The organism is Microbulbifer donghaiensis (assembly GCF_900129095.1).
Lineage (GTDB): Bacteria > Pseudomonadota > Gammaproteobacteria > Pseudomonadales > Cellvibrionaceae > Microbulbifer > Microbulbifer donghaiensis.
Genome location: NZ_FQVA01000001.1, coordinates 2,152,456 through 2,267,190 on the forward strand (window position 1 = coordinate 2,152,456; position 114,735 = coordinate 2,267,190).

At 62.1% G+C, this 114,735-nt stretch carries 105 protein-coding genes (2 of these 105 cut by a window edge); 45 read left to right on the forward strand and 60 right to left on the reverse strand.

What is annotated here, in order from left to right; translation table 11 throughout:
- Nucleotides 1–633 carry the 3' portion of a hypothetical protein gene (locus tag BUC36_RS09215; protein WP_073273911.1) on the forward strand. The gene continues 54 nt to the left of window position 1, outside the view, so the window shows 633 of its 687 coding nt (coding positions 55–687); its start codon lies off the left edge, out of view; it ends in the stop codon at nt 631–633.
- A gap of 59 nt (nt 634–692) precedes the next feature.
- On the opposite strand, the gene BUC36_RS09220 is transcribed toward BUC36_RS09215, so the two are convergent.
- Nucleotides 693–1,997, reverse strand: coding sequence for a dicarboxylate/amino acid:cation symporter (locus BUC36_RS09220; protein ID WP_073273913.1), 1,305 nt, complete (start codon nt 1,995–1,997; stop codon nt 693–695).
- Nucleotides 1,998–2,166: 169 nt separating this feature from the next.
- Here BUC36_RS09220 and BUC36_RS09225 point away from each other — a divergent pair, with 169 nt between their 5' ends.
- From BUC36_RS09225 to phoR, 4 genes are all read left to right on the forward strand, one after another.
- Nucleotides 2,167–2,763, forward strand: coding sequence for a chorismate--pyruvate lyase family protein (locus BUC36_RS09225; RefSeq protein WP_073273916.1), 597 nt, complete (start codon nt 2,167–2,169; stop codon nt 2,761–2,763).
- Between the two features lie 13 nt (nt 2,764–2,776).
- Complete coding sequence (gene ubiA / locus BUC36_RS09230) at nt 2,777–3,658, forward strand: 4-hydroxybenzoate octaprenyltransferase (RefSeq protein WP_143186921.1); 882 nt, start codon at nt 2,777–2,779, stop codon at nt 3,656–3,658.
- 111 nt (nt 3,659–3,769) lie between these two features.
- Entirely contained in the window at nt 3,770–4,474 is a 705-nt protein-coding gene (gene phoB, locus BUC36_RS09235) for a phosphate regulon transcriptional regulator PhoB (RefSeq protein ID WP_073273918.1), read from the forward strand.
- Between the two features lie 104 nt (nt 4,475–4,578).
- Nucleotides 4,579–5,880, forward strand: coding sequence for a phosphate regulon sensor histidine kinase PhoR (gene phoR / locus BUC36_RS09240; RefSeq protein WP_073273920.1), 1,302 nt, complete (start codon nt 4,579–4,581; stop codon nt 5,878–5,880).
- 65 nt (nt 5,881–5,945) lie between these two features.
- Here phoR and BUC36_RS09245 read toward each other — a convergent pair whose 3' ends face one another.
- From BUC36_RS09245 to BUC36_RS09260, 4 genes are read right to left on the reverse strand one after another with little or no spacing between them, the layout of a single operon-like run.
- On the reverse strand, nt 5,946–6,305 hold the full coding sequence (locus tag BUC36_RS09245; RefSeq protein ID WP_073273922.1) for a hypothetical protein: 360 nt from the start codon (nt 6,303–6,305) through the stop codon (nt 5,946–5,948).
- A 1-nt stretch (nt 6,306) separates the two neighbouring features.
- Nucleotides 6,307–6,918, reverse strand: coding sequence for a DUF938 domain-containing protein (locus BUC36_RS09250; protein ID WP_073273924.1), 612 nt, complete (start codon nt 6,916–6,918; stop codon nt 6,307–6,309).
- Nucleotides 6,915–7,700 (reverse strand): peroxide stress protein YaaA, encoded by a 786-nt coding sequence (gene yaaA, locus BUC36_RS09255; RefSeq protein ID WP_073273926.1) that lies wholly within the window; start codon nt 7,698–7,700, stop codon nt 6,915–6,917. Before yaaA ends, BUC36_RS09250 begins: the two co-directional genes overlap by 4 nt.
- A gap of 43 nt (nt 7,701–7,743) precedes the next feature.
- Nucleotides 7,744–8,223, reverse strand: a complete 480-nt coding sequence (locus tag BUC36_RS09260; RefSeq protein WP_073273928.1) for a DUF4265 domain-containing protein — start codon at nt 8,221–8,223, stop codon at nt 7,744–7,746.
- 68 nt (nt 8,224–8,291) lie between these two features.
- On the opposite strand from BUC36_RS09260, the gene BUC36_RS09265 reads away from it, so the two are divergent.
- Nucleotides 8,292–9,578: a M48 family metalloprotease gene (locus tag BUC36_RS09265; RefSeq protein ID WP_073273930.1), complete on the forward strand. Its 1,287-nt coding sequence runs from the start codon at nt 8,292–8,294 to the stop codon at nt 9,576–9,578.
- A 76-nt stretch (nt 9,579–9,654) separates the two neighbouring features.
- Here BUC36_RS09265 and BUC36_RS09270 read toward each other — a convergent pair whose 3' ends face one another.
- The 7 genes from BUC36_RS09270 to BUC36_RS09300 all read right to left on the reverse strand — a co-directional run bounded on the left by BUC36_RS09270 (nt 9,655) and on the right by BUC36_RS09300 (nt 16,529).
- Nucleotides 9,655–10,458, reverse strand: coding sequence for a putative porin (locus BUC36_RS09270; RefSeq protein ID WP_073274787.1), 804 nt, complete (start codon nt 10,456–10,458; stop codon nt 9,655–9,657).
- Between the two features lie 100 nt (nt 10,459–10,558).
- Entirely contained in the window at nt 10,559–10,897 is a 339-nt protein-coding gene (locus BUC36_RS09275) for an antibiotic biosynthesis monooxygenase family protein (RefSeq protein WP_073274789.1), read from the reverse strand.
- A gap of 97 nt (nt 10,898–10,994) precedes the next feature.
- Nucleotides 10,995–11,696, reverse strand: coding sequence for a phosphate signaling complex protein PhoU (phoU, locus tag BUC36_RS09280; RefSeq protein WP_073273932.1), 702 nt, complete (start codon nt 11,694–11,696; stop codon nt 10,995–10,997).
- 30 nt (nt 11,697–11,726) lie between these two features.
- On the reverse strand, nt 11,727–12,467 hold the full coding sequence (gene pstB / locus BUC36_RS09285) for a phosphate ABC transporter ATP-binding protein PstB (RefSeq protein ID WP_234994961.1): 741 nt from the start codon (nt 12,465–12,467) through the stop codon (nt 11,727–11,729).
- Between the two features lie 170 nt (nt 12,468–12,637).
- Complete coding sequence (gene pstA, locus BUC36_RS09290; RefSeq protein ID WP_073273936.1) at nt 12,638–13,939, reverse strand: phosphate ABC transporter permease PstA; 1,302 nt, start codon at nt 13,937–13,939, stop codon at nt 12,638–12,640.
- On the reverse strand, nt 13,932–15,311 hold the full coding sequence (pstC, locus tag BUC36_RS09295) for a phosphate ABC transporter permease subunit PstC (RefSeq protein ID WP_073273938.1): 1,380 nt from the start codon (nt 15,309–15,311) through the stop codon (nt 13,932–13,934). Before pstC ends, pstA begins: the two co-directional genes overlap by 8 nt.
- A 150-nt stretch (nt 15,312–15,461) precedes the next feature.
- The gene (locus BUC36_RS09300) at nt 15,462–16,529 is read right to left on the reverse strand and encodes a PstS family phosphate ABC transporter substrate-binding protein (protein ID WP_073273941.1); all 1,068 of its coding nucleotides are present in this window, start codon (nt 16,527–16,529) and stop codon (nt 15,462–15,464) included.
- Between the two features lie 272 nt (nt 16,530–16,801).
- On the opposite strand from BUC36_RS09300, the gene BUC36_RS09305 reads away from it, so the two are divergent.
- From BUC36_RS09305 to BUC36_RS09320, 4 genes are all read left to right on the forward strand, one after another.
- Nucleotides 16,802–17,377: a TRAP transporter small permease subunit gene (locus tag BUC36_RS09305; RefSeq protein ID WP_073273943.1), complete on the forward strand. Its 576-nt coding sequence runs from the start codon at nt 16,802–16,804 to the stop codon at nt 17,375–17,377.
- Entirely contained in the window at nt 17,374–18,738 is a 1,365-nt protein-coding gene (locus BUC36_RS09310) for a TRAP transporter large permease (RefSeq protein WP_073273945.1), read from the forward strand. Before BUC36_RS09305 ends, BUC36_RS09310 begins: the two co-directional genes overlap by 4 nt.
- A gap of 143 nt (nt 18,739–18,881) precedes the next feature.
- Nucleotides 18,882–19,271 (forward strand): acyl-CoA thioesterase, encoded by a 390-nt coding sequence (locus tag BUC36_RS09315; protein WP_073273947.1) that lies wholly within the window; start codon nt 18,882–18,884, stop codon nt 19,269–19,271.
- Between the two features lie 40 nt (nt 19,272–19,311).
- On the forward strand, nt 19,312–19,557 hold the full coding sequence (locus BUC36_RS09320) for a hypothetical protein (RefSeq protein ID WP_073273949.1): 246 nt from the start codon (nt 19,312–19,314) through the stop codon (nt 19,555–19,557).
- Between the two features lie 15 nt (nt 19,558–19,572).
- Here the strand turns inward: BUC36_RS09320 and BUC36_RS09325 are convergent, their stop codons facing one another.
- Both BUC36_RS09325 and uvrD read right to left on the reverse strand, forming a co-directional pair.
- Nucleotides 19,573–20,706, reverse strand: a complete 1,134-nt coding sequence (locus tag BUC36_RS09325; protein ID WP_073273951.1) for a TRAP transporter substrate-binding protein — start codon at nt 20,704–20,706, stop codon at nt 19,573–19,575.
- A 124-nt stretch (nt 20,707–20,830) separates the two neighbouring features.
- On the reverse strand, nt 20,831–23,065 hold the full coding sequence (gene uvrD / locus BUC36_RS09330; protein WP_073273953.1) for a DNA helicase II: 2,235 nt from the start codon (nt 23,063–23,065) through the stop codon (nt 20,831–20,833).
- A 280-nt stretch (nt 23,066–23,345) separates the two neighbouring features.
- Between uvrD and hexR the strand changes: the two genes are divergently transcribed.
- Nucleotides 23,346–24,200, forward strand: coding sequence for a transcriptional regulator HexR (gene hexR / locus BUC36_RS09335; protein ID WP_073273956.1), 855 nt, complete (start codon nt 23,346–23,348; stop codon nt 24,198–24,200).
- 16 nt (nt 24,201–24,216) lie between these two features.
- Here hexR and BUC36_RS09340 read toward each other — a convergent pair whose 3' ends face one another.
- A complete protein-coding gene (locus BUC36_RS09340) occupies nt 24,217–25,089 on the reverse strand; it encodes a carbon-nitrogen hydrolase family protein (protein WP_073273958.1) in 873 nt (290 codons plus the stop codon).
- A gap of 228 nt (nt 25,090–25,317) precedes the next feature.
- Here BUC36_RS09340 and BUC36_RS09345 point away from each other — a divergent pair, with 228 nt between their 5' ends.
- Nucleotides 25,318–26,577, forward strand: coding sequence for a multidrug effflux MFS transporter (locus BUC36_RS09345; protein WP_073273959.1), 1,260 nt, complete (start codon nt 25,318–25,320; stop codon nt 26,575–26,577).
- A 22-nt stretch (nt 26,578–26,599) separates the two neighbouring features.
- Here BUC36_RS09345 and gstA read toward each other — a convergent pair whose 3' ends face one another.
- The 4 genes from gstA to BUC36_RS09365 all read right to left on the reverse strand — a co-directional run bounded on the left by gstA (nt 26,600) and on the right by BUC36_RS09365 (nt 29,826).
- Entirely contained in the window at nt 26,600–27,205 is a 606-nt protein-coding gene (gene gstA, locus BUC36_RS09350; protein WP_073273960.1) for a glutathione transferase GstA, read from the reverse strand.
- A gap of 144 nt (nt 27,206–27,349) precedes the next feature.
- The gene (locus tag BUC36_RS09355) at nt 27,350–28,321 is read right to left on the reverse strand and encodes a glutathione S-transferase family protein (protein WP_073273961.1); all 972 of its coding nucleotides are present in this window, start codon (nt 28,319–28,321) and stop codon (nt 27,350–27,352) included.
- Nucleotides 28,322–28,399: 78 nt separating this feature from the next.
- A complete protein-coding gene (locus tag BUC36_RS09360; protein ID WP_073273963.1) occupies nt 28,400–28,795 on the reverse strand; it encodes a DoxX family protein in 396 nt (131 codons plus the stop codon).
- Nucleotides 28,796–28,938: 143 nt separating this feature from the next.
- On the reverse strand, nt 28,939–29,826 hold the full coding sequence (locus tag BUC36_RS09365; RefSeq protein WP_073274794.1) for a LysR family transcriptional regulator: 888 nt from the start codon (nt 29,824–29,826) through the stop codon (nt 28,939–28,941).
- Between the two features lie 175 nt (nt 29,827–30,001).
- Here BUC36_RS09365 and BUC36_RS09370 point away from each other — a divergent pair, with 175 nt between their 5' ends.
- From BUC36_RS09370 to BUC36_RS09380, 3 genes are all read left to right on the forward strand, one after another.
- Nucleotides 30,002–30,901, forward strand: a complete 900-nt coding sequence (locus tag BUC36_RS09370) for a pirin family protein (RefSeq protein ID WP_234994935.1) — start codon at nt 30,002–30,004, stop codon at nt 30,899–30,901.
- A 110-nt stretch (nt 30,902–31,011) separates the two neighbouring features.
- Entirely contained in the window at nt 31,012–32,301 is a 1,290-nt protein-coding gene (locus BUC36_RS09375) for a cation:proton antiporter (protein ID WP_073273964.1), read from the forward strand.
- A gap of 34 nt (nt 32,302–32,335) precedes the next feature.
- Nucleotides 32,336–34,183: a monovalent cation:proton antiporter-2 (CPA2) family protein gene (locus BUC36_RS09380; RefSeq protein WP_073273965.1), complete on the forward strand. Its 1,848-nt coding sequence runs from the start codon at nt 32,336–32,338 to the stop codon at nt 34,181–34,183.
- Between the two features lie 18 nt (nt 34,184–34,201).
- On the opposite strand, the gene BUC36_RS09385 is transcribed toward BUC36_RS09380, so the two are convergent.
- From BUC36_RS09385 to BUC36_RS09395, 3 genes are all read right to left on the reverse strand, one after another.
- Entirely contained in the window at nt 34,202–35,830 is a 1,629-nt protein-coding gene (locus BUC36_RS09385; protein WP_073273966.1) for a Na+/H+ antiporter, read from the reverse strand.
- A gap of 190 nt (nt 35,831–36,020) precedes the next feature.
- Nucleotides 36,021–36,785 (reverse strand): class II aldolase/adducin family protein, encoded by a 765-nt coding sequence (locus tag BUC36_RS09390; protein ID WP_073274798.1) that lies wholly within the window; start codon nt 36,783–36,785, stop codon nt 36,021–36,023.
- A gap of 130 nt (nt 36,786–36,915) precedes the next feature.
- The gene (locus tag BUC36_RS09395) at nt 36,916–37,794 is read right to left on the reverse strand and encodes a LysR substrate-binding domain-containing protein (protein WP_073273967.1); all 879 of its coding nucleotides are present in this window, start codon (nt 37,792–37,794) and stop codon (nt 36,916–36,918) included.
- A gap of 149 nt (nt 37,795–37,943) precedes the next feature.
- Here BUC36_RS09395 and BUC36_RS09400 point away from each other — a divergent pair, with 149 nt between their 5' ends.
- Together BUC36_RS09400 and fghA are read left to right on the forward strand one after the other, a co-directional pair.
- A complete protein-coding gene (locus tag BUC36_RS09400; RefSeq protein WP_073273969.1) occupies nt 37,944–39,071 on the forward strand; it encodes an S-(hydroxymethyl)glutathione dehydrogenase/class III alcohol dehydrogenase in 1,128 nt (375 codons plus the stop codon).
- A 64-nt stretch (nt 39,072–39,135) separates the two neighbouring features.
- Nucleotides 39,136–39,975: an S-formylglutathione hydrolase gene (gene fghA, locus BUC36_RS09405; protein WP_073274800.1), complete on the forward strand. Its 840-nt coding sequence runs from the start codon at nt 39,136–39,138 to the stop codon at nt 39,973–39,975.
- Between the two features lie 6 nt (nt 39,976–39,981).
- Here the strand turns inward: fghA and glmS are convergent, their stop codons facing one another.
- The 6 genes from glmS to glmU form a co-directional block, all read right to left on the reverse strand.
- Nucleotides 39,982–41,811, reverse strand: coding sequence for a glutamine--fructose-6-phosphate transaminase (isomerizing) (gene glmS, locus BUC36_RS09410; RefSeq protein ID WP_073273971.1), 1,830 nt, complete (start codon nt 41,809–41,811; stop codon nt 39,982–39,984).
- A 62-nt stretch (nt 41,812–41,873) separates the two neighbouring features.
- Nucleotides 41,874–42,644, reverse strand: a complete 771-nt coding sequence (locus BUC36_RS09415) for a DeoR/GlpR family DNA-binding transcription regulator (protein WP_073273973.1) — start codon at nt 42,642–42,644, stop codon at nt 41,874–41,876.
- Nucleotides 42,645–42,798: 154 nt separating this feature from the next.
- On the reverse strand, nt 42,799–43,950 hold the full coding sequence (locus tag BUC36_RS09420) for a dihydrolipoamide acetyltransferase family protein (protein ID WP_073273975.1): 1,152 nt from the start codon (nt 43,948–43,950) through the stop codon (nt 42,799–42,801).
- A complete protein-coding gene (locus BUC36_RS09425) occupies nt 43,947–44,942 on the reverse strand; it encodes an alpha-ketoacid dehydrogenase subunit beta (RefSeq protein ID WP_073273979.1) in 996 nt (331 codons plus the stop codon). Before BUC36_RS09425 ends, BUC36_RS09420 begins: the two co-directional genes overlap by 4 nt.
- A 2-nt stretch (nt 44,943–44,944) precedes the next feature.
- A complete protein-coding gene (gene pdhA, locus BUC36_RS09430) occupies nt 44,945–46,033 on the reverse strand; it encodes a pyruvate dehydrogenase (acetyl-transferring) E1 component subunit alpha (RefSeq protein ID WP_200797216.1) in 1,089 nt (362 codons plus the stop codon).
- A 266-nt stretch (nt 46,034–46,299) separates the two neighbouring features.
- Nucleotides 46,300–47,661, reverse strand: coding sequence for a bifunctional UDP-N-acetylglucosamine diphosphorylase/glucosamine-1-phosphate N-acetyltransferase GlmU (glmU, locus tag BUC36_RS09435; RefSeq protein ID WP_073273981.1), 1,362 nt, complete (start codon nt 47,659–47,661; stop codon nt 46,300–46,302).
- Nucleotides 47,662–47,821: 160 nt separating this feature from the next.
- Between glmU and BUC36_RS09440 the strand changes: the two genes are divergently transcribed.
- Nucleotides 47,822–48,712 (forward strand): cation diffusion facilitator family transporter, encoded by an 891-nt coding sequence (locus BUC36_RS09440; RefSeq protein WP_073273982.1) that lies wholly within the window; start codon nt 47,822–47,824, stop codon nt 48,710–48,712.
- Between the two features lie 361 nt (nt 48,713–49,073).
- Entirely contained in the window at nt 49,074–52,415 is a 3,342-nt protein-coding gene (locus tag BUC36_RS09445; RefSeq protein WP_073273983.1) for an amidohydrolase family protein, read from the forward strand.
- Between the two features lie 194 nt (nt 52,416–52,609).
- On the opposite strand, the gene BUC36_RS09450 is transcribed toward BUC36_RS09445, so the two are convergent.
- Nucleotides 52,610–53,242: a glutathione S-transferase family protein gene (locus tag BUC36_RS09450; protein WP_073273987.1), complete on the reverse strand. Its 633-nt coding sequence runs from the start codon at nt 53,240–53,242 to the stop codon at nt 52,610–52,612.
- 269 nt (nt 53,243–53,511) lie between these two features.
- Between BUC36_RS09450 and BUC36_RS09455 the strand changes: the two genes are divergently transcribed.
- A complete protein-coding gene (locus BUC36_RS09455) occupies nt 53,512–55,125 on the forward strand; it encodes a tetratricopeptide repeat protein (protein WP_143186924.1) in 1,614 nt (537 codons plus the stop codon).
- Nucleotides 55,126–55,170: 45 nt separating this feature from the next.
- Here the strand turns inward: BUC36_RS09455 and rssA are convergent, their stop codons facing one another.
- The 14 genes from rssA to mnmG form a co-directional block, all read right to left on the reverse strand.
- Complete coding sequence (rssA, locus tag BUC36_RS09460; protein WP_073273989.1) at nt 55,171–56,160, reverse strand: patatin-like phospholipase RssA; 990 nt, start codon at nt 56,158–56,160, stop codon at nt 55,171–55,173.
- Nucleotides 56,161–56,410: 250 nt separating this feature from the next.
- Nucleotides 56,411–56,830 carry a F0F1 ATP synthase subunit epsilon gene (locus BUC36_RS09465; RefSeq protein WP_073273991.1) on the reverse strand — a complete coding sequence of 140 codons (420 nt, stop codon included), beginning with the start codon at nt 56,828–56,830 and terminating at the stop codon, nt 56,411–56,413.
- An 18-nt stretch (nt 56,831–56,848) separates the two neighbouring features.
- The gene (gene atpD, locus BUC36_RS09470) at nt 56,849–58,252 is read right to left on the reverse strand and encodes a F0F1 ATP synthase subunit beta (RefSeq protein ID WP_073273993.1); all 1,404 of its coding nucleotides are present in this window, start codon (nt 58,250–58,252) and stop codon (nt 56,849–56,851) included.
- 62 nt (nt 58,253–58,314) lie between these two features.
- On the reverse strand, nt 58,315–59,175 hold the full coding sequence (gene atpG / locus BUC36_RS09475; RefSeq protein WP_073273995.1) for a F0F1 ATP synthase subunit gamma: 861 nt from the start codon (nt 59,173–59,175) through the stop codon (nt 58,315–58,317).
- 73 nt (nt 59,176–59,248) lie between these two features.
- Nucleotides 59,249–60,793 carry a F0F1 ATP synthase subunit alpha gene (atpA, locus tag BUC36_RS09480; protein WP_073273997.1) on the reverse strand — a complete coding sequence of 515 codons (1,545 nt, stop codon included), beginning with the start codon at nt 60,791–60,793 and terminating at the stop codon, nt 59,249–59,251.
- Between the two features lie 52 nt (nt 60,794–60,845).
- Entirely contained in the window at nt 60,846–61,382 is a 537-nt protein-coding gene (locus BUC36_RS09485) for a F0F1 ATP synthase subunit delta (protein ID WP_073274000.1), read from the reverse strand.
- A 12-nt stretch (nt 61,383–61,394) separates the two neighbouring features.
- Nucleotides 61,395–61,865 carry a F0F1 ATP synthase subunit B gene (locus tag BUC36_RS09490; RefSeq protein ID WP_073274003.1) on the reverse strand — a complete coding sequence of 157 codons (471 nt, stop codon included), beginning with the start codon at nt 61,863–61,865 and terminating at the stop codon, nt 61,395–61,397.
- Between the two features lie 69 nt (nt 61,866–61,934).
- Nucleotides 61,935–62,183, reverse strand: a complete 249-nt coding sequence (gene atpE / locus BUC36_RS09495; RefSeq protein WP_067084854.1) for a F0F1 ATP synthase subunit C — start codon at nt 62,181–62,183, stop codon at nt 61,935–61,937.
- A gap of 66 nt (nt 62,184–62,249) precedes the next feature.
- Complete coding sequence (gene atpB, locus BUC36_RS09500; protein WP_073274005.1) at nt 62,250–63,176, reverse strand: F0F1 ATP synthase subunit A; 927 nt, start codon at nt 63,174–63,176, stop codon at nt 62,250–62,252.
- Between the two features lie 43 nt (nt 63,177–63,219).
- Nucleotides 63,220–63,582 carry an ATP synthase subunit I gene (locus tag BUC36_RS09505; protein WP_073274007.1) on the reverse strand — a complete coding sequence of 121 codons (363 nt, stop codon included), beginning with the start codon at nt 63,580–63,582 and terminating at the stop codon, nt 63,220–63,222.
- Nucleotides 63,583–63,810: 228 nt separating this feature from the next.
- A complete protein-coding gene (locus tag BUC36_RS09510; RefSeq protein ID WP_073274009.1) occupies nt 63,811–64,710 on the reverse strand; it encodes a ParB/RepB/Spo0J family partition protein in 900 nt (299 codons plus the stop codon).
- Between the two features lie 11 nt (nt 64,711–64,721).
- Complete coding sequence (locus tag BUC36_RS09515) at nt 64,722–65,543, reverse strand: ParA family protein (RefSeq protein ID WP_073274011.1); 822 nt, start codon at nt 65,541–65,543, stop codon at nt 64,722–64,724.
- Nucleotides 65,544–65,718: 175 nt separating this feature from the next.
- Complete coding sequence (gene rsmG / locus BUC36_RS09520) at nt 65,719–66,348, reverse strand: 16S rRNA (guanine(527)-N(7))-methyltransferase RsmG (RefSeq protein ID WP_073274014.1); 630 nt, start codon at nt 66,346–66,348, stop codon at nt 65,719–65,721.
- A gap of 61 nt (nt 66,349–66,409) precedes the next feature.
- Nucleotides 66,410–68,299, reverse strand: coding sequence for a tRNA uridine-5-carboxymethylaminomethyl(34) synthesis enzyme MnmG (gene mnmG, locus BUC36_RS09525; RefSeq protein ID WP_073274016.1), 1,890 nt, complete (start codon nt 68,297–68,299; stop codon nt 66,410–66,412).
- 705 nt (nt 68,300–69,004) lie between these two features.
- Between mnmG and BUC36_RS09530 the strand changes: the two genes are divergently transcribed.
- Complete coding sequence (locus BUC36_RS09530) at nt 69,005–69,658, forward strand: cupin domain-containing protein (protein ID WP_073274019.1); 654 nt, start codon at nt 69,005–69,007, stop codon at nt 69,656–69,658.
- 39 nt (nt 69,659–69,697) lie between these two features.
- On the opposite strand, the gene mnmE is transcribed toward BUC36_RS09530, so the two are convergent.
- From mnmE to rpmH, 5 genes are all read right to left on the reverse strand, one after another.
- Nucleotides 69,698–71,074, reverse strand: a complete 1,377-nt coding sequence (gene mnmE, locus BUC36_RS09535; RefSeq protein ID WP_143186925.1) for a tRNA uridine-5-carboxymethylaminomethyl(34) synthesis GTPase MnmE — start codon at nt 71,072–71,074, stop codon at nt 69,698–69,700.
- A gap of 83 nt (nt 71,075–71,157) precedes the next feature.
- Nucleotides 71,158–72,819 (reverse strand): membrane protein insertase YidC, encoded by a 1,662-nt coding sequence (gene yidC / locus BUC36_RS09540; RefSeq protein WP_073274021.1) that lies wholly within the window; start codon nt 72,817–72,819, stop codon nt 71,158–71,160.
- A 4-nt stretch (nt 72,820–72,823) separates the two neighbouring features.
- Nucleotides 72,824–73,120: a membrane protein insertion efficiency factor YidD gene (yidD, locus tag BUC36_RS09545; protein ID WP_407661769.1), complete on the reverse strand. Its 297-nt coding sequence runs from the start codon at nt 73,118–73,120 to the stop codon at nt 72,824–72,826.
- Complete coding sequence (rnpA, locus tag BUC36_RS09550) at nt 73,060–73,458, reverse strand: ribonuclease P protein component (protein WP_073274025.1); 399 nt, start codon at nt 73,456–73,458, stop codon at nt 73,060–73,062. Before rnpA ends, yidD begins: the two co-directional genes overlap by 61 nt.
- 31 nt (nt 73,459–73,489) lie before the next feature.
- A complete protein-coding gene (rpmH, locus tag BUC36_RS09555; RefSeq protein ID WP_073274027.1) occupies nt 73,490–73,624 on the reverse strand; it encodes a 50S ribosomal protein L34 in 135 nt (44 codons plus the stop codon).
- A gap of 529 nt (nt 73,625–74,153) precedes the next feature.
- Here rpmH and dnaA point away from each other — a divergent pair.
- The 4 genes from dnaA to gyrB all read left to right on the forward strand — a co-directional run bounded on the left by dnaA (nt 74,154) and on the right by gyrB (nt 80,482).
- Entirely contained in the window at nt 74,154–75,671 is a 1,518-nt protein-coding gene (gene dnaA / locus BUC36_RS09560) for a chromosomal replication initiator protein DnaA (protein ID WP_073274029.1), read from the forward strand.
- 39 nt (nt 75,672–75,710) lie between these two features.
- The gene (gene dnaN, locus BUC36_RS09565) at nt 75,711–76,817 is read left to right on the forward strand and encodes a DNA polymerase III subunit beta (protein ID WP_073274033.1); all 1,107 of its coding nucleotides are present in this window, start codon (nt 75,711–75,713) and stop codon (nt 76,815–76,817) included.
- Between the two features lie 119 nt (nt 76,818–76,936).
- A complete protein-coding gene (gene recF / locus BUC36_RS09570; RefSeq protein WP_073274035.1) occupies nt 76,937–78,043 on the forward strand; it encodes a DNA replication/repair protein RecF in 1,107 nt (368 codons plus the stop codon).
- Nucleotides 78,044–78,061: 18 nt separating this feature from the next.
- Nucleotides 78,062–80,482, forward strand: a complete 2,421-nt coding sequence (gene gyrB / locus BUC36_RS09575) for a DNA topoisomerase (ATP-hydrolyzing) subunit B (protein WP_073274037.1) — start codon at nt 78,062–78,064, stop codon at nt 80,480–80,482.
- 79 nt (nt 80,483–80,561) lie between these two features.
- Here the strand turns inward: gyrB and BUC36_RS09580 are convergent, their stop codons facing one another.
- Both BUC36_RS09580 and BUC36_RS09585 read right to left on the reverse strand, forming a co-directional pair.
- Nucleotides 80,562–81,242: a phosphoadenosine phosphosulfate reductase domain-containing protein gene (locus BUC36_RS09580; protein WP_084535883.1), complete on the reverse strand. Its 681-nt coding sequence runs from the start codon at nt 81,240–81,242 to the stop codon at nt 80,562–80,564.
- Between the two features lie 146 nt (nt 81,243–81,388).
- Nucleotides 81,389–81,829 (reverse strand): GNAT family N-acetyltransferase, encoded by a 441-nt coding sequence (locus BUC36_RS09585; protein ID WP_073274039.1) that lies wholly within the window; start codon nt 81,827–81,829, stop codon nt 81,389–81,391.
- A gap of 247 nt (nt 81,830–82,076) precedes the next feature.
- Here BUC36_RS09585 and BUC36_RS09590 point away from each other — a divergent pair, with 247 nt between their 5' ends.
- Nucleotides 82,077–84,239 carry a TonB-dependent receptor family protein gene (locus BUC36_RS09590; RefSeq protein ID WP_073274041.1) on the forward strand — a complete coding sequence of 721 codons (2,163 nt, stop codon included), beginning with the start codon at nt 82,077–82,079 and terminating at the stop codon, nt 84,237–84,239.
- Nucleotides 84,240–84,359: 120 nt separating this feature from the next.
- On the opposite strand, the gene BUC36_RS09595 is transcribed toward BUC36_RS09590, so the two are convergent.
- On the reverse strand, nt 84,360–85,547 hold the full coding sequence (locus BUC36_RS09595; protein ID WP_073274043.1) for a class I SAM-dependent rRNA methyltransferase: 1,188 nt from the start codon (nt 85,545–85,547) through the stop codon (nt 84,360–84,362).
- Nucleotides 85,548–85,724: 177 nt separating this feature from the next.
- Between BUC36_RS09595 and rimO the strand changes: the two genes are divergently transcribed.
- From rimO to BUC36_RS18590, 6 genes are all read left to right on the forward strand, one after another.
- Nucleotides 85,725–87,047, forward strand: coding sequence for a 30S ribosomal protein S12 methylthiotransferase RimO (rimO, locus tag BUC36_RS09600; RefSeq protein ID WP_073274047.1), 1,323 nt, complete (start codon nt 85,725–85,727; stop codon nt 87,045–87,047).
- A 179-nt stretch (nt 87,048–87,226) separates the two neighbouring features.
- Nucleotides 87,227–88,837 (forward strand): peroxidase family protein, encoded by a 1,611-nt coding sequence (locus tag BUC36_RS09605; protein ID WP_234994936.1) that lies wholly within the window; start codon nt 87,227–87,229, stop codon nt 88,835–88,837.
- Nucleotides 88,838–89,081: 244 nt separating this feature from the next.
- Nucleotides 89,082–90,080, forward strand: coding sequence for a GlxA family transcriptional regulator (locus tag BUC36_RS09610; RefSeq protein ID WP_073274051.1), 999 nt, complete (start codon nt 89,082–89,084; stop codon nt 90,078–90,080).
- Nucleotides 90,073–91,395, forward strand: a complete 1,323-nt coding sequence (locus tag BUC36_RS09615) for a S41 family peptidase (protein WP_084535775.1) — start codon at nt 90,073–90,075, stop codon at nt 91,393–91,395. Before BUC36_RS09610 ends, BUC36_RS09615 begins: the two co-directional genes overlap by 8 nt.
- A 79-nt stretch (nt 91,396–91,474) precedes the next feature.
- Nucleotides 91,475–92,779: a serine hydrolase domain-containing protein gene (locus BUC36_RS09620; protein WP_084535777.1), complete on the forward strand. Its 1,305-nt coding sequence runs from the start codon at nt 91,475–91,477 to the stop codon at nt 92,777–92,779.
- A gap of 29 nt (nt 92,780–92,808) precedes the next feature.
- Entirely contained in the window at nt 92,809–93,477 is a 669-nt protein-coding gene (locus BUC36_RS18590; protein ID WP_234994937.1) for an AraC family transcriptional regulator, read from the forward strand.
- Between the two features lie 34 nt (nt 93,478–93,511).
- Here BUC36_RS18590 and gmhB read toward each other — a convergent pair whose 3' ends face one another.
- From gmhB to glyQ, 3 genes are all read right to left on the reverse strand, one after another.
- The gene (gene gmhB / locus BUC36_RS09630; protein WP_073274061.1) at nt 93,512–94,060 is read right to left on the reverse strand and encodes a D-glycero-beta-D-manno-heptose 1,7-bisphosphate 7-phosphatase; all 549 of its coding nucleotides are present in this window, start codon (nt 94,058–94,060) and stop codon (nt 93,512–93,514) included.
- A 70-nt stretch (nt 94,061–94,130) separates the two neighbouring features.
- Complete coding sequence (gene glyS / locus BUC36_RS09635; RefSeq protein ID WP_073274063.1) at nt 94,131–96,212, reverse strand: glycine--tRNA ligase subunit beta; 2,082 nt, start codon at nt 96,210–96,212, stop codon at nt 94,131–94,133.
- Nucleotides 96,212–97,168 carry a glycine--tRNA ligase subunit alpha gene (gene glyQ, locus BUC36_RS09640; RefSeq protein WP_073274065.1) on the reverse strand — a complete coding sequence of 319 codons (957 nt, stop codon included), beginning with the start codon at nt 97,166–97,168 and terminating at the stop codon, nt 96,212–96,214. The genes glyS and glyQ overlap by 1 nt, the downstream gene beginning before the upstream one ends.
- Nucleotides 97,169–97,330: 162 nt before the next feature.
- Here glyQ and BUC36_RS09645 point away from each other — a divergent pair, with 162 nt between their 5' ends.
- Both BUC36_RS09645 and BUC36_RS09650 read left to right on the forward strand, forming a co-directional pair.
- Nucleotides 97,331–98,215 (forward strand): lysophospholipid acyltransferase family protein, encoded by an 885-nt coding sequence (locus BUC36_RS09645; RefSeq protein ID WP_073274067.1) that lies wholly within the window; start codon nt 97,331–97,333, stop codon nt 98,213–98,215.
- Nucleotides 98,216–98,268: 53 nt separating this feature from the next.
- The gene (locus BUC36_RS09650; protein WP_073274071.1) at nt 98,269–98,682 is read left to right on the forward strand and encodes a hypothetical protein; all 414 of its coding nucleotides are present in this window, start codon (nt 98,269–98,271) and stop codon (nt 98,680–98,682) included.
- A gap of 40 nt (nt 98,683–98,722) precedes the next feature.
- Here BUC36_RS09650 and BUC36_RS09655 read toward each other — a convergent pair whose 3' ends face one another.
- The 5 genes from BUC36_RS09655 to def form a co-directional block, all read right to left on the reverse strand.
- A complete protein-coding gene (locus tag BUC36_RS09655; RefSeq protein WP_073274073.1) occupies nt 98,723–100,174 on the reverse strand; it encodes a TrkH family potassium uptake protein in 1,452 nt (483 codons plus the stop codon).
- A gap of 85 nt (nt 100,175–100,259) precedes the next feature.
- Entirely contained in the window at nt 100,260–101,645 is a 1,386-nt protein-coding gene (gene trkA / locus BUC36_RS09660) for a Trk system potassium transporter TrkA (RefSeq protein ID WP_073274075.1), read from the reverse strand.
- Nucleotides 101,646–101,675: 30 nt separating this feature from the next.
- Entirely contained in the window at nt 101,676–102,995 is a 1,320-nt protein-coding gene (gene rsmB / locus BUC36_RS09665; protein ID WP_073274077.1) for a 16S rRNA (cytosine(967)-C(5))-methyltransferase RsmB, read from the reverse strand.
- A complete protein-coding gene (fmt, locus tag BUC36_RS09670) occupies nt 102,996–103,958 on the reverse strand; it encodes a methionyl-tRNA formyltransferase (protein WP_073274811.1) in 963 nt (320 codons plus the stop codon).
- A gap of 64 nt (nt 103,959–104,022) precedes the next feature.
- On the reverse strand, nt 104,023–104,529 hold the full coding sequence (gene def, locus BUC36_RS09675; RefSeq protein WP_073274079.1) for a peptide deformylase: 507 nt from the start codon (nt 104,527–104,529) through the stop codon (nt 104,023–104,025).
- A gap of 380 nt (nt 104,530–104,909) precedes the next feature.
- On the opposite strand from def, the gene BUC36_RS09680 reads away from it, so the two are divergent.
- The 11 genes from BUC36_RS09680 to BUC36_RS09730 all read left to right on the forward strand — a co-directional run bounded on the left by BUC36_RS09680 (nt 104,910) and on the right by BUC36_RS09730 (nt 114,117).
- The gene (locus BUC36_RS09680; protein WP_073274082.1) at nt 104,910–105,980 is read left to right on the forward strand and encodes a LysM peptidoglycan-binding domain-containing protein; all 1,071 of its coding nucleotides are present in this window, start codon (nt 104,910–104,912) and stop codon (nt 105,978–105,980) included.
- 79 nt (nt 105,981–106,059) lie between these two features.
- Nucleotides 106,060–107,214, forward strand: coding sequence for a DNA-processing protein DprA (dprA, locus tag BUC36_RS09685; protein WP_073274084.1), 1,155 nt, complete (start codon nt 106,060–106,062; stop codon nt 107,212–107,214).
- Nucleotides 107,215–107,390: 176 nt separating this feature from the next.
- Nucleotides 107,391–107,846, forward strand: coding sequence for a DUF6265 family protein (locus BUC36_RS09690; protein WP_073274086.1), 456 nt, complete (start codon nt 107,391–107,393; stop codon nt 107,844–107,846).
- Between the two features lie 81 nt (nt 107,847–107,927).
- A complete protein-coding gene (locus tag BUC36_RS09695) occupies nt 107,928–108,323 on the forward strand; it encodes a tetratricopeptide repeat protein (RefSeq protein ID WP_073274087.1) in 396 nt (131 codons plus the stop codon).
- 221 nt (nt 108,324–108,544) lie between these two features.
- Nucleotides 108,545–109,111, forward strand: a complete 567-nt coding sequence (locus BUC36_RS09700) for an L-threonylcarbamoyladenylate synthase type 1 TsaC (RefSeq protein WP_073274089.1) — start codon at nt 108,545–108,547, stop codon at nt 109,109–109,111.
- Nucleotides 109,112–109,260: 149 nt separating this feature from the next.
- Nucleotides 109,261–110,166 carry an oxygen-dependent coproporphyrinogen oxidase gene (gene hemF / locus BUC36_RS09705; RefSeq protein ID WP_073274092.1) on the forward strand — a complete coding sequence of 302 codons (906 nt, stop codon included), beginning with the start codon at nt 109,261–109,263 and terminating at the stop codon, nt 110,164–110,166.
- 166 nt (nt 110,167–110,332) lie between these two features.
- On the forward strand, nt 110,333–110,791 hold the full coding sequence (locus tag BUC36_RS09710; RefSeq protein WP_073274094.1) for a hypothetical protein: 459 nt from the start codon (nt 110,333–110,335) through the stop codon (nt 110,789–110,791).
- A complete protein-coding gene (gene aroE / locus BUC36_RS09715) occupies nt 110,788–111,630 on the forward strand; it encodes a shikimate dehydrogenase (protein ID WP_073274096.1) in 843 nt (280 codons plus the stop codon). The genes BUC36_RS09710 and aroE overlap by 4 nt, the downstream gene beginning before the upstream one ends.
- A gap of 273 nt (nt 111,631–111,903) precedes the next feature.
- Nucleotides 111,904–112,395: a 5-(carboxyamino)imidazole ribonucleotide mutase gene (gene purE, locus BUC36_RS09720; RefSeq protein ID WP_084535781.1), complete on the forward strand. Its 492-nt coding sequence runs from the start codon at nt 111,904–111,906 to the stop codon at nt 112,393–112,395.
- Nucleotides 112,396–112,441: 46 nt separating this feature from the next.
- On the forward strand, nt 112,442–113,554 hold the full coding sequence (locus tag BUC36_RS09725) for a 5-(carboxyamino)imidazole ribonucleotide synthase (RefSeq protein ID WP_073274098.1): 1,113 nt from the start codon (nt 112,442–112,444) through the stop codon (nt 113,552–113,554).
- Nucleotides 113,555–113,715: 161 nt separating this feature from the next.
- Nucleotides 113,716–114,117 carry a hypothetical protein gene (locus BUC36_RS09730; protein ID WP_234994938.1) on the forward strand — a complete coding sequence of 134 codons (402 nt, stop codon included), beginning with the start codon at nt 113,716–113,718 and terminating at the stop codon, nt 114,115–114,117.
- Between the two features lie 142 nt (nt 114,118–114,259).
- On the opposite strand, the gene BUC36_RS09735 is transcribed toward BUC36_RS09730, so the two are convergent.
- Nucleotides 114,260–114,735, reverse strand: partial view of an MATE family efflux transporter gene (locus BUC36_RS09735; RefSeq protein WP_073274103.1) — the end only. It continues 955 nt past the right edge of the window; 476 of the gene's 1,431 nt are visible here — the last part of the coding sequence; the start codon falls outside the window, past its right edge; the stop codon is at nt 114,260–114,262.

Genomic DNA, 114,735 nt, shown 5'->3' on the forward strand with positions numbered 1-114,735 from the left:
ACCACCCCGGCCGCACTGGCCCAGGGTGGCTTCCTCGGTTTTGGCGGCGACGACCAGAACCCCAGCCTCAGGATCCGCCCGGCCGAAATTGCCATCGACGTACCCATGCCTGTGAACAGTGCCAGCCTGGCCATGCTGCTGGCCCAGGCGGGGGAGGGGGGCAACCTGAGCTCGATGAAGGATGCCGCGCTGCGCAAGTACCGGACCTATCTGGAAATTGCCCTCAATGCGCAGCTGCAGGCTTTTTTTGTCGAAGAGGAAATTCCGCTGGTAGACCGGGAAGGGTTGCTATCGCTGCACAACCAGTTAAACGTGAAGGTGGTAAAGCACTTCAGCACGCTGCAGAGCACCGACGGCGTCGATCTGGAAAGCGGTACCATTGAGGTCGGGGGCGAATTTCACTACGCGCTGAGAAGTTTCAATGATCGCCTGTTGCGCGAGCGCAAGCTGGACATCGCCAAAATGAAGATTCACCAGGAGTACCGGGTGAAATCTTCCGGAAATGGCAGCGCCACTGAAGACAACACCGAAGAAGCCATCAAGCTGGCGCTGTCGAAGTTGGTGGAGGAAATCCTCGATGAGATCGAAGACGACCTGGAGGCCGATGAGTTGCGGGATCTGCTGTCAGGCTGAATAGCCGCGCGAAAAAACCGTCGTGGGTGCACCCGGTGCACCCACGAAGTTATTCTCCATCACTGTGCCGCTGCGGCACCGCGCCCGTTGGCAACGCTCTCGTAGTTGCGGTCGTAGAAGGTTTCCTCAGACAGCGCGCCTTCACTTTTCGCCACTATCGCACTCACGACGGAATCACCGGTGATATTCACTGCGGTGCGCACCATGTCCAGCAGCCGGTCGACGCCCATCACAATGGCAATGCCCTCCAGGGGCAGCCCTACCTGCTGCAACACCATGGCCAGCATGATCAGGCCGACACCGGGTACACCGGCAGTGCCGACGGAAGCCAGGGTCGCCGTCAGGATAACCGTGAGGTAACCCATCAGGCCGATCTCGATCCCGTACATCTGGGCGATAAATGCCGTGGCGACCCCCTGCATAATCGCGGTGCCATCCATATTGATGGTGGCGCCGAGCGGGATCGTGAAGGCGGCCACCTTGTTGTCCACACCCAGGCGCTTCTCCACGGTCGACAGGGTGACCGGCAGCGTGGCTGCGGAGGAGGCGGTACTGAATGCGAACACCATCGCCGGGCGCATCTTCTTGATCAGTTCAATCGGGTTGAGGCCGGACAGCAGTTTCAGCAGCAGCGAGTAGACACCCAGCGCGTGCAGCAGCAAAGTGCCGAGCACGACCAGGAAGTACTTGCCGAGATCCAGGATGAATTCGACTCCCAGAGTCGCGAAGGTTTTCGCCAGCAGCGCGAACACGCCGTAGGGGGCGAACACCATCAGCACCCCGACCATGCGCAGGATCACCTCATTGAGGTCATTGAAGAAAGCCGCAACACGGCGTCCCGGTTCCCCGCAACGTGAGATGGCATAGCCCATCAGCAGCGCAAACACGATGATCTGCAGCATATTGCCCTGGGCCATGGCCGCCACCGGGTTGGTCGGGAAAATATTCACCAACACATCGGACAGCGGCGGTGACTCCTTCGCCTCAAAGGCCCCGCCCGGGGCCACATCCACACCGACGCCCGGCTGGATGATCAGCGCCATGGCCAGCGCCAGCGATATCGCCGCAGCAGTGGTCAGCAGATAGAGCAGTACCGTCTTGCCGGCCAGCGGGCCGATTCGGTGCCCCTCGGAAAGGGCGCAGGCCCCGCACACCAGCGACACCAGCACCAGCGGTACCACCATCAGCTTCAGGGACGCGATAAAAATGCGGCCGACGATATCGAACAGCCCCTCGGTGAGGTAACCGTTGATGGCCTCGGTGACGCCGCTGCCGAGCAGCTGGCTGGCATTGAGGAAGTTGAACAGCACACCGACGACAATGCCCAACAGCATCGCGATCAGGATCTTGGTAGTGAGGCCCATGGAACAGCTTCTCATTAATTTGTTGTTGTAATCGCAGCGGAGCACTATAGCCACTGGCGCGGCGCGGGGCAAAAAGAGAGCCCCACAAACCGCCTCTACCCCTGACCTGCCGCCGTCGACCACGGTACAATGCCCGTTTGCGCCTTCTGGCAAGTTTGCGGAGTTTCCGTTGTATCAATCTCCATTTGAACCCGCCGGTGACTGGCTCACGCAGCCGCTTGAGTCACTGCACCGGCAGCCGCCGCCGGCACTGCTACCCTGGCTGCTGCACCCCGGCTCGCTCACGGCCGCACTCAAGCAGGCCAGCGGCGGCGACTTCCGCGTGCAGGTGCTGAGCCAGGGCTGGCAGCAGCCGCGGCTGGAGGAGCGCCGCGCACTGCATCTGCGCGATCGCAGCCGCGCACTGGTGCGCGAGGTGCTGCTATACGGCCGTGGCCGGCCCTGGGTCTACGCGCGCAGTGTGTTGCCGATGCGCAGCCTGCAGGGCAAATCCCGCTATCTGCGCAGCCTGGATAACCGCCCGCTGGGCGAGCTGCTGTTTAGTGAACCGGATATCCGCCGCGGGCCGATTGTCCTGAACCAGTTGAGCCGCAACCCGCACAGCGAGCTTGCCGAGCTGGCCGCCGAGGGCGCGAACGCCTGGGGACGCCGCTCGACGTTCTGGCTGCGGGACAAGCCGCTGCTGGTTGCCGAGGTCTTCCTGGACGCCTTCCAGCCCGAACGGGCGCCGCTGGCGGCAGCAGGGGCCGTGGCCGAAACCGATTAACCGAGGAATCCCCGTGATCAGCCAACAACTATCCCAACGCTGGCCGGCGGCTCTGCCCTACTGGCAGCTGGCGCGCCTGGACAGGCCCATCGGTTCGCTACTGTTGCTGTGGCCCACCTGGTGGGCGCTGTGGCTGGCGGCAGAGGGCTGGCCCGGCCTGCACCTGTTCGCGGTGTTCACCCTCGGCGTGCTGCTGATGCGCGCCGCCGGCTGTGCCATCAACGACTTCGCCGACCGCAATATCGACGGCCACGTGCAGCGCACCGCGGCGCGGCCGCTCGCCACCGGCAGCGTCAGCCCGCGCGGCGCCCTGGCGCTGTTCGCCGCCCTCTGCCTGCTGGCCTTCCTGCTGGTGCTGACCACCAACCGCCTGACGATTCTGCTGTCACTGCCCGCCGTGGCTCTGGCATTCTGCTATCCGTTCGCCAAGCGCTTTACCCATATGCCGCAGGTGGTACTGGGCGCGGCGTTCAGCATGGGAATTCCGATGGCCTTTGCCGCTGCGACCGGCGAAGTTCCGGCGCAGGCGTGGCTGCTGTATACCGCCAACCTGCTGTGGACCGTCTGCTACGATACCTTCTACGCGATGGTGGACCGGGATGACGACCTCAAGATCGGTGTCAAATCCACGGCGATACTGTTCGGCGACATGGACAAGGCCATGACCGGCGCGCTGCAGCTGCTGGTGCTGTTTGCCCTGCTGTTGATCGGCCAGCGCTTCGAGCTGGGCGCGTTCTTTTACAGCGGCCTCACTGTCGCCGCGGCACTCTTCGCCTATCAGCAGTGGCTGATACGCGACCGCGAACGAGAGGCGTGCTTTCGTGCCTTTCTGAACAACAACTGGGTCGGCGCCGCGATATTTGCCGGAATTTTTTTCCACTACCTGCTCAGTTAGGCGCTGCCTGGGGATCACTTTACGCTCGTCATATATTTGTCATGAAAATGCCGTTTAATCTTCGACCCGTAGAGGGAAGAAACTGACAAATGAAGCGGGTACCGCAGGAAGATGCACAGTAAAACGATCCTGATCGTCGATGACGAAGCCCCCGTACGCGATATGCTGCGTGTGGCACTGGAGATGGCGGAGTATCGCTGCATTGAAGCCGAGAACGCCCAGGAAGCCCACGCGCTGGTCATCGACGAGAAGCCCGACCTGATTCTGCTCGACTGGATGCTGCCGGATGTATCCGGGGTCGAGCTGGCCCGCCGCCTGAAGCGCGACGAACTGACCGCCTCGCTGCCGATCATCATGCTCACCGCCAAGGGCGAGGAAGACCACAAGATCAAGGGGCTGGAGACAGGCGCCGACGACTACATTACCAAGCCCTTCTCGCCGCGCGAGCTGGTCGCGCGCCTCAAGGCGGTACTGCGCCGCGCCGGACCCTCCACCCCGGAGGAGCCGCTGACCGCCGGCGGTCTGGTACTGGATCCGCTGAGCCACCGGGTGACTATCAACGGCCAGCCGGTGGAAATGGGCCCGACCGAGTTCCGCCTGCTGACCTTCTTCCTCTCCCACCAGGAGCGCGCCTACACCCGCACCCAGCTGCTGGACCACGTGTGGGGCGGCAACGTCTATGTGGAAGAGCGCACCGTCGACGTACATATCCGCCGCCTGCGCAAGGCGCTGGCCGTGGATGGACACGATCGCTATATCCAGACAGTGCGCGGTACCGGCTACCGCTTTTCTGTGCAAACCGCGGAAAAAGTGTGACAATTTCGCCTGGAGCGAAATTGGACGCCCGCAGGGCGCCCCTGGGCGAGCGCCTGGACGGCGCGAATCAGTATTCACGCAACTTTGCTTAAAACGGCACCAATATGCTGGATCGCAGTATTGGCGAGTTTTCGCGTTTTGTAGTTATCGCCCTCGGCTGCACCATTTTCGGTTTCGCCACCGACCGGTGGCTGCTGGCCCTGCTATTGGCACTGGCCGTCTACCTGGTGTGGATCCTGTGGCAACAGAGCCGCTTCAACCGCTGGCTGGTCAACGGCCGCCGCGGCCCCGCGCCCACCGCCTTCGGCATCTGGGGCGAAATCTCCGACGACTTCTACCGCCTGCAGCGCCGCCACCGGCGCGAGAAGCAGAAGCTGCACGCCATGCTGCGCCGGGTACAGGACAGCACCGGCGCCCTGCGCGAGGGCATCGTAGCGCTCGAGGACGACGGCAACCTGGCCTGGTGGAATCCCGCCGCTGGCGAGCTGCTGGGCCTGCAGCCCGATGATGCCGGCCAGCCGCTGATCAACTTCGTACGCGATCCGGGCTTCGTCCGCTATATGCACCGGCGGGATCAGGGTGCGCGCGAGCCGCTGACCCTGCCGGCGCCGCGCAACGATGCGCGCATCCTGCAGCTGGAGGTGACCCGCTACGGCCAGGACGAGGCACTGGTCATCGTCCGCGACATCACTCGACTGCACAACCTGGAACAGATGCGCCGCGATTTCGTCGCCAATGTCTCCCACGAGCTGCGCACGCCGCTGACTGTTATCGCCGGCTACCTGGAAACCCTCGAGGGCAGCGGTCAGGCACCGCAGGCCTGGCAGCGCCCACTGGGTCAGATGCGCGAACAGACTGCACGCATGACCTCGCTGGTCAACGATCTGCTGCTACTCGCGCGGCTGGAAACCTCCGAGCGCGACAGCGGTCGCGAGCAGGTCGCGGTGGGGGAGCTGATGGAAAGGGTGGCGCGGGAGGCGCGCAGCCTCAGCGGCGGGCGCCACGATATCAGTATCGACTGCGCACAGGACACCACCATTACCGGTGACGCCACCGAACTGCACAGCGCCTTCGCCAACCTGGTCCTGAATGCGGTGAAATACAGCCCGGCCGGCGGCCCGGTGCAGCTGCGCTGGTGGGTGGATCAGCGCGGCGGCCACTTCGCCGTCAGGGACAGCGGTATCGGTATCGATCCGATCCATATCCCGCGCCTGACCGAGCGCTTCTACCGCGTCGACGCCGGCCGCTCCCGCGACAGCGGCGGCACCGGCCTCGGCCTGGCCATCGTCAAGCATGTGCTGTTGCGCCACAGCGCCGAGATGAGTGTCGCGAGCATTCCTGGCCAGGGCAGCACCTTCACCCTGCATTTCCCGCCGCGCAAGCTGGGTACCGCTGCCACCGTCTGAGCGGCTGCGACGGTCGATGCGAAACCATGCCGGCGGAAATGGGCCGGGCAACCGCGGTGCCGCCGTTACTCCAGCTCGTTGAGCGCGACTTCTTCACCGTTCTTGGTATAGGTCACGCTGGCACCTTCACTCACCGCGTTGCACTGCCGGCGCAGGATCACGTGGTGTAGCTGCAGATCGCCGTCGCGCACCAGCAGGTGCTCGCGGCCGTCGTCGTCCAGTGGCAGCGCATCGGCGCCGACCAGCGCATCGCGCAGGGCGCGCAGGCGCGGCATGTCCCGATAGCGATTCAGGTCGTCGGACAGGCGCTTCTTCATGCGCTCACTCTCGTGCAGCGCCGCCGCGGTCTCCCGGTATTTGGCCAAGAAAAAAACTGCGGCGATAGCAAATGCGATAATAACGGCCGTCTCAAACCATGCTGGCATATCAACTCTTCTCCATTGTCATGCGCCAGACCAACAGTTGGTTATTGGCCGGCAGGTAATTCAGTTCTTCGCGCACCAGCCCCGCGTCCAGCGCCAGCTGGTCGAGCCACTCGAGATCGCGAATGCCACTCAGGGGATCGCGCTGCTGCAGCCACTGGTCGAAATCCGCATTGCCGGGGCCGATATACGCACCGGCGATTTTCACCGGTCCGTACACTAGCAGCAGTCCGCCCGGTGGCAAAACCTGCGGTAATTTTCCGAAAAAATGTCGCACCGAATCGGCGGACATGATGTGCAGGGTGTTAGCGCTAAAAATAGCGTCGACGCGGATTGATGGCCAATCGCCATCGACGTCCAGTTCGAGCGGCTCGCGCAGATTTGCGGCCGGTTCCTGCTGGAGCCAGGCGCGGATACCGGGCAGATTTTCCGCGCGATCGGAGGGCTGCCAGACCAGCTGCGGCAGCCGCGGTGCAAAGTAGACCGCGTGCTGGCCTGTGCCGCTGCCGATTTCCAGCACGCTGCCGCAGTCGCCCAGCAGGCGCTGCAGCTGCTCCAGTATCGGTGCGCGATTGCGCGCGCAGGAAGGCGCGTCCGGCAGATCCGCGGGGCTCATGAGGCCTCCGGCACCTCGTCGCGGGTGAACACCCAGTCGTTGCCCTTGGACATGTCGGCGTTGTAGCGATAGCCGGCAATGTCAAAATTTTTCAGCTCCTCGGCTTTCTTTACCCGCTGATCGATGGCCCAGCGGCTCATCATGCCGCGCGCCTTTTTGGCAAAGAAACTGATCATTTTGTACTGGCCATTTTTCAGGTCCTTGAAATGCGGCGTGACGATGTCCGCTGCCAGCGCCTTGGGCTGAACCGATTTGAAGTATTCATTGGAAGCCAGGTTCACCAGTTCGCGGCTCTTCAGCGTGTGCAACTGCTCGTTGAGCGCCAGCGTGACCTTGTCACCCCAGAATTCGTACAGGTTCTTGCCGCGTGTATTGGCGAACTTGGTGCCCATCTCCAGGCGATAGGGCTGCATCAGGTCCAGCGGCCGCAGCAGGCCGTATAGGCCGGACAGCATGCGCAGGTGCTTTTGCGCGTAGGTGAAATCGCGCTTGCCCATGGTCTCGGCTTCGAGGCCCGTGTAGACATCCCCCTTGAACGCGAGCAGGGCGGGGCGCGCATTCTTGTCGGTGAAGGGGCGCTTCCACTGCTGGAAGCGGTCGTAGTTCAGTACGCCCAGCTTGTCCGATATCTTCATCAGGCTTGAGATCTGCTGCGGGCTCAGCGCGCGCAGCTCCTTGATCAGTGCCGCGGATTCCTTCAGGAAGTCGGGCTGGGTGGTATCCAGCGTGGGAATTTCGCTGTCGTAGTCCAGGGTCTTGGCCGGAGAGATAACGATTAACATCGGGGTCCTTCTGTGCAGAGAGTTTATGTCTGAGTGCGCAGTACTATTCGGGCTTCAGGATGTCCTGCCACCAGTTCAGCGGTGTCTGGCCATCCTTGGGGTCGTAGACATTGCCGTAGTACCAGACACTGTTGGCACCGTCGCAGGCACTGTTGAGAATCTGCTCGATCTTGTCGAAACCGCAGCTGACGTGGATCGAGTAGACCAGCAGCCGCGGGGTCTCCATATCCAGTTCACCGCCGAGCTTTTCCAGCTGCGGCGTCAGCCGGTCCGACAGCTCGGTGCTGTCGCCGCGACAGAAGACCCGGATCGCCAGGTTGCCCGACCTTTTCACCAGCTCGAACTTCTGGTCGTCCTTGTCGACCCTGATGGTGTCACCACTGGCGATCCCCTTGATAAAAGCCGGCGAGCGCACCAGCTGGCAGCTGTCGTCCTCGTTGACACGCACCTGCAGCCGTTCGACCACCGGTTCGCCGTCCGGGTTGGTACCGGCAAATAATTCGATAACCTGCAGTGCCGTCATAACCTCGCTCCCGGGGACTGTGTACAATGAGTGGCTGTTAAAACCGAGCATTATACAGGGAGGAGGCGATGATCTCGCGCGCGCTAAAATTCTCTACCGCCACGGTGGGCCTGGCTGCAACACTGCTGGCCGGCTGTGCGGTCAATCCGGTCACCGGCCAGAAGGAGCTGTCACTGATGTCACCCGGCCAGGAACTGGCATTGGGAGAACAGCAGTACCCGATCAACCAGCAGCAGCAGGGCGGCCAGTACGTGATCGACCCGGCGTTGCAGGACTATGTGAACCGGGTGGGGCAGAAACTGGCGAAGGTGTCCGACCAGCCACAGCTTCCCTATGAGTTCGTGGTGCTGAACAATTCGGTCCCCAACGCCTGGGCGCTGCCCGGCGGCAAGATCGCGGTCAACCGCGGCCTGCTGGTACTGCTGGAGGACGAGGCGGAGCTGGCCGCGGTACTGGGCCATGAAATCGTGCATGCCGCCGCGCGCCACTCGGCCGCCGCCATGTCCCAGCAGCAGGTACTGGGCGCCGGCCTCGCCGTGCTCGGCGCCGCTACCAAGGAAACCGCCTATGGCGATCTGGTGACGCTCGGCGGCCAGCTGGGTGGCACCGCCTATATCGCCCGCTACGGTCGCAGCAACGAACTCGAGTCGGACCAGTACGGCATGAAATATATGGCCGCCGCCGGCTACGACCCCCAGGGTGCGGTGCGCCTGCAGCGCAAATTCGTCGAGCTGTCCAAAGGCAAGCAGGCCGGCGGCCTCGAGGCGCTGTTCGCCAGCCACCCGCCGTCCCAGTCGCGCGTCAATGCCAACATCGAGCACGCGAAGCAGCTGCCCAAGGGCGGCGCCAGCAACCGCGCCGCCTACCAGAAGGCCATAGCGCAGCTGAAGCGCGATGCGGACGCCTACAAGAGCTACGACGATGCCATGGCGGCCATCAACGACAAGCAGTACGACCGCGCCTTGAACCTCGTGCGCCAGGCGCAGAAGCAGCAGCCGAAGGAGGCATCCTTCTATGCACTGGAGGGCGATCTGCTCGCCCACCAGAAACAGTACCAGAGTGCGCACACGGCCTACGACCGCGCGGTGCAGAAGAATCCGTCGCTGTTCTCCCACTGGCTGAAGCGCGGCATGGTCGCCGCACAACTGAAGGACTACACGGCGGCGGAACGGGATCTGAACCGCTCACTGCGCTACCTGGAAACGCCGCACGCCCACTACTACCTCGGGCAGGTGTACGAAAATCAGGGCAATGTGAAAAATGCCTACAGTCACTACCAGACCGCCGCCAGCGCTGGTGGCGATATCGGCAGCAAGGCGCAGGCGCGCATGCAGGCGATTACGAACAAGGGATAACGGAAGTTCCTTGTGATTCGCCAATAAAAAAGGGCCGCAGAGCGGCCCTTTTTTATTGGTTACTGACGCTGGCGGCTTACAGCTGCACGGTCAGGCCGAGGGAGAATACGTCCACATCATCGAACTCGGTGTTGGAGCCGTAGGCGACCTTGGCTGCAACATTGCGGCTGAAGAAGTGGGTCGCATTCAGCTCGTAGCTGTCGGCGTCGTCGTAGCCGAAGCCGACGGAGGTGTTCTGATTGAAATAGAACTCGACACTGCCGGCCCAGAACAGGTCGGTGTCATCGGTGTCGTTGACAGAAACTTCCGCTGCCAGGTACTGGCCACCGGCAAACTGGGTGAAGTACTTGGAGGAAATGGTCTTGCTGTCGAGATCGTCGTCGACGGAAACGTCGAAGCCGATATAGTCGGTGCCATTCAGCTGATGGTTATAGCGCGCGTTGACAAACAGTTCGTTGTCCGCGTCCTCAACGTCTACGGCTTCCAGCGACATCAGGAAGTTCGGGGTAAACAGGTAGCCCAGGGAAGCGGACACCATATCCGCAGCGTCGGACTCCACCACGGCGCCACCGATGACGAAGCCGTTCGCGGCAAAGTACTCGCCGCCGACAACCAGGCTGTCGCTATCGCCAAAGTCGCTGTCGGCATAGCTGTAGCCGCCGAAAATGTTGGTGACCTTGTTGATGTATTCGAATTCCTTCAACGGTCCCAGGGTTTCCTTCGGCGCGAAGTAGTAAGTACTGCCGATCAGAAACTGGTCGATATCGGTAAACCCGGTATCGGCCTGGATATATTCAGCTTCGGTGATGGAGGTGTATTGCTCCGCGGCGGCGGTAGCGGAGAGCAGCATCAGCGGCAGGGCTGCAAATTTAAACTTCATTACAAAATCCTTGTTTGACTGTAGTTCCACTAGGAGCCGCGGATTGTAATGATTTTTCCTGAACGGTAAATGAATTAAAAATATTTTCTGGTGGAACGTATCAAAAGCCGATGTTGTTTCCGCCCGGAGTTCCCGGAGGATGTACCACCCACTCCGGATCCTCGAACTCGCCGAGCGGGTGCACTTCGACGAAGGGCGCCGCGCTGCGAATGATTTCATCGATCTTCGGGTTGTGCCCGACCTCCATCGCATCGCGTTCCGCCTTGCTGCTCCAGCTGGCGATGGCGATCAGCGTATTGGGATCGCCGATTTTTCGATGCAGTTCGGTACCGCGGGCACCGGACGCTTGCTGAATTAACTCGGATGCCCGTACCCAGACATCCGCGTATTCCTCCGCTGTGTGCCCCTCCTTGATCCGCACCTCGAAGATATATTTCACCGGCATGTCCTCCTTACTGATCTCCGCCCGTTTTCCACCGACAAAAAAGGCCGCTTCGCGCGGCCTTTCTGTTACAACTTAGGCGACAACCACGCCCTCAGAAATTTTTCAGGTTTTTCTGGTGGCCGTGGCGAATATCCGCACCCTCGACCAGGTAAACCACCTGCTCGCAGATATTCTTGGCGTGGTCGCCGATGCGCTCCAGCGAGCGCAGTGACCAGAGCACATTGATCACCCGCGAAATGCTGCGCGGATCTTCCATCATGTAGGTGATCAGCTCGCGCACCGCGGTACGATAGTCCATGTCGACCTGCTCGTCTTCCGCCAGGGTAGCCATCGCCGAGGCCACATCGAAGCGCGTGTACGCATCGAGGGCATCGTTCAGCATCTTGCGCACGGCAATGGCGATATGGCGGATCTCGGTGTAGCCGCGCGGCGAGGTACCCTCGTCCGTCAGCGCGATGGCCATCTTGGCAATCTTGCTGGCCTCGTCGCCGATGCGCTCGAGATCGCGGGCAATGCGGGTTACCGACATCACCATGCGCAGGTCGGAAGCGGCCGGCTGGCGCTTGGCGATGATCAGCGTCGCGTGCTCGTCCAGCGCCATCTCGCGCCTGTCGATTTCCTCTTCGATGTGCAGGACTTTTTCTGCCAGCTCGCTGTCGGCGTTGGCCAGCGCGTCCACCGCGTCCGCCACCTGGCTGGCGACCATGCCGCCCATCTCCAGCATCTCGGTCTTGATGCTTTCCAGGTCCTCGTTGAATTGACGGGAGATATGTTGATCGAAATGCATTTCCATAATGGTTGTTCTCAAGGAATAAGGCTCTGCTCAGCCGAAGCGGCCGGTGATATAGGCTTCGGTCAATTCGTGCTGCGGATTGGTGAATACGGTTTCGGTATCGTTCACTTCCACCAGGTGGCCGAGGTGGAAGTAGGCAGTGCGCTGGCTGACGCGCGCGGCCTGCTGCATCGAGTGGGTGACGATGGCGATGGTGTAGTTCTCACGCAACTCGTCGATCAGCTCTTCGATGCGCGCGGTGGCGATCGGGTCCAGGGCCGAGCAGGGTTCGTCCATCAGTATCACTTCCGGGCTCACGGCGATGGCGCGGGCGATACACAGGCGCTGCTGCTGGCCGCCGGAGAGACCGGTGCCCGGCTTGTCGAGGCGATCCTTCACTTCGTTCCACAGGCCGGCGCGGCGCAGGCTGTTCTCGACAATTTCATCCAGCTCGGCGCGGCGGCTGGCGATGCCGTGAATCTTCGGGCCGTAGGCGACGTTTTCGTAGATCGACTTCGGAAACGGATTCGGCTTCTGGAACACCATGCCCACCCGGGCGCGCAGCGGTACTACGTCGACCTTGGGACCATAAATCGGCTCGTCGTCCAGGGCCAGCTCGCCCTCGACGCGACAGCCCTCGATGGTGTCATTCATGCGGTTCAGGCAGCGCAGAAAGGTGGACTTACCGCAGCCGGACGGACCGATCATCGCCACCACTTCGTTGCGGCCGATATCCAGGCTCACATCGTGAATCGCCTGGGCCTCGCCGTAAAACACGTTGACGTTGCGCATGCGCAGTTTGGCACTGTCGCAGAACGGCTTGCCAACGGTTTCGCGCACCTTGGTCTTGGTATCCACAGCTTCTTTTTCCAGCGGTTTGGGCTGCACCGGCTCAGCTTGGCCGGTCGCGTCCAGGGTCATGGTATTCATAGGCAATCCCGTTATCTTAGCATCGGCGCTGGCTACCAGCGGCGCTCGAGTTTCTTGCGCAGCAGCACTGCGCTGGTATTCATTAGGATCAGGAAGCTCAACAGCACCATGATCGCGGCAGACGTGCGCTCGACGAAGGCGCGCTCGGGGCTGTCGGCCCACAGGAAGATCTGTACCGGCAGCACCGTGGACGGATCGGTGATACCGCCGGGCACGTCGACGATAAACGCCACCATGCCAATCATCAGCAGCGGCGCCGTCTCGCCCAGCGCCTGGGCCATGCCGATAATCGCGCCGGTGAGCATGCCCGGCATCGCCAGCGGCAGCACGTGGTGGAAGACCACCTGCATGCGCGAGGCGCCCATACCCATGGCCGCCTCGCGGATCGAAGGCGGCACCGCCTTCAGTGCGGCGCGGCTGGAAATGATGATCGTCGGCAGGGTCATCAGCGTCAGCACCAAACCACCGACCAGCGGCGCCGAGCGGGGCAGCTCGAAGAAGTTGATAAAGATCGCCAAGCCCAGCAAGCCGAACACGATGGACGGCACCGCGGCGAGGTTGTTGATATTCACCTCGATCAGGTCGGTCCAGCGGTTTTTCGGCGCGTACTCCTCGAGATAGATCGCGGCAGCGACGCCGATCGGGAAGGACAGCGCCAGCGTTACCAGCAGCGTAAACAGCGAGCCCATCAGCGCGGCGCGGATGCCGGCCTGTTCCGGTTCGCGGGAGTCGCCGTTGGTGAAGAAGGTGGTGTTGAAGCGCTTCTTCAGTTCGCCGCTGTCCATCAGCTGTTCGATCCAGCCGGCCTTCTGGTCCGAGGTGCGGCCGCGGAAGCCCTCGGCGGAATCGGACAGGCTCTTGACGAAGGTGTCGACATCGTCGTCGGCGGTCAGCCAAACGGTTTCCGTCTGGCCGAGCAGTTCCGGATTCGCCTTGAGGCGGTCGCGCAGCGTGAAGGGCGCGCCGGTGGAAATCAGGCTGTTGAGTTCGCGCTTGTCGCCGCGGCTGGTCGCCTGCGGGAAGCGCTGCTGCAGGGCCTGGCGGATAACACCGGTAAAGTTGGCCCACGCCAGGCTCTCGTCATCGACCTTGTCGATGCCGAGCACCTGCTCGTCATAGTGCACGCGCAACTCAATGGCGGTCTGCACGAAGGCGCCACTGCCCTTGCCGATAATGTCGGTGAACAGTATCAGCACCGCGAGCACGCCGAAGGCGATACTCGCGATACCCAGGCCGCGAAACAGCTTTTCCTTGCGATGGCGGCTGGCGAGGCGCTGCTCGATGCGCTCGCGCACCTGCTGCTGTGTCAGTTTGGTTTGGGTCAGATCAGTCATACTGTTCCCGGTATTTTTTCACTACGTGCAGGGCGATAAAGTTCAGCACCAGAGTCGACAGGAACAGCATCAGACCCAAGGCGAAGGCGGCGAGGGTTTTCGGGCTGTCGAACTCCTGGTCGCCGACCAGCAGGGTGACAATCTGCACCGTCACGGTGGTCACGGATTCGAGGGGGTTGGCGGTCAGGTTCGCGGCCAGGCCGGCGGCCATCACCACGATCATCGTCTCGCCAATCGCGCGGGATACCGCCAGCAGCACACCGCCGACGATGCCGGGCAGGGCAGCGGGGATGACGACCTTACGCACGGTTTCGGACTTGGTCGAGCCGAGCCCGAGGGCGCCGTCGCGCAGGGATTGCGGCACCGCGTTGATCACATCGTCGGACAGCGACGACACGAACGGAATAATCATGATGCCCATGACCAGGCCGGCCGCCAGCGCGCTTTCGCTGGAGGCCTGCAGCCCCATGGACATGGCCAGGTCGCGGATAAAGGGGGCGACGGTCAGCGCGGCAAAAAAACCGTAAACGACGGTTGGCACACCGGCGAGAATTTCAATCACCGGCTTGGCAAAGGTGCGCACGCGCTTGCTGGCGTATTCGGCCAGATAGATGGCCGACATCAGTCCCACCGGCACCGCCACGAACATCGCAATGGCGGACACCATCAGCGTACCGGTAAACAGCGGCACTGCACCGAAGGCACCGCTGGAGCCGACCTGGTCGGCCCTCAGGGCCATCTGCGGACTCCAGTGCAGGCCGAACAGGAACTCGGTGATCGGTACCGACTGGAAGAAGCGCAGGGATTCAAACAGTACCGACAGCAAAATGCCGACCGTGGTGAAGATTGCCGCGCAGGCGCAGGTAATCAGCACGCCGCGCAGGACTTTTTCCACCTTCTCGCGCGCGCGCAGTTGCGGTGAAAAACGCAGTACGGCGAAGGCCCCTAGGCCGATCGCCAGGATCAGGCTCAGCGCCGCCTGCAGATTGCGCGAGCCATTGCGCAGATCGGTAAAGCGCTCCGCGGCGGCCTGTACCTGCGGCGACGCCTCGCCAAACAGGTGGCCGGCGGCCAGGTTCTGGATCTGCGCGTAGAGCAGATTCTGTCCGGCGACGGTGTCGGGCTTGTCGGCGATGCCATTCATGACCAAGGCACGGATAATCGCATCGTCAAACGCGAGCCAGATCCCCAGCAGTAACAGCGCCGGCAGTCCGCACCAGAGGGCGGTGTGCAGGCCGTAGTAACTGGGCAGTGAGGCCAGTTTGCGCAGGCCGCCACTGGTGCGCGCGGCGGTCAGCGCGCGACTGAAGCCGGTGCCGTAGGCTACCAGTATCAGCAGCAGCAACAGGGCGAACAGGGTGGGTGTTTGCATCGATTTACCGTGCCATCATTTTTGTTGCCGGCATTATCCGGACTCTTAGTTAGGTTTCCACGGCCACGCTCGTGCGGCCTATAAACAAAAAGCCAAGCCCTTGCGGGCTTGGCTGGTAATTCCATTTACCTACAGCGATTCCTGAAACTTTTATTTCGCAGCCAGGTTGCTCAGCGCGTTCAGCTTGCGCACGTCGGTGGCTACTTGCTGGCGCTTGGCGGTCGGCAGCGGAATCATGCCCTTGTCGGCCAGGTAACCGTCCTCACCCCAGGCGCGCTCGCTGGTGAACTCCGCCAGGAACTGCTTCACGCCCGGTACCACGTCGGCGTGCGCCTTCTTCACGTAGATGAACAGCGGGCGGGAGACCGGATAGCTCTGATCGGCGATGGAGTCAAAAGTCGGCTCATTACCTTCGATCAGGGAGCCCTGTACCTTGTCGGCGTTCTGGTCGAGGAAGCTGAAGCCGAAGATGCCCAGGGCATTCGGGTTGGCCACCAGCTTGTTCACGATCAGGTTGTCGTTCTCACCGGCTTCAATGTAAGCGCCGTCTTCACGGATGGTGTGACAGATGGCCTTGTAAGCGTTCTTGTCGCTGTCTTTCTTGGCGGCGATCCAGTCGAACTTCTTGCAGCCACCTTCCATTGCCAGCTCGGCGAAGGCGTCGCGGGTACCGGAAGTCGGGGGCGGGCCCAGCACTTCGATCTTGTGCGCCGGCAGGGCCGGGTTGACGTCTTTCCAGGTCTTGTAGGGGTTGGCTACCAGGGTTGCGGAGCCGTCCGGGTTCGGCACTTCCTTGGCCAGCGCCAGGAAGATGTCCTTGCGGCTCAGTTCGAAAGGCTGGTCCGCCTTGGAGTTGGCCAGCACGATACCGTCGAAGCCGATCTGTACTTCCACCACGTCGACGCCGTTGCTGTTACACATTTCCAGCTCAGACTGCTTGATGCGGCGGGAGGCGCCGGTGATGTCGGCGGTGTTCTCGCCCACGCCCTGGCAGAACAGCTTCATGCCGCCGCCGGTACCGGTGGATTCGACAACCGGGGTCTTGAACTGGGTCGCGCGGCTGAAGCGCTCGGCCACAGTGGTGGTAAACGGGTATACGGTGGACGAGCCGACGATGCTGATATGATCGCGGGCCGCCAGGGCCACCTGAGATGCGGCGATGGTCAGTGCCGCCAGGGAAGTGGCCACAAGTTTCTTGGCAACGGGGCGTTTGTTCATGGATAACTCCAGTGTGTGTATTTGTTTCACGCAGCGATGCTAGGAACAACGGGTGACGATTCTATGAATGAAAGATGACAAAAAGGTTACAAAGAGCCCCTGAATGGCCCCATAGCCTCTGTGCGGTTGGTGCGGCAGCCCGACTTTCAGGGGGCGCCGCGGAGTTATTCAGGCTCCCAGGTCACCGGATTGCACATCTGGCGCCGAATCTGCTGGCGCGGTAGTCTGTCCGGCAGACAACAGAACAATAAGATGTAATGAGAGACGTCCCCATGTCCCCTCTACTTGGCCTGGCGCGTGCGCTGGACCGGCTGGCCAGCGGCGCCGGCCGGCTGCTCAGCTGGTTCACCCTGGCGATGGTGCTGCTGCAGAGCGCGGTAGTGCTGCTGCGCTACGGATTCGATGGCGGCTCGGTGGCCCTGCAGGACGCCGTCATCTACCTGCACGGCGCCGCCTTTATGCTCGGCCTGGCCTATGCGCTGTACACCGATTCCCATGTGCGCGTCGATGTCTTCTACCGCCGCATGAGTGACCGTGGCAGGGCCTGGGTCAATGCGGTGGGCACCCTGGTATTCCTGCTACCCATGTGCACCTTCATCCTGCTCGGCAGCTGGCAGTTCGCCGCCAACAGCTGGGCGGTGTTCGAGTCCAGCGCCAGTGCCGGCGGCTTGCCCGGGGTCTTCCTGCTCAAGAGCCTGATACCACTGGCGGCGCTGACGCTGGCGCTGGCCGGCCTGGCCCAGTTCGGCCGGGCCCTGGCGCAGCTGATGGAGGTACAGTCACCGGCCGCCCCCACGGCGCCCCAAATGACCGCGCCGCAAGCGCAGGCGGAGGAGGCGAGCGTATGATCGAGCTGATTCCGCTGCTGATGTTCGCCGCCGTCTGCGGCCTGCTGATGTTCGGCTACCCGGTGGCCTTTACCCTGGGCGGCACCGCGCTGCTGGCGGCCGCGCTGGGGATAGTCTTCGGCATCTTCGACGCCGAGCTGCTGCGCGCCTTCCCCGATCGCCTCTATGGCATCATGCAAAATGGCACCCTGGTGGCGGTGCCGCTGTTCGTGCTGATGGGCGTGATGCTGGAGCGGGCGCGCATCGCCGAGGAACTGCTGGTCAATCTGGCGCGGGTGTTCGCGCGGGTGCCGGCGGGCATGGCCATATCAGTAGTGGTGGTGGGTGCACTGCTGGCCGCCAGCACGGGTATCGTCGGCGCCACGGTGGTGACCATGGGCCTGATGTCCCTGCCGACCATGCTGAAACGGGGCTATTCGCCCCGCCTGGCCACCGGCACCATCTGCGCGACCGGCACCCTCGGCCAGATTATTCCGCCGTCCATCGCCCTGGTACTGCTCGGCGACACCCTCTCGAATGCCTACCAGCAGGCGCAGCTGTCCGCCGGCATCTTCAACCCGCAGCCGGTCAGCGTCGGTGACCTGTTTATCGGCGCGATCATCCCCGGCCTACTGCTAGTGGCGGCCTATATCATCTACCTGCTGTTTGTGGCGCGGCGCGAGCCGGCGGCGGCGCCTGCGGGGGCCGTGGAAGCCGTGGATCTCTGGCAGACCGTGAAAAGCCTGCTGCCGCCTATCTCGCTGATGCTGCTGGTGCTGGGCTCCATCATCAGTGGCGCCGCCACGCCGACCGAGGCCGCCGCCGTCGGCGCCCTGGGTGCCGGCATACTGGCGCGCAGTCGCGGTGCCCTGGGCTGGGCGCGGGCGGGGGAGGTCGGCCGCAGCACCCTGCAGGTGACGGCGATGGTATTCGCGATCCTGATCGGCGCCTCGCTGTTCTCACTGGTGTTCCGCGGCTACGACGGCGAGGAACTGGTGACCGGCATCTTCCACAGCCTGCCCGGCGGCGTGGTCGGCGCGACCCTGCTGGTGATGGTGGTGATCTTCCTGCTCGGCTTCATCCTCGACTTTATCGAGATCACTTTCGTGGTGGTGCCGATCGTCGGCCCGGTGCTGCTGGCCATGGGCGTGGATCCGGTGTGGCTCGGCATCATGATTGCAATCAACCTACAGACCTCCTTCCTGACCCCGCCATTTGGCTTTGCGCTCTTCTACCTGCGCGGGGTCGCGCCGGTGGAGGTGGCCACCGGGGCCATCTACCGCGGGGTGATGCCGTTTATTGCGATTCAGCTGTTGCTGCTCTGTCTGCTGGCCCTGTGGCCGGCACTCGCCACCTGGCTGCCCGACGCGCTCGCGCGCTGACGGCGGACATAGTGCTAGAGCCAGGAATTCCAGCGTTTTTGGCTTTAGGAGACTGGCTAAATGCTGGTCAGATTGTGCTAGAATGCGCCACCCTGCCGACCACGGCGGGACTGAATAACTCTAACAATAGATGTGAGCAGTCGATGTCCGCACTTGATGAAGATCCGCAACCCACAGGCACCCTGACGCTGCAGACGCAGACCATGCCCCGGGACACCAATCCCCAGGGCGACGTGTTTGCCGGCTGGCTGATGTCGCAGATGGACCTTGCCGGCGCCATCCTCGCCCAGAGTATCGCCCGCGGCCGCGTCACCACGGTTGCCGTGGGCAGCATGGTATTCCTGCGCCCCGTGCCAGTGGGCTCTACCGTCAGTTGCTACGCCGAAGCCCTCGAAGTGGGCCGCTCCTCCATCCGCACCATGGTGGAAGTCTGGCTGACGCGGGTGGATTCCGGCGAACAGGTGAAAGTCACCGAAGGCGAGTTCGTATTCGTGGCCATCGACGACCGCGGTCACACGCGCCCGCTGCCGTAATCAATCCCCGCCTGTCCCGCTCGGTGCTATACCGAGTGGGATGATCGAATCTCTTCTCGAACAGCTGCTCGTACTGGCGGGAATCCTGCTGATACCGGGCGGCCTGCTGCTGTTGCTATTGGCCAGACTGCGCTGGAGCAGCAAGGCGACCCTGGCCGGCCTGGTGCTGATGGCCCTGGGTGCCCTGCTGCTGGTGCGCATGCACTATGTGGAATATTGGCGGATAGATGGCTGCCTGGACGCCGGTGGCAAATACGACCAAAGCACCGGCAATTGCATACAATAGGTCGCCTTTGCCCGACTACTCCTCCTCAAGTGCCCGCGCCTGGAAGTAGGCCTCTTCGCTGATCTGGTGATAGGGGATCACTTCCCGCTCGAATTCCTGAAACGCCTCGTAGACCCGGGCAAACTGCGGATCTTTCGCCGCGGTCTCTTCCATGATTTCGGTGTTGATCGTCTTCAGGTGCGCGAGCACGTCGGCCGGCAGGCGTTTGAGCTGCACGCCGTGTTTCTCCACAAGCTCTTTTAACGCGCGGTTGTTGCGCGCCGTGTACTCGTCGAGCATATCCTGGTTGGCGTCGCGGGCGGCGGTGCGCACTATCGCCTGCAGATCCTTCGGCAGCTTTTCGAAGGCGGTCTTGTTGACGATGAATTCGAGGATGGAACCCGGCTCGTGCCAGCCCGGGTAGTAGTAGTAATCGGCGATCTGGTAAAAACCGAAAGCCAGATCGTTGTAGGGACCGACCCACTCGGTCGCGTCGATAACACCGGTCTGCAGTGCCGTGTACAGCTCGCCTCCGGGAATCGTGACCGCGGTGCCGCCGGCGCGGTTCAGCACCTCACCGCCGAGGCCCGGGATGCGCATCTTCAGGCCTTTCAGGTCATCGACGGAATTGATCTGCTTGTTGAACCAGCCCGCCATCTGCACGCCGGTGGAGCCGCCGGCCATAGGTATCAGGTCAAACGGCGCATAGATTTCCTCCCACAGCTGCAGGCCGCCGCCGTGGTGCAGCCAGCCATTCATTTCCTGCGCGTTGAGACCAAAGGGCACCGCAGTAAAGAACTGCGCCGCCGGCACCTTGCCCTTCCAGTAGTAGGCGGCGCCATGGCCCATCTGCGCCGCGCCCTCGGAGACGGCGCCGAACACGCCCATGGCCGGCACCAGCTCACCGGCACCGTAGACTTTGATTTTCAGGCGCCCGCCGGACATGACCTCGACTTTTTTGGCAAAACGCTCCGGCGCACTGCCGAGACCGGGGAAGTTTTTTGGCCAGGTGGTGACGAGCTTCCACTCGAAAGTTTCCTGATCGCCGCTTGCGGTGAAGTGTTGCGCGGGGCCGAGGGAAGCGCGGGATGCCACCAGCGCGCCGAAGGTGATCACCAGCAGCGCCAGCAGGCCGAGAATGATGGGCGGATACCAGTTTATTTTTTTCATCGCTTTTTATTATGTGTTTTTCAATTTCTACCCTCGTCACACCGGCGCAGGCCGGTGTCCGGCGGGGCTCGATGCCGCCCCTGAGCTGGATTCCGGCCTGCGCCGGAATGACGGTATTTTTAAACTACAGAGGCTGCAGCTTGGCCATGGCCACCACCAGCCACTTGCTGCCGGCATCGTCGAAATTGACCTGTACCCGCGCGCGCGGGCCGCTGCCCTCGAACTGTACCACGGTGCCCTCACCGAATTTCGGGTGATCGACGCGGCCGCCGAGCGCCAGCGGCGGCAGGTCGTCGAAATCCGGTGCCGGATCGGAGAACTGGCCCAGATTACCGACCTTGCCCCACTGGTTTTCTGAAGAGCCGGGCTGGAACAGCGGCCGCGAAATCTCGGTCTTCAGCCGCACCTCGTGGACTAAATTGGGCGGAATCTCGCCGATAAAGCGCGACGGGCTGTTGTAGGTCTCGCTGCCGAACAGGCGGCGGTTTTCCGCGTAGGTGATATACAGCTTCTGCATCGCGCGAGTGATGCCCACGTAGCAGAGGCGGCGCTCCTCCTCCATGCGGCCCGGCTCCTGCGCCGACATCTTGTGCGGGAACAGGTTTTCCTCCACACCGGCCATAAATACCAGCGGGAATTCGAGCCCCTTGGCGGAGTGCAGCGTCATCAGCTGCACCGCGTCCTCGAACTCGTCGGCCTGACCCTCGCCGGCGTCCAGCGCGGCGCTGTCGAGGAACTGGTCCAGCAGCGGCCGCTCTTCCTCGTCGTCGTCTTCTTCGCCGGGCGGCTGGTCGATGCCGTCGAAGGCGCGGCAGGCGCTGACCAGTTCCTGCAGGTTTTCCACCCGCGTCTGGCCCTTCTCGCCTTTTTCCTTGCCGTGGAATTCCAGCAGGCCGCTGGTCTCGATCACGTCTTCAGCGATGGCATCGAGCAGCTTGTCCTCGGCGTTCGCCGCCAGCCGGTTGACCAGGTCGAGGAAAGACTGCAGCGCGTTGCCAGCGCGCGCGGCCAGCACGCGCTGTTGCAGCATCAGCTGGGCCGCACGCCACAGGGAGCAGCCCTGCTCGCGGGCATAGCTGCGCACCATCTCCACCGTGCGCGCGCCGATACCGCGGGTCGGCGTATTGACGACCCGCTCGAAGGCGGTGTCATCGTCGCGGTTGCCGATCAGGCGCATGTAGGACAGCGCATTCTTGATTTCCAGGCGCTCGTAGAAGCGCTGGCCGCCGTAGATGCGGTAGGGCACCTGTTCGCGCAGCAGGCCCTCCTCCAGTACTCGCGACTGGGCGTTGGAGCGGTACAGTATCGCGATGCTGTCGCGACGATTGCCGTCGCGCACCCAATCCTCGATGCGCTCGACGATAAAGCGCGCCTCGTCCTGTTCGTTGTAGGCGGCGTAGACGGCAATCGGCTCACCTTCCTCGCCCTGGGTCCACAGCTCCTTGCCGAGGCGGCCGGCGTTGTGTTCGATCACCGCGTTGGCGGCCTTCAGTATCGTGGCGGTGGAGCGGTAATTCTGCTCCAGCCGCACCGTCTGCACCTCGTGCATGTCGCTCTCGAAGTGCTGGATATTCTCGATCTTGGCACCGCGCCAGCCGTAGATCGACTGGTCGTCGTCGCCGACCGCGGTGATACGGCACTGGTCGCCGGCCAGCAGCCGCAGCCAGGCGTACTGAATCGTGTTGGTGTCCTGGAACTCGTCCACCAGGATGAACGGGAAGCGGCGGCGGTAGTGGGCCAGCACCGCATCGTTGTCCCGCAACAGTTCGTGGGCACGCAGCAGCAGTTCGCCGAAGTCCACCAGGCCGCCGCGCTGACAGGCCTCCTCGTAGGCGAAGTAGATGCGCACCATCGTCTGCAGCCAGGGGTCGGCGCCGGCGTGGATGTACTGGGGCCGCAGGCCCTCGTCTTTCTGTGCGCCGATCCACCACTGGGTCTCCCGCGGCGGCCACTTCTTCTCGTCCAGCTGCAGGTCGTTCTGCACCCGCTTGATCAGGCGCAGCTGGTCGTCGCTGTCGAGGATCTGGAAATTCTGCGGCAGTTTCGCTTCCTGCCAGTGGGCTTTCAGCAACCGGTGGGCCAGGCCGTGGAAGGTGCCCACCCACATGCCGAAGGTGTTCACCCCCAGCAACTCCTCGATGCGCGCGCGCATCTCCTTGGCCGCCTTGTTGGTGAAGGTCACCGCCATGATCGAGTAGGGCGAGGCGCCCTCCACCTGCATCAGCCAGGCGATGCGGTGCACCAGCACGCGGGTCTTGCCGGAGCCGGCACCGGCCAGCACCAGCTGATTGGCCGGCGGCGCGGCCACGGCCTCGCGCTGGGCGTCGTTGAGGGGGTCTAAAATTTGAGATACGTCCATGGGCGGCGATTGTAACAGAGCTGCCGGCGGATACCTGTGTAAATAAACAGGGTTCAGTGTTGATGGGCACACTCGCTGCGCTCGCATTGCCCATCCTACGCAGCAAATAACCCGACGCGAAGGCCCTGATGCCGGGGGCCGTCTGTGAAACGATTGCCGATCAGGTTGTTGAGCAGGCGGCCACCGGCAGCAGGGCCGCCACACACCTCGAATCAACGCCGCTCGCCAGCCAGAGGCGCAGAAGCTAAACTGCGCTATCCGGCTCGAAGAAGGAAGTCCCGTGAAACCGGCGGAAGTCACGCAAAAAATCAGCGAACAGCTGTCATCCATGCGCAAATCGGAACGCAAGGTGGCCGAGTATATCCTCGCCAACCCGGATGAAATCATCCACATGCGCATCGTCGACCTGGCCACCGAGGCCCAGGTCAGCGAACCGACGGTGGTGCGCTTCTGCCGCGCCGTGGGTTGCTCCGGCTTCCAGGAGTTCAAACTGAACCTGGCCCAGCAGCTGGCTTCCAGCCCCAGTTTCGGCCAGATCGCGGTGACCGAGACCGACACCATCGCCGAGTACAAGCGCAAGGTGTTCGACTCCACCGTCGACACCCTGCTGAACGTGCGCGACAAGATCGACAACCGCGCGCTGGAAGCGGCAGTCAGCGCCATCGCCGCCGCCAAGCGGGTCGAATTCTTTGGCTTCGGCGCCTCCGGGGCCGTGGCCGCCGATGCCAAGCACAAGTTCTTCCGCCTGCAGCTGGCCGCCGCCGCCCACTCCGATCACCACATCCAGAATATGTCGGCCATGTCGATGGTGCCCGGCGACGTGGTGGTGGCCATTTCCCAGAGCGGCCGCACCAAGGCGCTGCTGCGCTCCATGGGCATGGCGAAAGAGCAGGGCGCCACCGTGATCGGCCTGGCGCCGAGCGGCTCGCCGGTGGCCCGGCAGGCCAGCATCCCGCTGGAAGTGGACGTGGAGGAAGATATAGAGATCTACACGCCGCTGTCGTCGCGCATCGCCCACCTGGTGGTGATCGACGTGCTCGCCATCGGCGTCGCCCAGCGCAAGGGACCGCAACTGCAGGAGCACCTGCTCAAGTTGAAGCAGGGCCTCTATACCCTGCGCGAAGACAAGCACTAATCGCTCTGACGACAGGTCAGAGCCGGCGCATATCCAGCAGCGGCATATTGCGCCGCACGGTCGCCAGCTTGTCGGCGCTGAGCTTCGCCACCAGCACCGCCTCGCCCTCGCCGGCCTCGGCGAGGATTTCCCCCCAGGGATCGATAATCACCGAATGCCCCCAGGTGCGCCGCTTCGGCGAGTGCTCGCCACCCTGGTTGGCGGCCACGACGAAACAGCCGTTTTCCACCGCCCGCGCCCGCAGCAGAGTCAGCCAGTGCGCCTGCCCGGTCACATAGGTAAAGGCCGCCGGTACCAGCAGCACCTCGGCACCGGCCAGCGCCAGCTGCCGGTAGAGTTCGGGAAAACGCAGGTCGAAGCAGATACTGAGGCCGAGGGTCGCCCAGGGTATATCGAGGGTGCAGGGATCGTCGCCGGGCTCGATACTGGCCGACTCCCGGTAGCTGCCGGCGGCGTCGGCGACCTCGACGTCGAACAAGTGGATCTTGTCGTAACGGGCGCGCAATTCCCCATGATTGTCATAGACCAGACTGGCGGAGCGCGTGCGCCCGCCCGGCACCGGCGCGCCGTCGGCCCGCTCGGCCAGCGGTACCGCGCCCGCCACCAGCCATATATCCAGTTCCGCCGCCCAGCGCTGCAGCGCCCACTGGATCGGATGGCGCTCCGCACTGGCCTCGCCGGTGCCGGCGAAGGGCTCCGCGGCCACCGCGCTGCCGCGGTCCGACAGATGGGCAAAATTCTCCGGTAACAGCACCAGCTGCGCGCCGCCGGCGGCCGCCTGCTGCAGCAGGCGATAGGCCTGCGCCAGATTGGCGGCGACCGAATTCCCGCTGATCATCTGCACCGCGGCGACACAAAAGTCCTGCACGACTGCTCCCTCGTCTTTCATTTGCACTGGCCCGATTTTGCCACGGCATGTGCGGAAGAGAAGCGCCGCAATTCGCGCATCAATTCCAGCAACGCCGGGACCCGCTTTGCATTTCTTTTGTCGGGCGGTCACTGGCACATGTCGCCGCTCGCCGCTACCATGGCCCGCCCTCGGCGACTAATCTTTTAGCTCAGCAGCACCGGCCGAGTTCACCCCCTCATTCCGCCATGCAGTACCAGAGCCGAATCTATGGAATCCATCGCCATTCCCGCCGAAAAGAAACCGCCGCGCTGGCTGGCGGTGTGGCTGGCGGCACTGGTGGCGCTGACCCCGTTTTCCATCGACAGCTACCTGCCGGCGATCCCGGCGATGGCCGAGGCACTGGATACCGCCGTGGCGCGGGTGCAGCACTCGGTGTCGAGTTTTCTGCTCGGCTTTGCCATCGGCCAGTTGTGTGGCGGGCCGCTGTCCGATCGCTGGGGCCGGCGATTGGTTGGCACCATCGGCCTGAGTATCTATATCGCCACTTCGATACTGGTGCTGTTCGCGGATCACGTGGACCAGCTGATTATCCTGCGCTTGTTCCAGGCCATTGGCGGCGGCTTCGCCACGGTGATCTGCGCGGCTATAGTGCGCGATCTGCACAGCGGCCGCGAGGCGGCCAAGATCATCTCGATGATCAGCACCATGATGCTGGTGGCACCGCTGATTGCGCCGGTAATCGGCTCGGTGCTGCTGGCCGGCGGCGGCTGGCAAAGTATTTTCGTATTCCTAATTCTGTACGCCACCGCCATGCTGGTGCTGGTGCGCTTCCTGCTGCCCGAGACGGTGTCGCGATTCTCCCGCGCGCGGCGCCAGCGCAAGCCCCTGCGCTCGGTGATCAACAGTTACGGTCAGGTGCTCGGCAACCGCCGCGCGCTGGGCTTTCTCGCCGCCCAGGCCTGCGTCAGTGGTTCGATGTTTATCTATATCACCACCGCACCTTTTGTTTTCATGAAGGTTTTCGAGGTGCCGGCGACACAGTTTCCGATCTATTTCGGTATTTGTGTGCTGGGGTTGATCTGCATGGTGCAGGTCAACATCCGCCTGCTGAACCTGTTCGAACCGCGTAATATCCTGCTGGCCGGCATACTGCTGCAGTTGCTGGGCTGCGGGCTGCTGCTGCTCGGAACATTGACGGGCGTCAAGGAGATAACTCTGTGGATGGTGCCGCTGGTGCTGGTGATGGCCTGTATCGGCATTACCGGGCCCAATGCCGCGGCCTGTTTTCTGGAGTTTTTCCCGCGGATAAGCGGTAGCGCCAACGCCCTGTATGGCGCCACCATCTTCATCACCGGTGGCATACTTGGCGGCATCGTCAACAGCCTGCACACGGGTACGCTGGTCCCTGTCGCCGGCGCCATGCTGGGTTGCGCGGTGGCGGCGCTGCTGGCGGCAGTATTCATCGCCCGCGCGTACGAGCCAATCGATGTCGCTGTGCCGGTCACCAAGCGCTATATCCCGCGCTGAGCCGCTCGGTTAACGGCCGCACTCACCCCTTCAGCAGACCCTCCGCGCGCATCGCCTTCTGCACAGCCGGCCGCGCGGCCACTCGCTGTTGGAAGGCGCGCAGCCTCGGCCAGCCCGACGTGTCGATTTTCTGTTGGTCGAGCCAGCCGGCGATGGTGAACAGGTAGGCATCGGCGATGGTAAAATCGTCGCCCATCAGGTAGTCGTGCTCGAGGCGTTGCTCGATAAAATCGAAGCGCCTGGCGATGATTTTCTTCGCCTGCGCCTTTTCTTCATCGCTGCCGTTCCAGAACAGCGGCACGAAGGCCTTGTGCACCTCGGCGGCGATGTAATTCAGCCATTCCAGCAAGCGGTAATGCGCGAGACTGCCGTATTCCGGTGCCAGGTTCGCATCCGGCTTCTGCTCGGCAATGAACTGCACTATGGCCGGCCCCTCCGTCAGAATCTCGCCCCCTTCCAGCTGCAGTGCCGGCACATGGCCCTTCGGGTTAATCTCGCAATAGTCGGCGCCGCTTTCCGTCTTGTGCTCGCCGAGATCCACCTTGCACAACTCCAGTTCGATACCGGCCTCGCAGGCGACGATATGGGGCGACAGGGAGCAGGCGCCGGGGGCGTAAAAGAGCTTCATCGGGATCCTCGCGATCGCAGTTGCAGGGCTTCCTGCAGTATAGGCGCGGGCTATTCGCCGATAGTTTTCAGCCGTCTGCGCGCGCGGCGGCATGCGCCTAAGGCGCGCTGCCTGATGTGATGTAGAGGAGTTATTGCGGTTTTCTTAACCGCGGTTGTGCGGTGCCGCGTAATCCAGTTCCGGGCCCTTCGGCACTATGCCGGTCGGATTGATATTCCCGTGACTGGCGTAGTAATGCGTCTTGATATGGTGGAAATCCACCGTGTCGGCGACCCCCGGCCACTGGTAGAGCTCCCGCACATAGCCCCACAGGTTCGGGTAGTCCGCAAGCCGCTTCTTGTTGCACTTGAAGTGGCCGTGGTAGACGGCGTCGAAGCGGATCAGCGTGGTGAACAGCCGCCAGTCGGCCTCGGTGATCCGCTCCCCGGTCAGATAGCGGTTGTCTGCCAGCCGCTGTTCCAACTGCTCCAGGGTGCTGAACAGTCGCTCGTAGGCGTGCTCGTAGGCGTCCTGGGACGTCGCGAAACCGGCCCGATAGACGCCATTGTTGATGGTTTCATAGACGACATCGTTAGTGGCATCGATATCGCCGCGCAGCAGCTCCGGATATAAATCCGCGTCGTTGCCGGTCAGGCCGTCAAAGGCGCTGTTGAACATGCGGATGATTTCCGACGACTCGTTGCTGACCACACGCTCGCGCTGCTTGTCCCACAGCAGCGGCACCGTTACGCGACCCGAGTATTTGGCGCGGTTGCGGGTATACAGTTGATGCAGATAGTCGGCGCCAAACAGGTGATCGCCACTGCTGCCCTCGTCGGTATTGAAGGTCCAGCCGTGTTCGCGCATGTAAGGACTCACTACGGAGACGCCGATATAGTCCGCCAGGCCTTTCAGCTGGCGAAAGATCAGCGTGCGGTGCGCCCAGGGGCAGGCCAGGGAAACATACAGGTGGTAGCGGTCTTTCTCCGCGGCGAAGCCGCCCTCACCGCTGGGGCCGGGGCTGCCGTCGGCGGTAATCCAGTTGCGCAGCTGTGCCGCCTCGCGCACGAACTCGCCGTGGCTCTTCTCAGTATCGTACCAGCGGTCCTGCCACTGGCCATTGACCAGTAGGCCCATAGCAATCTCCACACATTAGGAATGTTGTCGACAGGGAGTCGGAAAGGGCGCGGGCTGAACCCGCGCCTGAGGCGGCGCTTATTTGCCGCGCAGATAGTTGTCCAGGCTCAGCTTGCCGGCGCCGGCACAGGCGAGAATCAGGAAGCCACCGGCGATGGTGATATTTTTCATAAAGCTGATCATCTGCGCCTGGTCACCCGGCACATAGTGGAACAGCGCCGCGCTGGCGAAACAGAATACCGCGAGAGCCAGTGCCGCCCAGCGGGTGAAGAATCCGAGCAGTACCGCCAGGCCACCGCCCAGTTCGACCAGGATCACCAGCGGCAGCAGAATGCCCGGCACACCGGCAGATTCCATATAGCCCTGGGTGCCTTCGTAGCCGCCGATCTTGCTCCAGCCGGCGGATATAAAGATCAGGGACATCAGCACGCGGCCGAGCAGTTTGCCGAGATCGCAGTGGATTGGGTGAGTCATCGCTGAATCCTCGCTTGAGATCAGTTGGTCATTGATAGTGAAACTCCACCCAGTCTAGTTCTATTTTTTACGGAAAAAACCGCAAAAATTCGCGAATAGCTTTCGAATTTTTAAGAAATTGGCCTGCCAATCGACTCGGAAACTCACTCCAGCGGCGCCAGTCCGGCGCGCAGCGCCTCGATCAGGTAACCGGTCGCCGGACCGCAGCGGTCCACATCGGCATACACCAGGTAGACGGTGACATCCCGCTCCCAGGGGTCCTCGGTCTGCAGGGGCAGCACCCGGTCCGCGGACAGGGATTCGCGGATGCGTGTCTCCGGCAGCCAGGCGAAACCGAGGCCGCGCTCGATCAGCTCCAATGAGGTCTGCACATTGGTCACGGTGATGCGCTGATCGGAACTGAGCCAGCCGGAATCCTGGCGGTTCCTGATGGCCGAATCCCGCAGCACTATCTGCCGGCAGGCTTTCAAGTCCTTGCGCGCCACCGGCCGCCCCAGCTGGTGCAACGGGTGCTGCGGGTGGGCCACCGGCACGAAGCGCACCCGCGCCACCGGCTCACCGACGAACCCCTGGGGCACCCGCGCGCTGAGGATAAAATCTGCCTGCTGCTGGACCAGCAACTCCTCGGCGCCGGACAGCACCGTCTCGCGCACCTCGAGTCGGGTGTATGGAAACGCCTCGGCAAAATGCTCTATCGCATTGAACAGGCACTCGTAGTCGAAGATGACATCGACCGCCAGCGTCAGGGTGGCCTCCTCGCCGCCGGCGAGGCTGGTGGCGACGGACTCGAGCGCCTCGGCTTCGTCCAGCAGGCCGCCGGCGCGGGCCAGCAGGATCCGTCCGGCGTCGGTCAACTCGGCCTTGCGCCCGCGCACTTCCAACAGCGGCACGCCGAGAGTCTCCTGCAACTTGTGCACGGCGTGGTTAATGGAAGACTGGCTCTTGTGCACCGCCTGCGCCGCCTGGGAGAAGCCACCGTGTTCCACCACCGACTGGAACATCCGCCACTGTTCCAGGGTTACCTTGGCCATCTGCATTCCTCTTGCACTGTAAGGGTGGGCGCTCGAGCGAAAGTCGAAAACTCGTGCGCAAGCAGCTTATATAGCGCAACCCACCTATAGATTCGAATAAAAACAGCAATTTTTTGCCATTTTTAATCGAATTGATCGGCCTATACTGCGGACAAACGCACGAATGGAGGTGTTTATGGAGCAAATGTATAAGCGGCAACCGGGCGCCCGCCCGCTGCTGCGCGGTATCGGCAGCCAGGCTTCCGCGGACGGTGCCGGCGTCAGGATTCAGCGCGTGCCCGGATTCGACAGCCCGGACTTCAGCCCCTTTCTGATGCTGGACGAGATCCGCTCCGAGCGTGCCGACGACTATATCGCCGGCTTCCCGCCGCACCCGCACCGCGGAATAGAAACGCTGACCTACATGCTGAACGGCGAGTTCGAGCACCAGGACCACCTCGGCAATCGCGGTTCCGTTTCTTCCGGCGGCGCCCAGTGGATGCGCGCCGGGCGCGGCATCATCCACTCGGAGATGCCCGGGCAGGCGCCCGGCGGCATGCACGGCTTCCAGCTGTGGATCAATATGGCGGCCGCCAACAAGATGGACGATCCCACCTGGCGCGACATTCAGTCTGCAGAAATTCCCGAGCTGGCCCTGGATGGTGGCGAGAGTGTCAGTGAGGGCTCACTGATCCGCCTGATTGCCGGCACATGGCATATCGGCGGCGAGGAGCGAAACGCGCCATTGACCGATGCGGCCGCCGAGGCGGCAGTCGCGGATATCCGCCTGGCCGCCGGCGCCGAGGTACTGCTGCCGCTGCCGGCGGCGCACAGCGTGCTGGTGTATGTCTACGCGGGGGCGCTGGTGACCGAGCGCGGCACGATACCGCGCGGCAATATGCTGTTGTATGGCGCAGGAGAGGCGCTACAATTGCGCGCCCAAGCCCCGACAGAGGGCGAGGGAGCCGGCCTGCTGTGCCTGCATGGCCTGCCCCTGCGCGAACCCGTCGCCCACTATGGCCCCTTCGTGATGAACAGCCGCGAGGAAATCGAGCAGGCTCTGCGCGACTACAATAACGGCACCCTTACCGACTAGGCCTCCCGTTGGGGCCAGATCTGAGCACCCTGTGGGAGCCTGCAAGCAGGCTCCTACATTTGTCCTGTGGCATCCCCGAAATTCTTGAGAAGCGAGCTCGCACGCGCGATATGGAAGTCTATTACACCTTTTGTTTTCTGGCCGCGGTGTCGGTGTTTCTCGGATTCCTGAACCAGTATGTGCTGCGCGCACAGGCCACCATCGCCATCACCGCCGGCGCGCTGGCGCTGTCGCTGCTGGTCACCGGGCTGGGCAAACTGGGAATTGTCGAGCTGCGCGACTGGGCCGACCAGCTGCTGCCGCTGCTGAACCTCGAGGACCTGCTGCTGAAGGGCATGCTCGGCTTCCTGCTGTTCGCCGGCAGCCTGCACATCGACCTGCTGGCCCTGCGCAACCAGCGCCTGGAAATCGGCCTGCTCGCCATTGTCGGCACACTGATCTCCACCTTCGTGGTGGGGGGGCTGCTCTACTGGTTCCTGCAGCTGGTGGGTATGCCGGTAGCCTTCGTCTTCTGTCTGCTGTTCGGCGCGCTGATCTCGCCGACGGACCCGATCGCGGTACTGGCCATCATCAAGAGCCTCAAGGCGCCGGAACAGGTGTCAATCCAGGTGGAGGGCGAGTCACTGTTCAACGATGGCTTCGGCATCGTCGTCTTTGCGGTTATCTACGCGCTGGCGTTCGAGGGCGGCGAGCCGACATTCCCGGCGGTGGCCCACCTGTTTGCCGTTGAGGCGGTCGGCGGCGTGGTGCTCGGCCTGTTGATCGGCGGGCTGTTCCACTGGCTGATCTGCTGCACCAACGACCACAGCCTCGAGCTGTTGCTGACCCTGGTGATCCCGACGGCCGGTTTTTCCCTCGCCAACCTGCTCGGCGTCTCCGGCGCCCTGGCCATGGTGGTGAGCGGCATCATTATCGGCAACTTCACCCGCGAGCGCGGCTTCTCCCGGGTGAGCCAGCACGAGCTGGACAACTTCTGGAGCATTACCGAGGATTTCCTGAACGGCCTGCTGTTCCTGCTGGTGGGCCTGTTCCTGATTACCATCGACCTGCAGGCCTTTGACTACCTGCTGATGGTGGCCGGCATCGTTATCGTGCTGCTGGCCCGCACGCTGGCGGTCACGGTGCCATTTACGATCCTGAAGCGATTCCGCCGCTACCATCCGTACACCGAGCGCATATTGATCTGGGGCGGCCTGCGCGGCGGCCTGGCGCTGGCGCTGGCGATGTCGATTCCGGCGGGCCATGCCTTTATCCAGGGCCAGGACCTGCGCCACCTCTGGGTCGTGATGACCTACGGCGTGGTACTCTTTTCGATCGTAGTGCAGGGCTCCACCATCGCGCCGCTGATCCGCCGCAGCCGCGAGTTCGCCGAACCGGAGACCGCGGCGGAACCGGCCTGAGGCCTGTTTCCGACTAACAAACGACACCAATCTCATGGAACACACCAGTTACCTGCTGCAGGCGGTCATCTATCTGGCCGCGGCGGTGATCTCCGTGCCCATCGCCACCCGCCTCGGCCTGGGGTCGGTGCTCGGCTACCTGCTCGCCGGCGTAGCCATCGGCCCCCATGCGCTGGGCCTGGTCGGCGATGCCAGCGACGAGATGCACGTGGCCGAATTCGGGGTGGCGCTGATGCTGTTCCTGATCGGGCTGGAACTGCAGCCGCGCAAGCTGTGGCAGATGCGCGGGGCCATCCTCGGCACCGGCTCCGCCCAGGTGCTGCTCACCGCCGCCGCGGTGGCAGCGCTGGCACTGCTGCTGTACGAGGAGAGCTGGCGCGCGGCGCTGGCCATCGGCCTGATACTGGCGCTGTCGTCGACGGCAATCGTGTTGCAGTCACTGAGCGAGAAGGGACTGCTGAAAACCCAGGGCGGGCGCAGCGCCTTCGCCGTACTGCTGTTCCAGGACATTGCGGTGATCCCCATTCTGGCGCTGCTGCCGCTGCTGGCCACGACCCCGGTGGCAGGCGCCGTCACCGGCCTCACCGGCTGGCGCTACGCGCTGGCGGTGATCGGTACCATCGTCGCCTTCGCCGTCGCCGGGCGCTATCTGCTCGGGCCGCTGCTGCGCCTGGTCGCCGGCAGCCAGGTGCGGGAGATGTTCACGGTCACCTCACTGCTGATCGTCATCGGTGCGGCCGCCATTATGAGCGGGCTGCACCTGTCGCCGGCGCTCGGAACCTTCCTCGCCGGCGTTCTGCTCGCCGAGAGCGAGTTCCGCCACGAACTGGAGGCGGACATAGAGCCGTTCAAAGGGCTGCTGCTCGGTATCTTCTTTATCGCCGTCGGCGCCAACCTGAACTTCAACCTGATCGCCGAGTACCCGCTGCTGCTGCTCGGCCTGGTGCTGCTGCTGGTGGCGGTCAAGTTCGCGGTGCTGTTTGCGCTGGCGCGCACCATCGGCATGTCGCGGGGCGAGGACTGGTTGTTCGCCCTGTCGCTGGCGCAGGCGGGCGAGTTCGGCTTCGTGCTGGTGTCCTTCGCCAGCCAGAACAACGTGCTCGACAGCACCGCCGGCAACCTGCTGATCGCCGTGATTGCGCTGTCGATGGCGCTGACGCCGATTCTGCTGCTGATCTACGAACAGTTTATCCAGCAGCGCTTTATACGCGGCGCGGAAAGCGCAGGGGAGCGCGAGGAGGAGCCGCCGGTGGACAGCGGATCGCCGGTGATCATCGTCGGTTACGGGCGCTTCGGCCAGATTGCCGGGCGCCTGCTGAATGCCTGTGGCTTCGACACCACCCTGCTGGAACGCAATGCAGAACAGCTGGACCTGGTGCGTCGCTACGGCATCAAGGCCTACTACGGCGACGCCTCCCGCGAAGACCTGCTGCACGCTGCCGGTGCGGAAAACGCGCGCCTGGTGATCCTGACTCTCAGCGACCAGGCGGCGTCGCTGGAAATCGTCGCGCAGCTGCGCAAGCATTTCCCACACGTGACCATACTGGCGCGGGCGCGCAACCGTATGCACCAGTATGCGCTGATGGAGGCCGGCGTAAAATATATCTTCCGCGAGACGGTGGATTCGGCGCTGTCCATCGGCGAGTGCGCACTGCAACTACTGGGCCTGAGCCCGCTGCAGGCGCGGCGCGCGGCGCGCAAGTTCAAGCAGCACGACCAGCGCATGCTGGAATCGCTGTTTCCCTACTGGCGCGACGAGTCGCAACATATCGCGCAGACGAAGATCTACCGCGAACAGTTGCTGCAGGCGCTGCGCGAGGACAGGCGCGACAAGGACCTGCACCTGGATCACCACTGGGAGGACTCCCGCCCGGGGCTCTAGGTAAACGCGCGGCCGTCACTAGTCTTCGCTGCGCAGGCTCGCCTCTATCAGGTCCACCTCCAGCACCAGTTTGCGGTGCAGCTCATCGTCGATCTGCCGCTCGATGCGCAGGCGAAAAAGCTGATCGCGCTCGGCGGCAAGGGCATCCAGGTGGAACTCGCGCTCGCTGCGCGCCAGCATCCACACGCGCTGCTGCCGGTTGCTGTCGCCGCGGGCCAGGCGCCGGCGGTAGAGATCCAGCAGGTAGTCCAGCGCCTCGCGTTCGACTTCGGCGGCTTCATCTTTCTCCTCTATGCCGTCGCGCAGGGCCTGCAACCGGCTCAAAGCGGCCCGTGCCGCAGCCACGCGCGCACCGCGCTCGTCGCCGATCTCCGCCATTTGCGGTCTTGCCGGCAGGCGCCGCACCAGTGGCGGCAGGGTGAAACTGGCCAGCAGCAGCGACGTCAGTATGACGCCCATCGCAATGACCACCGCCAGTTCGCGCGCGGGAAAGCCGCTGCCATCCGGTAACAGCAGCGGCAGCGACAGGACGCCGGCCAGGGTGACGGCACCGCGCACCCCAGCCAGTGCGGTCACCGTTACCAGCAGCAACCGCTCTCTCGTGTCGGGGATTTCCCGGCGGATCCGCGTCAGATATAGGGATACCCAAACCCAGACAAAGCGCAGTATCAGCAGGGCAGCGGTAATCGCGATCACATACAGCAGCACCGTCCAGTCGCTGGCCGCGGCGCTGAGGCGTGCCGGTCCCAGATACGCATTCAGGATGCGCACCAGCTGTTCCCCCAGCAGCACGAAGATGACACCGTTCAGTACGTCCTGCACGGTATTCCAAACCGCCTGGCGCTCCATGCGCGTGGCGGAGAGTTCGGGGCCGCGCAGGTTCACATACTGGGTGGCGATTCCCCCTGTGGCCGCCGCCAGAATGCCGGAACCGCCAAGATGTTCCGACGCCAGATAGGCGGCAAAGGGCACCAGCAGGCTCACCAGTATCTCTATGCCGGTGTCCTCCCCGCCGAGGCGGCCGAGCCCGCGCAACGCATAGGCGCAGGCCAGGGCCACGCCGACACCGATCGCGACGCCGGCGGCCACCATCCACACAAAGCCAGCCGCCGTCTGCGCCAGGGAAAAGCTGCCACTCACCACCGCCACGACCGCGAAGCGGAAGACATCGAGCCCCGAGGCATCGTTGAGGAGTGCCTCGCCCTGCAGCACATGCCGCAGGCGCGGCGGCAGCGGGGTACTGCCGCGGACGGCGGCCAGTGCCACCGGATCCGTCGGGGCCAGAATCGCCGCGACCGCAAAGCAGACCGCCAGCGGCATGGCCGGCACCAGCCAGTGGATAAACGGTGCCATGCCCACCACGGTGAAAAGCACCAGGCCCACCGCCAGCGTCAGGATCGGGCGCAGGTCGCGAAAAAATGCCCCCTTGGGAATACGCCAGCCATCCAGGAACAGCAGCGGCGGGATAAACAGCAGGAAGAAAATTTCCGGATCCAGCGGAATCTTCACGCCGAACACACTGCCGAGCAGCACGCCGGTGGCGATCTGTATTAGCGGCAGAGGCAGACGCCGCGGCAGCACGCGCGCGATTATGCCGCTGAAGGTCACAGCAACCAGGAGCAGCAGGGCGACGGCAACGTAGTGCATGGCGCGCTATATCCGCGTCAAGGCGTATTCAGCGGCAGCGGAATCGGCGGATACAAACCGTCGAATTGCTGGCCTCGAAGTGGGCAGCGGCAGGGGGACTTCAACGGGACACTCGCTGTAACTCGACGGACTTACAGCGAGTATAGAAAAGCGGAAACCTGTGAATAGGTGTGCGCGAGTTGACCGGTGATTACTCGAACATATCCGGCTGTTCGGCGCAAATCACGCTGTATAACGGCTGAAAACTGAAAAGTCCGGCCAGTTCGGTACCCACCACCGCGCGGGTGCGTATCGCCACCTCCGGCTCTATCAGTATCGGGTCGCCGGCGGCCTCGGCCAGCAGCTGCGCCTGGCAGCTGCGCTCCATGGTGATATACCACCAGGCGGCCTCTTCCACGGACTTGCCGACCGTGAGCAGGCCGTGGTTCTGCAGTATCAGTGCCTTCCTGTTGCCGAGCGCCTGCGCCAGCGCTTCGCCTTCACCCATTTCCAGCACCACGCCCGAGAAGGTATCGAGCAGGCCGTGGTCGCCGAAGAAGGCACAGGCGTCCTGGGTGATCGGATCCAGCAGCCGGCCTAGAGACGACCAGGCCTTACCGTACAGGGAGTGGGCGTGGGCGGCCGCAATCACATCCGGGCGCAAACGGTGAATGTGGGAGTGGATCGTAAACGCGGCGCCGTTCAGGTAACCGTCGCCCTCGACCACGTCGCCGTTGTGATTGACCAGCAGCAGTTGCGACATGCGCAGCTGCTTGAAGGACACACCCATTGGATTGACCCAGAAGTGGTCCTCCAACTCGGGATCGCGCACGGTGATATGGCCCGCCACGCCCTCGTCGAAACCGAATTTGCCAAACAGGCGGAAGGCCGCGGTGAGCTTTCTCTTGCGCTCCTCCCGCACCTTCTCCGGCGGCTGCCAGGGCTCACCGAGCAGCACACTGACATCGCCATTCATTACCGCAGTATTGATATCCGCCATTTTTCTTGTTTTTTCCGCAGTGGCCATTACCCGAGCCTCATATCGCCAGAACCGCCGAAGGTTCCTTATAGCACGTTGTTCGACTTTTGAGCGAGAGGAGGCGCCACTAGTCCGTCCCGGGCAAGGCCTGCGCCAGATGATCGAGCAGTAGCCGCACTTTCGGCGACAGAAAGCGGTTTTGCGGGTAGATGGCCCAGATACCCTCATCCGCACGGCGGAAGTTCTCCAGTACCGCGACCAGTGCGCCGGATTGCAGGTACCGCTGCACATAGAAATCCGGCAGCTGCACCAGTCCCATACCCTTCAGCGTCGCGTCCAGCAGCGCCCAGCCGCTGTTGCAGCGCAGGCTGCCGCCGACGCGGATATCCCGCGATTTACCGCCCTCCTGGAAGCGCCAGTCGTCCAGGGTGCCGCGCAGGCAGTTGTGCCGCTCCAGTTCCGACAGGCTGTGCGGCTCCCCGTATCTGGAAAGGTATTCCGGCGACCCACAGACATACAGGGTGCGCGAGGCGAGGCGCTTGGCCATCAGGCTGGAGTCCTTCAGGCGCCCCAGGCGCACGGCCAGGTCGTAACCCTCGGCCACCAGGTCCAGCTGCTGATTGGTCAGCTGCAGCTCCACCTCAAGTTCCGGATAGCGGACCGCGAAATCGTTCAGCAGCGGCGCTATGGTTTTTTCCCCGAAAGCCACCGGCGCGGTCAGCCGCAGCCTGCCCCTGGGCACCTGCTGCTGACGGGTCACGGCCAGCTCCGCCTCCTGTAGGCCGTCCAGCGCCTGGCGGCATAGCCGGTAGTAGACCTGCCCAAGTTCAGTGACCGTCACCTTCCGCGTGGTGCGATAGAGCAGTTTCGTCCCCAGCCGGCCCTCCAGTGCGCTGACCTGGCGGCTGACCTGCGCCGTGGAGATATCGAGGCGCGCGGCTGCGGCGGTGAAACTGCCCTGTTCAACCACCGCGACGAACTCGCTGACCCCTTCCCAGTTCTGCACCGACCCTCCGCGCGGCTTCGACCGCCATTGTTACCAGCATGGAAAAGTGATTTTACATTTTGCCAGATTATCTCTCACCGGTATCAAACTAAACTGGCGCCCGTTTCCCGCGGCCAGTGCCGCAACCCAATCCTGTCGAGGAGTAGCCGATGACCAAGATGATCAAATCCAAAGCCGCCGTGGCCTGGGGCCCGGGGCAACCGCTGTCGATCGAAGAGGTGGACGTGATGCCGCCGCAGGCCGGCGAGGTGCTGGTGCGCGTGGTCGCTTCCGGCGTCTGCCACACCGATGCGTTTACCCTGTCCGGCGACGACCCGGAGGGCGTCTTCCCGGCGATCCTCGGCCACGAGGGTGGCGGCATCGTCGAGGCTGTGGGCAAGGGCGTGACCAGCGTCGCGGTGGGCGACCACGTAATTCCGCTGTACACGCCCGAATGCGGCGAGTGTAAGTTCTGCAGGTCCGGCAAGACCAACCTGTGCCAGAAAATCCGCGAGACCCAGGGCAGGGGCCTGATGCCGGACGGCACCACACGTTTCTATAAGGATGGCAAGCCCATCTACCACTACATGGGCTGCTCCACCTTCTCCGAGTACACGGTACTGCCGGAGATCTCCCTGGCCAGGGTAAACAAGGCCGCGCCACTGGAGGAGATCTGCTTGCTCGGCTGCGGAGTCACCACCGGCATGGGCGCGGTCATGAACACCGCCAAGGTGGAGAAGGGCGCCACCGTGGCCATCTTCGGCCTCGGCGGTATCGGCCTGTCGGCGATTATCGGCGCCGCCATGGCGGGGGCCGGGCGCATCATCGCGATCGATATCAACGAGCGTAAATTCGAGCTGGCGCGCAAACTCGGCGCCACCGACTGCATCAACCCGACCAAGTACGACAAGCCGGTCCAGGAAGTCATCGTCGAGATGACCGACGGCGGCGTGGACTACTCCTTCGAGTGCATCGGCAACGTCAATGTGATGCGCAGCGCGTTGGAGTGCTGCCACAAGGGCTGGGGCGAATCGGTGATCATCGGCGTCGCCGGCGCCGGCCAGGAAATCTCCACGCGCCCCTTCCAGCTGGTGACCGGCCGCGTGTGGAAGGGCTCCGCCTTTGGCGGCGTCAAGGGTCGCTCGGAGCTGCCCGAATACGTCGAGCGCTATATGAAAGGCGAGTTCAGGCTGTACGACTTCATCACCCACACCATGGGCCTGGAGGATGTCAACAAGGCCTTCGAGCTGATGCACAAGGGCGAGAGCATCCGCACCGTGATCCACTTCGACAAGTAATGGTGCCACCGCCCGCTCCTTCGCCTCCTTTTCCGGAGCGGGCGGCCAACCTTTGGAGGGTCTGATGACCATCGAAAACCTGAGCAGCAACAAGAGTTTCGACGGCTGGCACAAGCAGTACAGCCACCACTCGGACACCCTCGGCTGCGCTATGCGCTTCGCCATCTACCTGCCGCCACAGGCCAGTGCGAGTCAGCGGGTGCCGGTGCTCTACTGGCTGTCCGGGCTCACCTGCACGGATGAAAACTTTATGCAGAAGGCCGGCGCGCAGCGGGTCGCTGCCCAGCTGGGTATGGCCATAGTGGCGCCGGACACCAGCCCCAGGGGTGACGCGGTGGCAGACGACGACGGCTACGACTTGGGCCAGGGCGCCGGCTTCTATGTCAACGCCACCCGGGAGCCGTGGAAGCGCCACTACCGGATGTACGACTATGTGCTGGACGAACTGCCGACGCTGGTGGAGTCCAACTTCCCGGTCAGCGACAGGCGCGCCATCGCCGGCCACTCGATGGGCGGCCACGGCTCTCTGGTGCTGGCGCTGCGCAATCCCGATCGCTACACATCGGTATCAGCCTTCAGCCCGATCGCCAACCCGTCCAACTGCCCCTGGGGCCGCAAGGCGTTAACCGCCTACCTGGGCGGGGACGCCGCCCGCTGGGCCGACTACGATGCCAGCCTGCTGATGTGCCGGGCGCAGGATGGCGTGCCGGCGCTGGTCGACCAGGGCGACGCCGACGAGTTTGTCGCCGAGCAACTGAAGCCGGAGACGCTGGAGGCCGCGGCCGCCGCCAGCGGCTATCCGCTGCAGCTGCACCGCCGCGATGGCTACGATCACAGCTACTTTTTCGTCGCCAGCTTTATCGAGCAGCACCTGCGGTTTCACGCCCGACACCTGGGTCTCTAGCGCCGCTTACTCCACCGTCACCGACTTGGCCAGGTTGCGCGGCTGGTCCACGTCGGTACCCTTCAGCAGTGCCACGTGGTAGCTGAGCAATTGCAGCGGCACCGTGTACAGGATCGGTGCTAGGCTCTCCGGCGCATCCGGTACCTCCACCACGGTGACGCCCGCCTCGCTGGTGAAACCGGCCTGGGGACTGGCGAACACGAACAGCTGGCCGCCGCGGGCACGCACCTCCTGCAGGTTGGATTTGAGTTTCTCCAGCAGCTCGTTATTCGGCGCCACGACGATTACCGGCATATCCGCATCCACCAGTGCCAGCGGGCCGTGCTTCAGCTCGCCGGCCGGGTAGGCCTCGGCGTGGATATAGGAGATCTCCTTCAGCTTCAGCGCGCCCTCGAGGGCGATCGGGTACTCGACACCGCGGCCGAGGAACAGCGCGTGGTGCTTCTCGGCGAAGGCCTCGCTGGTGTCCTGCACCAGCTGGTCCAGGCCGGTGAACTGCTCCATCAGCCCGGGGAGCTGGTGCAGCGCCTGTACCAGCTCCGCCTCGCGCGCAGCACTGAGGCCGTTGACCTTGGCCAGCGCGATACAGAACAGCTGCAGCGCCACCAGCTGGGTGGTGAAGGCCTTGGTGGAGGCGACACCGATCTCCGGACCCGCCTCGGTCATCAGCGACAGCTCCGATTCCCGCACCAGCGAACTGTTCGGTACGTTGCAGATGGTCATCGACGCCAGGTAGCCGAGCTCCTTGGCCTGGCGCAGGGCGGCTAGGGTATCCGCCGTCTCGCCGGACTGGGAAATCGTCACGAACAGGGTGCCCGGGCGCACCGCCGTCTTGCGGTAACGGATTTCGCTGGCGACCTCGACGGAGCAGGGGATACCGGCCCAGTCCTCCAGCCAGTAGCGCGCCACCAGGCCGGCGTGGTAGCTGGTGCCGCAGGCGACTATCTGCACCTGTTTTACTTCCGGCAGTATCTCGTGGGCGCGGGCACCCAGTGCTTCGGACAGCACCGACTTGTCGCCGAGTCGGCCGGCCAGGGTGGCTTCTACAACCGCCGGCTGCTCGAAGATCTCCTTCTGCATATAGTGGCGATAGCGGCCCTTGTCGGCCGCATCGTGGCCGCCGTCCAGCTTGTGCACCGGGCGGCTGACTTCCTCGCCCTGCTTGTCGCGCACGGCGATGCCGGCGCGGCTGATTTCGGCCACATCACCTTCCTCGAGGAAGATAAAGCGGTCGGTCACCTGGCGCAGGGCCATGGGATCGGAGGCGATAAAGTTCTCCTCGATGCCGACGCCCACCACCAGCGGGCTGCCGGAGCGGGCACAGACCAGCTTTTCCGGCTCGTCGGCGCTGATCACACCGAGCGCGTAGGCGCCGTGCAGCCTTTCGGTGGCGGCGGTGACCGCGGTCAGCAGATCGCGGCCGCCGGCCACCAGCGAGTGGACCAGGTGCACCACCACCTCGGTATCGGTATCCGAGGCGAACTGGTAGCCCCGGTCCTGCAGTTCCGCGCGCAGCGGCTGGTGGTTCTCGATAATGCCGTTGTGCACCAGCGCTATCTGGCCGGACACATGCGGGTGGGCGTTTTTGTCCGACGGGGCGCCGTGGGTGGCCCAGCGGGTGTGGGCGATGCCCAGCTGGCCGGCGGCCGGCGCGGCGGCGAGCCTGGCTTCCAGGTCCGCCACCTTGCCCTGGCTCTTGCGCAACTGCAGCTGGCTGTCGCCGTCCACCAGGCAGACACCGGCGGAGTCATAGCCGCGGTACTCCAGGCGCCGCAGTCCTTCCAGCAGTATTTCATTCACGTTGCGCTGGGCCAGCGCGCCGACTATTCCACACATCGTATTAACCTCTATTATTCCTCAAAAAATATAGCGCCAGCCCCCGCCAGCCGTATTTCAAGCTAGGCGTGAGCACTCACTTCGGCGCAGATAACGCGCACGCCGAGAGACTCCAGCTGCCGGCGCGTGTTTTCGTCCAGGCCGCTGTCGGTCACCAGCATATTTACCTGTTCCCAGGGCAGCTCCAGATTCGGGATACGGCGACCGACCTTGCTCGACTCCGCCAGCACCACCACTTCCCGCGCCACTTCCGCCATCACCCGCGACAGGCCGATCTGCTCGTTGAAGGTGCAGGTACCGCGCTCCAGGTCGATGCCGTCGGCGCCGATAAAGGCGCGGTCGAAGTCGTAGCCGCGCAGTACCTGCTCGGCCACCCGGCCCTGAAACGCCTCGAAATGCGGATCCCAGGTGCCGCCGGTCATCAGCAGGGTGGGTTCGTTTTCCAGTTCGCGCAGCGCATTGGCCACGTGCAGGGAGTTGGTCATCACCACCAGGCCGCGCTTGCGCTCCAGCTCCGGGATCATTGCCGCGGTGGTGCGACCGTAGTCGATCACTATGCGGTGGTGATCCGGGATCAGCGCGGCGGCGGCGCGGCCGATGGCGCGCTTGACCTCTGACGGCGCCTCCTCGACCACCAGCTCGCGCGGCACCGGGATGGCGCCGCCGTGACGGCGCAGCAGCAGTCCGTGATTCTCCATCGCGGTCAGATCCTTTCGGATCGTAACTTCGGAGGTTTCGAACTGCCGCGCCAGTTGTTCCACACTGGCCTCACCCGCGTCATTGAGCAGGGCCAGTATTTGATGGCGGCGTTGCTGGGTGTTGCGTTTCGACATGGCACTTTAACTTTCGCTTCGAAAGTTAAAGATAGCAAAGCGAAATCAAAATGCCCACAGGAATTTATCGGAGGCGTCTAACCCCAGGATGGGCATAGCGCAGCGTGTCCATCGCGCTCATAGGTGGGCAAGTCACTGCGCGCCTTTGCCCACCCTACGAAAGGGCCTGGATCATGGCCTTGAGGAAGCGCGCCAGCTCGCCGCCGGTCACCGCGCGATGATCCGCGCTGATCGACAGCGGCAGCAGCGGTCGCACCGCCGGCCTGTCGTCCACGGCGACAACCCCCTGGAAAGTGCGGCCGGCACCGACGATGGCCACGGTCGGTGGCAGCACCACCGGCGTCGCGTAGCGCCCGGCCATGCCGCCGAAGTTGGACAGCAGAATGGTGCCGCCCTGCAGGTCCCGCTGGGCGATACCCTGTTCGCGGGCCTGGTCCTTGTAGTCCTCGATCTGCTGCAGGATCTCCTCATCGGAGCGGGCGGCCACATCCTTGAGGACCGGCACATAGAGGCCACGAGGGGAATCCACCGCCAGGCCGACATTGACAGTTGTCGCCGGGCTCAGCTGTTCATCCTGGTAGAGCGCATTGAGATGCGGCTCCGCGGCACAGGCCTGTTGCAGGGCGCGGATCAGGCGCAGGGTGGCGGATTCCTTGCCCCACCAGGCGGAAATATCCACCTGGTCGCACAGGGTCATCGGCGCCACCTGGTCGCGGGCGCGACTCATTGCCAGTGCCATGGCGCGGCGCGCCGGCGACATCGCCGTTCCCGTGGCTGCCGGTTTCGGCGGCGCCTTCGCCGCCGCTGCAGCGGTGGGCGCCCGTTGCGCCGCCGCCCGTATTTCCGCTGCGCTGAAGCGCTCGCCCTGCGGCCGCAGATCGGCCAGGTCCACACCCAGCCGCCGCGCCAGCGCCCGCACCGCGGGGGTGGCCAGGCGGCGCGGGGTTGTCGATGGCGCGACTTCGGCACCGAGCACCGCGCCGCTCTGCTCGATCTTGCCGACGACGGTACCGGTGTCAGTGCGCTGCCGCTCGTCGGTCTCGCCGCGAGGTTCCGGCGGTGCAGCCGCGCCCGCCTCTTTAAAGCCGACCAGCGGTTCTCCCACGTTGACCGTCTCGTCCGCGGCGGCGAAGAGTTTTTCCACAGTGCCGCCCCAGGGGGCGGGGACGTCGACCAGGGCCTTGGCCGTCTCGACGGTAACCAGGTTGTCGTGGGCGGCGATATGGTCGCCTTCCTGCACGTGCCACTCGCGGACCACCGCATCCGGCAGCCCCTCGCCCAAATCCGGCAATTTGAAGATCTTCACGGCCGCCCCCCGTTCGGGTAGTCCAGGACTTCACGCACCGCCGCCAGTATCTGCTCGACGCCCGGTAGATAGCGATCCTCCAGGCGGTAATAGGGCATCACGGTGTCGTAGCCGGTGACCCGCTGTACCGGTGCCTCGAGCAGGTCGAAAGCGTAGTCGTTGATCTGCGCGATTATCTCGGCGCCGAGACCGCCGAAGCGCGCGGCCTCGTGGACCACGACACAGCGGTGGGTCTTTTCCAGCGAGTCGATAATGGCGTGAATATCCAACGGCTTGAGGGTGGCGGGGTCGATGACCTCGGCCTCTATGCCGTCTTCCGCCAGCTTGTCGGCGGCCCGCAGCGTTTCCTTCAGGGAGGCGCCCCAGGCAATCAGGGTCACATCGGTGCCTTCGCGCAGCACGAAGCAGCGATCGAGCGGCAGGGCCTCACCGCTGTCCGGCACCTCCTGGCGCACCGCCCGATAGATGCGCTTGGGCTCCAGGAACACCACCGGATCCGGGTCGCGAATGGCCGCCAGCAGCAGGCCGTAGGCGCGCGCCGGGGAGGAGGGCACCACCACGCGCAGACCGGGAATATGGGCGAACAGCGCCTCGGTGCTCTCGGAGTGGTGCTCGGGGGCGTGAATGCCGCCGCCGTAGGGGGCGCGGTAGACAATCGGACAGGAAAGCCGACCGCGGGTGCGGTTTCTGTAACGTGCGGCGTGGCTGAGGATGTGGTCGAGGCCCGGGTAGATAAACCCCATAAACTGGAATTCGGCCACCGGGCGCAACCCCATGGCCGCCATTCCCACGGCGATGCCGCCGATCATGTTTTCCGCCAGTGGCGTGTCCAGTACCCGTTCGCGGCCGAACTTTTTCTGCAGGCCGTCGGTGGCCCGGAACACACCGCCGTTGACGCCGACGTCCTGGCCGTAAACCAGCACGGTCGGATCGGCCTGCAGTTCATAGGCCAGGGCTTGGGTGACGGCTTCCACCAAAGTGATCTCGGGCATGGTTATTGCCCCACCAGCTGATCGTACTGCTCGATAAATGCATCCGGCAGGCGCGCGTAGAGATAGTCGAACATCGCGCTGTTTTTTTGCGCGGGGCGCTCGGCAAAGTCCTGCAGCGCGCGCTCCAGCACTTCCGCCAGTTCGCGCTGCAACTCGCCTTCCTGTTCGTCGCCCCACAGGTCCTCGCCGCGCAGGTAGTTGCCGAGCCGCGCCAGTGGCTCGCACTGCCACGCCGCGTGCACCTCATCCTGCGGCTGATAACGGCCGGCGTCATCGGCGGTGGTGTGGTCGCACAGCCGGTAGCAGGTTGCCTCGATCAGCGCCGGGCCCTCGCCGTTGCGCGCGCGGGCCACCGCATCCGTCACCGCTGCCCGCACGGCGATGACATCGTTGCCGTCCACCTGCAATCCGGGGATACCCGCGGCGATGGCTTTCTGCGCGATGGTCTTGCTGGCGGTCTGTTCGGTCCGCGGCACTGAGATGGCCCACTGGTTGTTGTTGATCACGAAAACCACCGGGAGCCGCCACACCGCGGCCAGGTTCATGGCCTCGAAGAAGTCGCCGCGGGAAGTGGCGCCCTCACCGGCGCAGGTCACCGCCACCCGCGGCGGCTCGCCAAACTGTTCCCGTTTGTATTTGAGCGCGAAAGCGACGCCGGTGGCGTGCAGCAACTGGGTGGCGATGGGAATGCACAGCGGCAAATCGAGACGGGCGTGTTGGTAGTCCTGACCGCGTTCGTCACCGCCCCAGATGGCGAGAATCTCCTCGATCTCCACCCCGCGCTCCAGCAGGGCGCCGGTTTCGCGGTAGTAGGGACAGTAGATATCGTCTTTTTCCAGGGCACCGCCGACACCGACGCCGACCGCTTCCTGCCCGAGGCTGGACGGGTAGGTGCCCAACTGACCGGTGCGCTGCAGCTTGACCGCGCGATCGTCGACCAGTCGCGCCAGCGCCATCTGCCGGTAGAGCGCCTGCAGGGTGTCCGGGGTAGCGAAGTCCGGCAGCTCCTGCGTTGCCCGGCCCTGCTCATCGAGATATTGCAGCCTGGCAATGTCAAAGGACGCCAGCAGGTGCATTCTGGGTTTGTGCATCGGGTTATTCCTTTTGTTCCCGATGCGCAAGTGTAGGGGATGGGCGCGGCAGCGCCGCCGCAGAGGAGGGGTTTGCCGCCGTATTTCTGGCGTGGCGACGGGATTGCGCTTTCTATCGGACCTGCCGCGGGTGGTCGTCCCGCAAAAAACCTGATCGGTCCTATTTTCCAGCCGCAGGCGCTTTTCCCGGACGGCCACCCGCGGCAGGACCTCGCTCCCTGGTCGCCAGCGGCCCGCGCAAACTCCCCGGTTCAGCGCAGTCTGCGTCAGCCTTTCTTGGTCGGGCGCTGCCAGCCGGAAATATTGCGCTGCTTGCCGCGCGCCACCGCCAGCTCGTCGCTGCCGACCTCGCGGGTGATGGTGGAGCCAGCGCCGATGGTGGCGCCGGCGCCGACCACCACGGGTGCGACCAGCGCGGTATTGGAGCCGATAAAGGCGCCGTCACCGATTTCGGTAGTCGACTTGTTCACGCCGTCGTAATTGCAGGTGATGGTGCCGGCGCCGATGTTGACCCCCTCGCCGACAATCGCATCGCCGACATAGGACAGGTGATTGACCTTGCTGCCGCGGCCGATCCTGGCTTTCTTGGTTTCGACGAAGTTGCCGACCTTGGCGCCGTCTGCCAGCTGGGTGCCCGGGCGCAGCCGCGCGAAGGGGCCGATGGTGCAGGCTTCGCCCACCTCGGCGTCCTCGATAATGGAGTTGGCCTCGACGCGGGTGCCGTCGGCGAGGCGACAGTTTTTCAGCAGGCAATTGGGACCTATCTGTACGCCCTTGCCGAGCACCACTTCGCCGTCGAAAACACAGTTGATATCGATAGACACATCGGTGTCGCACTCGAGGCGGCCGCGCACATCGATACGCGCCGGATCCAGCAGCGTTACGCCGGCATTCATCAGCGCCAGTGCGCGGCTGTGCTGCAGCGCGCGCTCCATCTGCGCCTGCTGCGCGCGGCTGTTCACGCCGGCCACCTCCAGCGGATCACTGGCGCGCACGCCGGTGACCGGGATCTCCTCGCTGACGGAGCGTGCGATCACGTCGGTCAGGTAGTACTCGCCCTGAGCGTTGTCGTTCGACAGCTCCGGCAACCAGCGCGCCAGCAGGTCCGAAGGCGCCGCCAGTATGCCGGTATTCACTTCGCGAATGGCGAGGGTGTCGGCATCGGCGTCTTTCTCTTCGACGATCGCCAGCACGCGGCCGGCGTCGTCGCGCACTATGCGGCCGTAGCCGGCCGGGTTGGCCATGTCCACCGACAGCAGCGCCGGCCCCTTGTCGGAGGCCGACAGCAGTGACTGCAGGGTGCCGCTCTTGACCAGCGGCACGTCGCCGTAGAGCACCAGCACGGTGGAGCCACTGCGGAAGTTCGGAATCGCCTGCGCGACCGCATGGCCGGTGCCGAGCTGTTCGGTCTGCTCGACAAACTTGACCCCGCTGTCGGCAAAGCACTCGCACACCCGATCGGCACCGTGACCGATCACCACCGTAATCTCCACTTCGCCCAGCTGCTTGGCGGCCTCGATCACGCGGCCGAGCATCGGCACGCCACCGATCGGGTGCAGTACTTTGGGTAGATCGGAGCGCATACGGGTGCCTTTGCCGGCGGCGAGAATGACGATATCAATGGCCATGAAAATCCTGCGAGTAAACAGCTAAACATTGGAGTGGCTGCGAATTGTGGCCACTTAGCGCCATCATCACAAGTTGATCCCGGGAAGATTAGCGGATTTGCCGCTAGAATCGCGCAAGCGGGATTATTCACTCCGCTAGCAGTACAGGAAAACTGAGCAGATGGAAACGCGCGGGCTTTTCACTTCGATATTCGGCTGCCTGGCCATGGCGGCGCTGGGCTTCACTTTCGCATTCTTGACTCACTCCAACGCCATCTTTCTCGACGGGGTTTTCTCGCTGGTCAACTTCGTTATGTCGCTGTTGATGCTGGCCGTTTCACGGCTGATCAAACGCAACGCCGATAACAAGTTTCCGTTTGGCTATGCCAGTTTCGAACCGGCTTTCAACGTGTTGCAGAGTATGGTGATGCTGGGGGTCATGTTGATGGCGCTGTCATCGGCAATCGCGGCGCTGTATGGCGACGGCCGCTCACTGGAGACCGGCATCGCCACCATCTATGCAATTGTCGCCTGCACCGGCTGCCTGCTGGTCTATCTGCTGTTGCGGCGTATCGCCAGGGCGACCGGCTCGCCGCTGATCGAAGTGGATGCCTTTGCCTGGCTGATGGACGGTATTCTCAGCGGCGTGGTGCTGTGCGCCTTCGCCTTTGCCTGGCAGTTCGGCGAGCTGTTGGGCGGCTGGTTGCCCTATGTGGATTCCCTGCTGGTCATCGCCATGGTGGCGGTGATGCTGCCGGTGCCGGTGCGGATTCTGTACCGCAACCTGATGGAAGTGCTGCTGGCCGCGCCGGCGATTCCGGTACAGAGGTCCATCCGCCGTGCCTTCCGCGACGCCATGCACGATATTCCCGGGCGGGACTGGTCGCTCAGCATCACCAAGACCGGTCGCGCCGTTTACCTGCACGCGCGCATCCTGTTACCGGAGGACAGTCGCAACGCCTCGGTGGAGCAGGCCGACGCGTGGCGCGAACTGCTGACCGAGCGCATGGCGGAATTCGTGCGCGAGCGGGAGTTCGACGTCGTCTTTACCACCGACGCTTCCTATATCTGACCGGCGTCGTTGCCGACTGGCGGTATAGCCGTATTTCAGCAGGCCGGCAAACACAGAACCGCCTTCAGGAAAAACTGCAACCTATCGCCAGCCCCGCGGCGATCGGGACTCGCCGATTGCCCGTGGATAGTTGGGGCGGCGGGCGAACCCCGAAAGCGCCGTCGGTGACCACTCTCGACAATTGGTTCAAAAAACTTACCGTTCCGTTCTATTCAGCGCAGATGGGCGCGATTTGCCGCAACTTGTTTGCCGGGGCCAGGTAAAGTCGGTAGTTTATTGTCGGCAAAATAATTATTGCATCCACAACTGATAACCATCGGATAACCGCCCGCTCAAAAGGCGCGGCGGAGAGAATTCCCGTATGAAGAGAAGCAAGCAGGCAAGTACTGTCCAGCAACTGCTGGGCATGACCGCACTGACGCTGGCACTGCCACTGACGTCAGTGGCCGAGACCAGCGCCGCAGAAGAGGCCAGCAACCAGGAGCAGCAGGCTCCCAGCTGGAACATCAACCAGCCGCCCTACGAGTTCAAACCGATCCAGCTCGACACCACGGAGACGACCTGGAGCAACCTGGATATCAGCCCGGACGGCAAGACCATCCTGTTCGACATGCTCGGCGACCTCTACGCAGTGCCGGTCTCCGGCGGCGAGGCGCGGGCGCTGACCAACGAGCTCGCCTGGAATACGCAGCCGCGCTTCAGCCCCGACGGCCGATCTATCGTCTTTGTCAGCGACCGCGATGGCGCCGACAATATCTGGGTCATGGACCGCAACGGCGACAACCCGCGCCAGCTGACCACAGAGAAGGAAAACCTGGTGCACTCACCGAACTGGAGCCCGGACGGCCAGTACCTGGTGGCGCGCAAGGGCTTTATGTCCGGCCGCAGCATCCCCGCCGGCGAGATCTGGATGTACCACTACGGCGGCGGTGAGGGGCGCCAGCTGAAGGCGCGCCTGGGCGGTGACATCGCCCAGAAGAATATCGCCGACCCGGCTTTCTCACCGGACGGCCGCTATATCTACTACTCCATCGACACCACCGCCGGCACCGTGTGGGAGTACAACAAGAACTCCACCCAGCAGATCTTCGCCATCAATCGCTACGACCTGCAGGACGGCAAGGAAGAGACCTTCATCTCCGGCCCCGGCGGCGCCATTGCACCGGTACCATCACCGGACGGCAAGCAGCTGGCGTTTATCCGCCGCCAGGACTTCAACACCACGCTGTTCCTGAAGGACCTGGAAACCGGCCTGGAGACGCCGATCTACAGTGAGCTGGAGCGCGACCTGCAGGAGACCTTCGGCTCCCACGGCAACTATGTGCAGTACGACTGGATGCCGGACGGCAAATCCCTGATCGTCTGGACCCGCGGCAAGTTCCAGCGCATCGCCGCAGATGGCAGCGGCGTGCGGGAGATCGCCGCACATATCAAGACAGAAAAGCGCGTCGCGGACGCCGTGCGCTTCCCGGTGGATGTAGCGCCGGCCGACTTCCAGGTGAAGATGATTCGCTGGGCGCAGAAATCCCCGGATGGCCAACAGATCGCCTTCCAGGCCCTCGGCAAGATCTATATCCAGGATGTCGCCAGCGGCGAGCGCCGCCGCCTGACACGCCAGGACGACCATTTCGAGTTCTACCCGAGCTGGTCCCGCGATGGCAAACAGCTCACTTACGTGACCTGGGACGATAAAAAGCTCGGCCATGTGCGCGTGGTTTCGGCGCGCAGCGGCCGCGGCAAAAACATCACCCGCCAGCCGGGCCTGTATGTCGAACCGAGCTTCTCGCCGAGCGGCGATACCGTCGCCTTCCGCCGCTTCACCGGCGGCTATCTGCTGAGCCCGGAATACTCGCTCGAGCCCGGAATCTACCTGGCCGATGCGGATGGCGACTGGCAGCGCCGTGTCTTCGAGTCCGGCTTCGAGCCGCACTTCGGCGCGTCCGACGAGCGCATCTACTTCTCCGACTTCGATCCCGCCGATGGCGGCAAGCGCCTGCTGAAGAGCGTCGACAGCAACGGCAAGGACGAACGCCAGCACCTGCACGGGGCGGAAATCACCTCTTTCCGCGTGTCGCCGGACAGCCGCTGGGTCGCCTTCACCCAGGACTTCAAGGCCTACGTGGCGCCGTTTATGCACACCGGCAAATCCGAAGTCATCGGCCCGGACAGCAAGGCGGTCGAAGTGACCCAGGTGTCCAAGCGCGCCGGCGAAAACCTGCACTGGTCCGCCGACAGCGGCACGCTGGGCTGGGCGCACGGGCCGAAACTGTTCGAGCGCCAGCTCAAGGACGCCTTCGGCTTTGTCGCCGGCGCACCGGCGGAGCTGCCCGGTCCGGTGGAAGAGGGGATCGACCTGAGCTTCAGCCAGGCATTCGACAACTCCGGCCAATTGGTCGCACTCACCGGTGGTAGCGTCGTGACCATGCGCGATGCCGAGCAGACCCGCGAAGTGATCGACAACGGCGTGGTGCTGTTCCGGGGCAACCGCATCGTCGCCGTCGGCGCAGCGGATCAGGTGCAGATTCCCGCAGGTGCCAAGCGTATCGATGTCACCGGCAAGACAGTACTGCCAGGACTGGTCGACGTCCACGCCCACGGCGCCCAAGGCCGCGAGGAGATAATCCCGCAGCAGAACTGGAACCTGTTCTCCAGCCTGGCGTTCGGTGTCACCACCATCCACGATCCGTCCAACGACAGCAGCGAGATTTTCTCCGCCGCCGAGATGCAGAAGGCCGGCATCATTACCGGTCCGCGTATCTTCTCCACCGGCACCATCCTGTATGGCGCCAAGGGGCCCGGCTACAAGGCCAAGATCAACTCGCTGGAAGATGCCGAATTCCACGTCGGCCGCCTGAAGGACATGGGCGCTATTTCCGTGAAGAGCTACAACCAGCCGCGCCGCGAGCAGCGCCAGCAGGTTCTGCAGGCCGGGCGCGAACTGGGCATCATGGTGGTCCCGGAGGGTGGCGGTAAGTACCAGCACAACATGAATATGATTGTGGATGGCCATACCGGCGTCGAGCACTCGCTGCCGATTGCCAATGTCTACGCGGATGTGGAGCAGCTCTGGGGGCAGACGAAGGTGGGCTATACCCCGACCTTTGTGGTCGCCTACGGCGGTCTCTCCGGGGAGTACTACTGGTACGACCGCACCGAGGTATGGAAGGACAAGCGCCTGACCACCTTCACCCCGGACTTTATCGTCAATCCGCGCAGTATCCGCCGCCCGACCGCGCCGGATTCCCACTACAACCACATCAATGTGGCCAGGCACGCGAAGCAGCTGCGCGACAGGGGCGTGACCGTGCATATCGGTGCCCACGGCCAGCGCGAGGGCCTCGGCGCCCACTGGGAAATGTGGATGATGGAGCAGGGCGGTTTCACCCCCTGGGAAGCCTTCCGCGCCGGCACCATCGACGGCGCCCGCTACCTGGGCATGGATAGGGACATCGGCAGCATCGAGCCCGGCAAGCTGGCCGACCTGATCGTCGTCGACGGCAACCCGCTGCAGGACCTGCGCCAGTCCGAAGACATCACCTACACGGTGATCAACGGCCGCGTGTTTGACGCAGAGACGATGAACGAAGTGGACAGCCAGGAGCGCCTCGCGTTTTTCCACGAGCGCCTGCCGATCAGCGCCATGCCGGCGCCGACGGCGGAGGCGATCCAGCAAAAGATGGAGCGCCACCACTGGGTGCACTGACAGTCTGAAACCATTCAGGTAAGAGAAAAGGCCAGCGGGCATAACCCGCTGGCCTTTTTATTTGGGCGGTAAAGAACGCGTGTAGGATGGGCAAAGCGCAGCGTGCCCATCGGCGGCGCCTGCAGATGGGCACGTCGCTGTGCTCCTTTGCCCATCCTACACGGATAAACTACCTCCACTCGGCGCTAATTGATTCAAGCTTCACTGGGCTCCTGTGCCAGCGCATCATCCTTTTCGTTGGCGCGCTTGAACGCTTCCCGCTCACTGACGCGCGCAAAATAGGTCGCAAACTCATCGCGCTTGTCGATAGTGCCGAATTGCAGGCCCCAGCCAACCTGGGCACCCACATAAACATCTACGGCGGTAAAGCGGTTGCCGGCGATATAGGGGTTTGCTTTCACGGCGGAGGACAGGGCATCAATAGCCGCGGCGTAGTTGCCGTATCCGGCCATGCGCTCTTTCTCCGGCGCGGGATCGCTGCCGAACAGGCTCTTGTTGGTAATGGCGGCCTCGACCGGGCCGGCGGTAAAGAACAGCCAGCGATAGTAGTTCGCGCGCTCTGCATTATCGATCGGGGCCAGACCCGCTTCCGGGAAGGCCTCGGCCAGATAGGCGCAGATGGCGGCGCACTCGGTCACCACATTGCCGTCGTGCACGATCGCCGGGACCTTGCCCATCGGGTTGATCGCCAGATATTCGGGAGATTTCATCGAGGTGCCGTATTCGAGCACTTCGGTGCGGTAGGGCACACCAATTTCCTCCAGCATCCAGCGGACGATACGGCCGCGGGACTGCGGGTTGGTGTAAAAGACAAGATCGCTGCTCATGGTCTCTCCTGCGCCGCAATTCCCTGCGGCCTTATTCGCATTGGATTTTGTGTCGGCACGCCGGTCTCGAGGAAAGCTGCGTGAACCGACCCGGGCAATTTACCACCGCGGCAGTTAACGCACAGTGACATTCCATCTATTGGCGCGAATTGGAAACTGTTGCGGCGGATTAGCCGAGAGGATTAGATTTGCCGCGTGGTTATCCTGCAGAGCCGCTCCGGGAAACTAAACTCGTGGCGAATCCATAAGGTCCGAGGGGCGCTATTGCAGTGACAAGTTCTAGCGGGATAGCGGTAACGTTTGTTTTCGCCGCCGTGCTGATGCTGTGCAGTCCGGCCAACGCGGAACCGTCGGGCAACATCGGCGAGGTGGATTTTGACAACTCATGCGATGCATCCGTCGCCGTACCATTCAATCATGCCCTGGCGCTGTTGCATCACATGATGTACGAGCAGGCGACAGCAGCATTTGCGGATATCGAAAAGCAGGATCCCGCATGTGCGCTAGCGCCGTGGGGGATCGCCATGGCCGCTGTTCACCCGCTGTGGGCACCGCCATCCGAGCAGGAGTTGGCGCGGGGCAGCGACGCCATTCGGCGCGCGCAGCAATTAAAGCCGGGCACGGAACGGGAAAAATCCTACATCGATGCGGCGGCCGCTTTTTACCGCGACTGGAGCCCGGCAAAGCACCGCGAAAAACTGCGCGACTGGAGCGCGGCGCAGGCGCAGATCTATCGCCAATATCCGGGTGATATCGATGCCGGCGCTCTCTACGCGCTGTCGCTGCTGGCCACCGCGCCAATGGATGACAGGTCCTACCGGCAGCAAAAGCAGGCGGGCGCACTGCTGAAGCAGCTGTACCGCGACAACTCCAGCCATCCAGGCGCGAATCACTATACGATTCACGCCCACGACAATCCGGCCATGGCTGCCGACGCACTTGCGGTGGCGCGCGGCTACGACAAGATAGCCCCCGAAGTTCCGCACGCATTGCATATGCCAACCCATATTTTTGTACGTCTCGGTCTGTGGCCCGACACCATCGACTGGAACATCCGTTCCGCGGCGGCGGCGCAGAAACAACCGGCGGGCAATGCGACCTCGCTGCATTACTTTCACGCGCTGGATTATTTGATGTACGCGTATCTGCAGCAGGGCAGGGACGCCGAGGCGGCCGCGGTACTCGAACAGGTTCTGGGCGCCGAGAATCCACAGGACACTTTCGCCGCGGCTTTCGGTATCGCCGCGGCCCGCGCCCGCTATCCATTGGAGCGCCATGCCTGGCGGGAGGCCGCAGCGCTATCGCCCGGTTCCCACGGCGACTTTCCGTGGCAGAAATATCCCTGGGTGCAGGCGATGGTTTATTTTTCCCGCGGTATCGGTGCGGCCAGGTCCGGCGACGCAGGCGCGGCCAATAGCGCGGCCGATCAGCTCGACGGACTCTACCGGCGCGCCGTTGACGCCGAGGAAGAATATTGGGCGGCTTTGGTAGATTCCCAGCGGCAGGCGGTGCGTGCCTGGGCGATTTTCGCTGGCGGGGACGAAGCTCGCGGAATCGCGCTGATGCGCAAAGCGGCCGCACAGGAAGACGGCCTGGATAAGCACCCCGTTACCCCGGGACCACTGTTGCCGGCGCGGGAACTGCTCGGCGATATGCTGCTCGCCGCGGAACAGCCGGGAGAGGCATTGCAGGCCTACATGAACAGTATCGAACTTTATCCGTCGCGCTTTAACGGATTGTACGGCGCCGCGCTGGCCGCCCAGGAAATAGGCAGAAAAACGGAAGCGGAAAAATACTATCGGCGACTGCTGGAAATGGCCGGCGCCGAGGATAGCCAGCGGGAGGCGCTGCAGCAGGCGCGAAAATTCCTTTCCGATCAGTAGCCGCACCGGGGGGAGACGTGTTCTCCCGCACCCACTGGAGTCCGCCTAATGGTGCAGAATCATATCCTCTAGCCAGGTGCGCAGGCGCTCCGCTTCCGCTTCACCGGCGTCAATCGCTTCCGCTGCGCGCGCATATTCCATGCCGCCAATGCTGCCGACCTTCGGCATGATCAGCACATCCGGCGGTGAGCCTGCGAGCCGGGTGCGCTTCAGGCGCCGCTCGAGTATTTCCATTGCGGAGGACATGGTATCGAGCATACCCGGCGCGTGTTGATCGCGCTTCGCCAGACGCACACTCAGCTGGGCAAGATGCGCTTTGCCTTGCTCTACCAGATTGTTAAACGACAGGGCTTCACGTGTTTCTTCCGCCTGCACCAGCTCATCCACAAGTTCCGCTTCCACTGCCGGCGGCGGGGTAACTTCACTGACGACTTTTTTCACCATGCCCTGCTGGCGGTCCTGCTGCGGCGCGCCATCTTCCGTCACATCCACCGCAATCACCCGGGTGGCGCCCATGGCGCGACAGACGTCCACCGGTACCGGATTGACCACCGCCCCATCGACCAGCCAGCGATTGGACAGCCGCTTTGGCGACAGCAACCCCGGGATGGCGCACGACGCGCTAACCGCATCGCGCAGATTGCCACGCTGCAACCAGATCTCCTGACCGCTGTGCAGGTCGGTGGCTACCGCCGTAAACGGCATTGGCAGGTCCTCAATACACTCGTATTCAACGTTGTCGAAAAATGCATTGAACGGTTTCCTGCCGCCGAGGACACCGCCGCTCAGCGTCCAGTTGATGTCCAACAGCGAAAACACCTGCCAGTTATCCAGGCGGCGCACCCACTGCTCGAGCTCCGCCAGGTGACCCGCGGCGTAGGCCGCACCGACGAAGGCGCCCATTGAAGTGCCGGCGACCACATGGGGTCGTATACCCATCTGCTCCAGTACCTTGAGTACACCGATGTGGGAAAAGCCCTTGGCGGCACCGCTGCCGAGGGCGATACCGATGCGAGGTGCGGGATGAGCATTCACGTTCAGTCTTTCCTTTTTACATTGACGTTCGAGAGAGGTGACGAGTTACATTCGAGGCCAATTACCCGCGCCGGTTCCCGAAGCGCAGGAAGCGCTTGCGATCGCGTCGCCCTTCGCGCCCGGCCAGGACCCAGGGGATCCAAGGCGGGGCCTTGCGATGGACAATTGAAAATTTGGGGCACAAAAAAAGCAGCCGAAGCTGCTTTTTTCGATCGCCTGCAAGCAAGCTCTCACAGAGAGTAAGAACTGCTTACTTACCGGCCGCCTTGCGGATTGCCTGCAGGGTACGCAGGCGCGCTTCGGCTTCAGCCAGCTGGGCGGAGATACGCGCATAGTCGATTTCCGAGGGCGCCTTGTGCAGTGCGTGCTCCGCTTCCTCGCGAGCCTTCTGCGCTGCCTCTTCGTCGATTTCGCGCTCGGCCACATCCGCGAGGATGGTCACCATATTCGGCTGCACCTCGGCGTAGCCGCCGCTGACGAACAGCACTTCCTCTTCACCACCTTTCTTGATGATGCGCACCGGACCGGGTTTCAGAGCGGTGAGCAGCTGCGCGTGACCGTAGGAGATACCAAGCTCCCCTTCGATGCCGCTCACTATCACCATCTCCACCAGTCCGGAGAAGAGAGACTGCTCGGCGCTGACAACGTCACAATGTACTGTCATGGCCATATTGTCTGCCTCTGTCGCTTAGCCCTTCGCCTTGTTGGCTTTTTCCACCGCTTCGTCGATGGTGCCTACCATGTAGAAGGCCTGCTCAGGCATGTGGTCGTAATCGCCGTTCAGGATACCCTGGAAACCACGGATGGTGTCTTTCAGGGATACGTATTTGCCCGGTGCACCGGTAAATACTTCTGCCACGTGGAACGGCTGTGACAGGAAGCGCTCGATCTTACGCGCGCGCGCTACGATCTGCTTGTCTTCCTCGGACAGTTCATCCATACCCAGGATAGCAATAATGTCCTTCAGCTCCTTGTAGCGCTGCAGAACAGTCTGCACACCGCGCGCAGTTTCATAGTGCTCCTGACCGATTACCAGCGGGTCCAGCTGGCGGGAGGTGGAGTCCAGCGGATCCACAGCCGGGTAAATACCCTTGGCGGCGATATCACGGCTCAGTACTACGGTGGAGTCCAGGTGCGCAAAGGTGGTGGCCGGAGACGGGTCGGTATTATCGTCCGCCGGTACGTAGACCGCCTGGATGGAGGTGATGGAGCCAGTCTTGGTGGAGGTAATACGCTCCTGCAGCACGCCCATCTCTTCCGCCAGGGTCGGCTGGTAACCTACCGCAGACGGCATACGGCCGAGCAGGGCGGATACTTCGGTACCGGCCAGGGTGTAACGGTAGATGTTGTCGACGAACAGCAGAACGTCTCGGCCTTCATCACGGAACTTCTCGGCCATGGTCAGGCCAGTCAGGGCTACGCGCAGACGGTTGCCGGGCGGCTCGTTCATCTGGCCGTACACCATCGCTACCTTGGATTTGCCGAAGTCTTCGACGTTTACAACGCCGGCTTCCTGCATCTCGTGGTAGAAGTCGTTACCTTCACGGGTACGCTCACCAACACCGGCGAACACGGACAGACCGGAGTGTTCGGTGGCGATGTTGTTGATCAGTTCCATCATGTTTACGGTCTTGCCCACACCGGCGCCACCGAACAGGCCGACCTTACCGCCCTTGGCGAAAGGACATACCAGGTCGATCACCTTGATGCCGGTTTCCAGCAGATCGTTGGAGCTGGACAGCTCTTCATAGCTCGGCGCAGCGCGGTGAATAGACGCACGCTCTTTTTCGCCGATCGGACCGCATTCGTCGATCGGGTTGCCGAGCACGTCCATGATGCGGCCCAGGGTCTCGTGGCCAACCGGCACAGAGACCGGAGCACCGGTGTTTTTCACCGCCAGACCGCGGCTTACACCTTCCGACGAGCCCATGGCAATAGCGCGTACAACGCCGTCGCCCAGCTGCTGCTGCACTTCCATGGTGAGGTTCTTTTCCTCACACACCAGTGCGTCGTATACCTTCGGTACGGAATCGCGTGGGAATTCCACGTCGATGACCGCGCCGATCACTTGCACAATTTGTCCGTTACTCATTTCCGGATCCTCAACTTTAAATTCTGTCTTCGGCCGCCCGTTCGCCTGCGAACACCAGGAGATCAGACCGCTGCGGCGCCGCCCACAATCTCGGACAGCTCCTGGGTAATGGCCGCCTGGCGCGCCTTGTTGTAAACAAGCTGCAATTCATCGATCAGATCACCGGCATTGTCGGTGGCATTCTTCATTGCAATCATGCGCGCAGCCTGCTCGCAGGCCTTGTTTTCAACCACGGCCTGGTACACCTGGGACTCGATGTAGCGAGCCAGCAGTCCATCCAGCAACTCGACCGCGTCGGGCTCGTAGATGTAGTCCCACTCGTGCTTGAGCATGTCGTCGTCGTCTTTCGGCAGCGGCAGCAATTGCTCGACGCGCGGCTTCTGCGACATGGTGTTGATGAACTCGCTGGATACCAGGAACAGGCGATCGATTTCACCCTCCGCGAAGCGGTCCATCATCACTTTCACCGAACCGATCAGCTGGTTCGTCGTGGGCTGGTCACCCACGTCGCGCAACGCGGCGACAACCTTGCCGCCGATAGCGTTGAAGAAACCGGCTGCCTTGTTGCCCACAGCGCAGATCTCGACGTCAGCGCCTTTCTGCGACCAGGCCTGCATTTCGCGTATGGCCGCCTTGAACATGTTGATGTTCAGGCCGCCACAGAGGCCGCGATCGGTGGATACCAGAATGAATCCGACCCGCTTGACTTCGCGTTCCTGCAGGTAGATGTGCTGGTATTCCGCATTGGCGTGGGCGACGTGGCCGATCACCGCGCGAATGCGCTGGGCGTAGGGACGCCCCAGTGCCATGCGATCCTGAGCTTTGCGCATCTTACTCGCCGCGACCATTTCCATCGCGGAGGTAATTTTCTGCGTGCTCTTGATGCTGGCAATTTTTGTGCGTATTTCTTTTCCGCCTGCCATAGAGAGTTACCTTGTTTGCTCGATTCTTCCTGTTATCCCACCCGCTCCCAGCGGGAGAGGGCGGGAAGCGGAATTACCAGCTACCGGTGGCGACGAATTTCTCGATGGCGGCCTTGAAGGCTGCGTCGATTTCGTCGTTGTAGTCGCCGGTGCTGTTCACTTTTGCCATCAGCTCTGCGTGTTCGCTGTTCATGTAAGCGAGCAGGGCGGATTCAAAGTCGAGCACCTTGGCAACGTCCACGTCTTTCAGGTAACCCTTGTCGGCGGCGTATACGGAAACAGCCATGTCCGCGATGGACAGCGGGGAGTACTGCTTCTGCTTCATCAGCTCGGTAACGCGCGCACCGTGATCCAGCTGGGCCTTGGTAGCTTCGTCCAGGTCGGACGCAAACTGGGAGAAGGCCGCCAGTTCGCGGTACTGAGCCAGCGCGGTACGGATACCACCGGACAGCTTCTTGATTACCTTGGTCTGCGCCGAGCCACCTACACGGGATACGGAGATACCCGGGTTGATCGCTGGGCGGATACCGGCGTTGAACAGATCGGTCTCGAGGAAGATCTGGCCGTCGGTAATGGAGATCACGTTGGTCGGTACGAACGCGGAAACGTCACCGGCCTGGGTCTCGATGATCGGCAGGGCGGTCAGGGAGCCAGTCTTGCCTTTCACTTCGCCATTGGTGAACTTCTCTACGTAGTCGGCGTTAACACGCGCGGCGCGCTCCAGCAGACGGGAGTGCAGGTAGAAAACGTCACCCGGGTAGGCTTCACGGCCCGGCGGGCGCTTCAGCAGCAGGGAGATCTGACGGTAGGCCCAGGCCTGCTTGGTCAGGTCATCGTAAATGATCAGGGCGTCTTCGCCGCGGTCGCGGAAGTACTCGCCCATGGTACAGCCGACATACGGAGCCAGGAACTGCATCGCGGCCGGGTCGGCGGCACCGGCGGCAACCACGATGGTGTGGTCCATGGCGCCGTGCTCTTCCAGCTTGCGCACCACGTTGGCAATAGAAGACTGCTTCTGGCCAATCGCAACGTAGATACACTTAATGCCGGTGCCTTTCTGGTTGATGATCGCGTCGATCGCAACCGCAGTCTTACCAATCTGGCGGTCGCCGATGATCAGCTCGCGCTGGCCGCGGCCGATCGGGATCATGGTATCGATCGCTTTCAGGCCGGTCTGTACCGGCTGGTCTACGGACTGACGGGCGATAACGCCGGGCGCTACCTTCTCTACCGCGTCGGTCAGCTTGGCGTTTACCGGACCCTTGCCGTCGATCGGGTTGCCCAGTGCGTCGACCACGCGGCCCAGCAGTTCCGGACCCACCGGGGTCTCCAGAATGCGGCCGGTGCAACGGCACTTCTGGCCTTCGGCCAGGGATTTGTAGTCGCCCAGGATTACGGCACCAACGGAGTCGCGCTCCAGGTTCAGCGCCATACCGTAAACGCCGCCGTCGAACTCGATCATCTCGCCGTACATCACATCGGCCAGGCCGTGGATGCGGATAATGCCGTCGGAAACGGAAACGATAGTGCCCTCGTTCTGGGCCTGGGTGCTCACATCGAGACTTTCGATGCGGCTCTTGATAATTTCACTGATCTCGGAGGGATTCAGTTGCTGCATGCTCTGTTCCTCGAATTCCCGGTCAGGCCTCGCGGCCTGCCGGGAAGGTAAATTAGGAGTTCATCGCCTCGGCGAGTTTGGCCAGTCGGCCGCGCACTGTGCCGTCGATTACCGTGTCACCAGCGCGGATGATCGCGCCGCCCAGCAGACCTTCGTCCACCGAGCTGTGCAGGTGCACTTCCCGTTCAAACTTCTTGCTGAGCGCCTGGGTGATCTGCTGCGCCTGGGCATCGCTCAGGGCACGTGCGGACACAACTTCCACATCCAGGGTCGCTTCGGCCTTCGCCTTCAGCTCTTCAAACAGCGTGGAAATTTCCGGCAACAGCGCCAGGCGGTGGTTTTCCGCCAGCAGCCGGATAAAGTTCTTGCCGGAATCGCTGAGATCGTCTGAACAGATCGACAGGAATTTATCTGCGCGCTCTTCACTGGTGAGCTGTGGATTTTCCAGCAGCTCACGCACTTTTTCGCTCTGGCTGACCGCCGCCGCAGTGGCCAGCGCAGCGCCCCAACCTTTGAGGTCGGAGGCTTGCTGCGCGTAGCTGAATGCCGCTTTGGCGTAGGGCCGGGCCAGTGTGCTGAGTTCCGCCATGGGGTTCCTCGCTTACAGCTCGGCTGCCAGTTTGTCGATCAGGTCGTCGTGCGCCTTGGCGTCGATATTGACCGAGAGAATCTTTTCCGCACCGGCAACAGACAGCTCGGCAACGCGTGCGCGCAGCTGCTCTTTGGCACGGTTCACTTCCTGTTCGATCTCAGCCTTGGCTGCCGCCTTCAGGCGATCGCCTTCCGCCAGCGCGGCCTGTTTGGCTTCATCGATAATCTGATTGGAGCGCTTGTTGGCACCATCGATGATCTCAGCAGCCTGTTCTTTGGCTTCCTTCAACTGCTCGGCAGCCTTGCGCTGAGCCAGTTCCAGGTCCTTGCCGGCGCGCTCGGCCTCGGCGAGACCGGTCGCGATTTTCTGCTCGCGCTCTTTCATGACGCCCAGCAGCGGCGGCCAGACAAACTTCCAGCAGAACCAGACGAAAAACAGGAAAGTAATCGACTGGCCGATTAGAGTCAGGTTGATATTCACACCGACACCTCTTGCTCTTTGCTCTTTATTAAAAGAACTGGGGGGTTAAGGGCAATTGGAACGATGGAATTAACCAGCCAGACCAGGAGCAACTGCGAAGATCAGGTACATGGCGATACCAACACCGATCATCGGAACGGCGTCCAGCAGGCCCGCCATCAGGAACATTTTGCCCTGCAGAGCCGGAGCCTGTTCCGGCTGACGCGCAGAACCTTCCAGCAGCTTGCCGCCCAGGGTGCCGAAACCGATAGCGGTACCCAGTGCGCCCAGACCGATCAGCAGTGCGCTTGCGATGTAAACCAGACCTAATGCTTCCATTGTGTTCTCCAAAGTAAAGGTAAAGAGTTGTTGTAAAGGTTGAGTAAAGGGTTAACTGTCGAAAACTTATTGATCGTGCTCGTGTTCTTCGTCGCGGTGGTGGGCCATCGCCATATAGACGGTGGTCAGCACCATGAACACGAACGCCTGCAGGGTGATTACCAGCACGTGGAAAATCGCCCAGCCCATGTGCATCAGACCTGCGCCGATAAAGCCCAGTACGCCGACGCCGAATACGATTGCGATCAGGATAAAGATCATCTCGCCGGCGTAGAGGTTACCGAACAGACGCAGGCCGAGGGAAATCGGCTTGGCAATCAGTGATACCGCTTCCAGCAGGAAGTTGAACGGGATCAGCAGCATGTCGAAGTACCACTTGCCGGTGTGGAAGGGGTGCAGCGTCAGCTCCTTGATAAAGCCGATAGCGCCTTTTTCCTTGATGCTGAAGAAAATCATCAGTGCGAACACCGCCAGGGCCATACCCAGGGTCGCGTTCGGGTCGGTGGTCGGCACGACCTTGAAGAACAGGTGATCGTTGCCGGCGGCCTTGGCGGCCGCCATCGGCAACCAGTCTACCGGCACCAGGTCCATCAGGTTCATCAGGAACACCCACACAAAGATGGTCAGCGCCATCGGGGCAACCATGCTGTTGCGGTGCGGGAAGGTCTCCTTGACCAGCTTGTCGATAAAGTCGGTCACCAGCTCGACAAAGCTCTGGAAACCGCCGGGCACGCCCGGGGTCGCTTTCTTGGCGGCACGGGCAAACAGGAAGCAGAAAATCAGGCCCAGGCCAATGGACCAGCCCAGGGTATCCAGGTGAAGAGCCCAGAAGCCCATGTCTGTCGCCTCCTGTGAGGAGTGCGCCAGAGTCCAGGTCGGTTCACTGAGCACAGTGCCATCTGCACGGGTATAGCCAGCCGGCAGTTTGCCGTAGGCCATATTCTGCAGGTGGTGTTGGATATAATCCGTAGCGGTTTGAGCTTCGCCTGCCATAGTTCCTCAACAATCGTAAAATATGAATTCTATTCTGCGCCGGTCAGCGGACCAGGCGCGCTACCAACACCCACTGCACGATCACACAGAGGCCGTAGCTGATAAACAGTGCCGCGGCGTTCAGCGGCCTGACCGCGGCGAATACTGCCGCGAACCCCACCAGGGTCATTACAAACTTGCCGGTTTCTGCGCGGTAGAAGTTGCCTACCACCCGGTGTGCCGCGCGCGCTCCACTATCCCGGAAGGCGCGCAGGCCGAAATATGCATTCGGCAGTGCACACAGGGCACCGCCGATCAATACGGAGAGCGCAGTCACCGGCTTGCCATTCAGGTGCAATACTGCACCCGCCAGCGATACCAGCAGCAGCTGTACCGCGGCAATCACTAACACCGGGGGTTTTGTCATAGGCGGGATAAGCCGACCATCTTTAGCGCTGTCCGCCCAAATTTTGGGCGAGCGAATTATAGGAGCAACCGCATAGCCGGTTCAACCGGCAAATGTCGCCAAGTTATTTAAATTTCGATGGTTTTTACCCACAAATAGTCTGCGGGATACCTTGAAACAGGCAGCGGAGTAAGTATTCGCCAACCGCGGGGCTGTGCGCCAAAATGGCGCACGATTTTCCCGCTGGAATCAGTCCTCGCTATAGCCGAGGTGAGCGAGGATGCCATCCAGCTCGTCCAGGCTGCTGTACTTGAGAACCAGGCGGCCAACGCCTTTGTCATTGTGGTCGATAGCGACGGGGACACCGATCTTCTCGGCGAGGCGCTCGGTGAGGCGACGGATATTGGGATCCTCTTTCGGCTTGGCCGGAGCGGGATGCAGCGCCTGCTGCTGCAGGCGGCGGACCAGCGCTTCGGTCTGGCGCACGGTGAGACCGCGCTCGACCACCTGACGGGCAGCGACCCGCTGGGACTCACCGCCAAGACCGAGCAGGGCCTTGGCGTGGCCGAGTTCGAGATCGCCGCGCTCGAGGAAGGTCCGCACCTCGTCGGTCAGACTCAACAGGCGCAGCAGGTTGGTCACGGCGGTGCGGGATTTGCCCACCGCGTCGGCAACCTCCTGCTGGGTCAGCTGGAACTCGTCCTGCAGGCGCTTGAGGGCCGCGGCCTCCTCGATCGGGTTCAGGTCCTCGCGCTGGATATTCTCGATCAGCGCCATGGCGATGGCGGCCTCGTCCGGCACGTCGCGCACCAGGGCGGGCACACGGTCCAGCGCCGCCAGCTGAGCGGCGCGCCAGCGGCGTTCGCCGGCAATGATTTCATACTTGCTGTCGCCGACCGGGCGGACCACGATCGGCTGCATGATGCCCTGGGCACGGATGGAGTCGGCGAGCTCCTGCAGGGATTCCTGCGGGAAGTCGCGGCGCGGCTGGTAGCGACCGCGCTGCAGGAATTCGATGGGCAGTTCGCGCAGCTCGCCATCGGCAGCCGCCGCGGCACTGTCGCCGGTGGCGACGGCGATGGCTTCGCTGGCGTTTTCGCTGATCAGGTGTGACAGGCCCCGGCCCAGTCCCTTGCGTTTGACGGCCATAGTATTACCTCTTAACCCGCTTCCGCCGCGGGGCGGCCGTGATTGGAACTTTGGTTTGCAGCGCCGGGATTGGCGGCGTGGCGGCGGGTCATTTCACCGGCCAGGGCCAGGTAGGCGATGGCGCCTTTCGAGTGGCGATCGTAGTCCAGCGCCGGCTTGCCGAAACTCGGCGCCTCGGCCAGGCGCACATTGCGCGGGATGCAGGTGCGGTAGAGGCACTCGCCGAAGTATTCGGACAGCTGTTCCGACACGTCGCTGGTCAGGCTGTTGCGGGGGTCGTACATGGTGCGCAGTATGCCCTCGATCTTCAGCTCCGGGTTGGCGGCGCGCTGAATCTGGGTGATGGTGTCGATCAGTGCGGACAGTCCCTCGAGCGCGTAGTACTCACACTGCATCGGGATAAGGACGCCGTGCGCAGCGCACAGGGCGTTGACCGTGAGCATGTTCAGGGAGGGCGGGCAATCGATGACGATATAGTCGTAACTGTCGCCGACATCGCGCAGGGCGCGGCGCAAACGGGATTCGCGCCCCTCCATGTCCAGCAGCTCCACCTCGGCAGCGGAGAGATCGCCGTTGGCGGGCATCAGGTCGAAGCCGCTCTCGGTGGTGACGATCGCCTTGCGCGCCGGGAGTTCGCTGGCCAGCACATCGTAACTGGATAGCTGCAACTCGCTCTTGTCGACACCGCTGCCCATGGTGGCATTGCCCTGCGGATCGAGGTCGATCAGCAGGACGCGGCGCTTGTTGGCGACCAGGGATGCGGCCAGGTTCACGCAGGTGGTGGTCTTGCCCACTCCACCTTTCTGGTTGGCCACAGCAAATATCTTGCTCAAGGTTCTTATCCTTTGTTCTCCCGAAAAGCGCTCTCCTCGATGCTTTTCGAGTCTCGCCGCGGAAAGCCGGCATCAATAGGCACTCGGCTCCTTGAATAGGGAGTGCACGGGTCTTGCAAAATTAAGCGTCTGGAATTGCGGGATTTACGCCAGGCTACCGCGCCCCTCAATCATGTCAGGCATCGCGGCCGAGTACGATAAGGTGGCGATCCGCATCGCAACCCGGTACCGCCAGGGGGTGCACCTGTTCGACCTTAATCCCTTTTGGAAGTGCGCTCAACTCATCTTCCGGTAACTTGCCCTTCATAGCGTAAAACCTTCCACCGGGCGCTAGCAAGTGCTCACTCCCGGACACCATGTCGACAACCGAGGCGAAGGCTCTGGATACCACCGCGGCAAACTTCTGCGCCGGCTCAAATTCCTCCACCCGCTCATTAACCACCTGCACATTGGGCAACGGCAGGGTGGTCGCCACCTGGAACAGGAAGCGGGTCTTTTTGCCATTGCTGTCCAGTAGTGTCACCGGTCTCTCGGGGTGCATGATTGCCAGCGGAATGCCCGGCAGGCCACCGCCGCTACCGACGTCGATGATCGCCCCCTCGCCGCACAGGTTGACGACACTGAGGCTGTCGATGATATGGCGCTCGAGCATCTGTTGCGGGTCGCGGATTGCCGACAGGTTGTAGGCCGAGTTCCAGCGCGCGAACAGCGCCAGGTACTGCAGCAGCTTGTCCTGCTGAGCGGCGCTAAGCTCGAGCCCCATCTGCTGCGCAGCATCACACAAGCGCGGGCGGAATTGTTCCATCTGCGAAGAAATTGTCGGTTCCCCCAATCACACCCCGCGGGGCAGCAAACTCAAAAACAGGTTAAACGGCTTTTTTGCGGGTCAGCAGGCCGCGCTTCTTCAGCTGGATCAGCAGCAGCGACACGGCCGCCGGGGTGACCCCGGGAATCCGCGATGCGCGCGCCAGCGTGTCCGGGCGCGTATCCCCCAACTTCTGCTTCACCTCGCTGGAGAGGCCGGACACCTCGCTGTAGTCGAAGTCGGCGGGAATCGGCGTGTCCTCGTAGGCCTGCAGCCGCTCGATTTCCTCCCGCTGGCGGTCGATGTAACCGGCGTATTTGGCCGAGATCTCCACCTGTTCGGCGACGCACTCATCCGCTACCGCTTCGCCTTTCAGCGATGCCACATCGGCATAGCCAAGCTCCGGGCGGCGCAGCAGGTCCATCAGGCTGTATTCCCGCGCCAGCGGCTGCGGCAGTTTTGCCTCGACGGCGGCGGCCTGCGGCGTCTGCGGGTGCACCCAGGTATCGCGCAGGCGCTGCTCCTCGCGGGCAATGGCCTCGCGCTTTTCGCTGAAAGCTGCCCAGCGGGCATCGCCGACCAGGCCGAGCTCGCGGCCTTTCTCGGTCAGGCGTAGATCCGCATTATCCTCGCGCAGCAACAGCCGGTATTCGGCACGGCTGGTGAACATGCGGTAGGGCTCCTTGGTGCCACTGGTGATCAGGTCGTCCACCAGTACACCGAGATAGGCTTCGTCGCGGCGCGGCGACCAGGCGTCTCGGCCCTGCGCCTGCAGTGCGGCGTTGGCGCCGGCGAGCAGCCCCTGCGCGGCGGCTTCTTCATAGCCGGTAGTGCCATTGATCTGGCCGGCGAAGTAGAGGCCGTGGATAAACTTGGTTTCCAGCGACGGCAACAGGTCGCGCGGATCGAAGAAGTCGTACTCGATGGCGTAGCCGGGGCGGGTGATGTGCGCCTTTTCGAAACCCTTGATCGAATGCACCAGCTCAATCTGTACGTCGAAGGGCAGGCTGGTGGAAATGCCGTTCGGGTAGAGTTCGTTGGTGGTGAGCCCCTCGGGCTCGATAAAGATCTGGTGGCTGTCCTTGTCAGCAAAGCGGTGCACCTTGTCCTCGATGGAAGGGCAGTAGCGCGGACCTATGCCCTCGATCACGCCGGAATACATCGGCGAGCGGTCGAGACCGCCGCGAATGACCTCGTGGGTGCGGCTGTTGGTATGCGTGATCCAGCAGCAGACCTGGAGCGGGTGCTGCTCGCGACTGCCGAGGTAGGACATGACCGGAATTGGGGTATCGCCCCACTGCTCCTCCAGTCCGGAGAAGTCCACCGAGCGCGCATCGATACGCGGCGGGGTGCCGGTCTTCAGGCGTTCGACCCGGAACGGCAGCTCGCGCAGGCGCTCCGCCAGCGCAATCGAGGGCGGGTCGCCGGCGCGGCCACCGGAATGGCTGTCGAGGCCGATATGGATACGCCCGCCGAGGAAGGTGCCGGCGGTAATAACCACCGTCTTGGCGCGGAAGCGCACACCGGCATTGGTCACCACACCGACGACGCGCTCGCCCTCGACGATCAGGTCGTCCGCCGCCTGCTGGAAGATCTCGAGGTTTTGCTGGCGCTCGAGTATCGACCGGATGGCCGCGCGGTAGAGCGCGCGATCCGCCTGGGCGCGGGTTGCGCGCACAGCGGGCCCCTTGCGAGCGTTCAGCACGCGAAACTGAATGCCCCCAAGGTCGGTGGCTTCCGCCATAGCGCCGCCGAGTGCATCCACCTCCTTGACCAGATGGCTCTTGCCGATGCCGCCAATGGCAGGATTGCAGGACATCTGCCCCAGCGTCTCGATGTTGTGCGTGAGCAGCAGGGTGGCCGCACCCATACGTGCGGCCGCCAGAGAGGCCTCGGTACCGGCGTGACCGCCGCCGATCACTATCACGTCATATGTCTTGGGGAAATCCATAGCTGCTGCACGGGATAAAAACGGGCGCACATTTTATAGGCAGTTGCACGGCATCAGCAATTGGTGCCGCCATATTTTTGCCTGCTGCAACTATAGGACCGCTATCGCCCTAATCCATGGTCATTAATTAATCGTGCCTGCTCCGTTTAATTTTTCTTAATTAAATAACTTATACATTTCTTGTATAGGTAGTGTTTTGTATTGGTTGTTTTTATTAGTGGGGCCCGTTTTCTGTATAACTTAGAAAAAGACGGGTAAATCAATGGCTTAGGGTCCTTGTGAAGCTGCAGACAACCACTTGGCCGGGGGCGGAGCAACCGCGGTAGAGGTCTGTGGACAGACGGGATAACTTTGGCCGCTGCACGCGAGGGAAGAAGTTATACCCGGTTCGTTAGGCGGCTGTTCCGGGATTTACCCCCGGTTTTGTCCACACGGGTGAGGAGCTACCTCTCAATTGTTGGCGCTTATGGGAGTTCGACGTGGATTAGCTGTGTGCAAACGGGCGTTTTGGATAAGTCTGTGCATAGCTGTGCGCAACTTTTGTGGTTTTTTCGTGGGTTGGCCTGTATTCGGGCGGGCTCATACCGCAACTGTGGAAGTTTGTGCCGTGCTACAGGGGGAACCTTTGCTGCTTCAGAGGTATCGCAGTGTGGTGCTTTGCGCTTTTACACGGTGCTGTCGCAGGGAGCTAGCGGAGGTTTAATCATGTTGAATATGAATTTTGCCGAGCGTGTGGTGGTGGATACACGCAGCATGCAGTGGCAGCCGAGCCCGATGGCGGGAGTGGAGCGCAAGCCGCTCGCCCGCGAAAGCGCCGAGTCCGGCCACGCGACCAGCATTGTGCGTTACGCCGCCGGCTCGCGTTTCGCTGCGCATCGACATCCGGGAGGGGAGGAGATCTTTGTCCTGGAGGGGGTGTTTTCAGACGAGAGCGGTGACTACCCGGCCGGGAGTTATATCCGCAATCCGCCGGGCAGCTCACACGCCCCTTATAGCCAGTCGGGCTGTACCCTGTTCGTCAAATTAGGGCAGTTTGCCGAGGGGGATACCGCGACGGTGCGTATCGTTACACTCAATGCGGCCTGGTTGCGCGGTCACGGTGGGCTCGAGGTGATGCCGTTGCACACTTTTCAAGGCGAACACACCGCGCTAGTGAGGTGGCCCAAGGGGGAGCGTTTCGCGCCTCACAGCCATTTCGGCGGGGAGGAGGTCCTGGTGTTGTCCGGGACTTTCATGGATGAATACGGCGAGTACCCCCGCTACTGTTGGCTGCGCAGCCCCCACCTGAGCCGTCACCACCCGTTCGTGAAAGACGAGACCCTGTTACTGGTGAAAACGGGGCATCTGCCAGCGCCGTAAGTGTTGGTGCCGGTGATAGAGTCCGGCGCGCTGGATCTGTTATTTGCCGATACAGAAACTGCCAAAAATCTTGCCCAGCAATTCGTCGGCACTAACCGCGCCGGTGATCTCACCCAGCACCTGCTGCGCCCGGCGCAGGTCTTCCGCCAGCAGCTCACCGGCGCCGCTTTCGCGCAGCTGGCTGGCACCCTGTTCGATAAATGCCCTGGCCCGGGCCAGCGCATCGAGATGGCGGCGGCGGGCACTGAAGTTGCCCTCGGCGGCGCCGCTGTAGCCCATGCACTGTTTCAGGTGCTCTTTCAGTGAGTCGAGGCCGGCGCCGGTTTTGGCGCTGATCGCGAGTACCGGCACACCATCAGTATGTGCCTGCAGGCCGGCACTGTATTCGGTGAGATCAATCTTGTTCAGTACCAGTGTCAGCTTTTCCGGATCCGGCAGCTGTGCGGTGAACTCCGGCCACACGGTTTCCGGGTCCAGGCTGGTCGCCTGTTCGGCATCGACCAGCAGCAGTACCCGGTCGGCGTGGCGGATCTCTTCCCAGGCGCGCTCGATGCCGATCTGCTCGACGCGGTCGGGGGCGTCGCGCAGGCCGGCGGTATCGGCGAACTGCAGCGGCATGCCGTCGATATCAATATGTTCGCGCAGTATGTCCCGCGTGGTGCCGGCGATATCGGTGACGATGGCGGCATCGCGGCCGGCCAGTGCATTGAGCAGGCTGGACTTACCAGCGTTCGGGCGCCCGGCGATGGCGACCTGCATGCCCTCGCGCATGATGCTGCCCTGGCGCGCCTGGGCCTCGATCGCTGTCAGTTGTGCCTGCAGTGATGCCAAATCCGCGGCAACCTTGCCATCGGCGAGATAATCGATTTCTTCTTCAGGAAAATCGATCGATGCTTCGACGTAAATACGTAGATGTGTCAGATTTTCGACCAAATCTTCGATTTTTTCGGAGAATATTCCTTGGAGTGATCGCATGGCATTGCGCGCGGCCTGGGTGCTACCCGCGTCAATCAGGTCCGCGATGGCCTCTGCCTGGGCCAGATCGATCTTGTCGTTGAGGAATGCGCGCTCGGAAAACTCCCCCGGCCGCGCCTGGCGGGCGCCGGATTCGATCGCCGCATGCAGCAGCTGATCCAGAATGACCGGGCCGCCATGCCCTTGCAGCTCGACGACATCTTCGCCGGTAAACGAGTTGGGGCCCGGAAAGAACAGGGCGATACCCTGGTCGATCAGCTGGTCGCCGTAAGAGAAATTGCGGTAGTGGGCGTGGCGGGGTTGCAGTGGGCGCTCACCGCAGAGTCGATGCGCTATTTCCAGGGCGCGCGGGCCCGATAAGCGGATAACGCCGATGCCTCCGCGTCCCGGCGCGGTGGCGACGGCGGCGATGGTATCGCGGTTCAGGCTTTGTTGGGTCATTGGCTGAGTGTACTCGACAGAATGCAAAGGGGCCGCAAATGCGGCCCCTCGGTAATGTGAAATGCCTGGCAGGCTGGTCAGTGTCAGACCTTGCCGGCCTCGACCTGCTTGTTGATATACCAGGTCTGGGCGATGGTGATCAGGTTGTTGGCGATCCAGTAGAGCACCAGGCCGGCCGGGAACCACAGGAAGAAGAAGGTCATCATGACCGGCATCAGTTGCATGATGCGCGCCTGGGTCGGGTCGGTGGGCTGCGGGTTCAGCTTCTGCATGAACCACATGGAGGCACCCATCAGTACCGGCAGGATAAAGTAGGGGTCCTTGGCTGACAGGTCGTGAATCCACAGGATCCAGGGCGCGTGGCGCAGCTCGACAGTTTCGGTCAGCATCCAGTAGAGCGCGATAAACACCGGCATCTGCAACAGGATCGGCAGGCAGCCACCCATCGGGTTGATCTTCTCGCGGCGGTAGAGCTTCATCGTCTCTTCCGCCAGCTTCTGCCGGTTGTCCTTGTACTGCTCCTGCAGCTTCTTCATCTGCGGCGCGAACTTGCGCATGCGCGCCATGGACTTAGTGCCGGCCGCGGACAGCGGGAACAGCAGCGCCTTGATGAAGACGGTCAGCAGGATAATGGCCCAGCCCCAGTTGCTGACGATGTGCTCCTGGATAAAGTGCAGCACGCGGAACAGCGGCTTGGCGATCCACCAGAGCCAGCCGTAATCGACGGTCAGGTCCAGGTAGGGTGAGATTTCTTCGAGGCGGTAGACGTCTTTCGGGCCCGCGTAGAAGGCGGCGTCGAGTTCGCCCTGGGTGCCCGCGGCAATCTGCACCTGCGGTGAGGTGAAGCCCATACGGAAGAGGCCGTTGGACAGCTGCTTCAGTTCAAAGGTGTTGCGGACATTCTGCGGCGGTACCCAGGCACTGAGGAAATAGTGCTGGACCATGGCGACCCAGCCACCCTCGACGGAGGTGCGGGTGGGACTTTCGGCAATTTCCTCGAAGTCCCGTTTGAAGTAGTTTTCTTCGCTGGTGTGCAGGGCCGCACCGAGGAAGGGCGAGACGCCGATGCCGGCATCCACCGGTGGTTCGCGATCATCGCGCTTGATCTGGCCAAACAGCGCGGCGGACCAGGTTGTATCGCTGGTGTTGTCCACCAGGTAAGAGACACCGATCAGGTAGTCGCCCCGATTGAAGGTAAATCGCTTGGTGATGTTGGCGCCCTGCTGCTTCAGGGTGAGGTCGATGACCAGGGCATCCTGGCCCTCGCTGAGCGCGTACTTGGTTTTTTCGGCGCTAAACAGCGGGCGGCCGGCCGCACTGTCGGTGCCATTGCGGCCGATCAGGCCACTCTGGGCGATATAGGTGTGGTCGCGGGTCTGATTCAGCAGGATCAGCGGGCGGTCCGGAGTGTGCAACTCCTCCTCGTACTTGCGCAGTGCGACCTTGACGATATCGCCACCGCGGGGATCGATCAGCAGGTCGAAGACGTCGGTGGTGACGCTGATCAGCTTGCGCTCGCCGGTGCCGGTGTCTTCGCTAGCTTCGGCCTGGGTCTGCAGCTGGGGGACATCGCTGTCGCCGGTCTCCGAGCGGGGCGCGGTCGCGGGGCCCTGGCTGTCTGTGCGCACGACGGTTTCCCGATCAAGCGCCGGCGTGTGCTGCTCTTTGAATTCGTTCCACTGAAATATCAGTGCCAGAACAACTGCGGCGATTCCGCCAAGCAGCGTATAGCGTTGCCAATCCATCTTGTTACCTAGAAAGAGTGTTCTTTTGTCGGGCGGGGGGAACCGGATCCATGCCGCCGGGATGCCAGGGGTGGCATTTTATAAGGCGGCGCCCGGTTAAATAACCCCCTTTTAGGAATCCGTGGGTTTTAAATGCCTCTTCCGCATAATGCGAACAGGTCGGGTAGAAACGGCACTGGTTACCGACCCAGGGGCTGGCCAGGTAGCGGTAGACGTGGATAAATTTGATCGCCAGCCAGTTCACTGTTTCTGCTTCGCCGTGCTTGCCGATTGCTCCGCGCGATTCGCCAGCTTGCGCCACAGTTTGTTCATCAGTTTCGCCAGGGCGGCCTTATCCAGCGCGGCGACGCCGGGGCGTGCCAGGAGGACGGCATCGACGGCGGGCAATTCGTGCTGACGCAGGCGGAAGGTTTCGCGGGCAATGCGCTTTATGCGATTGCGGTCGCTGGCGTTGCGAACGTGTTTCTTGGCGATGACCAGACCCAGGCGCGGGTGGCCGAGATCGTTGTGGCGGGCGAGAATCAGGAGGTTGGGGTGCGCGGCGCGTATCTGGTTGTCATTGAAGACTGCACGATACTGCGCCGCGTTGAGCAGGCGCAGCGGCTTGGCAAATCCGAAGTCGCTGCGCTCCTGTTGCATATATAAGGAGGGTGTCCCCGATAGGGGGACCTTATGCAGACAGTACTTTGCGACCTTTGGCGCGGCGACGAGCCAGGATCTTACGGCCGTTTTTGGTTGCCATGCGGGCGCGGAAACCGTGAGTGCGGCTGCGCTTCAAGTTGCTGGGTTGAAATGTGCGTTTCATTGTCTTGCTACCTGAGACTATGTATTCAGAAATTCGTGGGCTTTTCCCCTGCGGGGTTCCGGCCCGGCCGCGGCCTGGACTCCGATACCGGCACGGGTCCGGTGCAGACGGAGCAATGCGCTGCGAGGCGGCGGATTGTATAGAAAGGCACCAGTGAAATCAACGCGCGGATCGCGGAAAATTTGCCCATCGCGGCACCTTTCATCGGGTAATTTTAGCCGCCGATTGGCCAAGTTATTGAGCGCACAAGAGTATTGCGGACTGCCCACCGATTGATACCAAGATATACACAGATTGCTGTGGATAACTAACCGCTAACCTCTTATCTATCTGGTTAATAAGTGTGCAAGTGGTTGAAAGTTAGGGACTTTTTACTGCTGTATTTTCAACAATGGTCGCGTTTCTTGTGGATAACATGGCGGCGGAAAGGTATACTCCCCGGATCTTATAGGCGGCTCCGGCGCAGGTCTGTGTCTCGTATTTTTGTCGTCCATTTCCGAGTTTAGTTTTTGGGGTTTTGGGGGGTTTCTTGTCTGAATCCGTTTGGAAGCAGTGTGCCACCTGTTTGCAGGATGAGCTGCCGTCGCAGCAGTTCAATACCTGGATCAGGCCGCTGCGTGTCAGCCCGGCGAGTGCCGAGGGGGAGTTGCGCCTGCTGGCGCCGAACCGCTTTGTGCTGGACTGGGTTGGGGACAAGTTTCTCAACCGTATCCTGGAGCTGGTCCATCAGTTTGCCGGCGAACAGCCGTTGCAGGTCGTGCTGGATATTACCGAGCGGCGCCCCGCACGTTTCCAACGCAGTCGCGCAGCGACCGAGGTGGCGCAGCCCGCAGTAAGTCCTAAGCCCGCGGCGCGCGGCAGTTTTGGTGGGGCGGGCGTAGCGGCGCACCCTGCGGCGGCGGAGGAGGCGAAGGCCGAACAGATCACCAGTGGTGAGCTGGCGCTGACCGATCTGCGCGCGCCACCGCCCCCGCGGCCGTTGGTCGAACCGTCGCGCAACGTGGAGGTCGAGGGTGCCATCAAGCACGGCAGCTCCCTGAACCGCAACTTCACCTTTAAATCCTTCGTAGAGGGCAAGTCCAACCAGTTGGGTCTGGCGGCGGCACAGCAGATTGCCGACAACCCCGGTGGCGCTTACAACCCCCTCTTTATTTACGGCGGTGTCGGCCTGGGCAAGACGCATTTGATGCACGCAGTGGGCAACGCGCTGCTGGAGCGCAATCCGAACGCAAAGGTCGTCTATCTGCACTCCGAACGCTTCGTCGCGGATATGGTGAAGGCGTTACAGTTGAATGCCATCAGCGATTTCAAGCGCTACTACCGCTCTGTCGATGCGCTGCTGATCGACGATATCCAGTTTTTTGCCGGGAAGGAGCGCTCCCAGGAAGAGTTCTTCCACACCTTCAACGCGCTGCTCGAGGGCGGCCAGCAGATCATCCTTACCTGCGACCGCTACCCGAAAGAGATCGACGGCCTCGAGGAGCGTCTGAAGTCGCGCTTCGGCTGGGGGCTGACGGTGGCGGTGGAGCCGCCGGAGCTGGAAACGCGCGTTGCCATATTAATGAAGAAGGCGGAGCAGGTCGGTGTCGATCTGCCGCACGACTCCGCCTTCTTTATCGCCCAGCGGATTCGCTCCAATGTGCGCGAGCTAGAGGGCGCGCTGCGCCGGGTTATCGCGAACGCGCAATTTACCGGTCGCCCGATCGACGATCTGCTGGTGCGCGAGGCGCTGAAGGACCTGCTCGCGCTGCAGGATCGCCTGGTCAGCGTGGACAATATCCAGCGGGTGGTGGCGGAGTATTACAAGATCAAGGTTGCGGACCTGCTCTCCAAGCGCCGCAGCCGCTCGGTGGCGCGGCCGCGCCAGGTTGCCATGTCACTGGCCAAGGAGCTGACCAATCACAGTCTGCCGGAAATCGGCGACGCATTTGGCGGGCGCGATCACACCACTGTGCTGCACGCCTGCCGTAAAATTCGCGAACTGCAGGAGTCTGATGCGGATATCCGCGAGGACGTGAAGCTGTTGACGCGATCGTTGACCACCTAATCGAATTCGAATAACGGACAATACAAGGCGAAACAACCGATGAAATTCAATGTAAGCCGGGACGCCCTCCTCAAGCCGCTGCAGCTGGTCGCCGGCGTGGTCGAAAAACGCCAGACACTGCCGGTGCTGGCCAATGTATTGATGCAGCTGCAGGGGCAGGAACTGTCGCTGACCGGTACTGACCTGGAGGTCGAGATCGTCGGTCGCCTGCCGGTCGACGGCGTTGAAATGGAAGGAGAGGTCACGGTACCGGCGCGCAAGCTGCTGGATATCTGCCGCTCGCTGCCGGACGGCGCCGAGCTGAAATTTGAGCGCGACGGTGAACGCTTGGTACTGCGCAGCGGCCGCAGCCGTTTTCAGCTGTCCACGTTGCCGGCGGCGGACTTCCCGAATCAGGAAGAGACCAGCGCGCAGACTCGTTTCGCAATTTCCCAGCGCGAGATTCGCCGCCTGATCGAGGCCACCAGCTTTGCGATGGCGCAACAGGACGTGCGCTACTACCTGAACGGCTTGTTGCTGGAGTGTCGCCCGCAGCAGCTGCGTGCGGTGGCGACCGACGGGCACCGCCTGGCGCTGTGCGATCGCGACGCGCCGGGCCTGAATGTCGAGGCGCCGATTCAGGCGATTGTGCCGCGCAAGGGCGTGCTCGAGCTCGGGCGCCTGCTGGACGACACCGATGCACAGGCGGAAGTGGTGCTCGGCAACAACCATATCCGCGTGAATAGCGGCCCGTTCACGTTCACCTCCAAGCTGGTGGATGGCAAGTTCCCGGATTATGAGCGCGTGTTGCCGCGTGCCACCGGCAATGAAATCTACGCCGATCGGCAGGCTTTGCGCCAGGCGTTTTCCCGCGCCGCGATCCTGTCGAATGAGAAGTACCGGGGTGTGCGGCTGCAGGTATCCGAAGGGTTGTTGCAGATTGTCGCCAACAACCCCGAGCAGGAAGAGGCGGAGGAGCAGTTGGTGGTCGACTATGTCGGTGAACCGCTGGAGATTGGCTTCAACGTCTCCTATCTACTGGACGTGACCGGCGCAATTCACAGTGAGCAGATCCGTATCGGCCTCGCGGACGCCAACAGCAGCGCGCTGTTGCAGCAGCCGGAAGAGGGCGATGCCGTCTACGTGATTATGCCGATGCGGCTGTGATCACCATCTGTGCTGATCGTTAACTTCTGCAAAAGAGCCGCCATATTTCCGAATATGGCGGTCTTTTTATATGGGCGCGGCGGTCTGTTCGACGCGCATGCTGCTGCGGGGTTTAATTCGTGGCGCTGACTCGGCTAGCCCTGCGCCATTTCCGCAATATCAGTGCCGCTGAGCTCTCTCTGTGTGCCGGGGCCAACCTGTTCTGTGGTCCGAACGGCAGCGGCAAGACGTCACTGCTCGAGTCGGTACATATGCTGGCGACCGGTCGTTCGTTTCGCTCGCGCCAGCATAAGTCGGTGATCCAGGAGGAGGCGACCGGTCTGACCGTATTCGCGCAGCTGGATAGCGGTTACAGCCTTGGAGTCGAGCGCCTGGCGGACGGCAACGGGCGTATCCGTATCAATCAGGCCCCGGCCGAGTCCAGTTCGCAATTGGCCAGTTGCCTGCCCCTGCAGGTTATCGATAGCGAAAGCTTTTCGGCCCTCGATGGTGGTCCGGGTGTGCGGCGGCGCTTGTTGGACTGGACAGTGTTCCACGTGGAACATTCTTTCGCGCAGGCGTGGAAAAACTACCAAATCGCGCTGCGACAGCGAAATGCGCTGTTGCGACGTGGTAAAATCGACGCTGGTTTACTGTCTGTATGGGAGCAGCGCCTCGTCGAAAGCGGTTTGCAGGTAGACGGATTGCGCCAACAGCTCTTTACCGAGCTGCGCGGTGCGCTACTGGCTTTGACATCTGAACTGCCGCAGTCCCCGGTGTCGCGTGTCGAACTCTCGTACCGCAAGGGCTGGCGCAAGGAACAGGAGCTTCTGGCGGCGCTGCAGGAGTCCCGCGAGGGCGATATCGCCCAGGGCCATACCAGGGTAGGGCCTCACAGGGCTGACTTGAGATTTACCGTCGCCGGCGAGGCGGCACAGAACATTCTTTCCCGGGGGCAGCAGAAGATGCTCGTCTGTGCACTGCGCACGGCGATGGCAGAACTGGTCTGCAATCACCGCGGGCGACCGGTCTTCCTGGTAGATGACCTGCCTGCGGAGCTGGATGAAACGAACCAGCAGCTGTTTGCGCAATGGGTCAGCCGTTGTGCCAGTCAGGTACTGGTGACTGGAATTGAGGTGGAGGCCACCAGCCGACCGTGGCGGCAGCTGCCTTCACCGTGGAATAACCCGCAAGTGTTCCACGTGGAACATGGGTGTATCAGTGCCGAGCCATCGGCCGCACAATAAGTTGAATGGAGCGAATCAATGTCAGAGCAGCAAAGCTATGACTCCAGCAGTATCAAGGTACTAAAGGGCCTGGATGCGGTGCGCAAGCGCCCCGGTATGTATATCGGCGATACCGATGACGGTACCGGCCTGCACCATATGGTATTCGAGGTGGTGGACAACTCCATCGACGAGGCGCTGGCGGGCCACTGCGACGAAATTCGCGTGACCATTCACCCGGACGAGTCTGTGTCTGTGGCCGATAACGGTCGCGGCATTCCTACCGAGATGCACCCGGAAGAGGGCGTTTCCGCCGCAGAGGTCATCATGACCGTCCTCCACGCTGGCGGTAAGTTCGATGACAATACCTACAAAGTCTCCGGTGGCCTGCATGGTGTGGGTGTGTCGGTGGTGAATGCGCTGTCTGCGGAGCTTAAATTGACCATCCGCCGCGGCGGTAAGGTCCACGAGCAGATCTACCACCACGGCGTGCCCCAGGCTCCGCTCGCCGTCGTCGGCGATACCGACAGCACCGGCACCAGCGTGCATTTCAAGCCGTCTGCAGAGACCTTCTCCAATATCGAGTTTCACTTCGATCAGCTGGCAAAGCGTCTGCGTGAGCTGTCCTTCCTCAACTCGGGCGTCCGCATTGTGCTGAAAGATGAACGCTCTGGTAAGGAGGAAGTCTACGAATACGAGGGCGGGCTCCGGGCGTTTGTGGAATTCCTGAACCAGAACAAGACACCGATCAACAAGGTGCTGCACTTCCAGAACCAGCGCGACGATGGCATCGCGGTGGAAGTGGCCCTGCAGTGGAATGACAGCTTTCAGGAAAATATCTACTGCTACACCAACAACATTCCCCAGCGCGATGGCGGCACCCACCTGGCGGGCTTCCGCGCCGCGCTGACCCGCGGTCTGAACAATTACATCGAGAAAGAGGGCGTGGGCAAGAAGGACAAGGTCAACACCACCGGCGATGATGCCCGCGAAGGTTTGACCGCAATTATCTCGGTCAAGGTACCGGACCCGAAGTTCTCCTCCCAGACCAAGGACAAGCTGGTTTCCTCTGAGGTGAAGCCGGCGGTAGAGCAGGAAATGGGCCACTCTTTCAACGACTACCTAATGGAAAACCCGCAGGAGGCCAAGGCCGTCGTCGGCAAGATGATCGACGCTGCGCGAGCCCGCGAGGCTGCCCGCAAGGCGCGTGAAATGACGCGCCGCAAAGGCGCACTGGATATTGCCGGCCTGCCCGGCAAGCTGGCCGATTGTCAGCAAAAAGACCCGGCGCTGTCCGAACTCTACCTGGTGGAGGGTGACTCGGCCGGCGGATCCGCCAAGCAGGGGCGCGATCGCCGCACCCAGGCCATTCTGCCCCTGAAAGGCAAGATTCTGAACGTGGAGAAGGCGCGTTTCGACAAAATGCTGTCCAGCGCCGAGGTGGGCACCCTGATTACCGCACTGGGCTGCGGTATCGGCAAGAGCGAGTTTGATCCGGATAAGCTGCGCTACCACCACATCATTATCATGACCGACGCCGACGTCGACGGCGCCCACATCCGTACCCTGTTGCTGACCTTCTTCTTCCGTCAGATGCCGGAGTTGATCGAGCGCGGCCACATCTACATTGCACAGCCGCCGCTGTACAAGATCAGCAAGGGTAAGCAGGAGCAATACCTGAAAGATGAGGCGGCACTGACCCAGTTCCTCACCAACGCGGCCCTCGAGGGTGCGAGCCTGTTCGTCAATCCTGATGCACCGGCGCTGTCCGGGGAATCCCTCGAGAGCCTCGTGGGCGAATACCGCTCCGTGCTGGCCACCATCGACCGGCTGTCGCGCCTCTATCCCGAAGAGGTCCTGCGCAGCATGATCTATCTGCCGAGCCTGGCTCAGGAAAATCTCCAGTCCAGGGATCAGATGGAATCCTGGTGCGCGGCACTACAGGAAAAGCTGGCGGAAGAGGCGAATGGTGGCGGTCGGCGCCACCAGGTCAGCGTGCACGAAAACAACGAGCGCGGCCTCTACCTGCCGCATATCCACGTGGTCGCCCACGGTGTCGGCAGCGATTACCAGATCAGCCACGAGTTCTTCGACTCCGCCGAATACGGGGCCATCTGCAAACTGGGCGAAAAGATGGTCGGGCTGCTGGAGGAAGGCGCCTTTATCCAGCGCGGCGAGAAGCAGCAACCGGTCAGCAGCTTCCCGGACGCCCTGGAATGGCTGATGAACGAAAGCCGACGGGGCTACGGCGTCCAGCGCTATAAGGGCCTGGGCGAGATGAACCCGGAGCAGCTGTGGGAAACCACCATGAACCCGGAGAGCCGCCGTATGCTGCAGGTCACGGTGGAGGATGCCATTGCCGCCGACCAGATCTTCACCACGCTGATGGGCGACCAGGTGGAGCCGCGCCGCGAGTTTATTGAAAGCAACGCGCTGGCCGTTGAGAACCTCGACGTATAAGGTTTTTCACCGCCGTCCGCAGAAACAAAAACGGCCGCTATCTAGCGGCCGTTTTTTTTTGAATCGGATTGGAAGGTCCCTATTTCTCCAGCAGCAGTCCGCATTCGCGGTGCTCCTCTCCCTTGGTGGGGTCGAAGTAGACGTCGTTATCCGGTAGCTCCTGCTCGTAGACATATTCCTCAACATCGATCTCGCGCAGCTGGAACATGGGCGCCACGCGGATAGTGCCGTGATTGCCGGTGGTGAAGATATCCAGGTTCTTGCGGTGTGCATTCTGGTCGTGGCGAATGCCGTTCAGCCACACGTCCGGCTTCAACTCCTGCATGGCGCGGTTAAACGGCTCCAGCTTCACCGTGCGCGAGAAGAAATCGTGCTCCGGCGTATCCAGCGGCGGAATGCCTCCGTAGACGGCGTTGTAGTGGGCCGCGGACATCTTCGGCGAAAAGGTGCGCAGGTTCAGCTCGAGCTCCTTCACCACGCGCTCGATATGGCGGTAGGTTTCCGGCGTGTTGTAGCCGTGATCTACCCAGATTACCGGGATGTCCGGCTTGGCGCGGCTTACCAGATGCAGAAAGGCGACGGCGAGCGGACGGAAATTGGTGAACACCACCGGATTCTCCGCATGCATCATGGTGAACTCCATGATCTCGCTCGGCTTGGCGTCGCGGAAGCGCTGATTCAGCGTCTCCAGGTCGGCACCGTGATGAAAGGTACGCGCGGGATAAGGGCGGATGGCGTTGGTAGTGGCGTTCAGTCCCATAGCACTCAAAGCAGTCGATCAATAGGGTGAAAAACATGCTACTCCCTAGTGTCGCTACTTAGAAACAATAAAAAGAAGTGGATCAATAAGATAAAGTTATAAGGGCGATACTACTGCCGCCCGCCGAACTCCACATCAACGGGTGGCTATGGCGGGGCGGGACAGCACATTCTGATATTCACCTGTCCCGCCTCTGTGTCGGGGCGGCGTTCGACTTCGACAAAGCCCTGCTGTTGCAGGAAGTAGCGGGCGCCGAGATTCTCCTCGAGCACCTCCACCTGCAGTTGCGGCCGCCCGCGCTTCGCGGCGTCAATCAATTCACTGCCGACGCCCCGACCGGTCGCCAGCGGGCTCACGCAGATACACCCGAGCCGGTCGCCCTCGGTTACCGTGACGAACCCGGACACTGGCTCGCCATCCCCCTCCAGATAGACCAGGCAATCAACCGCGCGCCGACAATCGCGCCGAAAGTTACGAATACGGCGCCGCCAATAGTCCTGCGGCAACGAAGGGTGGGCGCTGGCGGCGGTGTGCAGCCACAGCTGTTCCAGTCTATCGAGTTCTGCATCACTGGCCGATCGAATCATAGGTGCACCGTAAGTAAGCACTTGCGCACAATGCTAGTGAGTCGAAAAGAAGGATCCTAGTGCGGCGCCCGGGTGCGAGGAAATGCTGACCGGTGGGGGGCGTCCGCGCCCGATGGCGGGACATCGGCGCAAACAAGCCGATACCCACATTGAGGTAATGCAGAGACTAATTATTATGATAAAATACAATCATTCTCATTAATAAGTTCAATTATTAAAACGCCAAGTTATATTCCATGGAGGATTCATGAAGCCTTTCCCCCTGTCTCCGCTCGCACTGGCACTGGCTGCAGTGGTCGTCTCACCGGCGATCGCCCAAGAGCGGGACGCGCGCCTGGAAACGATTTCCGTGATCGGCGATGCCGATTCCATTCCCAAGCTGCCCGGCTCTGCACATCTGATTGACGCCGAAGAACTGGCCAAATTCGAATTTGTCGATATCAACCGCATGGTGCGCGCGGTGCCCGGTGTCTACATCACCGAAGAAGACGGCTATGGCCTGCGTCCGAACATCGGCATTCGCGGCGCCAGCGGTGGTCGCTCGGGAAAAATTTCACTGATGGAAGACGGTGTACTGGTTGCGCCGGCACCTTATTCCGGGCCGGAGGCGTATTACTTCCCGACCGCCGGCCGCCTGGACAGCATCGAAGTGTTGAAAGGTCCGGGCACGCTCAAATACGGACCCTTCACCGTTGGCGGCGCCGTCAATATGTTGAGTACGCCGATCCCCGCAGCTACCGCCGGCATGGTGCAGCTGGAAGCCGGCCAGTACGGCGAGACTCGCCTGCATGGCCACTACGGCGCGGTTACCGATAACACCGGCTGGCTGCTGGAAACCCACCAGCAATACGCCGACGGCTTCCGCGACATCGATGGCGGCGACAGCGCCGACATCGCCAAGGAAGACTATCTCCTGAAAGGTCGCCTGAGCTCCGCAGCCGATGCGACCTACCGCCAGCAGCTGGATATCAAACTGCAGTACTCGGAAGAAGAGTCCGGCATGAGCTACCTGGGCCTGACCGACGCCGACTTCGACCGCGACCCGAATCGTCGCTACGGCATCAGTGCCCTGGACGAAATGCAGAACCGCCACAGCGCCGTGCAGCTGAACCACAGCATTCAACTGAGCGACGCCTTCACCATCAATTCCCAGGCCTACTACAACAAGTTCAAGCGCGACTGGTTTAAGGTCGGCCTCGGCGGCCTGATCGATGCGGCCAATGCCGGTGACAGCGATGCGCAGGCCATTCTAGATGGCGAAATGGACTACGATTTCGGCATCAAGCACAACAACCGCCAGTACGAAGCGCGCGGTGTGCAGATCAGCGCCGATTGGCAGTTCCAGACCGGTGGCCTGTCTCACGACATGACATTCGGTGTGCGCCGCCACCGCGACGAGGTGGATCGCTACCAGCCCACCGAGGACTATCGCCAGGTGAGCGGCGATCTGGTCTTCCAGGGCATCAGCCTGCCTAGCGCCAGTAACAACCGCGTCGAGGAGGCCGACGCCACTTCCTTCTTCGCCTATGACGAAATCCAGCTGGCCGAGAAGCTGGTCCTGACCGCGGCACTCCGCTACGAGGATGTCGAGACGCAGCAGAAGCGCTACGACGATCCGGACCGCACCAGCGGCAATATCACCGCTTCCAACCAGGTGGACGAATGGCTGCCGGGGCTGGGCCTTGTGTACGACGTCAGCGAAGCTTGGAGCCTGCTGGCCGGGGTACACCGCGGCTTTGCCCCTCCCGGCGGCGGTGCCGAAGAGGGACAGGGCCCGGAGCTGTCCACCAACTACGAGTGGGGCGCGCGCTACTACAGTGACAGCCTGAGTGCCGAAATCATTGCCTTCTTCAGCGACTACGAGAACGCAATCCAGAACTGTTCCGTCGCAGTGCCCTGCGACAACGGCGCCGACAGCGGCACCTTCCAGTTGGGTGAAGCCGAGATCAAGGGGCTCGAGGCAGCGTTCGGCAGCGAGTGGGTACTCACAAACGGCTGGAGCCTGCCGCTGCGCGCGAGCTACACCTACACCGACGCAGAAATCACCAAGGATAGCGACGGCGGCGACCTGCTGGCCGGCGACAACCTCGCGTACCTGCCGGAAAACGTGTTCGCCTTGTCGGCCGGCCTGGACAGCGGCGCGGCCTGGCGCCTGAACCTGACAGCCGCCTATCAGGATGAGATGTGTGTCAGCACCGAGTGCAACCGCGGTAACACCGATCAGTTCGACTACACCGAGTCACTGTGGGTGCTGGATGCCGTGGCCCACTACGACTTCAGCGAAGACCTGAGTGGATACCTGAAGGTGGACAACCTGTTCGACGAGCAGGCCATCGTCAATCGCGGACCCGACGGCGCCCGCGCCAACCGCCCGCGCACTGCCACCCTGGGAATGAAATTCGCTTTCTGAACCTGACACCAGTACTCCACCAAAAAAGCCCCGGCCCAGCGCCGGGGTTTTTGTTTGCGCCGGCGAAACCTTTCCCGCGCGTCATCCGTCGCGCCTGCTACCCCCGAGCCGGCAGCGGATTTAGGGGGCCGCTGCTGCCAGGTGTACGAAGTGCGCCTTCAGGTAGCGGGTCTCCGGAATCGACGGGTGCACCGGGTGGTCTGCCCCCTGGCCGCCACTGCCCAGCAGCGCCGCCGGGCGCTGCAGCTTGTGCGCGGCACCGCGCACACAGTCGAGCAGTTCATCCGCCGCCAGGTGCATGGAGCAGGAAGCGCTCACTAACAGCCCATCCGCCGCCAGCAGGCGCATGGCCAGCTCGTTGATATGGCGGTAGGCGGCGAGCCCGGCCTTGTGATCCTTGCGCCGCTTGATAAAGGCGGGCGGATCCAGCACGACGACATCGAATTTCTCACCGTCGGCCACCATGGCCTTCAGCACCTCCACGGCCTTGCCGCGCACGGTCTGCAATTTGTCGCCAAGCCCGTTGTGTTCCGCATTGGCGCGGCACCAATCCAGGGCCTGTTCGGACGCGTCGACACAGGTGGCGCTGAGCGCACCGCGGGCCAGCGTCTGCACGCCCCAGCCGCCGGCATAGGAGAAGAGGTCGAGCACCCTCTTGCCCCGTACCCACTGATTCAGGCGCGCGCGGTTGTCGCGGTGATCGTAGAACCAGCCGGTTTTCTGTCCCGCGTGTACCGGCGCCAGCAGCGGCACGCCGTTCTCCTCGAAAGGGGCCATCTCCGGCACTTCGCCAAAAACGACCTCGTTGACCAGCGGCATCTCCTCGACGGCGCGACCCTGGTGATCGTTGCGCAGCAGTATTCCTTTCGGCTGCACCAGTTCGCTCAGTGTCTCCACCACCTGGGGCAGCAATTTCTCCATCCCCCAGTTACTGATTTGCACGACCAGATAGTCGCCGAAGCGGTCCACCACCAGACCCGGCAGGCGATCGGAATCGCCGTACACCAGCCGGTAGCTCGGGTGTTCGAAGTAGCGCTGGCGCATTGCCAGCGCCGCCGCCAGCCGCTCGCGCAGCAGTGCGCCGTCCAGAGCGCCACTGCGTGACACCAGGCGCCCGCAGATCAGCTGGCCGGGATTCACGAATGCGGTACCCAGTGGCTTGCCCTGGCTGTCCAGCACCGGGCACTGGCAGCCAGGCTCTATGCCCTTGAGGGGCGAGCGCTTGGTGTCCACCTCATTGCTGTAGATCCACAGGTGGCCGCGCTTCAGGCGGCGCTCGGCGCCGCGATTCAATATTAATTCCGGCAAGGGGACATCTCCGTCAGCTCTCGGGGGCAGGGGCGGCAATTGTCCGCGTCGCCGGCCTCAGGTCAAGTTATAGCCGCTCACAGCGGACAGATTGTTGAGCTCCTTTTAAAGCGGTTGCCACACCGTTAGAATTGCCCGCTTTTTAAACAAATCTGCGTTCGCTCGCCGGGAGCCTGAATGACCAGCACCACCCCAAAAGTCGGTTTCGTATCCCTCGGTTGCCCCAAGGCCACCGTCGACTCGGAGCGCATCCTGACCCAGCTGCGCACAGAGGGATACCAGCTGGTGCCCAGCTACGAGGACGCCGATGTGGTCGTGGTCAACACCTGCGGCTTTATCGACAGCGCCAAGGCGGAATCCCTGGATGCCATCGGTGAGGCCCTGGCCGAGAACGGTCGCGTGATCGTCACCGGATGCATGGGTGTCGAAGAGGAGCATATCCGCCAGGTCCACCCGAGTGTGCTGGCGGTGACCGGCCCGCAGCAGTACGAACAGGTGGTCAATGCCGTGCACGAAGTGGTACCGCCGCAAGTGGATCACGATCCCTTTGTCGACCTGGTACCGCCCCAGGGCATCAAGCTGACCCCGCGCCACTACGCCTACCTGAAGATCTCCGAGGGCTGCAACCACAGCTGCAGCTTCTGCATTATTCCGAGCATGCGCGGCAAGCTCGCCAGCCGCCCGGTTGGCGACGTGCTCAGCGAGGCGGAGCGGCTGGTGAAATCCGGCGTGCAGGAACTGCTGGTTATTTCGCAGGACACCAGCGCCTACGGTGTCGACCTGAAATACAAGCTCGACTTCTGGGACGGCCGCCCGGTGAAGACGCGCATGCTGGAGCTGTGCGAGGCACTGTCGTCCATGGGCGTGTGGGTGCGCCTGCACTATGTGTACCCGTACCCGAACGTGGATGATGTCATCCCGCTGATGGCCGAGGGCAAGCTGCTGCCGTACCTGGATATTCCGTTCCAGCACGCCAGCCCGAAAGTCCTCAAGGCGATGAAGCGCCCGGCGTTCGAAGACAAGACGCTGGCGCGCATCAAGAAGTGGCGTGAGATCTGCCCGGAGCTGACGATCCGCTCGACCTTTATCGTCGGTTTTCCCGGTGAGACCGAGCAGGATTTCCAGTACCTGCTCGACTGGCTGACGGAGGCGCAACTGGACCGCGTCGGCTGCTTCAAGTATTCGCCGGTTGACGGCGCGCCGGCCAACGAACTCGAAGGCGCGGTTCCGGAAGAGGTGAAACAGGAGCGCTGGGAGCGCTTTATGGCCCACCAGCAGCAAATCAGCGCCGCGCGCCTACAGCGCAAGATTGGTCGCGAGATCGAAGTGCTGATCGACGAAGTCGACGAAGAGGGCGCCATCGGCCGCTCCTCGGCCGATGCGCCGGAAATCGATGGCATGGTCTATCTGAATGGAGAGCAGTCGCTGCAGCCGGGCGACAAGGTCAACGTGCGCGTTACCCACGCGGACGAGTACGATCTGTGGGCCGAGCTTCTATAGGATTTCGCGGCTGTAGAGACTTCTGAGCAAAAGTGGCAGCAGATAGCTGCCACTTTTCGTTTGGACCAATGCGCTACCGGCGCGCTCGATGGACGAAAGTCCATCTACACTTTCCCTGTGATGCGGCGATATATTTCAGATGGAAGGCAGTTTGTTCCATGAAAGCAGGGATATGCAGTTTGCTCGCAGCTGTCTCGATATTGAGCGGCACCATCTCCAATGCGACGCCCTTCGACCAGTACCGCTCGATCGACGGCACCGGCAATAACCTGACGCTGCCACAACTCGGCTCAGCCCATAGCCCGCTCCTGCGCCTCGTAACACCGGCGTACAGTGATGGCATCAGTCTGCCGGCCGGAAGTTCGCGCCCGAATCCCAGGGTAATCAGCAATGCCATCTGCCAGCAGCTTGCCCCCCAACTGGACGGCAGCGGGCACACCAGCATGGTGTTTCAGTGGGGGCAATTTCTCGATCACGATCTGTCACTGACACCGGCCGGCGAGGAACCTCTCCCGATCCCGGTACCGGCAGGTGACCCGGTATTTACCGCCGGCACGTCCATCTCTTTCCATCGTTCACTGTTTGATCCGCAAACCGGTACGACGGCGCCCCGGCAGCAGATCAACGAGGTGACGGCCTTTATCGACGCATCGCAGGTGTACGGTTCCGACATGATCCGCGCCGCCGCTCTGCGCACGAATGATGGCACGGGCAAGCTGGACACGAGCCGTTTCGACCTGCTGCCTTTTAATACCAGTGGCCTTCCCAACGACGGCGGACCCGATGCAGATTTTTATGTGGCCGGTGATATTCGGGCCAACGAGCAAGTCGGCCTAACTGCGCTGCATGTCCTGTTCGTGCGCGAACACAACCGCCTTGCAACGGCGCTACATCACCAGGACAAAAGTCTCTCTGGAGATGAAATCTACCATCGCGCACGGGCCATCGTCGGTGCACAGATGCAAGTCATTACCTATCAGGAATTTCTTCCCGCAGTGCTGGGCCCCTATGGCCTTGCCCCCTACGCAGGATATTCACCGACGACGGACCCTGGTATTGCCAACGCGTTTTCTACCGCCGCCTTCCGCTTCGGCCACAGTATGCTGAGCAGCGAACTCCTCCGGCTTAAATCGAACGGTAAACCGATTCCCGATGGCAACCTGAGCCTGCGTGATGCATTTTTTACCCGCCTGGAACTCAACCCGGAGTCAGGCAGGGGAATCGAGCCCCTGTTGCGCGGGCTGGCCTCTCAGGTTGCCCAGGCTGTGGACACCAAGATCGTCGACGGCGTCAGGAATTTTCTTTTCGGCTCGCCGGATCAGGGGGCATTTGACCTGGCCTCGCTAAACATCCAGCGCGGGCGGGATCACGGCTTGCCCGGCTATAACGCCATGCGAATCGAACTTGGGCTGGCACCAGCGGCAGACTACGAAGATATTACTAGCGATCCGCAATTGAGCAGCCTGTTACGCCAGGTATACGGGCCCGGTAATGTCGCTGAGGTGGATCCGTGGATAGCGGGGCTGGCAGAGGACAAACTGCCAGGCGCGCTGGTGGGCCCACTGTTCCATCATCTTATCCGCGACCAATTTGAGCGACTCAGGGATGGCGACCGTTTCTGGTATCGGAAAGTTTTTAGTGGTGAGACCCTGCAGCAACTGGAAAGCACGACCCTGGCCGACATCATCTGCAGGAACACGCAGATTCGACCGGCCGAGCTGAATGAAAATGTATTCACCAGCAACCCAACTCCATCCACCAGCGTTCCCCAGTCAGCCGTGGTTGATTAGAAGGCGCATTTGGCTGCGCTGAGTATATGACCTTCCACGGCTACATCGCTCCAGTCGCAGAGCTGATGGCGGCATTAGCCGCGCCGTCCCATCTGAATTCTGCTGTGGTGCGAGTCGGCCTGCTAATCGGCAATAGTTTTGACGCCGTAAGAACATTCCCTTCCTGACCCTTTTCCTCCCAATTGGCAGTTTTTGCTGTCATATTGTCATTTCTGCCAGCGCCGCACTGTGAAACACTGTGTCCATGGCAGAACAAAATCCCACATCGTCGCATCCGCTGAAAATTTCCATGGTGATCTACCCGGGCGCCCAGTGCCTGGATATTACCGGTCCGTTGGAGGTCTTTGCGCTGGCCAACCGCCAGTTGCGAGACGATGGTCTCCGTATCGACGATGTCTACGAAATTGAATTGCTGGCCGCAGCCGCCGGCCCGGTGGCCATGTCCTCCGGCATCAAATTGATCGCCGACCAGTCCTACCGCGAAGCCGGTGATATGGACACATTGCTTGTCTGTGGCGGAACGGATGAAAGCGCCGTCGCACAGCGAGCAAATGGCGATTTAACCGACTGGCTCAGGTCTCGCGCACAGAGGGTCAGGCGTTTCGGTTCCATTTGCAGCGGCGCACTGATTCTCGCCGGGGCCGGTCTGTTGGATGGCAGGCGCGCCACCACCCACTGGATGGACGTACCGGAGCTGCAAGGCTTTCCGGATATCGAGGTGGATCCAGATGCCATCTATGTGCGTGACGGGCACGTCTACACCTCCGCCGGCATAACTTCCGGCATCGATCTCGCGCTGGCAATGGTGGAGGAAGATTGCGGACGTAGACTCGCATTAAAAGTGGCGCGGCGCCTGGTACTGTACCTGAAGCGAGAAGGAGGGCAGACACAATACAGTGAACACCTATCGAGCCAGGTGGACAGCGATCAATTTGGACGGCTGATCGAGTGGATTTACCAAAATCTAGCCTCACCGATTACCGTTACGAAGCTCGCCGAAGAAGCCGCAATGAGTCCGCGCAATTTCGCGCGCTGTTTTTTGCAGGAAACCGGAGTGACCCCGGCCAAGTTTGTTGAGCGCGCGCGGGTGGAGAAATCGCGCCAGCTGCTGTCAGAGCAAAGTCTGCCGCTGGAAAAGATCGCCATGCAATGTGGTTTTCAATCGCAGGAACAATTACGACGAGCATTCCACAGGCAGATGGGCGTACTGCCGAGCAACTACCGAAAGCACTTTAATGGATAACAAAAACTTAGGGATTAGTATGCGGCTAAATTTTTTGACCTCGGCATTGATCAGCCTGTTGGTTCTATCCTCGGGTGCGCAGGCTCTACCGGACCGCGAAGTAAAAAAGTGGACGGAAGATTTAGACCGTTATCAGCAGCAGCTCGAAGAACAGCATATCAACCTTTACCACAGCGTCGGTAAAGCGCAGTTTACTGAGGCGTTGTCCGCGCTTAAGAAATCTCTGCCCGAGCTCAATGAGCAACAAGTACTGGTTGAGATGATGCGCATAACCCGTCTGGTGGGCGATGGGCACACGCAGTTTGCCATTTGGAGCGGTGATATTGCCTTCTTTCCCTTTAGGTTTGTCAATATCGATGGCACTTATCGACTGATCGCGACTAGCGAACCCTACAAACATTTAATCGGCTACAAACTGCGTTCTATCGATGGCATCCAGATCGATAAAATCGTTGCGCTTCTGACGCCTGTGGTGCAGGGCGTAGAAAATCAGTATTCATTAAAAGTACGTGTCACCGGCCACATCAGCTCAGCACCGGTTCTGTACGGGCTCGGCATTACGAAAACAGTCCACCGGGCACTTTACACATTTGAAGACGATGAGGGTCGGCAAGCAACGATTTCAGTTGCGTCTATACCGATGCGCCACTACCACGACCAGCTCGATCACACACTTGTCCCTGAGCGAATTCCTTTCGGTAAAAAACAAGTTTCCGAGAATGAAAATCTTTGGCTGTCCGCCGATGATGAAACCAAAACCGCATATGTCTATTTCCGCAGATATCCGAGCTTTTCCGACATGGAGGATTTCGCGGAAGATGTAAGAGAGTACCTCGACGAACACGAAACCAGGAATCTGATCATTGATCTGCGCGATAATGGCGGTGGCGATTTCTTTGTCGGACTGGGACTGGCTTGGGGGCTGGTACTCGCAGATGGTCTGGATTGGGAGCAGGGCGTCTATACCCTGATTGGTAACAGAACCTACTCTGCGGCCATGAGTAACGCGGCACAATTTCGGCAGATACTGCACGCAAAACTGGTGGGGGAACCAACCGGCGGCAATCCTGTTGGCTACCAGGATATGGATTCTTTTTCACTCCCGAATACGGGATGGACCATTACCTATTCAAAACGTAATTACCGATTTCAGGATTCATTTTCCAGCGGCGTAAGGCCGGACATAATGATCGAGACTGACTGGCCAAGCTACCGCAGTGGCATCGACAAACCACTCGCCTGGATCATGAAAGAGATATCCGACAGAAATCGCGCTTATTTAAACGCCGCAGCGAAACGGAAAGAAACACCCTGAAAACATCAGTGCACCGATCGGCGAGCATTGCGCTATCCGACGGAAGCAGTCGGCTTGTTTAGAAATTTACGGAAATAATATGACAAAAAGAAAAGGACTTTTGCTGGCGACAGTCTCGCTGCCGCTCATATTTCTCGGTTGGTGGCTTTGGCCCGTCTATCAGTTCTATGCCTGGAACAAGGGCTCGTTACCGCTAAACCCTATAGGCTGGCTGGAGTTACCGCGAGACAATCCATTGACGCAGGAGCTTTTCGACCTCACGTACAAGGAGGCTGGAACACAATCGCTTACCGCAATCGAGAAGCACCGGGAGAAAATCGCTTCACCGGCGATCTCCGCTGCCGTCGCCGCCTGCGGAAAATTGGTGTGGGCTGGGGCCGCAGGCTGGTCAGACATTGAATCAGAAACGCCGGTGAATACCGACACGCGATTTCGAATCGGCAGTACCTCCAAGGCGCTTACCGGCACGGCGTTGGCGCGCCTCGTACAAAGCGATCGTATAAACCTGGATACGCCAATTGTCCGCTACCTGGACCCACTGCCGAATACCGCGTGGAGCAGTATCACGCCACGACAGCTCGCGTCACATATGAGCGGACTACCGGACTATAAGGAAAACGGTGATCTGCCCGGTCTCTACCACACGCTGGCCCTGCGTCGTCACTATGACAGCGTAGAGAGCGCACTCGACGTATTTGACGGCAGCGAACTGATGTTCGAGCCCGGCAGTGATTTTCACTACTCGACATTCAATACGGTATTACTGGGCGCTGTCATCAGTGCCGTGGCAAAAGAACCCTACCTGAGCTTCATGCAACAGGAGGTTTTCGCTCCGGCGCAAATGAATGCAACGCTTCCCGCACCGGTGCGCGGTGATGTCGCCAACCGGATTGCCACGCCATACAAAAGCAATGGTATCACCGGCACGGAACACCGTGTGCGTGAATGGCGAGCCGTAGATCTCAGCCACCGCCTGCCCGGTGGTGGCTTCGTATCGACCCCTTCAGATTTGGTCCGATTGGGGATGCACTACCTCGATGACAGCTACCTATCGCCGCAAACACGACAACTGTTCTGGACGCCGCAGCAGCTACCGGACGGGACGACCAATGCACAGCACTATGCACTCGGGTGGCGAGTCTCGGAGCGTGAGATTAGCGGCCAGGGCTTGGTACAGGTGGTAAATCACGGCGGTGTCTCCCGCGGCGGTCAGAGCTGGCTGATGATATTGCCGGATTATCGAATGGCGGTGGCGGTGAATATTAACCGCAAGACAGACGTATTCTGGGATTTCGGCAGCGTGTCGCTGGAGATCGCCAGCGAATTTCTTCGCGCTTTGCCTGCGGCAGGCTGCCAGTCGCAGATCGCCCGCTCCGGCGAGTGATCTTTCGTAGCGAGAGCAACCAGATTGCGGTGCGCCATTTCGATATCCCGATTACGGAAGGCGCGCTGAACTGTGCTTACGAAGCGTTGGAACCTTTCTCTCGAGCTTTCCGCAAATTCACGGGACAGTCTCCATCTGAGTTGCGCGCACAACCTGCGTGGAAACAGTGGTACGCCAAAAATTGGCCGCTGCAATCAATTCGGAGTCAACAGGGCATGAGTCAAAAATATAATGGGCGGGTTCGCGTTCTCGATTTCCCTGCGACTGCCGTGGCAGTGCTGGAACATCGCGGCGATCCAAGGTTGGTGGGAAATACCGTGCGAGATTTTATCGGCTGGCGAAAACAAAATGACTTGCCGCCGCACAAGAGTGCGACATTCAATATTATCTACGACGATCCCGCGCAGGTCGCGCCGGCAGACTACCGCCTGGACCTTTGCGCCGCCTTCGATGGTGAAGTGGGAGAAAATACTTTCGGCATCGTCAAAAAAACAATTCCCGCGGGTCGCTGCGCGGTGCTGCGCCATACGGGCCCGGACGAAGGACTCGCAAAGTCTGTTAAATATCTCTATCTGGAATGGTTGCCGCAGAGTGGTGAAGAGTTGCGGGACTTCCCGCTCTATTTCCAGCGGGTGAAATTTTTCCCGGACGTGGCGGAAGTCGAAGCGGTTACGGATATTTTTCTGCCGCTAAAATAGCAGCGAAAACTAGCCCGGCCGATTTTTTTCGGCACTACCGCAATAAAAATTCGGCGAACTGCGCCAGGTCATCGAACACTGCAGTATCGGCCAGTTGCTCGTCCGGCTCGTTGATCAGCTGTAGCAGCGTCTGCTCGCCCGCACCAGTCTTCACCAGCACCGGCTTGCAGCCTTTCTCCAGCGCCGCCTGCAGGTCCTTTAGTTTGTCGCCGACCATGTAACTGCCGTGCAGGCTGGTATCGAATTCCGCCTCTATCGCATCCAGCAACCCGGCTTTCGGTTTGCGGCAGCGGCAGTCGTCATCGGGTCCGTGGGGGCAGTAGAAAATCGCGGCGATTTCGCCGCCGGCGTCTTCAACCAGCGCGCGCATCTTCGCGTGCATGGCTTCGAGATCGTCCAGGTCGAACAGGCCCCGGGCGAGGCCGCTCTGGTTGCTGGCGATCACCAACTGGTGGCCGGCCCGGCTCATGTCCGCCATTGCCTCGATGCTGCCGGGCAGCGGGATCCACTCGTCGGCGGATTTGACGTAGCCGTCGGAGTCATAATTGATGACGCCGTCCCGGTCCAGCACGATGATTGCCATGAAGAGTTTTCCGCAGTCAGACAATCGCCGCAGCCGGCATAACCGGCTGCGACAGGATTGGATGCTTGAATTACTTTGCCGGTACCAGCAGCGAAATATCCGCTACCTCGAGGAACAGCGCGCGCAGCTGCGCCAGCAATGCCAGGCGGTTATCGCGCAACTTCTCGTCATCGGTCATAACCATCACGTGGTCGAAGAAGCTGTCGACGGTGTCGCGCAGACCGGCGAGGCCGGCCAGGCCCTCGGCAAACATTGCGTCCTGATAGAGCGGCTCCACCTCGGTACGGGCGACTTGCACGGCGGCGTAAAGGGCTTTTTCCGCATCTTCCTGCAGCAGGCTCTCGTCTACCGTGTGCGGTACATTGCCTTCCAGCTTGGCGAGAATATTGGACACGCGCTTGTTGGCTGCCGCCAGCGCTTCGGCTTCCGGCAGCTGGCTGAAGGCGTGCACCGCGTGCACCCGGTTGTCGATATCCAGTGGGCGCGACAGCTTGCGCGCGGCTACTGAAAGGAATACTTCGGTGGCGATGCCCTGGTCCTCGTAGCGGGCGCGGAAGCGCTCGAGGATGTACTGCAGTGTCTGCTCGACGACGTTGTTGTATTCGCCCAGCGCGGTGCGCGGGAAATTGTTGCGGGCCAGTTCCAGCAGTTCGCGCAGGTCCAGGTCGAGTTTTTTCTCCACCAGGATACGGATAACGCCCAGGCTGGCGCGGCGCAGCGCGAAGGGATCGCGGGAGCCGCTCGGCGGCTGGCCGATACCAAAGATGCCCACCAGGGTGTCGAGGCGATCCGCCAGTGCGATCACGGTGCCGGTCTCACTGCGCGGCAGTTCGTCACCGGCAAACTTGGGCATGTACTGCTCGTACATCGCCTTGGCCACGTCGAGCGGCTCGCCATCGTTTTCCGCATAGTAGTAGCCGGCGATGCCCTGCATGTCCGCAAATTCGAACACCATCTCGGTGACCAGGTCGGACTTGCACAGGCGACCGGCGCGCGCGGCCCAGTCGGGATTTGCGTCTATCCTGTCGGCAATCTTCGCTGCCAGTACCGCCAGGCGCTCGGTCTTGTCGTATACCGTGCCCAGGTGCTGCTGGAAGATAACCTGCTTCAGCTTTTCCCGGCGCGCTTCCAGGCTGGTCTTCTTGTCGGTCTCGAAAAAGAAGGCCGCATCGGCGAGGCGCGGGCGAATCACCCGCTCGTTACCGTGAATCACCTGGGCCGGATCCTGGCTCTCGATATTGGACACGGTAATAAAGAACGGCAGCAGCTGCCCGTCCGGATCCACCACGTGAAAATACTTCTGGTGTTCCTTCATAGAGGAGATCAGCGCCTCGGCAGGCACTGCCAGGAAGCGCTCCTCGAAGCGGCCGGTCAGGGCCACCGGCCACTCCACCAGGGCGGTCACCTCGTCGAGCAGATCGTCGTCGATCACTGCCTCGCCGTTGACGTTATTCGCCTCGGCCATGACCTGTTCGCGGATGGTTTCGCGGCGCTCGGCGAAATCGGCGATCACATAGCCGGGCTCGCGCAGCTGCTGCACATAGTCGTGGGCGGAGTGGATTTCCAGTTCGCGGTTGCAGTGGAAGCGGTGACCGCGGCTGGTGTTGCCGGCCTGCAGCCCCAGTACCTCGCCGTCGACCACCTGGTTGCCGAACAGCATCAGCAGCCAGTGCACCGGCCGCACGAATTCCTCGCGGCGCGCGCCCCAGCGCATGCGCTTGGGGATCGGCAGCTGTGCCAGTGCCTTCTCGACGATGCCCGCCAGCAGGGTTTTGGTGGCGGCACCCTTCTGTTCACTGACGAAGGCGAGGCGCTCGCCCTTGTCGGTGTCGACGCGGCTCAGCTGCTCGACAGTGACGCCGTTGCTGCGCGCGAAGCCCTCGGCGGCCTTGCTCGGCTTACCCTCTTTATCGAAGGCGGCCTGCACGGCCGGGCCGAGTTTCTCTATCTGCTTGTCCTGCTGCTTGTCGGCCAGCGCGGACACCGCCACCGCCAGGCGGCGCGGCGCCGCATAGGCTTTCACCTCGCCGAACTCCAGCTCGGCGCCTTTCAGTCCCTGGGCGATACCGTCGGCAAAGGCGCTCATCAGCTTGTGCAGCGCTTTCGGCGGCAGCTCTTCGGTGCCCAGCTCTACCAGAAAATCCTGCGCCATTACTGCTTCTCCTCTTGCTCGACTTCTTCCGCCAGAATATCCGCGCGCAATTCCGCTGCCGCCAGCGGGAAACCGAGGGCGCGGCGCGCATCGTAGTAGGCCTGGGCCACAGCGCGGGCCAGGGTTCGCACGCGCAGAATGTAGCGCTGGCGCTCGGTAACCGAGATGGCGTGGCGCGCGTCCAGCAGGTTGAATGCGTGGGATGCCTTCATGACCTGCTCGTAAGCCGGCAGCGGCAGACCCAGCTCGATCAGGCGGCTGCTTTCACGCTCGCAGTGATCGAAGGTGGCGAACAGGAATTCCACGTCCGCCTGCTCAAAGTTGTAGTGGGACATCTCCACCTCGTTCTGGTGGAAGACGTCGCCGTAGGTGACCGGGGAACCGTCCGGGTTGCGGGTCCATACCAGGTCGTAAATGGATTCCACACCCTGCAGATACATGGCGATGCGCTCGAGACCGTAGGTGATCTCGCCGGTGACCGGGTAACACTCGAGCCCGCCCACCTGCTGGAAGTAGGTGAACTGGGTGACTTCCATGCCGTTCAGCCACACCTCCCAGCCGAGGCCCCAGGCGCCGAGGGTGGGGGACTCCCAGTTGTCCTCGACGAAGCGGATATCGTGCACCGCCGGATCCACGCCCATGGCGCGCAGGCTGTCCAGGTACAGATCCTGGATATTGTCCGGTGACGGCTTCATCACCACCTGGTACTGGTAGTAGTGCTGCAGGCGGTTGGGGTTCTCGCCGTAGCGGCCGTCGGTGGGGCGGCGGCACGGCTGTACATAGGCGGCGTTCCAGGTCTCGGGGCCCACGGCGCGCAGGAAGGTGGCCGGGTGAAAGGTACCGGCGCCCACTTCCATATCCAGAGGCTGTAGAATGACGCACCCTTGGCGCGCCCAGTAATCCTGCAGGGCAAAAATCAAACCCTGAAAGGTGCTGAGGTCATATTGCTTGGACACCGCTATCTCCGGATCAGTATGTGCTTTGGGCAAAGGGACGCAATTATAGCGGTAGCGGGTTGCGCACTAAAGGCGCCGCGGCCGCACAATCCGCACTGAATGGCCATACTTGGCCCTGGACAGGCCTGTCCGAACTCGAATTTTGCATAGGAAGTTGTTGCATTGGATATCAAGGGGCGCCTGGCTGCCGGCGCACTCAAACTGATCGGCAAACTGCCGCTGCGCTGGTCGCGCCGGCTCGGCTGGGTTTTCGGCCAGATGGCGGTGCTGACCCGCGGCGATAGCCTGCGTATCAGCCGCATCAATCTCGGCCTCTGTTACCCGGCCATGGACGCGAACAAGCGGGAAAAGCTCGCCCGCGACAGCGTGGTCCACACCGCCATTACCGGCTGCGAAGTGGCAACCATCTGGCACCAGCCGTGGAACCACAGCGAGGACCAGATAGTGCGGGTACGCAACCAGCAGCTGCTGTCCGACCGCGCCGACGACGGCCGCGGTGTATTGGTATTGATGCCGCACACCGGCAACTGGGAAATTTTTGGCATGTACCTGGCGACCCTGGGGCCTTCCACCGCTCTCTACGCGCCCCCTAAAATCGCCTCGCTGGACCCGATCATCCGCGCCGGCCGCGAGGCCACCGGCACGACGATGGTGCCGACCAACATGCACGGCGTGCGCTCGTTGCTGAAGGCGCTGAAGGCGGGCAATATCGTTATGGTGCTGCCGGATCAGGAGCCGGATATGGGCGGCGACTTCGCCCCCTTCTTCGGCAAGCCGGCGCTGACCATGACCCTGGCCCACAACCTGCTGCAGCGCACCGGCTGCCGCTGTGTGTTCGGCTTCGGCAAGCGGGTGGAGGGCGGCTTCGAGCTGGTGTTCCTGCCCGCCGAGCAGGCGATCTACAGCGACGAGCAGAAGGTTTCGCTGGCGGCGATGAACCGCGGCGTCGAGGCCTGTATCGCCGAAGCGCCGGAACAGTACCAGTGGGAGTACAAGCGCTTCCGCAAGCAGCCGGAAGGAAAAAGCCGCATTTATCGCAAGAGCTGACGGCGGCAAGGCTGACGCTTGCTAGGCTCTAGCGGATCCCCGCGGAGATTTCTATGAGCCCAAAACTGCCTTCCCTGTTGCCTTTGGCAATCGTCGCCGTATTCGGATTGCTGCAATTCCTTGCGCTGGCACTGCTATGGGGGCACCTCGGGCAGCTCAGTCCGGTATCGCGCTGGCTAATGGACAACCTGACTGGCACTGCCTGGTTTTACCCGCTGCTGTGGCTGCACGACCTGCTGATCAATGTGCTTCTCTGCCTGCCACTGGTGCTGCTGATCCGGCGCATCAGTGACCGCCATTCCGTGCCGCTGCTGGTCGCAGCCGTGGTGCCCGCCTTTGTCTATTTCAACTGGCCGCTGTTGGGTAGCGGTATCGCGGTAACGTTCTGGCACTTGGCCGGCTGGGTCAGTACGTTGGTGATGGTGCCGCTAGCGTTTCTGTTGATGGCGCGCTTCCGTCAACGGTAGTTCGGCCAGATTGCCGATCGACTGTGTCGGTGCGGGCGACTCAATGGCGCCAGAAGGCCGGCGTCAGCAGCACCAGCAGGGTAAAGATTTCCAGGCGCCCCATCAGCATCGCCAGGATCAGGAACCATTTGGCCACCTCGTTGACGGAGCCGTAGTGGGCGGCGGCGTCACCGAGGGCCGGACCTATATTGCTGAGGCAGGAGGCGACGGTGGAAAAGGCGGTGACGAAGTTCTCCCCGGTGGCCATCACGATTACGGTGAACACGAAGAAAGACAGAATGTAGACCGCGAAGAAGCCCCACACGGCATCGGTGACCCGTTCCGGCACTATCTTGCGGTTTACCTTGATGGGGATGACTGCGTTGGCGTGTACCAGGCGGTTCAGTTCGCGCAGGCCGGACTTCATGATCAACATGCCCCGCACCGCCTTGATGCCACCGCAGGTGGAACCGGCACAGGCACCGAGAATGCCCAACAGCAGCAGCACATACGGCAGGAAGGCGGGCCAGGCGGAGAAGTTTTCCGAAGCGAAACCGGCCGTGGTGCCAATGGAAACCACCTGGAAGAAACCGTGCAGGAAACTGCCGCTGGGTGTGAACATGCCCAGATACCACAGGTACAGGCTGATCGACAGTGCGGCGCACAGGGTCAGCATGACCCAGAAGCGGAACTCGGAATCCTGCCAGTAGTGACGCAGGCTGCGGTTGCGGAAGGCAAAGAAGTGCAGACCGAAATTGATCGCAGCGGTAAACATGAACACGATGCAGATAGCCATGATCGCATGGTTATTGGCATAGAAGCCCATGCTGGCATCGTGGGTGGAAAAGCCGCCGTTGGCCACCGTGGAGAAGGCGTGACCTATGGCATCGAACGCTGTCATGCCGGCCCACCAATAACCGAGGCCGCACAATATCGTCAGGATCACATAGATCACGATCAGCGCGCGCGCCGTCTCGGCGATGCGCGGTGTCAGTTTCGTATCTTTTACCGGGCCGGGAATTTCGGCCTTGTACAGCTGCATGCCACCGATACCCAGCATCGGCAGGATGGCCAGTGCGATTACGATCACGCCGATACCGCCGAACCACTGCAATTGCTGGCGGTAGTAGAGAATCGCCGGCGGCAGGCTGTCGAGACCGGTGATGACCGTGGCACCGGTGGTGGTGAGTCCGGAGATAGATTCGAAAATCGAATCGGTGACGCCGAGATCCGGTTGCGGGCTGATGATCAGCGGCAGCGAACCGAAACTGCCCAGTACCAGCCAGAATAGCGATGTCACGACGAAGCCGTCACGCGTGCGCAGTTCCTGCCGCAGGTCGTGCACCGGCAGCCACATAAACAGGCCGGTGACCAGCGTGATGACAAAGGCGGCGCTGAAGGCGGTGTGGGTGTTGTCGTGATACCACAGCGACACGGCGATAGGCGGCAGCAGTGTCAGGCTGAACACCGTCAGGAGTATTCCGAAAATTCGCGCAATTACTGCAATTCGCATCGGCGCCTATCAGCCTGTTATCTAATGAATATGTGGAGGCGCCGCGCGCTACCGCCGGACACTTCCAGCTCCCGTGTTCGAATAATCAGAAGAAACTGAAGCCCACCTGGAACAGCTGCTCCACGTGGCGCGTCTGCCGGCGGTCCACCAGGAATACGATCACGTGATCGTCGCTCTGCACTACCACGTCGTCGTGGGCAATCAGCACTTCACTGCCGCCGTCGGTTTCGCGGACGATGGCGCCGATGGCGGCCCCCTCCGGCAGGTCGATATCCTCGATCTTGCGCCCCACCACCCTGGAGGTGCGGCTGTCGCCGTGGGCGATCACCTCGATGGCCTCGGCGGCGCCGCGGCGCAGCGAGTGCACGTTCACCATATCGCCGCGGCGCACATGGGTCAGCAGGCTGCCGATCGTGTTCTGCTGCGGCGAGATGGCGATATCGATCTCGCCGCCCTGCACCAGGTCCACATAGGCGCGGTTGTTGATCAGGGTCATCACCTTGCGCGCACCCAGCCGCTTGGCCAGCAGCGACGACATGATGTTGGCCTCGTCGTCGTTGGTCAGCGCGAGGAACACATCGGTATCCTCGATGTTTTCCTCCAGCAGCAGATCTTGATCCGAAGCGCTACCGTGCAAGATGATGCTGTGGGAGAGTTCCTCCGACAGGAACACACAGCGCTCGTGGCTCTGTTCGATGATCTTGACCGCGTAGCGGTTTTCCAGCTTGTGCGCCAGGCGCAGGCCGATGTTGCCGCCGCCGGCAATCACGACGCGCTTGTACCCGTGTTCCAGCCGGCGCAGCTCGCTCATCACCGCGCGAATATCTGCGCGCGCGGCGATAAAGAAGACCTCGTCGCCGGCCTCGATCACCGTGTCGCCCTGCGGGATAATCGGGCTGTTGCGGCGGTAGATGGCGGCGACGCGGGTATCCACCTTGGGCATATGCTCGCGCAGGTAGCGCAGCTGGTGTCCCACTAATGGCCCGCCCTGAACGGCGCGCACCGCCACCAGCTGTACGCGGCCGTCGGCGAAATCCAGCACCTGCAGCGCCCCCGGGTGCTCCATCAGGCGCGCGATATATTCCGATACCAGCTGCTCCGGGCTGATCAGCACATCGATAGGAATCGCCTGGGTGTCGAACAGTTGCGGGTATTGCAGGTAGGAGGCGGCGCGCACGCGGGCAATCTTCGTGGGCACGCGAAACAGCGAGTGGGCGATCTGGCAGGCCGCCATATTGGTTTCGTCGTTATTGGTGACCGCCACCAGGATATCGGCATCCTCGATACCGGCATCCAGCAGAATATCCGGGTGGGAGGCGTGGCCGACGACCACGCCGATATCGATGCGGTCGCCCAGCTCGCGCAGGGTTTTCTCGTCGCTGTCGATCAGCACAATGTCGTTGCGCTCGGAGGCCAGCGCCTCCGCCAGTGACCCGCCCACCTGGCCGGCGCCGAGAATGACAATTTTCATATCAGATAAGGCTCGCGGTTCTAACCGCTGTTATTCGGCTTTGCTCAGCAGAGCGTAGTAGAAACCGTCGCCACCATCGGGCCGCGGAAACAGCTGTATGCCCGCCGCCTGCGGTTTGCCCCAGGGCTCGCCGCCCAGTAATTGCGGGGTATTGTCGCTCGCATCCTCGGTCTCCGCAACGAAGGCCGCTACCACCTCACTGTTTTCCGCCGGCAGGACGGAGCAGGTCGCGTACAACAGCTTGCCGCCGGGTTTCAGAATCTGCCACATGGCGCGCAGGATACGACCCTGCAGCTGTGCCAGTTCGGCAATATCCTCCTCGCGGCGCAGCAGCTTGATATCCGGGTTGCGGCGAATCACGCCGGTGGCGGAGCAGGGCGCATCCAGCAGGATGCAATCGAAGGGCTGGCCGTCCCACCAGGCGTCCGATTCGGCGGCGTCGGCACAGATCAGTTCGGCGTCACAGCCGATGCGCGCCAGGTTTTCCGCGACGCGATCGAGGCGCTCCTCATCGATATCCAGGGCGCTCAGGTGCACCGACGGCTGTTGTTCCAGCAGGTGGCAGCTCTTGCCGCCGGGCGCGGCGCAGGCATCCAGTACTCTATCTTCCGCGGCGGGTGCCAGCAGCAGTGCCGACAGCTGTGCCGATTCGTCCTGCACGCTGACCAGTCCCTCGGCAAAGCCGGGCAGTTCGCTGACGGCGCAGGCCGCGGCGAGGGTGATGCCCACCGGCGAGATGGTACAGGGCTGTGCGGCAATATTCGCGGCCTTGAGCTGCTGCAGGTAGTCGTCGCGGGAAACCCTGGCGCCGTTGACGCGCAGCGTCATTGGCGGATTGGCGTTGTTGGCGCGGAAGATGTCGGCGGCCGCGTCTGGCCAGGCGGCCTTGATGCGCTGCTGCAACCACGCCGGATGCATGGAGCTGAACTGAGGATTACCGGACAGTTTGCGCTGCAGCTGTTCGCGGCTGCGCTGGGCATTGCGTAAAACGCCGTTGATAACGCCGGTGGCGCGATCGAGTTTGAGCGTGCGCGCGGCGTTGACGGTAGCGGAAATCGCCGCGTGATCGGGAATGCGGGTGTATTCGAGCTGGTAGAGCCCGAGCAGAATCAGCGCCTCGACCTCGATGTCCGCCGGCGGCTTGCGCAGCAGTTTGCCCGCCAGCAGTTGCAGCCGCGGCGCAGTGCGCGCGCCGCCGTAACAGAGTTCGCGCAGCAGTGCGCGATCGCGCTCGTCGACCCGTTCTTCGGCGCGTGGCAACAGCCGCGCCAGCGAGCCCCGGCCGTCGAGCAGTGAAGCCAGTACCTGTGCCGCCAGGGCGCGTACGTCGCCACGTGCGTCGAGTTTCATTTACAGTCCCAGTTGCGTACCGGGCGCGAATAGCTCCCGGTAGCCTTTCAGTATTTCCGCCGCCGGCAGAGCCTTCTTGCCCGGCAGCTGCAGTAGCTGCAGGCGCAGTGCCTCGCGCCCGCAGGCCACCAGGATACCTTCGTTGTCGGCGCCGATAATCGTGCCCGGCGTATCGCCGTGGCAGCCGCGCTCCAGTTGTGCGCTGTAGATACGCAGGCGCTGTTCACCTTTGCTGTCGGCGTACGTCGTCCAGCAGACCGGAAACGGATTGAAGGCGCGAATCTGCCGGTGCAGCTCTTCGGCGGGGCGCTGCCAGTCGATGCGCGCCTGCTCCTTGGAAATCTTGTCGGCGTAATTGGCGCGGGAATCATCCTGGATCTGCGGGGTGGCGGCGCCGGCGGCCAGCTGCCGCAATGCCTCGAGCAGTGCCGGTCCGCCTAGCTCTGCCAGCTTGTCGTGCAGGCTGCCGCCGGTGTCGGCCGGGGTGATGGCGCAGCGGCTTTCTACCAGCACCGGGCCGGTATCCAGGCCGGCCTCCATCTGCATGATGGCCACACCGCTCTCGGCGTCGCCGGCTTCGATAGCGCGCTGGATCGGCGCGGCACCGCGCCAGCGCGGTAGCAGGGACGCGTGCACGTTGACGCAGCCGAGCCGCGGGGTATCGAGAACCGACTGCGGCAGTATCAGGCCGTAGGCGACCACCACCATGATGTCTGCCTGCAGTGCGGCCAGTTCCGCCTGGGCCTGCTCGTCGCGCAGGCTCACAGGTTGGTAGACGGGAATAGCCTGCTGCTGCGCCAGCTGCTTGACCGGGCTGGCGAGCAGTTTCTTGCCGCGTCCCGCCGGTCGGTCCGGCTGGGTGTAGACGGCAATGACATTGTGCTCGCTGTCGAGCAGCGTCTGCAGGTGCACGGCGGCAAAGTCCGGCGTGCCGGCGAAGATGATATTCAGGGGCTGAGTCATAGATTCGGTGTGGAAGAGCCGCCGCAATATGCGGCGGCGGGTCATCTGAATTGTCGGAAGCGTGTCAGGCGCGCTGGCGCTGGGCCTTTTCCAGTTTGGAGCGGATGCGATTGCGCTTGAGAGGGGAGATGTAGTCCACGAACAGTTTGCCGTCCAGGTGATCCACCTCATGCTGGATACAGACCGCCAGCAACCCCTCGGCCTCGATGGCAAAGGCCTCGCCGGCGCGATCCAGCGCTTTCACGCGCACCTTGCGCGGTCGCTCGACCGTCTCGTAAAAACCGGGCACCGACAGGCAGCCTTCGTCGTACTGGTGAATTTCCTCTTCCAGTACCTCGATTTCCGGGTTGATAAACACCAGCGGCTCGCTCTGGTCTTCAGACACGTCGATGACCACGATGCGCTGGTGCACATTGATCTGGGTCGCGGCGAGGCCGACTCCGGGCGCTGCATACATGGTTTCGAACATATCGTCGACCAGTTGGCGCAGCTCGTCGGTCACCTCAGAGACAGGTTTTGCGACCTGCCGCAGGCGCGGATCGGGGAATTCAAGAATCTCAAGTTTGGCCATAACACCCTGGGCATCTCTATAAATCTAGTGTGCGCGCCCCTGGCGGCGGCCGGCGGTGTTCGGAATACGCAAAGCACTCGCCACTCTCGCGGGGCGGGCTATGCTCGTGTACTTCTGGTATACACCGCTTGATCCGCTCCGACGGTTACCACCAGTTACGCGCTCGCCACGATTTCCAGAGCCGTCCAGCTGTGACAAACCTCTAGTAATCGTGGAACTTGCGCTGATAACATAATGATCGCGCTCGATATTTGCCGAATGGAGTCATATATTTTGCTGACGCTTCGCGTCAGGCTCCAGCTACTCTCCCGGGCTGATTCCCGGTGGCGCAGCGGCCCGGCGCTGTGAATTATAGCGATAAAGAGCATAGGAATGCTTCCATGAAAAAAATAATCCTGGCCGCTGCCGCAATGCTGGCGGTGACTTTTGGCATTCAGGCGCAGGATCAAGTGCGCCTAAATCCGAATCACCCGGATGTCTATGTGGTGCAAAAGGGCGACACACTCTGGGATATTTCCGGCAGATTCCTCGCCCAGCCCTGGTTTTGGCCGGAAATCTGGCAGGTCAATCCACAAGTCGAAAACCCCCACCTGATTTATCCGGGCGACCGGCTGCGTCTGGTTTACGTGGAAGGCCAGCCGCAGCTGCACCTCGAGCGCGGCCCGGCCGCCTACAAGCTGACGCCGGCAGCGGACAGCACCAGCCTGCACCCGCAAGTGCGCCGCGAGGCCGTGGGCGAGGCGATTCCCGCCATTCCGCTGGACGCCATCAATGCCTTCCTGTCGCGCACCCGTATCGTGGCGCCCGACGCATTTAGGGGCACCCCCTACGTGGTTTCCGGCGCCGATCAGCGCATCCTGATGGGGGCCGGCGAAAAAATTTACGCCCGCGGCGATTTCCGTGTGCCGCTGGCCTCCTACGGCATCTACCGCCCCGGTCCGGTTTACGTCGATCCGGTAACCGGAGAAACCCTGGGCCAGCAGGCGCTGGATATCGCTACCGTCGATCTGCTGCAGCTGGACCCGGATCGCCGCGAGGAATTTGCGGTAGCCACGCTGGGCGTTGCACGCACCGCCCGTGAAATCCGCCTGGAAGACCGGCTGCTGCCGGTGGAAGAGCGCTCCATCGCCGCGCTGTTCCAGCCGGGTGCTCCGCCGATGCCGGTGGAAGGCGTGATCCTCGGCGTAGAAGAGGGTGTTACCCAGATCGGCAAGTACGACGTGGTGGTGGTTAACCAGGGCGAACGCGAGGGCCTGCAGCCCGGCCATGTGCTGGCCATATACAAGCGCGGCGCTATCGTGCGCGACCGTATCGCGCGCGACAACGTCAAACTCCCGGACGAACGCGCCGGTGTGATGATGGTGTTCCGCACTTTCGAGAAAATGAGTCTCGCCCTGGTGCTGGAGGCAGATCGCCCGCTCGAGGTCATGGACCTGGCGCGCAATCCCTAAGCGCCAAGTTGAATAGGCGGCGGGTCTTTCTGTTTGGCCCGCCTGTCTGCTGAAAAAACAGAAACACACGGTAGATCGCATGGACGCGCTGACCGCCACCCTGGCCCTGCTGCGACTGGAGGGCATGGGCCCCGGCCGCTATTGGCAACTACTCGAACACTTCGACAGCCCCGTCGCGGCGCTGCACTCCCTCCCCGATTCCCTGCTGCACAAACTGCCCGCGCGCGCCCAACAACAGTGGCGAGAATTTGCGCGTTGCGGCGAACAGAGCGCACTGCTCACCTGGACATATGCGGAGCGCGAGCGCTGCGCAGACGCCGGTGTAGCGCTCATTCATTGCGGCGACGAGGACTACCCACACCTGTTGGCCGAGATATCCCGCCCACCGCCGCTGCTCTATGTCCGCGGTGCTCGCGGCGCACTGCAGCTGCCACAGCTTGCTGTCGTCGGCGCCCGCCGCGCGAGTGCCGGCGGCCTCGACAATGCGCACGCGTTTGCCGCGGACCTGGCCGGAGCCGGCTTTGCGATTACTTCCGGGCTGGCGCTTGGCGTGGATGCGGCGGCGCACCGGGGTGCGCTCAAGGCCGGCGGTGTCACCGTCGCGGTACTCGGCAGCGGCGTCGACCGGCTCTACCCGCGGCGCAATGTCGCCTTGGCAGAGGAGATTGTCGCCGGCGGCGGTGCGCTGGTCAGTGAGCTGCCGCTGGGGAGTCCTGCGGAGGCGGCGAACTTCCCGCGCCGTAATCGCATTATCAGTGGTCTTTCGATCGGCGTGCTGCTGGTGGAGGCGGCGCTGCGTTCCGGTTCGCTGATTACTGCGCGGCTCGCGCTGGAACAGAACCGCGAGGTATTTGCGATTCCCGGCTCGATTCACAATCCGCTGGCGCGCGGCTGTCACCGTATGATCAAAGACGGCGCTGCCTTGGTGGAGACGAGCGCGGATATCGCCGGGCAGCTGGGCGGCCTGCTGGCAGAGCCGGCGACCACCGCGGCGCCGGCCACCAACGCACCGCCCGCTGCTCGCCGGCAATTGCAGCCGCGCGACTTGCGTGTGATCGACGCTCTGGGTGGGGATCCCCGCAGTTTGGAGCAACTGGCACGAGATAGTGGTGAAAGTGCCGGGGAGTTACTAGCGCTGTTACTACAGCTGGAGTTGGCGGGTTTGATCGAGCAGGTTCCCGGCGGCTACCAGCTCACTCCGCGAGGGGCGGCCTATTTGCAGCCGGTTGATTGAAGAGGCGAACGAGAGGCAGCGATGGCTTTGCCGTCGCCCGATTCGCGACTCAAGCCGGTGACGTCAATACTCGTTCTGGTGCGCCACTAGTTCGATTGTTATGGACAGATGCGCAGGCGCCTTTATTCCATACGCCGATCCGGGAGGAGGTGATTGTGTCGATATGCAGGCTGGCTATGGCGACCATTGCGCTCACCGGTGCGGCTTCTATGGCCGCTCAAGCGCAGAGTTGCACGTCCCTGGACGATTTGCAGTGGTTACTTGGCAGCTGGCACTACCAGGATGCCAGCAAACAGATGATGGAGCGCTGGCAGCGAGTCAGCGCTCATACGTTCGAGGGCATAGGTGCGAGCGAGACGGAAAACTCCGGTGGCGACAGGGACATAGAAATACTGCGCCTGACCGAGATGTCCGGTGAGATCTTCTATCTGGCCAAGGTCAGCCACAATGCGCTGCCGGTGGCGTTTAAGATGACGGCCTGTCGTGACAACGAGGCGGTGTTTGAGAACCCTGAGCACGATTTTCCCAGCCGGCTGGAGTACCGTCTGCTGGATCCGAATCGACTGCGGGTATCGGTCGCGGGAACTAAGGGCAAGCGATTCATCTTGAACTTTCGCCGGCCATTGCAGTAGGGCGCACGAGCGGCCGCGTACCAGACAGCCCTTACATTTGACGGGGACAATCTTTCGGCGCTTTCCAATCTCGAGCGGGCGTTGCACGAAAAGGGCAATCTGGTCGTCGCCGCCGAGTTAGCCGCACGCTTGCGACAATACCGTCAGAAAAACCCCTATTACTGGTACGCCCTGGCACTGAAATCCTATAGGCGCGGGAAATACAGTTCGGCCGCAGAATTCGCCCAGGATGCCATCGCGATCGAAGGGGCGGACCACCGCTTCCACTTTTTACTCGGCATGGCGCGCTATCAATTGGGTAGTGGAAATTACCGGCGAAACTTCCGACAGGCGATGGAGCTGGCGGGCAGCGATGACAACCTGCGGCAGTACCAACGCAAAATGGAACGGCTTGGAGAAGACATTGCGCCGGAGAATACCGCGCAACAAGTTCGCGTTCGGCACAACCCAAATTGGTGGTGGTACATTTCCCACTAGTCGCGGCGAGTCGGTCATTGCGCGACGAGACAGCATTTCCCCACATAAGGACGTGAGTCTGCCAGACTAAAACTTGTGCAGCGAAGTGCAATCCGCTAGATTGCCGCGCTTTCCCAAGTCGACAGTGTGAAGAGAGCTGAAATGGGCAAGCCTTTTGTCGCCGTCCTGACGGATTCCGACTGCTACCTGCCGATGATGGAAACCATCTTCGGCGTCCTGTAATGAAATATTCGCCGCTGGCAGTAAAAGAAGCCGTCCGCGTCCTGGCCGCGGGCGGTGTCATAGCCCACCCCACCGAGTCCGTGTGGGGCCTGGCCTGCGATCCGCACAACCTGCAGGCGGTGGAGAAGCTGCTGCGTCTCAAGAACCGCCCGCTGGAGAAGGGCCTGATCCTGGTATCCGGTGATGAGGCCGACTTCGGCGAACTGCTGCAGAACCTGAGCGGCAGCCAGCTTCAGCAAATGCACAGCACCTGGCCCGGCCCGGTCACCTGGCTGGTGCCCCATTTCGAACGCGTACCCCCCTGGATCAGCGGCGCCCACCACTCGGTGGCCCTGCGCTGCACCGATCACCCGTTCACCGCGGCGCTGACGCGCGCCTTCGGCGGTGCTATCGTGTCCACCTCGGCCAATCCTGCGGGATGCCAGCCGGCGCGGCAGAAATATCAGGTGTTGCGCTACTTCGGCGACGAGCTGGACTTCGTCGGCGGCGGTGCCACCGGCGGTCGCAGTGCACCCAGCGAGATCCGCGACTTGATCAGCGGGAGAATTTTGCGCCCGGGCGGCTGAAGGCTTTTTTGCTCACGTGGCTGAAGGCTCTTTCGCTCACATGGCTGAAGGCTCTTTCGCTCACATGGCTGAAGGTTCTTTCGCTGACATGGCTGAAGGCTCTTGCGCGCCGGCACCCGATCCCCCTAAACAGACAGTTGTTTCCTACCATGAGTGAAGTCGATATCGACGCCGTTAAGAACTACCTGCTGGACCTGCAGGATCGTATCTGCAATGCCCTCGGCGCCGAAGATGGCGCCGAGTTCCGCGAAGACGCCTGGGAGAGACCCGGCGGAGGCGGTGGCCGCACCCGCGTGCTGGAAGAGGGCGCGCTGATCGAGAAAGGCGGAGTCAATTTCTCCCACGTCTACGGTGATGGATTGCCTCCCTCGGCGACGGCCAACCGCCCGGAACTGGCGGGGCGCTCCTTCGAGGCGATGGGCGTGTCGCTGGTGATCCACCCGCGCAATCCCCATGTGCCCACCAGCCACGCCAATGTGCGCCTGTTCGTTGCCGAGAAGCCCGGCGCGGAACCCGTGTGGTGGTTCGGCGGCGGCTACGACCTGACCCCGTATTACGGCTGTCACGAAGATGTGGTGCACTGGCATAGCACCGCGCGAGATGCCTGCGCGCCTTTCGGGGAAGAGGTGTATCCGCGCTTCAAGAAATGGTGTGATGACTACTTCTACCTGAAGCATCGCCAAGAGGCGCGCGGTGTCGGTGGGCTGTTTTTCGACGACTTCAACGAGGGTGGGTTCGAAAACGCCTTTGCATTGATGCGCGCTATCGGCGACAGCTACCTGGATGCCTACCTGCCGATCGTGCAGAAGCGCAAGCACACTGAATACGACGAGCGCGAGCGCAATTTCCAGCTGTACCGCCGCGGCCGCTACGTGGAGTTCAACCTGGTCTACGATCGCGGCACCCTGTTCGGCTTGCAGAGCGGCGGGCGTACCGAATCGATCCTGATGTCGCTGCCGTCACTGGTGCGCTGGCAGTACGACTGGCACCCGGAGCCGGGCTCCGCGGAAGAAAAACTCTACACGGATTTCCTGCCGCACCGCGACTGGATTTAACGGAGATTCCTATCCGTAGGATGGGCAAAGCGAAGGCAGAAAACTGCTCCCTGCGTTTTCTGCATGCCCGCCATCCATGGCGGGCTCGTGCCCATCGGATACCGATTGATGGGCACGTCGCTACGCTCCTTTGCCCATCCTACAAACCGAACCAAGGGGAGGCGCTGTGCACAAGGCCCGACTGGAAGATATTAATAAACTGTTCCTGGAGTATCGCCGCCAATTCGAAATCGGCGACGCGGAGCAGGTCGCGGACTTTTACCGCTTCCCACTGCACTACTATCGCGAGGATGGCAGCAAGCTGACAGTGACGCGGCAAGAGTTCGTTCAGCAGGTCGACAAACTGCTGAATGCCTATCGCCGCCTGCAGGTCAGCCAGATCGTCGGCACGGTCACCGATGTGATCGAGCTGAATGACAACAGCAGCCTGGCGACATTGAACTGGATATTGCTGTACCCGCAGGGCGACAAGAGCGCGGAACTCTACAGCTCCACCACCCGCTACCTGGTGACCGACACGGAGGGTGGCCTGAAAATTGACGGCCTGATCCTCGTCGACGAGAGTGTGAAGATTCGCGGCGCCGTGCGCGCGCGCAAGGGATCGGCCAAGGGATCGGCCAGGTGACGGACCAGTACGCCGTGGTCGGCAACCCGATAGCCCACTCACTGTCGCCGCAGATTCACGGCGCCTTCGCCGCGCAGACCGGAGAAGACATCCACTACGGAAAACACCTGGTGGAAAAAGACCGCTTCGCGGACTTTGCGCGGGAATTTTTTAGCGGTGGCGGTCGCGGTCTGAATGTCACAGCGCCGTTCAAGTTGGACGCCTGCAGGTTTGCGGACCAACTCACCGAGCGCGCCCGCGCCGCAGGCGCAGTAAATACCCTGGCAAAACAGGGCGACGGCAGTGTGCTCGGCGACAATACCGATGGAGCAGGCCTGGTGGCCGATATCCGCGACAACCTGGGCTGGGAAATCCGCGGCAATAAAATACTGCTGCTCGGCGCCGGCGGTGCCGTCCGCGGCGCGTTGCTGTCGATATTGCAAGAGGGGCCGCAGGTGATCCATATCGCCAACCGCACCGCGCAAAAAGCGCAGCAGCTAGCGCAGGATTTTTCCGGGTATGGCCGCATTACCGCCAGCGGGCTGGACGCGGTGCCGGCGGGTTTCGACCTGGTGATTAATGCCAGCGCCGCCAGCCTCTCCGGCGAACTGCCGCCGCTGTCGCCGCGCTCGCTGGCGCAGGGGTGCCGCACCTACGATATGGTCTACGGTGCCGAGCCGACCCCGTTTATGCGCTGGGCGGAGCAGTTGGGAGCTGAGACTGCCGATGGGCTGGGTATGCTGGTAGGGCAGGCGGCGGAAGCCTTTTACCTGTGGCGGGGCGTGCGCCCGGCAGTGGCGCCGGTGCTGGATATGCTGCGGGCGGAACTGCGCAATAAGCGTGACGCCAGCGCCAAATAACTCTTCTTCACTGATCGGTCACGGAAAGATGCCGTGACCATCCCGCCAGACTATCGTTCTAGGGCCTGTAACGGGCGCGAAACCGTCGAAACTACAGGCCGAAACCACCGCAAAGCGCCATGTGGCGTACTTTCTGCCGGAGTTTTGGTATCCTCTCGCCCCTTAATTTTGGGCCGGGTCGGGCATTTCCTGTGGCGAGACCCGTTTCCTTCCCCGCTGCTGGCGGCGAATAGCGCCTCACCGGCGCGTGCGAAACACTGGAGTTAACCGCAAGTGAAACAGCTTCCGTTTGAAAAAGTCACCATTGTGATGGGGTCCCAATCCGACTGGCCGACCATGGAAATGGCGACCAAGCCCCTCGCTGAGCTGGGAGTTCCCTTTGCCACGGCGGTCGTTTCGGCCCACCGCACTCCCCAGCGGATGGTGGAGTTCGCCACCACGGCGCACGAGCGCGGCACCAAGGTCATTATTGCCGGGGCCGGTGGCTCCGCCCACCTGCCGGGCATGATCGCGGCGCTGACGCCGCTGCCGGTGATCGGCGTACCGGTGGCGAGCAAGTTTATGACCGGCATGGACAGCCTGCTGTCCATTGTGCAGATGCCCAAGGGTGTGGCCGTCGCCACCCAGGCGGTGGGCGCTTCGGGTGCCTATAACGCGGGACTGATGGCGGCGCAGATGCTGTCTCTGTCCGACGCGGAACTGCAGCAGCGCCTGATTGCGTGGCGCGAGAACCAGAGCGCAGGCGTTCCTTTCGAAGTTGAATAACTTCTGCCCGTTAACAGCAGTTGGCAATTGTTGAGGTGTACCAGAGATGACAGTCAGGCGAGTTGGCATAGTGGGTTGCGGCCAGTTGGCGCAGATGATGGCCCAGGAGGCGCGCCCGCTGGGGATCGAATTCAGTTTCCTCGCCGAAGGTGACGAGAACACCACTTGTGTGGACGGTCTCGGCACCATCGCACACGCCCACGAAGGCGATGATATCGAATCGCTCTACCGCGCCATGGGCAGCCCCGAAGTCATCACTGCCGAGCGCGAACAGGTTTCGGTGGCACTGCTGCGCGCGCTGGAAAAATTCTGCCCCGTCTACCCGCGCCCGGATGCGTTCGAGACAACCCAGCACCGCGTGCGGGAAAAAACCGCCATCACCGCAGTCGGGCTGCCGGTGGCACCTTTCCTGCCGGCCAACAACTACGCCGAGATCTGCGCGGCCGTCCAGCAACTCGGTTATCCGTCGTTCATCAAAAGCTGCGAGCACGGCTATGACGGCAAGAACCAGTGGCGGGTCAACAGTGATGAAGATCTTGCTGCCATCAGTGATGCGCCCGAGATGGAATACGTGGTGGAACAGGGGGTGAACTTCTCCCGTGAAGTCTCCCTGATCGGCGCCCGCACCGCGGATGGACAAGTGGTGACCTACCCGCTGGCGGAAAACGACCATTACCGAGGCACACTGCTGGTCTCCACCGCACCGGCGCCGCACGTCAGTGAAGCGCTGCAACACACCGCCGAGGAATACCTGGCGAAACTGATGAGCGCCTGGGACTATGTGGGCGTGCTGGCCATGGAGTGTTTCGTCACCGAGAACGGCCTGCTGATCAATGAGCTGGCACCGCGGGTGCACAACAGTGGCCACTGGACCCTCGCCGGTGCGGAAACCAGCCAGTTTGCCAATCATGTGCGCGCGATCCTCGGCATGCCGCTGGGGGAAACCCACTGCGACCGCCCCGCGGTGATGATCAATATGCTGGGCGTCGACGAGAAACCGGCACTGCCTAACGAGGGTGTCTGGTCCTACGGCAAGGAACTGCGCCCGGGGCGCAAGATGGGGCATGTGATTTTGCTGGACGACTCCCAGGAGGCGCTGGCTGCGCGTATCGACAGCATGCTGGAAGCACTCTACGGCCCATCCAAAAGACCTGCCTGACTAAGTTAAGGCCGGGGCGGGCCTGCTGCCGGCCTTAACTTAGCGCCAGTCCCACCTGAGTTTGAAACCCGTTCGCGGTCCTTACTGCGAGATCTGGCATACTGATGCCCGTTTGTCCCGTCGGGTTTTTTCCCGGCGGGGATCAATAAATGGGGGTATCGGTGCGAGAATTTATTAAAAACCTTTCCGTCTGTTTTGCTGCTGGCTGCCTTGCCGGACTGGCCTATGCGCTGGGTCTCTGGGCCATGGGTCACTACGGTTTCACCCGCTGGGTCGGTGTCGACATAGCGCCCTACCTCTCCAACACCTACCTGTACCAGCGCATCGTCTGGGGCGGAATCTGCGGACTGATCTTCCTACTGCCGTGGCGCAAGTCGTGGCTGGCGCGCGGCTTTTTCCTGTCGCTGATTCCGGCCGGCATTATGTTGCTATTGTTGCTGCCGATGCGCGGTTACGGCCCCGGCGCGGTGGCGCTGGGCATGATGACACCGCTGGTGATCATCCTCGCCTGCGCCCTCGGCGGTATCGCCGCGTCCGGATTGCTGCGCGTGCAGGGAAAATAACCCTGAACCGCTTCTGGACTCGATGCGGTTGGGCCACCTCTGTAGGAGCCTGCTTGCAGGCGAACGAGAACGGAACTCCGTAGCCCTTCGCCTGCAAGCAGGCTCCTACAGGGGGGTGAGTGTTAATTCAATCGTATTGCCCCTAGATCTCGCGGGTTTTCCAGCTGCCACGGGAGAAGAGCCATAGGGTAAACAGCCCCACCGAGGTCTCGGTGATAAATACCCCCCAAAAGACGCCGGAGTGCTGCCAGTCCAGGGGTACCGCCAGGTACCAGCACAGCGGTATCTGGATCAGCCAGAAAAACACCAGGTTGATCTTGGTGGGGGTGGCGGTATCGCCGGCGCCGTTGAACGCCTGTACCGAAACCATCCACCAGCCGTAGACGAAGTAGGAGTAGGAGAGAATCCGCAGCCACTCGCCGCCGATGGCGATCACCGCCGCGTCCGCGGTGAAAATGCCCATCAGCTGCTCGTAGTAGAGGAAGTAGGCCACCGATACGCCGAGCAGGAAAATCATGTTGTACAGGCCGATCAGCCACACGGAGGACTCGGCGCGGCCCGGCTGCCCGGCGCCCAGGTTCTGGCCCACCAGGGTGGCGGCGGCGTTGGACAGGCCCC

What these genes read in the sequence shown, in the direction of transcription:
- def (WP_073274079.1), bottom strand. Translation starts at nt 104,529, where the DNA reads ATGGCCAAACTTGAGATTCTTGAATTCCCCGATCCGCGCCTGCGGCAG.
- BUC36_RS09655 (WP_073274073.1), bottom strand. Translation starts at nt 100,174, where the DNA reads ATGCGAATTGCAGTAATTGCGCGAATTTTCGGAATACTCCTGACGGTG.
- pstC (WP_073273938.1), bottom strand. Translation starts at nt 15,311, where the DNA reads ATGCAAACACCCACCCTGTTCGCCCTGTTGCTGCTGCTGATACTGGTA.
- BUC36_RS09505 (WP_073274007.1), bottom strand. Translation starts at nt 63,582, where the DNA reads ATGACAAAACCCCCGGTGTTAGTGATTGCCGCGGTACAGCTGCTGCTG.
- atpA (WP_073273997.1), bottom strand. Translation starts at nt 60,793, where the DNA reads ATGCAGCAACTGAATCCCTCCGAGATCAGTGAAATTATCAAGAGCCGC.
- gyrB (WP_073274037.1), top strand. Translation starts at nt 78,062, where the DNA reads ATGTCAGAGCAGCAAAGCTATGACTCCAGCAGTATCAAGGTACTAAAG.
- BUC36_RS09265 (WP_073273930.1), top strand. Translation starts at nt 8,292, where the DNA reads ATGATCTCGCGCGCGCTAAAATTCTCTACCGCCACGGTGGGCCTGGCT.
- atpB (WP_073274005.1), bottom strand. Translation starts at nt 63,176, where the DNA reads ATGGCAGGCGAAGCTCAAACCGCTACGGATTATATCCAACACCACCTG.
- phoB (WP_073273918.1), top strand. Translation starts at nt 3,770, where the DNA reads ATGCACAGTAAAACGATCCTGATCGTCGATGACGAAGCCCCCGTACGC.
- yidC (WP_073274021.1), bottom strand. Translation starts at nt 72,819, where the DNA reads ATGGATTGGCAACGCTATACGCTGCTTGGCGGAATCGCCGCAGTTGTT.
- BUC36_RS09360 (WP_073273963.1), bottom strand. Translation starts at nt 28,795, where the DNA reads ATGACTCACCCAATCCACTGCGATCTCGGCAAACTGCTCGGCCGCGTG.
- fmt (WP_073274811.1), bottom strand. Translation starts at nt 103,958, where the DNA reads ATGACTCAGCCCCTGAATATCATCTTCGCCGGCACGCCGGACTTTGCC.
- BUC36_RS09485 (WP_073274000.1), bottom strand. Translation starts at nt 61,382, where the DNA reads ATGGCGGAACTCAGCACACTGGCCCGGCCCTACGCCAAAGCGGCATTC.
- BUC36_RS09580 (WP_084535883.1), bottom strand. Translation starts at nt 81,242, where the DNA reads ATGGGACTGAACGCCACTACCAACGCCATCCGCCCTTATCCCGCGCGT.
- BUC36_RS09700 (WP_073274089.1), top strand. Translation starts at nt 108,545, where the DNA reads ATGAAATATTCGCCGCTGGCAGTAAAAGAAGCCGTCCGCGTCCTGGCC.
- BUC36_RS09320 (WP_073273949.1), top strand. Translation starts at nt 19,312, where the DNA reads ATGATCGAATCTCTTCTCGAACAGCTGCTCGTACTGGCGGGAATCCTG.
- BUC36_RS09680 (WP_073274082.1), top strand. Translation starts at nt 104,910, where the DNA reads ATGAAAAAAATAATCCTGGCCGCTGCCGCAATGCTGGCGGTGACTTTT.
- atpD (WP_073273993.1), bottom strand. Translation starts at nt 58,252, where the DNA reads ATGAGTAACGGACAAATTGTGCAAGTGATCGGCGCGGTCATCGACGTG.
- BUC36_RS09305 (WP_073273943.1), top strand. Translation starts at nt 16,802, where the DNA reads ATGTCCCCTCTACTTGGCCTGGCGCGTGCGCTGGACCGGCTGGCCAGC.
- mnmG (WP_073274016.1), bottom strand. Translation starts at nt 68,299, where the DNA reads ATGGATTTCCCCAAGACATATGACGTGATAGTGATCGGCGGCGGTCAC.
- rnpA (WP_073274025.1), bottom strand. Translation starts at nt 73,458, where the DNA reads ATGCAACAGGAGCGCAGCGACTTCGGATTTGCCAAGCCGCTGCGCCTG.
- rpmH (WP_073274027.1), bottom strand. Translation starts at nt 73,624, where the DNA reads ATGAAACGCACATTTCAACCCAGCAACTTGAAGCGCAGCCGCACTCAC.
- yaaA (WP_073273926.1), bottom strand. Translation starts at nt 7,700, where the DNA reads ATGTTAATCGTTATCTCTCCGGCCAAGACCCTGGACTACGACAGCGAA.
- BUC36_RS09590 (WP_073274041.1), top strand. Translation starts at nt 82,077, where the DNA reads ATGAAGCCTTTCCCCCTGTCTCCGCTCGCACTGGCACTGGCTGCAGTG.
- gmhB (WP_073274061.1), bottom strand. Translation starts at nt 94,060, where the DNA reads ATGGCAATCATCGTGCTGGACCGGGACGGCGTCATCAATTATGACTCC.
- BUC36_RS09315 (WP_073273947.1), top strand. Translation starts at nt 18,882, where the DNA reads ATGTCCGCACTTGATGAAGATCCGCAACCCACAGGCACCCTGACGCTG.
- hemF (WP_073274092.1), top strand. Translation starts at nt 109,261, where the DNA reads ATGAGTGAAGTCGATATCGACGCCGTTAAGAACTACCTGCTGGACCTG.
- BUC36_RS09345 (WP_073273959.1), top strand. Translation starts at nt 25,318, where the DNA reads ATGGAATCCATCGCCATTCCCGCCGAAAAGAAACCGCCGCGCTGGCTG.
- phoU (WP_073273932.1), bottom strand. Translation starts at nt 11,696, where the DNA reads ATGGAAATGCATTTCGATCAACATATCTCCCGTCAATTCAACGAGGAC.
- BUC36_RS09415 (WP_073273973.1), bottom strand. Translation starts at nt 42,644, where the DNA reads ATGTCGAAACGCAACACCCAGCAACGCCGCCATCAAATACTGGCCCTG.
- rsmB (WP_073274077.1), bottom strand. Translation starts at nt 102,995, where the DNA reads ATGAAACTCGACGCACGTGGCGACGTACGCGCCCTGGCGGCACAGGTA.
- glmU (WP_073273981.1), bottom strand. Translation starts at nt 47,661, where the DNA reads ATGGCCATTGATATCGTCATTCTCGCCGCCGGCAAAGGCACCCGTATG.
- BUC36_RS09610 (WP_073274051.1), top strand. Translation starts at nt 89,082, where the DNA reads ATGGCAGAACAAAATCCCACATCGTCGCATCCGCTGAAAATTTCCATG.
- BUC36_RS09370 (WP_234994935.1), top strand. Translation starts at nt 30,002, where the DNA reads ATGGAGCAAATGTATAAGCGGCAACCGGGCGCCCGCCCGCTGCTGCGC.
- BUC36_RS09445 (WP_073273983.1), top strand. Translation starts at nt 49,074, where the DNA reads ATGAAGAGAAGCAAGCAGGCAAGTACTGTCCAGCAACTGCTGGGCATG.
- glyS (WP_073274063.1), bottom strand. Translation starts at nt 96,212, where the DNA reads ATGGCGCAGGATTTTCTGGTAGAGCTGGGCACCGAAGAGCTGCCGCCG.
- BUC36_RS09250 (WP_073273924.1), bottom strand. Translation starts at nt 6,918, where the DNA reads ATGAGCCCCGCGGATCTGCCGGACGCGCCTTCCTGCGCGCGCAATCGC.
- BUC36_RS09510 (WP_073274009.1), bottom strand. Translation starts at nt 64,710, where the DNA reads ATGGCCGTCAAACGCAAGGGACTGGGCCGGGGCCTGTCACACCTGATC.
- BUC36_RS09400 (WP_073273969.1), top strand. Translation starts at nt 37,944, where the DNA reads ATGACCAAGATGATCAAATCCAAAGCCGCCGTGGCCTGGGGCCCGGGG.
- dprA (WP_073274084.1), top strand. Translation starts at nt 106,060, where the DNA reads ATGGACGCGCTGACCGCCACCCTGGCCCTGCTGCGACTGGAGGGCATG.
- BUC36_RS09390 (WP_073274798.1), bottom strand. Translation starts at nt 36,785, where the DNA reads ATGAATGGCGATGTCAGTGTGCTGCTCGGTGAGCCCTGGCAGCCGCCG.
- BUC36_RS09530 (WP_073274019.1), top strand. Translation starts at nt 69,005, where the DNA reads ATGTTGAATATGAATTTTGCCGAGCGTGTGGTGGTGGATACACGCAGC.
- gstA (WP_073273960.1), bottom strand. Translation starts at nt 27,205, where the DNA reads ATGAAGCTCTTTTACGCCCCCGGCGCCTGCTCCCTGTCGCCCCATATC.
- BUC36_RS09355 (WP_073273961.1), bottom strand. Translation starts at nt 28,321, where the DNA reads ATGGGCCTACTGGTCAATGGCCAGTGGCAGGACCGCTGGTACGATACT.
- atpE (WP_067084854.1), bottom strand. Translation starts at nt 62,183, where the DNA reads ATGGAAGCATTAGGTCTGGTTTACATCGCAAGCGCACTGCTGATCGGT.
- BUC36_RS09375 (WP_073273964.1), top strand. Translation starts at nt 31,012, where the DNA reads ATGGAAGTCTATTACACCTTTTGTTTTCTGGCCGCGGTGTCGGTGTTT.
- dnaN (WP_073274033.1), top strand. Translation starts at nt 75,711, where the DNA reads ATGAAATTCAATGTAAGCCGGGACGCCCTCCTCAAGCCGCTGCAGCTG.
- BUC36_RS09690 (WP_073274086.1), top strand. Translation starts at nt 107,391, where the DNA reads ATGGCGACCATTGCGCTCACCGGTGCGGCTTCTATGGCCGCTCAAGCG.
- BUC36_RS09380 (WP_073273965.1), top strand. Translation starts at nt 32,336, where the DNA reads ATGGAACACACCAGTTACCTGCTGCAGGCGGTCATCTATCTGGCCGCG.
- BUC36_RS09270 (WP_073274787.1), bottom strand. Translation starts at nt 10,458, where the DNA reads ATGAAGTTTAAATTTGCAGCCCTGCCGCTGATGCTGCTCTCCGCTACC.
- BUC36_RS09440 (WP_073273982.1), top strand. Translation starts at nt 47,822, where the DNA reads ATGGAAACGCGCGGGCTTTTCACTTCGATATTCGGCTGCCTGGCCATG.
- uvrD (WP_073273953.1), bottom strand. Translation starts at nt 23,065, where the DNA reads ATGGACGTATCTCAAATTTTAGACCCCCTCAACGACGCCCAGCGCGAG.
- BUC36_RS09220 (WP_073273913.1), bottom strand. Translation starts at nt 1,997, where the DNA reads ATGGGCCTCACTACCAAGATCCTGATCGCGATGCTGTTGGGCATTGTC.
- BUC36_RS09465 (WP_073273991.1), bottom strand. Translation starts at nt 56,830, where the DNA reads ATGGCCATGACAGTACATTGTGACGTTGTCAGCGCCGAGCAGTCTCTC.
- atpG (WP_073273995.1), bottom strand. Translation starts at nt 59,175, where the DNA reads ATGGCAGGCGGAAAAGAAATACGCACAAAAATTGCCAGCATCAAGAGC.
- rsmG (WP_073274014.1), bottom strand. Translation starts at nt 66,348, where the DNA reads ATGGAACAATTCCGCCCGCGCTTGTGTGATGCTGCGCAGCAGATGGGG.
- BUC36_RS09260 (WP_073273928.1), bottom strand. Translation starts at nt 8,223, where the DNA reads ATGACGGCACTGCAGGTTATCGAATTATTTGCCGGTACCAACCCGGAC.
- pdhA (WP_200797216.1), bottom strand. Translation starts at nt 46,033, where the DNA reads ATGCACAAACCCAGAATGCACCTGCTGGCGTCCTTTGACATTGCCAGG.
- BUC36_RS09725 (WP_073274098.1), top strand. Translation starts at nt 112,442, where the DNA reads ATGACAGTCAGGCGAGTTGGCATAGTGGGTTGCGGCCAGTTGGCGCAG.
- BUC36_RS09425 (WP_073273979.1), bottom strand. Translation starts at nt 44,942, where the DNA reads ATGCCCGAGATCACTTTGGTGGAAGCCGTCACCCAAGCCCTGGCCTAT.
- glmS (WP_073273971.1), bottom strand. Translation starts at nt 41,811, where the DNA reads ATGTGTGGAATAGTCGGCGCGCTGGCCCAGCGCAACGTGAATGAAATA.
- mnmE (WP_143186925.1), bottom strand. Translation starts at nt 71,074, where the DNA reads ATGACCCAACAAAGCCTGAACCGCGATACCATCGCCGCCGTCGCCACC.
- BUC36_RS09450 (WP_073273987.1), bottom strand. Translation starts at nt 53,242, where the DNA reads ATGAGCAGCGATCTTGTCTTTTACACCAACCCGCAGTCCCGCGGCCGT.
- fghA (WP_073274800.1), top strand. Translation starts at nt 39,136, where the DNA reads ATGACCATCGAAAACCTGAGCAGCAACAAGAGTTTCGACGGCTGGCAC.
- BUC36_RS09620 (WP_084535777.1), top strand. Translation starts at nt 91,475, where the DNA reads ATGACAAAAAGAAAAGGACTTTTGCTGGCGACAGTCTCGCTGCCGCTC.
- pstB (WP_234994961.1), bottom strand. Translation starts at nt 12,467, where the DNA reads ATGCGCAACGTCAACGTGTTTTACGGCGAGGCCCAGGCGATTCACGAT.
- trkA (WP_073274075.1), bottom strand. Translation starts at nt 101,645, where the DNA reads ATGAAAATTGTCATTCTCGGCGCCGGCCAGGTGGGCGGGTCACTGGCG.
- BUC36_RS09310 (WP_073273945.1), top strand. Translation starts at nt 17,374, where the DNA reads ATGATCGAGCTGATTCCGCTGCTGATGTTCGCCGCCGTCTGCGGCCTG.
- BUC36_RS09340 (WP_073273958.1), bottom strand. Translation starts at nt 25,089, where the DNA reads ATGAAAGACGAGGGAGCAGTCGTGCAGGACTTTTGTGTCGCCGCGGTG.
- BUC36_RS09385 (WP_073273966.1), bottom strand. Translation starts at nt 35,830, where the DNA reads ATGCACTACGTTGCCGTCGCCCTGCTGCTCCTGGTTGCTGTGACCTTC.
- BUC36_RS09325 (WP_073273951.1), bottom strand. Translation starts at nt 20,706, where the DNA reads ATGAAAAAAATAAACTGGTATCCGCCCATCATTCTCGGCCTGCTGGCG.
- BUC36_RS09365 (WP_073274794.1), bottom strand. Translation starts at nt 29,826, where the DNA reads ATGGCCAAGGTAACCCTGGAACAGTGGCGGATGTTCCAGTCGGTGGTG.
- pstA (WP_073273936.1), bottom strand. Translation starts at nt 13,939, where the DNA reads ATGACTGATCTGACCCAAACCAAACTGACACAGCAGCAGGTGCGCGAG.
- BUC36_RS09585 (WP_073274039.1), bottom strand. Translation starts at nt 81,829, where the DNA reads ATGATTCGATCGGCCAGTGATGCAGAACTCGATAGACTGGAACAGCTG.
- BUC36_RS09615 (WP_084535775.1), top strand. Translation starts at nt 90,073, where the DNA reads ATGGATAACAAAAACTTAGGGATTAGTATGCGGCTAAATTTTTTGACC.
- phoR (WP_073273920.1), top strand. Translation starts at nt 4,579, where the DNA reads ATGCTGGATCGCAGTATTGGCGAGTTTTCGCGTTTTGTAGTTATCGCC.
- BUC36_RS09245 (WP_073273922.1), bottom strand. Translation starts at nt 6,305, where the DNA reads ATGCCAGCATGGTTTGAGACGGCCGTTATTATCGCATTTGCTATCGCC.
- BUC36_RS09300 (WP_073273941.1), bottom strand. Translation starts at nt 16,529, where the DNA reads ATGAACAAACGCCCCGTTGCCAAGAAACTTGTGGCCACTTCCCTGGCG.
- rimO (WP_073274047.1), top strand. Translation starts at nt 85,725, where the DNA reads ATGACCAGCACCACCCCAAAAGTCGGTTTCGTATCCCTCGGTTGCCCC.
- BUC36_RS09650 (WP_073274071.1), top strand. Translation starts at nt 98,269, where the DNA reads ATGAGCCCAAAACTGCCTTCCCTGTTGCCTTTGGCAATCGTCGCCGTA.